At 58.4% G+C, this 115343-nt stretch carries 85 protein-coding genes and 16 pseudogenes (1 of these 101 running past the window's edge); 39 read left to right on the top strand and 62 right to left on the bottom strand.

From position 1 onward, the window contains the following. The 5 genes in view from CO657_RS33005 to CO657_RS32985 are tightly spaced (each overlapping or abutting the next) and all read right to left on the bottom strand, a layout consistent with a single transcriptional unit that may run on beyond the window. Positions 1-443: the start of an NAD-dependent epimerase/dehydratase family protein gene (locus CO657_RS33005; RefSeq protein WP_054185802.1), read on the bottom strand. 529 nt of this gene lie to the left of the window's left edge; only the first 443 of its 972 coding nucleotides appear in the window; the start codon lies at positions 441-443; its stop codon lies off the left edge, out of view. Then, a complete protein-coding gene (locus tag CO657_RS33000; RefSeq protein WP_054185801.1) occupies positions 440-1159 on the bottom strand; it encodes an acyltransferase in 720 nt (239 codons plus the stop codon). The genes CO657_RS33005 and CO657_RS33000 overlap by 4 nt, the downstream gene beginning before the upstream one ends. Then, positions 1149-2252 (bottom strand): DegT/DnrJ/EryC1/StrS family aminotransferase, encoded by a 1104-nt coding sequence (locus CO657_RS32995; RefSeq protein WP_054185800.1) that lies wholly within the window; start codon positions 2250-2252, stop codon positions 1149-1151. The genes CO657_RS33000 and CO657_RS32995 overlap by 11 nt, the downstream gene beginning before the upstream one ends. Further along, positions 2249-3286 carry a Gfo/Idh/MocA family protein gene (locus tag CO657_RS32990; protein ID WP_003595499.1) on the bottom strand — a complete coding sequence of 346 codons (1038 nt, stop codon included), beginning with the start codon at positions 3284-3286 and terminating at the stop codon, positions 2249-2251. The genes CO657_RS32995 and CO657_RS32990 overlap by 4 nt, the downstream gene beginning before the upstream one ends. Next, positions 3286-3789: an acyltransferase gene (locus CO657_RS32985; protein ID WP_054185799.1), complete on the bottom strand. Its 504-nt coding sequence runs from the start codon at positions 3787-3789 to the stop codon at positions 3286-3288. Before CO657_RS32985 ends, CO657_RS32990 begins: the two co-directional genes overlap by 1 nt. Before the next feature lie 564 nt (positions 3790-4353). Between CO657_RS32985 and CO657_RS32980 the strand changes: the two genes are divergently transcribed. Continuing rightward, positions 4354-5109 (top strand): response regulator transcription factor, encoded by a 756-nt coding sequence (locus tag CO657_RS32980; protein WP_054185807.1) that lies wholly within the window; start codon positions 4354-4356, stop codon positions 5107-5109. A gap of 214 nt (positions 5110-5323) precedes the next feature. Here CO657_RS32980 and CO657_RS32975 read toward each other — a convergent pair whose 3' ends face one another. The 6 genes from CO657_RS32975 to CO657_RS32950 all read right to left on the bottom strand — a co-directional run bounded on the left by CO657_RS32975 (position 5324) and on the right by CO657_RS32950 (position 14567). Further along, positions 5324-7153 carry a glycosyltransferase family protein gene (locus tag CO657_RS32975; RefSeq protein WP_054185798.1) on the bottom strand — a complete coding sequence of 610 codons (1830 nt, stop codon included), beginning with the start codon at positions 7151-7153 and terminating at the stop codon, positions 5324-5326. A 4-nt stretch (positions 7154-7157) separates the two neighbouring features. After that, on the bottom strand, positions 7158-8198 hold the full coding sequence (locus CO657_RS32970; protein ID WP_012560043.1) for a UDP-glucuronic acid decarboxylase family protein: 1041 nt from the start codon (positions 8196-8198) through the stop codon (positions 7158-7160). A 39-nt stretch (positions 8199-8237) separates the two neighbouring features. Continuing rightward, positions 8238-9731, bottom strand: a complete 1494-nt coding sequence (locus tag CO657_RS32965) for a sugar transferase (protein ID WP_054185797.1) — start codon at positions 9729-9731, stop codon at positions 8238-8240. A gap of 14 nt (positions 9732-9745) precedes the next feature. Continuing rightward, the gene (locus CO657_RS32960) at positions 9746-10603 is read right to left on the bottom strand and encodes a WecB/TagA/CpsF family glycosyltransferase (protein ID WP_054185796.1); all 858 of its coding nucleotides are present in this window, start codon (positions 10601-10603) and stop codon (positions 9746-9748) included. A gap of 524 nt (positions 10604-11127) precedes the next feature. Next, on the bottom strand, positions 11128-13251 hold the full coding sequence (locus CO657_RS32955) for a right-handed parallel beta-helix repeat-containing protein (protein ID WP_054185795.1): 2124 nt from the start codon (positions 13249-13251) through the stop codon (positions 11128-11130). Beyond that, a complete protein-coding gene (locus CO657_RS32950; RefSeq protein ID WP_054185806.1) occupies positions 13248-14567 on the bottom strand; it encodes an O-antigen ligase family protein in 1320 nt (439 codons plus the stop codon). The genes CO657_RS32955 and CO657_RS32950 overlap by 4 nt, the downstream gene beginning before the upstream one ends. 619 nt (positions 14568-15186) lie before the next feature. Here CO657_RS32950 and CO657_RS32940 point away from each other — a divergent pair. From CO657_RS32940 to CO657_RS32905, 7 genes are all read left to right on the top strand, one after another. Further along, positions 15187-16137 (top strand): glycosyltransferase family 2 protein, encoded by a 951-nt coding sequence (locus tag CO657_RS32940; protein WP_054185794.1) that lies wholly within the window; start codon positions 15187-15189, stop codon positions 16135-16137. Then, entirely contained in the window at positions 16134-17234 is a 1101-nt protein-coding gene (locus CO657_RS32935; RefSeq protein ID WP_054185793.1) for a glycosyltransferase family 4 protein, read from the top strand. The genes CO657_RS32940 and CO657_RS32935 overlap by 4 nt, the downstream gene beginning before the upstream one ends. Further along, on the top strand, positions 17228-18370 hold the full coding sequence (locus CO657_RS32930; RefSeq protein ID WP_054185792.1) for a glycosyltransferase: 1143 nt from the start codon (positions 17228-17230) through the stop codon (positions 18368-18370). The genes CO657_RS32935 and CO657_RS32930 overlap by 7 nt, the downstream gene beginning before the upstream one ends. Continuing rightward, positions 18367-20571, top strand: coding sequence for a GumC family protein (locus CO657_RS32925; protein ID WP_054185791.1), 2205 nt, complete (start codon positions 18367-18369; stop codon positions 20569-20571). Before CO657_RS32930 ends, CO657_RS32925 begins: the two co-directional genes overlap by 4 nt. Positions 20572-20635: 64 nt before the next feature. Beyond that, on the top strand, positions 20636-21739 hold the full coding sequence (gene gmd / locus CO657_RS32920) for a GDP-mannose 4,6-dehydratase (protein WP_054185790.1): 1104 nt from the start codon (positions 20636-20638) through the stop codon (positions 21737-21739). Continuing rightward, positions 21732-22769 carry a GDP-L-fucose synthase gene (gene fcl / locus CO657_RS32915; RefSeq protein WP_054185789.1) on the top strand — a complete coding sequence of 346 codons (1038 nt, stop codon included), beginning with the start codon at positions 21732-21734 and terminating at the stop codon, positions 22767-22769. The genes gmd and fcl overlap by 8 nt, the downstream gene beginning before the upstream one ends. A gap of 800 nt (positions 22770-23569) precedes the next feature. Continuing rightward, positions 23570-23812 (top strand): hypothetical protein, encoded by a 243-nt coding sequence (locus CO657_RS32905; protein ID WP_054185787.1) that lies wholly within the window; start codon positions 23570-23572, stop codon positions 23810-23812. A 55-nt stretch (positions 23813-23867) separates the two neighbouring features. Here CO657_RS32905 and CO657_RS32900 read toward each other — a convergent pair whose 3' ends face one another. Both CO657_RS32900 and CO657_RS37805 read right to left on the bottom strand, forming a co-directional pair. After that, the gene (locus CO657_RS32900; protein ID WP_054185786.1) at positions 23868-24167 is read right to left on the bottom strand and encodes a hypothetical protein; all 300 of its coding nucleotides are present in this window, start codon (positions 24165-24167) and stop codon (positions 23868-23870) included. After that, positions 24160-24450, bottom strand: coding sequence for a hypothetical protein (locus tag CO657_RS37805; protein WP_054185785.1), 291 nt, complete (start codon positions 24448-24450; stop codon positions 24160-24162). The genes CO657_RS32900 and CO657_RS37805 overlap by 8 nt, the downstream gene beginning before the upstream one ends. 273 nt (positions 24451-24723) lie before the next feature. Here CO657_RS37805 and CO657_RS32890 point away from each other — a divergent pair, with 273 nt between their 5' ends. The 7 genes and pseudogenes from CO657_RS32890 to CO657_RS32860 all read left to right on the top strand — a co-directional run bounded on the left by CO657_RS32890 (position 24724) and on the right by CO657_RS32860 (position 29714). After that, positions 24724-25152, top strand: a complete 429-nt coding sequence (locus CO657_RS32890) for a DUF983 domain-containing protein (protein WP_054185784.1) — start codon at positions 24724-24726, stop codon at positions 25150-25152. Between the two features lie 106 nt (positions 25153-25258). Beyond that, positions 25259-25513, top strand: coding sequence for a hypothetical protein (locus tag CO657_RS32885; RefSeq protein WP_128715648.1), 255 nt, complete (start codon positions 25259-25261; stop codon positions 25511-25513). A gap of 43 nt (positions 25514-25556) precedes the next feature. After that, positions 25557-25985 (top strand): IS66-like element accessory protein TnpA, encoded by a 429-nt coding sequence (tnpA, locus tag CO657_RS32880; RefSeq protein ID WP_082366373.1) that lies wholly within the window; start codon positions 25557-25559, stop codon positions 25983-25985. After that, positions 25966-26319 (top strand): IS66 family insertion sequence element accessory protein TnpB, encoded by a 354-nt coding sequence (tnpB, locus tag CO657_RS32875; RefSeq protein ID WP_054185782.1) that lies wholly within the window; start codon positions 25966-25968, stop codon positions 26317-26319. The genes tnpA and tnpB overlap by 20 nt, the downstream gene beginning before the upstream one ends. A gap of 51 nt (positions 26320-26370) precedes the next feature. Continuing rightward, positions 26371-27961, top strand: a pseudogene (gene tnpC / locus CO657_RS32870) (IS66 family transposase). Positions 27962-28049: 88 nt separating this feature from the next. Continuing rightward, positions 28050-28492 (top strand): annotated as a pseudogene (locus CO657_RS32865) (NADH-quinone oxidoreductase subunit C); the annotation flags it as partial. Positions 28493-28523: 31 nt separating this feature from the next. Further along, positions 28524-29714 (top strand): NADH-quinone oxidoreductase subunit D, encoded by a 1191-nt coding sequence (locus tag CO657_RS32860; RefSeq protein ID WP_054185781.1) that lies wholly within the window; start codon positions 28524-28526, stop codon positions 29712-29714. A 40-nt stretch (positions 29715-29754) separates the two neighbouring features. Here CO657_RS32860 and CO657_RS32855 read toward each other — a convergent pair whose 3' ends face one another. From CO657_RS32855 to CO657_RS32820, 8 genes and pseudogenes are all read right to left on the bottom strand, one after another. Beyond that, complete coding sequence (locus CO657_RS32855) at positions 29755-30735, bottom strand: alpha/beta hydrolase (RefSeq protein WP_054185780.1); 981 nt, start codon at positions 30733-30735, stop codon at positions 29755-29757. Then, positions 30732-31229 (bottom strand): DUF4142 domain-containing protein, encoded by a 498-nt coding sequence (locus CO657_RS32850; protein WP_054185779.1) that lies wholly within the window; start codon positions 31227-31229, stop codon positions 30732-30734. The genes CO657_RS32855 and CO657_RS32850 overlap by 4 nt, the downstream gene beginning before the upstream one ends. A gap of 59 nt (positions 31230-31288) precedes the next feature. Beyond that, positions 31289-32063, bottom strand: a pseudogene (locus CO657_RS32845) (manganese catalase family protein). Between the two features lie 552 nt (positions 32064-32615). Further along, entirely contained in the window at positions 32616-33287 is a 672-nt protein-coding gene (locus CO657_RS32840; RefSeq protein ID WP_054185778.1) for a winged helix-turn-helix transcriptional regulator, read from the bottom strand. Positions 33288-33322: 35 nt separating this feature from the next. Then, positions 33323-34099, bottom strand: a complete 777-nt coding sequence (gene fabG / locus CO657_RS32835) for a 3-oxoacyl-ACP reductase FabG (protein ID WP_054185777.1) — start codon at positions 34097-34099, stop codon at positions 33323-33325. Next, positions 34096-35805, bottom strand: coding sequence for an acetolactate synthase catalytic subunit (locus CO657_RS32830; protein WP_054185776.1), 1710 nt, complete (start codon positions 35803-35805; stop codon positions 34096-34098). The genes fabG and CO657_RS32830 overlap by 4 nt, the downstream gene beginning before the upstream one ends. A gap of 2 nt (positions 35806-35807) precedes the next feature. Beyond that, on the bottom strand, positions 35808-37169 hold the full coding sequence (locus tag CO657_RS32825; protein WP_054185775.1) for an aspartate aminotransferase family protein: 1362 nt from the start codon (positions 37167-37169) through the stop codon (positions 35808-35810). Between the two features lie 107 nt (positions 37170-37276). After that, the gene (locus CO657_RS32820) at positions 37277-37975 is read right to left on the bottom strand and encodes a GntR family transcriptional regulator (protein ID WP_054185774.1); all 699 of its coding nucleotides are present in this window, start codon (positions 37973-37975) and stop codon (positions 37277-37279) included. A gap of 237 nt (positions 37976-38212) precedes the next feature. On the opposite strand from CO657_RS32820, the gene CO657_RS32815 reads away from it, so the two are divergent. The 4 genes from CO657_RS32815 to CO657_RS32800 all read left to right on the top strand — a co-directional run bounded on the left by CO657_RS32815 (position 38213) and on the right by CO657_RS32800 (position 42166). Beyond that, positions 38213-39322: an ABC transporter ATP-binding protein gene (locus CO657_RS32815; protein WP_003595453.1), complete on the top strand. Its 1110-nt coding sequence runs from the start codon at positions 38213-38215 to the stop codon at positions 39320-39322. A gap of 1 nt (position 39323) precedes the next feature. Next, a complete protein-coding gene (locus tag CO657_RS32810) occupies positions 39324-40232 on the top strand; it encodes an ABC transporter permease (RefSeq protein WP_054185773.1) in 909 nt (302 codons plus the stop codon). A gap of 70 nt (positions 40233-40302) precedes the next feature. Next, complete coding sequence (locus CO657_RS32805) at positions 40303-41073, top strand: ABC transporter permease (RefSeq protein WP_054185772.1); 771 nt, start codon at positions 40303-40305, stop codon at positions 41071-41073. A 34-nt stretch (positions 41074-41107) separates the two neighbouring features. Then, a complete protein-coding gene (locus CO657_RS32800) occupies positions 41108-42166 on the top strand; it encodes an ABC transporter substrate-binding protein (protein ID WP_197283928.1) in 1059 nt (352 codons plus the stop codon). A 46-nt stretch (positions 42167-42212) separates the two neighbouring features. On the opposite strand, the gene CO657_RS32795 is transcribed toward CO657_RS32800, so the two are convergent. The 3 genes from CO657_RS32795 to traA form a co-directional block, all read right to left on the bottom strand. Continuing rightward, positions 42213-43454, bottom strand: a complete 1242-nt coding sequence (locus CO657_RS32795) for an 8-amino-7-oxononanoate synthase family protein (RefSeq protein ID WP_054185770.1) — start codon at positions 43452-43454, stop codon at positions 42213-42215. A gap of 123 nt (positions 43455-43577) precedes the next feature. Next, a complete protein-coding gene (locus CO657_RS32790; RefSeq protein WP_054185769.1) occupies positions 43578-44261 on the bottom strand; it encodes a winged helix-turn-helix transcriptional regulator in 684 nt (227 codons plus the stop codon). A gap of 668 nt (positions 44262-44929) precedes the next feature. Continuing rightward, entirely contained in the window at positions 44930-49567 is a 4638-nt protein-coding gene (gene traA, locus CO657_RS32780; RefSeq protein ID WP_128715647.1) for a Ti-type conjugative transfer relaxase TraA, read from the bottom strand. Positions 49568-49740: 173 nt separating this feature from the next. Here traA and CO657_RS32775 point away from each other — a divergent pair, with 173 nt between their 5' ends. From CO657_RS32775 to traG, 3 genes are read left to right on the top strand one after another with little or no spacing between them, the layout of a single operon-like run. Next, positions 49741-50028 (top strand): TraC family protein, encoded by a 288-nt coding sequence (locus CO657_RS32775; RefSeq protein WP_054186345.1) that lies wholly within the window; start codon positions 49741-49743, stop codon positions 50026-50028. Then, entirely contained in the window at positions 50018-50251 is a 234-nt protein-coding gene (locus tag CO657_RS32770; RefSeq protein ID WP_054186344.1) for a conjugal transfer protein TraD, read from the top strand. Before CO657_RS32775 ends, CO657_RS32770 begins: the two co-directional genes overlap by 11 nt. Beyond that, the gene (gene traG, locus CO657_RS32765; RefSeq protein WP_054186343.1) at positions 50248-52164 is read left to right on the top strand and encodes a Ti-type conjugative transfer system protein TraG; all 1917 of its coding nucleotides are present in this window, start codon (positions 50248-50250) and stop codon (positions 52162-52164) included. The genes CO657_RS32770 and traG overlap by 4 nt, the downstream gene beginning before the upstream one ends. On the opposite strand, the gene CO657_RS32760 is transcribed toward traG, so the two are convergent. From CO657_RS32760 to CO657_RS32725, 7 genes and pseudogenes are all read right to left on the bottom strand, one after another. Then, positions 52159-52434: a type II toxin-antitoxin system prevent-host-death family antitoxin gene (locus CO657_RS32760; protein WP_003595442.1), complete on the bottom strand. Its 276-nt coding sequence runs from the start codon at positions 52432-52434 to the stop codon at positions 52159-52161. The genes traG and CO657_RS32760 overlap by 6 nt on opposite strands. A 140-nt stretch (positions 52435-52574) precedes the next feature. Beyond that, entirely contained in the window at positions 52575-53054 is a 480-nt protein-coding gene (locus CO657_RS32755) for a hypothetical protein (RefSeq protein ID WP_054186342.1), read from the bottom strand. 327 nt (positions 53055-53381) lie between these two features. Further along, positions 53382-53549 (bottom strand): hypothetical protein, encoded by a 168-nt coding sequence (locus CO657_RS36985; protein WP_164918702.1) that lies wholly within the window; start codon positions 53547-53549, stop codon positions 53382-53384. Positions 53550-53860: 311 nt separating this feature from the next. Continuing rightward, positions 53861-54184: a DUF736 domain-containing protein gene (locus CO657_RS32745; protein ID WP_008530485.1), complete on the bottom strand. Its 324-nt coding sequence runs from the start codon at positions 54182-54184 to the stop codon at positions 53861-53863. A 196-nt stretch (positions 54185-54380) separates the two neighbouring features. Next, the gene (locus CO657_RS32740) at positions 54381-55373 is read right to left on the bottom strand and encodes an IS481 family transposase (protein ID WP_128715616.1); all 993 of its coding nucleotides are present in this window, start codon (positions 55371-55373) and stop codon (positions 54381-54383) included. A 57-nt stretch (positions 55374-55430) separates the two neighbouring features. After that, a pseudogene (gene ltrA / locus CO657_RS32735) lies at positions 55431-56478 on the bottom strand (group II intron reverse transcriptase/maturase); the annotation flags it as partial. A gap of 473 nt (positions 56479-56951) precedes the next feature. After that, positions 56952-57195, bottom strand: a pseudogene (locus CO657_RS32725) (IS630 family transposase); the annotation flags it as partial. Between the two features lie 383 nt (positions 57196-57578). Between CO657_RS32725 and CO657_RS32720 the strand changes: the two are divergent. The 6 genes and pseudogenes from CO657_RS32720 to CO657_RS32690 all read left to right on the top strand — a co-directional run. Beyond that, complete coding sequence (locus CO657_RS32720; RefSeq protein ID WP_245293112.1) at positions 57579-57800, top strand: WGR domain-containing protein; 222 nt, start codon at positions 57579-57581, stop codon at positions 57798-57800. A 341-nt stretch (positions 57801-58141) separates the two neighbouring features. Beyond that, a complete protein-coding gene (locus CO657_RS32715; protein WP_003595438.1) occupies positions 58142-59362 on the top strand; it encodes an ATP-binding protein in 1221 nt (406 codons plus the stop codon). Positions 59363-59481: 119 nt separating this feature from the next. Beyond that, the gene (locus CO657_RS32710; protein ID WP_054186288.1) at positions 59482-60672 is read left to right on the top strand and encodes a DUF1173 domain-containing protein; all 1191 of its coding nucleotides are present in this window, start codon (positions 59482-59484) and stop codon (positions 60670-60672) included. A 1006-nt stretch (positions 60673-61678) separates the two neighbouring features. Beyond that, positions 61679-62167, top strand: a complete 489-nt coding sequence (locus CO657_RS32700; RefSeq protein ID WP_003595434.1) for a hypothetical protein — start codon at positions 61679-61681, stop codon at positions 62165-62167. Positions 62168-62344: 177 nt separating this feature from the next. Then, on the top strand, positions 62345-63643 hold the full coding sequence (locus CO657_RS32695; RefSeq protein WP_054186289.1) for a mechanosensitive ion channel family protein: 1299 nt from the start codon (positions 62345-62347) through the stop codon (positions 63641-63643). Between the two features lie 117 nt (positions 63644-63760). After that, positions 63761-64217, top strand: a pseudogene (locus tag CO657_RS32690) (sialate O-acetylesterase); the annotation flags it as partial. Between the two features lie 193 nt (positions 64218-64410). Here CO657_RS32690 and CO657_RS32685 read toward each other — a convergent pair. Continuing rightward, complete coding sequence (locus CO657_RS32685) at positions 64411-66609, bottom strand: ATP-binding protein (protein ID WP_054186290.1); 2199 nt, start codon at positions 66607-66609, stop codon at positions 64411-64413. 213 nt (positions 66610-66822) lie between these two features. Here CO657_RS32685 and CO657_RS37800 point away from each other — a divergent pair. The 4 genes and pseudogenes from CO657_RS37800 to CO657_RS36980 all read left to right on the top strand — a co-directional run. Further along, positions 66823-66974: pseudogene (locus CO657_RS37800) on the top strand (BON domain-containing protein); the annotation flags it as partial. 128 nt (positions 66975-67102) lie between these two features. Beyond that, entirely contained in the window at positions 67103-67498 is a 396-nt protein-coding gene (locus CO657_RS32675) for a DUF1236 domain-containing protein (RefSeq protein WP_054186291.1), read from the top strand. Positions 67499-67586: 88 nt separating this feature from the next. Continuing rightward, a complete protein-coding gene (locus CO657_RS32670) occupies positions 67587-68465 on the top strand; it encodes a DUF1236 domain-containing protein (RefSeq protein WP_128715646.1) in 879 nt (292 codons plus the stop codon). 50 nt (positions 68466-68515) lie between these two features. After that, positions 68516-68680, top strand: coding sequence for a hypothetical protein (locus tag CO657_RS36980; protein ID WP_164918701.1), 165 nt, complete (start codon positions 68516-68518; stop codon positions 68678-68680). 96 nt (positions 68681-68776) lie between these two features. Here the strand turns inward: CO657_RS36980 and CO657_RS32665 are convergent. The 12 genes and pseudogenes from CO657_RS32665 to CO657_RS32600 all read right to left on the bottom strand — a co-directional run. After that, positions 68777-69265: pseudogene (locus CO657_RS32665) on the bottom strand (IS630 family transposase); the annotation flags it as partial. 80 nt (positions 69266-69345) lie between these two features. After that, positions 69346-70606 (bottom strand): annotated as a pseudogene (ltrA, locus tag CO657_RS32655) (group II intron reverse transcriptase/maturase). A 544-nt stretch (positions 70607-71150) separates the two neighbouring features. Beyond that, positions 71151-71608 (bottom strand): annotated as a pseudogene (locus CO657_RS32645) (helix-turn-helix domain-containing protein); the annotation flags it as partial. Between the two features lie 465 nt (positions 71609-72073). Further along, positions 72074-72340, bottom strand: coding sequence for a DUF2277 domain-containing protein (locus tag CO657_RS32640; protein WP_054186229.1), 267 nt, complete (start codon positions 72338-72340; stop codon positions 72074-72076). Between the two features lie 176 nt (positions 72341-72516). After that, positions 72517-73470, bottom strand: coding sequence for an SIS domain-containing protein (locus tag CO657_RS32635; RefSeq protein WP_054186228.1), 954 nt, complete (start codon positions 73468-73470; stop codon positions 72517-72519). An 11-nt stretch (positions 73471-73481) separates the two neighbouring features. Further along, positions 73482-74315, bottom strand: coding sequence for a carbohydrate ABC transporter permease (locus CO657_RS32630; protein ID WP_197283934.1), 834 nt, complete (start codon positions 74313-74315; stop codon positions 73482-73484). Positions 74316-74338: 23 nt separating this feature from the next. Further along, on the bottom strand, positions 74339-75256 hold the full coding sequence (locus tag CO657_RS32625; protein WP_054186226.1) for a carbohydrate ABC transporter permease: 918 nt from the start codon (positions 75254-75256) through the stop codon (positions 74339-74341). After that, the gene (locus tag CO657_RS32620) at positions 75253-76509 is read right to left on the bottom strand and encodes an ABC transporter substrate-binding protein (protein WP_054186225.1); all 1257 of its coding nucleotides are present in this window, start codon (positions 76507-76509) and stop codon (positions 75253-75255) included. The genes CO657_RS32625 and CO657_RS32620 overlap by 4 nt, the downstream gene beginning before the upstream one ends. 32 nt (positions 76510-76541) lie before the next feature. Continuing rightward, positions 76542-77501: an N-acetylglucosamine kinase gene (locus tag CO657_RS32615; protein ID WP_054186224.1), complete on the bottom strand. Its 960-nt coding sequence runs from the start codon at positions 77499-77501 to the stop codon at positions 76542-76544. Then, entirely contained in the window at positions 77498-78292 is a 795-nt protein-coding gene (locus CO657_RS32610; RefSeq protein ID WP_054186230.1) for a DeoR/GlpR family DNA-binding transcription regulator, read from the bottom strand. The genes CO657_RS32615 and CO657_RS32610 overlap by 4 nt, the downstream gene beginning before the upstream one ends. Before the next feature lie 431 nt (positions 78293-78723). After that, complete coding sequence (locus CO657_RS32605) at positions 78724-79023, bottom strand: DUF982 domain-containing protein (RefSeq protein ID WP_054186223.1); 300 nt, start codon at positions 79021-79023, stop codon at positions 78724-78726. Between the two features lie 73 nt (positions 79024-79096). Continuing rightward, complete coding sequence (locus tag CO657_RS32600) at positions 79097-79555, bottom strand: Hsp20 family protein (protein ID WP_054186222.1); 459 nt, start codon at positions 79553-79555, stop codon at positions 79097-79099. 401 nt (positions 79556-79956) lie between these two features. Between CO657_RS32600 and CO657_RS32595 the strand changes: the two genes are divergently transcribed. Continuing rightward, positions 79957-81858: a potassium transporter Kup gene (locus tag CO657_RS32595; RefSeq protein ID WP_054186221.1), complete on the top strand. Its 1902-nt coding sequence runs from the start codon at positions 79957-79959 to the stop codon at positions 81856-81858. Positions 81859-82156: 298 nt separating this feature from the next. Here the strand turns inward: CO657_RS32595 and CO657_RS32590 are convergent, their stop codons facing one another. Beyond that, entirely contained in the window at positions 82157-83176 is a 1020-nt protein-coding gene (locus tag CO657_RS32590; protein WP_054186220.1) for an ATP-dependent DNA ligase, read from the bottom strand. A gap of 286 nt (positions 83177-83462) precedes the next feature. Beyond that, entirely contained in the window at positions 83463-85748 is a 2286-nt protein-coding gene (locus CO657_RS32585) for a cation:proton antiporter domain-containing protein (protein WP_054186219.1), read from the bottom strand. A gap of 213 nt (positions 85749-85961) precedes the next feature. Here CO657_RS32585 and CO657_RS32580 point away from each other — a divergent pair, with 213 nt between their 5' ends. Both CO657_RS32580 and CO657_RS32575 read left to right on the top strand, forming a co-directional pair. After that, positions 85962-86156 carry a hypothetical protein gene (locus CO657_RS32580; RefSeq protein ID WP_054186218.1) on the top strand — a complete coding sequence of 65 codons (195 nt, stop codon included), beginning with the start codon at positions 85962-85964 and terminating at the stop codon, positions 86154-86156. Positions 86157-86212: 56 nt separating this feature from the next. Beyond that, positions 86213-86557: a DUF202 domain-containing protein gene (locus tag CO657_RS32575; protein ID WP_054186217.1), complete on the top strand. Its 345-nt coding sequence runs from the start codon at positions 86213-86215 to the stop codon at positions 86555-86557. 300 nt (positions 86558-86857) lie between these two features. Here CO657_RS32575 and CO657_RS32570 read toward each other — a convergent pair. Further along, a pseudogene (locus tag CO657_RS32570) lies at positions 86858-88224 on the bottom strand (IS3 family transposase). Positions 88225-88305: 81 nt separating this feature from the next. After that, on the bottom strand, positions 88306-88587 hold the full coding sequence (locus CO657_RS32565) for a hypothetical protein (protein ID WP_128715645.1): 282 nt from the start codon (positions 88585-88587) through the stop codon (positions 88306-88308). Positions 88588-89026: 439 nt separating this feature from the next. On the opposite strand from CO657_RS32565, the gene CO657_RS32560 reads away from it, so the two are divergent. Beyond that, positions 89027-89347 (top strand): low affinity iron permease family protein, encoded by a 321-nt coding sequence (locus CO657_RS32560; RefSeq protein ID WP_054186279.1) that lies wholly within the window; start codon positions 89027-89029, stop codon positions 89345-89347. A gap of 495 nt (positions 89348-89842) precedes the next feature. Then, positions 89843-90328, top strand: coding sequence for a metallophosphoesterase family protein (locus CO657_RS32550; protein ID WP_054186280.1), 486 nt, complete (start codon positions 89843-89845; stop codon positions 90326-90328). A gap of 182 nt (positions 90329-90510) precedes the next feature. On the opposite strand, the pseudogene CO657_RS32545 reads toward CO657_RS32550, so the two are convergent. Next, positions 90511-91260 (bottom strand): annotated as a pseudogene (locus CO657_RS32545) (sulfite exporter TauE/SafE family protein). A gap of 339 nt (positions 91261-91599) precedes the next feature. Then, positions 91600-92544: a DMT family transporter gene (locus tag CO657_RS32540; RefSeq protein WP_054186281.1), complete on the bottom strand. Its 945-nt coding sequence runs from the start codon at positions 92542-92544 to the stop codon at positions 91600-91602. 81 nt (positions 92545-92625) lie between these two features. Here CO657_RS32540 and CO657_RS32535 point away from each other — a divergent pair, with 81 nt between their 5' ends. Continuing rightward, positions 92626-93237, top strand: a complete 612-nt coding sequence (locus tag CO657_RS32535) for a CGNR zinc finger domain-containing protein (protein WP_054186282.1) — start codon at positions 92626-92628, stop codon at positions 93235-93237. A gap of 247 nt (positions 93238-93484) precedes the next feature. Here CO657_RS32535 and CO657_RS32530 read toward each other — a convergent pair whose 3' ends face one another. The 4 genes from CO657_RS32530 to CO657_RS32515 form a co-directional block, all read right to left on the bottom strand. Further along, positions 93485-95329: a glycoside hydrolase family 15 protein gene (locus CO657_RS32530; RefSeq protein WP_054186283.1), complete on the bottom strand. Its 1845-nt coding sequence runs from the start codon at positions 95327-95329 to the stop codon at positions 93485-93487. A 7-nt stretch (positions 95330-95336) separates the two neighbouring features. Continuing rightward, on the bottom strand, positions 95337-96119 hold the full coding sequence (locus tag CO657_RS32525; RefSeq protein WP_054186284.1) for a glucose 1-dehydrogenase: 783 nt from the start codon (positions 96117-96119) through the stop codon (positions 95337-95339). Between the two features lie 354 nt (positions 96120-96473). Next, positions 96474-97040: a hypothetical protein gene (locus CO657_RS32520; RefSeq protein ID WP_054186285.1), complete on the bottom strand. Its 567-nt coding sequence runs from the start codon at positions 97038-97040 to the stop codon at positions 96474-96476. A gap of 126 nt (positions 97041-97166) precedes the next feature. Next, the gene (locus tag CO657_RS32515; protein WP_054186287.1) at positions 97167-97838 is read right to left on the bottom strand and encodes a transcriptional regulator; all 672 of its coding nucleotides are present in this window, start codon (positions 97836-97838) and stop codon (positions 97167-97169) included. 598 nt (positions 97839-98436) lie between these two features. Here CO657_RS32515 and CO657_RS32510 point away from each other — a divergent pair. After that, a pseudogene (locus CO657_RS32510) lies at positions 98437-99042 on the top strand (J domain-containing protein). Here CO657_RS32510 and CO657_RS32505 read toward each other — a convergent pair. The 8 genes and pseudogenes from CO657_RS32505 to CO657_RS32460 all read right to left on the bottom strand — a co-directional run bounded on the left by CO657_RS32505 (position 99039) and on the right by CO657_RS32460 (position 114064). Continuing rightward, positions 99039-99509 (bottom strand): hypothetical protein, encoded by a 471-nt coding sequence (locus CO657_RS32505; protein WP_128715644.1) that lies wholly within the window; start codon positions 99507-99509, stop codon positions 99039-99041. The pseudogene CO657_RS32510 and the gene CO657_RS32505 sit on opposite strands and share 4 nt — an antisense overlap. A 94-nt stretch (positions 99510-99603) precedes the next feature. Then, positions 99604-100524, bottom strand: coding sequence for an ArdC family protein (locus CO657_RS32500; protein WP_128715643.1), 921 nt, complete (start codon positions 100522-100524; stop codon positions 99604-99606). A 1674-nt stretch (positions 100525-102198) separates the two neighbouring features. After that, positions 102199-102588 carry a response regulator gene (locus CO657_RS32485; protein ID WP_054186206.1) on the bottom strand — a complete coding sequence of 130 codons (390 nt, stop codon included), beginning with the start codon at positions 102586-102588 and terminating at the stop codon, positions 102199-102201. A 6-nt stretch (positions 102589-102594) separates the two neighbouring features. Beyond that, positions 102595-104508, bottom strand: coding sequence for a PAS domain S-box protein (locus CO657_RS32480; RefSeq protein WP_245293100.1), 1914 nt, complete (start codon positions 104506-104508; stop codon positions 102595-102597). Positions 104509-104972: 464 nt separating this feature from the next. After that, on the bottom strand, positions 104973-107258 hold the full coding sequence (locus CO657_RS32475) for a glycosyltransferase family 4 protein (protein WP_054186207.1): 2286 nt from the start codon (positions 107256-107258) through the stop codon (positions 104973-104975). Then, a pseudogene (locus CO657_RS32470) lies at positions 107255-110480 on the bottom strand (glycosyltransferase). Before CO657_RS32470 ends, CO657_RS32475 begins: the two are co-directional and overlap by 4 nt. Further along, positions 110473-112830 (bottom strand): annotated as a pseudogene (gene glf / locus CO657_RS32465) (UDP-galactopyranose mutase). Before glf ends, CO657_RS32470 begins: the two co-directional pseudogenes overlap by 8 nt. A gap of 64 nt (positions 112831-112894) precedes the next feature. After that, a pseudogene (locus tag CO657_RS32460) lies at positions 112895-114064 on the bottom strand (glycosyltransferase family 4 protein). Between the last annotated feature and the right edge of the window lie 1279 nt (positions 114065-115343).

Here is a 115343-nt window from a genome sequence, read left to right as displayed (position 1 = left end):
TAGATCGTCCGATTATTGTATGGATGATGCTCTTCGGTCGTTGGAAAGCTCTCGGCCAGTCCCAGAACAGAAGCCGAGGAAGCAGCGACCACCTTCGAAACCCCTGCCTTGACGGCAGTTTCGAGAACGTTGAACGTGCCCTCCGCAAGGACATCAAAAGCCAGTCGTGGCTCTTCCGCGCATTGCGTGATGCGGATGGCGGCCTGATGGAACACGATATCGACGCCTTCGAAGGTTTTTGCCAGAAGGGCTCTGTCGCGGATATCTCCCTCGATGATGTTAACGTACCCGCTGGCTATTGCCGTACTGAGATTATCCCGGCGTCCGCGCACGAAGTTGTCGAGAATGATAATCTCACGCGGTTTTTCCAATGCGACGAGATCGGCAATATGCGACCCGATCAGGCCGGCGCCGCCGGTAATGAGCACCCGTTGATTTCTCACGATCTTCCTCCATGCGATATATCCAGCACAGGATCAGCCTCCGTGCGCCAGCGTGTGAACTTCGCCGGCACGCCGACGACAACTGAAAACGGCTCGACATCCGAGACGACAACGGCGCCCGCACCGACGATCGCGCCCTTGCCGATGGTCACGCCGGGAAGAATTGTGGCGTTGGTGCCGATGTCGGCCCATGCGCCGATACGGACCGGCTTGATTTCGAGATCCGTGCGGATGATCGGCACATCCACCGGCAGGGCCGTGTGGCTGGAACCAAGCACCTTGGCGCCAGGTCCCCAACCGACACAATCCTCGATCACCAGGTCGCGCGCGTCGAAATAGGCCATCGGGCCGATCCAGACATTGTCGCCGATCACGCAAGTGCCGTCGAAGCGTCCCTGGATATAGGCCTGGGCGCCAATGAACACGCCATTGCCGATTTCGAAAGTTTCCGGATGCTTGAAACCGGCACCGCCTGCAACCTGCAATCCCGTGCCGCAGCGCCGCGCAATGGCTTGCCAGATGGCTTTTCGCATCAGAGTATCGATCACACCGTCCCCGGCCGCAAAACGACCGTAGAGCTCGATCAGGCCGGCGCGCCCATAAGATTGCCTGAGTTCTTCGGCCAACCCAGCCTGGTAGGCCGGGTCCGCCGGCCTTTCATGACGGCCATGGACCGCCTGTACGACTCGGGCCTCACCGGCACGACTAGCTGACATAGGCGTACTCCAGCGCAGCGGCCACCTGATCGACGTGCCACGCCGGCATCTCGGGATAGATCGGCAGCGAGAGCACCTCCCGTGCGGCGGCTTCCGAGATTGGGAAATCGCCGGCCTGGTACCCAAGGTCGGCATGGGCCTTCTGCAGGTGAACGGGGATCGGATAGTGCAGCCCGGACTGGATGCCCTCGGCGCTCAGCACGCGCTGAAGCTCGTCGCGATCGCGGCTTCTGATGGCATAGACGTGGTAGACGTGGCGCCGGTCGGCGACTTCGACAGGCGTCCTCAAATTCGGCGAACCGCCGAGCAGCAGCGAATAGCGGCGGCCATGGGCGCGCCGCGCTTCGGTCCAGGCTTCGAGATGTCGGAGCTTGATGCGCAGGATCGCACCTTGAATAGCATCCATGCGGTAGTTGAAGCCCTTCAGCAGATGGTGATAACGCTGTTCCTGACCCCAGTCGCGCAGCATGCGCATCGTCTTGGCCTGATCGTCGCTGTTGGTGACGACGATACCGCCCTCGCCGCAGGCGCCGAGATTCTTGCCGGGATAGAAACTGAAGCAACCGGAAGCGCCGATGCTGCCGGCGCGCGCGCCTTTGTACTGCGCTCCATGAGCCTGGCAGGCGTCCTCGATGACCGGTATCCGGTGGTGGTCGGCAATGGCCTTGATCGCGTCCATATCGGCCATCTGACCGTAGAGATGGACGGGAATAATGGCCTTGGTTCTGGGAGTGATCTTTGCCTCGAGCTGAGCCGGATCCATCGTCAGCGTCACGGGCTCGACATCGACGAACACCGGCCGTGCACCTGCGTAGCAGATCGCCGACACGGTCGCGACGAAGGTAAACGGCACGGTGATGACTTCATCGCCGGGTCCGACACCTGCCGCCAGCAGCGACAGATGCAGGGCGCTCGTCCCGGTGTTGACGGCTATCGCATGTTTGACGTTGCAATAATCCGCGAATTCCTGCTCGAGCCGGGCGACCTCCTCGCCCAGTATGTATTGTCCCGAGCCGAGCACGCCGAGCACGGCGGCGTCGATTTCGCTCTTGATCGATTGATATTGTGCTTTGAGGTCCAGGAACGGGATCATGCAATGCGCCTCGCCTCTTCGAGCTCGATGATGCGACCGCGCTGGGCGAGCGACCGGCTTGCGGATTCAAGGATGCGAACAACGCGCAGCCCGGCTTGGCCATCGGTGATGGGCCGCGAATTCTGCTCGATGCAATCGACGAACTGATCCAGCTCGCGTTTCAACGCCTCGGTCATATCGAGCTTGGGCGCCCACATGTCGCCGCTGCGGTAGCCGACCATCATCTGATGCACCTTTTCGCCGTAGGCCTGGGAATTCGGGTTCAGCGTGATGCCCTTGTCGTACACCTTGATCTTTTCGCTGGGCTCCAGATCATCGTAGACGACCATCTTGTTGCTGCCGCCGATCAGTGTGCGGCGCACCTTGACGGGCGCCAGCCAATTGACGTGGATGTGGGCGATAAGCTTGCTTTCGAAGAAAAGCGTCAGATAGGCGATGTTCTCCGGCTCGCCAAGCACATGGCTCATGCCCGTCGCAGAAACAGCCACCGGCCTTTCCTGCACAACATGGTCCAGGATGGACAGATCGTGCACCGCGAGATCCCAGATAACGCTGACATCGTGCTGGAAGAGCCCCAGATTGACCCGGACCGAGTCGTAGTAATACATGTCGCCCAAGCCGCTTTCGACCAGTTCGCGCATCTTGCGGACGGCGCCGGTGTGAACGAAGGTATGATCCACGGCCAGTACGAGGCGTCTGCGCGCGGCTTCCTCGACCATCCGGGCGGCTTCCTCCGTCGTCGACGCCATCGGCTTTTCGACAAACACATGCTTTCCGGCCATCATCGCCTGCATTGCGAGCTTGAAATGGGTCGAGACCGGCGTTGCGATGGCGATTGCATCCACTCTCGGATCGCGCAGAACTTCCTCGAAATTGTCGGTGATCGTCACTGCGGGATACCGGCTTTTGACGGCCGCCAGCCGTTCGACGTTCAGATCACAAACTGAAAGGAGCTGCGCGCCGGCCGCTTCCGAGATGTTACGAACCAGGTTCGGGCCCCAATACCCATACCCAACTACAGCAATGCCGATCATCACATTCCTCCCAACACTTGCATGTCAACTGACCGGTCATGAACGCGACCGGTGATTCTAGCCGGAACGCCGGCAACAATGGCGCCGGCAGGCACATCCTTCGTTACGACAGCGCCGGCGCCGACCTGTGCGGCCTCTCCGATCGTCACGCCGGGCAGAATGGTGGCGTTGCTGCCGATCGATGCGTGGCGCTTGACCAGAGTGGGGATGACGACCCAGTCGGCCTCCGTCTGCAGACTGCCGTCCGAATTGACGGCGCGCGGGTAGGTATCATTGGTGAACATGACCCCGTGGCCGATAAAAACGCCGTCCTCCAGCGTCACGCCTTCACAGAGGAAGGAATGGCTGGAGATCTTGCAGTCTTTTCCGACGAGGACGTTTTTCTGGATTTCAACGAAGGTGCCGATGCGCGTTCCCGAGCCGATCGTACAGCCGTATAGATTCACAAGATCCCGATGGTGGATAACGCAGCCGTCACCCAGGTTGACGTTCGATGCAATCATCCCAACTCGCCCCCTACGCTTTAACAGGCCCTGACGTGGGTGAAACCGGCCATCGCAAGAATGCATCCAAGGTTTCGTTTCGTCAGAGCAAATATTTCCTTCCCTTCAAAAAGAATTGTTTTCTTCATCTGAGTAAAGAAACAAAACGTTGAAGCTCATTCACCAAAAGGCGTATCTGCTTACGAAAATTGGATGACAAGCGCATGCGAACAGCTATGACCATCGACCATCGGCAGCGACAGGTCACGCGCCGAGCGATCCTGATTCTCCACGTCGAGGACGGGCATAGTTTACATGGGTTTAGCGAGTACAACTGAATATATGTAGCAACCTGATGGGTCGACATACAAATGAACTAGCCACAGATCGATCAGTTTCAACGACGTAACCATTTGTATCTGTCCGTGGAACCTATGTGTTGGGGTAACCACTATTAATTAGTTTAACATCCTTGGAACTGTGGTATTAAATTAGCACTTCTGGTAATTAAACTCCCTTATTTACAGAGGAGTTTGATATTCGACTTTGAAGTACCGCGTAGAAAAAGGCTGGGAGGATGGGGCGTTGGATACAATAAATATAAGCCACAGGCAGGAAAACATATCTCTTCCGTTAGAGATAGACGATGGTTCGACAGCGTTTGCCGGAGCGTCAAAGTCAAAGCACTCGCTTGTCATTCTTGACAAGAGGGAACTAGATCGGCATTGCCTTGCGCAATGCATGGCCGCCCACACAGCGGATTTCGTGATTCTGGCGTTCGGATCGATTGAAGAGTGGAAGCAAAAGCGTGAAGAATACCCTCCGCTTTCGGCAATACTCTTGAACGTCGGCGGCAAGACGGTCGACGACCCTGTCGTTTCGGAGCAGATCAAGAGTCTTTCGTCGGAATTCGTGTCGACACCGGTCATCATATTGTCCGATAGTGACGATTTCGCCCAGATCGTGAGGGCGATCGATTACGGAGCAAAGGGCTACATACCCGCCTCCGTCAGCATTAGCGTCTGCATGGAGCTGATCGCGCTATCGGTAGCAGGAGGACTTTTCGTGCCCGCAAGCGCTCTGTTCGCCATGCGTCACTTGCTGCAGTCGAACAACCCGACAACGCATCCGCTGGCCGGGATATTCACGGATCGCCAAGCCGAAGTCGTCGCGGCACTGCGGCGCGGAAAGGCGAACAAGATTATTGCCTATGAACTCAACCTGCGAGAAAGCACCGTAAAGGTGCATGTCCGCAACATCATGAAAAAGGTCAAGGCAACGAACAGGACGGAAGTTGTGTTCAAGCTTAACGACTTGTTCCAAACTAGTCTTCCGGCGTGAGTGTGAATAAGACGTTGTCCTGACACCATTGTTGGGCAAATCTTTCTTCACTGCACAAGCAAAGACGACCTTAAATCTCGTTGGTGGCCGCAAAGCAAATCGGCCACCGATGCAACTTTCGTGACACGGCAGCACCCCTTGCGGTAGCGGCCGAATTCAGCGGAAATTGTGACGTGCACCTTCAGTTTTAAGCCTCGCATACATGTGGCAATTGCTAACGTCCAATTGTAGGCTTGGAGAGCACCATTCGGATCCTGCGTAACTGACCTCTTTGCGAACGGGGAACCAGACCTCGTGCAAGCTGCCGAAGATATCCGAACTCCGGCAGAGGTGGCACGTTGGGCCTTACGCTGTTCAGACCCATTTTGATCAATAGGCCATCAATGCCCAGATAAAATCGCGGGCGCCAAGAAAGATGACTTTTGACGCGTAAAGGTGCCTCACGCCCGCCGGTTTTGTTCACGGGAAGTGGGACGTAACGAAGAGCATTCGCAAGATCTGACTTCTGACAACGCTCAAGAATATCGGCAACCCATGAAAGCCACTCGTGATCGCTCCGCTTGGGAATCTGGTGAATGCTTTTTCGATCGCTGCAGTGCCGTTCCGCGGCAACCCGATTGCTTTCGCGACCCGGTTGATCGAGGATAAGGCACACGCGCCGGAGTTCGTCGTGGGACAGAGACGGATAAAAGTGCCGCAACCTTCGCGCCTGCTCAAAGTGCCCTTTGCAGACCAAAGCAAGCAGAAAATATGCCCATTCGACCGGATCCGGGTCGCTTGCCCCATAGTCGATCATCGTTATCTTGACTAGATTCACCAAAAGGTCATAGGCGCGATCAGCATCGCCGTCGCGCAATGCGCAGATGGCAAGACGGAGTTTGGCTTCAGGCAGGTAGGACACATAGTCCAGGCAGCGGTCATAACAGTTCTTGGCCTCCTCTACCCTGCCCTGTTCAAGAAACAAATCGCCCTGCTTCAGCAAAGCGCGATCGCCCGCCGCACCAACAACATGGACGCTGCCTCGCTGTGAGATGCTTTCGACCTTTATAAGATCATCGAAGGGCCCGGGCTGGACGATCTTTTCACCGGATCGCAGGCTCCTGTTCAGCATATACCATTGATATATTTGCGCTCTATGCTTCAGCGTATGGCGTGAGTGGACCAAATCGTAGCCAGCTTTCGCGATACGCTTTATCTCATCGGGATGAGCAAAGAGGTATTCCAACCGTTCAACCACGTTATGCTGATCGGCAAAGACGCAGTTTTCCATATCGGAAAAGCCAGCGGCCTCAACTGCTGGCGTTCGTTCCGTCAATAGACAGGCGTTTGCCGCGGGGATCTCGAAGTGCTTCCGCACAACCTCGCCTCCCGCAGTACCACATGTGGGGACGACGAAGCTCGCGTTGAGGACGCGTGCATAGGCTTCTCCCGACAACAACTGAGAAGCAAGCTTGCTCTCATAGGTGTGTTGCGGCGAGACGAGGCAGGGATAGCGGTCGCGGATTATTGGGAAGACATTCTGCCGCCAGGGGTAAAGGCCATAGACTTGGCCCGTGAGCGTGACCGGTATGATCTTCTGCTGGCCATAGTCGTGATAGACTTCGGGGTCGATGAAGTTTGGCCAGACGAATAGACTATCCTTGAGCTCCGGCATGTATTCGGGCGTCTTGGTTCCAATCGAGAAATATGTCTCGATACCCCATTGCTCCATATCGGAAAGGAAACCACTGCGCCGGTCGCACCATGGATCTGCGTTGTGAAGGCCAAGCTTCGGAACTTCGGCATTGGTGTTGGTAATTTTTATCCGCTGTGACCCGTGTGACCGGTAGCCGCTTTCAAACAGCGTCAGATCCGGTTCGTACCGATCGCATATTTCTGCATAATCACAGTCGCGGTTTATGACGACGACATCGAAGTGTGTGGCGAGGCATTTGACCTGCTGCTGCATATGCAGCAGCAGATAACCGGCGGCGTTCGCATTGGGCTGATGGTCCCATTGGAAGAATACCAGCCTTGGTTTGCGATGATCGACGATGCTATCCATGTGCCTATCGTGTGGTTTCCTGAACAGGAAGGCCGACGGCCGGGGTAGGCAGATAGGTGTAAGCCTTTCGCGAGGACCGGACAGGCGCGCTCTTGGCTCCGGCTGAAAGCTTCCACTCGAAATACGCGATCGTTTTTTCGAGCCCCTCTCGCAGGTTCACCGTCGGCTGCCAGCCCAGGTCCTGCTTTGCGCGACTGATGTCGGGCTTGCGCTGTGTCGGATCGTCAATCGGCAGAGGATTGTAAACGATGCTTGATTTCGATCCCGTCATCTCGATGACCATTTCGGCCAGTTCCCGGACCTGGAATTCTCCCGGGTTACCGAGATTGATCGGACCCGTAACGCCGGCTGGCGCCCCCATCAGGCGGATGAAGCCCTCGATCAGATCGTCTACATAGCAGAAGGAGCGCGTCTGCGTGCCGTTGCCGAAGATGGTGATCGGTTGGTTTTGAAGCGCCTGAACGATGAAGTTCGAGACGACGCGGCCGTCATTGGTCTGCATGCGCGGCCCATAAGTATTGAAGATTCGCGCCACCCGGATTTCCACACCGTATTGACGATGATAGTCGAAGAACAATGTTTCGGCGCACCGCTTGCCTTCGTCATAACATGCCCGCGGGCCGATCGGATTGACGCTGCCTCGATACTCCTCGGGTTGAGGGTGGACGGCCGGATCACCATAAACTTCGCTGGTGGAGGCCTGGAAGATCTTCGCCTTGGTGCGTTTTGCCAAGCCGAGCATGTTGATGGCGCCGTGCACATTGGTCTTCACCGTCTGCACAGGGTCGTGCTGATAGTGGACCGGAGATGCCGGGCAGGCGAGGTTGTAGATCTCGTCGACCTCCACATAAAGCGGGAAGGTAATGTCGTGGCGAAGTATCTCAAAGCGTGGATCGTCGAGAAGGTGCAGCACGTTGTCGCGCGAACCGGTGTAGTAATTGTCCACGCAGAGGACGTCATTGCCCTCTCGCAAAAGCCTTTCGCACAGGAATGATCCCAGAAATCCGGTGCCGCCTGTAACCATAATTCTCTTGTGTCCGTGCATTGATGTGCTCCGTTGTTGATGATTGCCTCGTGGAAGTGGTCAGCAGGCTCCCCTGCGCTTGAAGACCGCGGGGATTGTGCCGAGAAGAATTTGGCAGTCGAACCAGAGGGACCGGTTGTCGATGTAGAACTCGTCGAGTTGCTGCTGCAGCTCGATATCCGCATCGCTTCGTTCCGATATTTGCCAAAGGCCCGTGAGCCCCGGCGTGACGGAACGCCGCTTGTCCCGAAATTCGCCGTCCATCGCCGAAAGGTGATACTCCGGGAACGGCCGTGGTCCCACAAAGGCCATCTCGCCCGCAATGATGTTCGCCAACTGCGGGAGCTCGTCGATGCTCGATGAGCGCAGCATATGTCCGATGATCGGAAGGATGCGCGGATCGTCCTTAAGCTTGAAGTGGCTCAACCACTCGGCGCGCATGGCGGGGTTGTCTCGGAATAGTGCTTCAAGGCGCTGTTCTGCATCTTGGTACATCGTCCGCAATTTCAGGACGTGCACCGGCCTGCCGGACCGCCCTTCCCTGGCATGCCGAAAGAAGACAGGACCTGGATCGATGGCGTAGATTGCGGCCGCTGCAATCGCGATGAATGGCGCGACCACGATCGTTGCGGGGATGGCGATTGCGAGATCAAGGATCCGGCGAACCGGATCCGAGTTGATCGAACTCCCACCGGTGGTCAGGCGAATGCCGATCTCTCCGCCGATATCGGCAGGTCGCAATCCACTTACCTTGAGGTTCGGTGTGTCGGACAGCAAAATCACTTCTGCGAACTTCCGACGCAGCGCCGGCAAGCCGGACGCCAGCGAGCCCGTGTCGCCCGCGATCAAGGCAATGGATGGCCCGCCACCCGGCAATGCGTCCAAGGTATCGGGGGCAAATGGCTCCGGCCTGATGCCATACTGCCAATGATCGGTGAAATGTGCCACGAGCGCCGGAGCAAGGTTTCGTCCCCCAATGACAACCGCGCGCTCCCCCCAAATTCCAAGTCTCCAGCATAGACCTCGTGCAAGCCAATGCACAAATGGCTGAACAATCAGCCCGAGACCGAGGAACGCGATGATGGCAAACAGCAGCCATCCCCCCTCCGGCAGGATAATTGCCCCGAATGCCGCCAGGACAGCCACCTTGACGGCAGCTAAAGTGCGTCGCCGCAGATGTTCATGGTCGTGCAGCCGATATCCGGGATAGAGGCCGGCCGATGCGTAAAGAACAATCGCAGCCAGTGCGGCGACCGTGAACGCACGTTCCACGAACGTGCCCTCCGAACCGCTGGGAAGAAAGGACAGGAGAACGAAATAGGCAATCAAATAGCTGACGGTGTCGCCGGCGACCAGTAAGGACGACGTTGCAAGCCGTGGAAGCCAGCGCCGCAGTGCGACGGGCATATTCAGCCCTGCCGGTACAAAGACATCGGTGGCCTTGGCTGCTATGGGCGGCACCGACCCTGCCGGAATCGCCCGCGATGTCATGTCATTTGATGCGGATGCCTTCGACGGACCCCGTGTCATGGCTGACGGCACAAATATGGACATGACGCTTTACCCCTCTACTGCATTTGTCCCGACACGCCCGATCCAGAAATGGCGTCTTCAATCGGAAACTTCCGAAGTCCCAGTCTCTGGAATGCTGACAGTGAGATGAAGGTCGGCACGACGAGCGCATAGCGCCGCCACAGCCGCCGCGGCTCGCACAGAAGACGAAACGCCCATTCGAAGCCGCTTCTTTGAATGAACCTCGGAGCCTGCCGCTTGAGGCCGGCATGGAAATCGAACGCAGCTCCGACGCCGATGAGCATCGATGCTTCCAGACGGTCGCGCATATGCGCCATCCAGAGTTCCTGCTTGGGACTGCTCAGCCCAACCCAGATAATATCGGCGCCCGACCGATTGAGCCGGTCGGCAATATCTGCCTCCTCCTGCGTCGACAGCTTGCGAAAAGGCGGCGCATAGGAGCCGACGATCTGCGCTTGCGGAAATTTTGCGAGAAGGCGCGCCTGCAGTTGTTCGAGCGTTTCGGCCGTTGCACCATAAAGGAAATGGCGCAAGCCCTTGGCGCTGCCGGCATCGAAAACGGATAGCATCAGATCAGGTCCATAGACTCTGTCGCTTTCCGCATGACCAGCCTTCCGCAGCGCCCAAACAAGCGGCATGCCGTCGGGGGTTACGAGGAACGCCCGGTTATGGATCGACCGCAGCTCGGGATCATCCTGACATCGGACGATGCCATGCGCGTCGCGAACGCAGACATATTCCTTCCTGCCGTCTTCGATAGCTGTTTGAATAAATCCGGTCGCGCTTTTGAGATTGACTGCCGAGACGCGAACACCAAGGACATTCGTCCATCCGAAGGAGCCCTCCGGATGAAGAACTGAAGTTGGGCTGTTGCCTACCGGTTGTTTTCTCATGACCTACGCTTTCGCGACTGAAACTGTCATCAGAATATCCCGGCAGGTCGATTGCCTCCATACTTGCCGCTCCAGCTATTGGACGTAGAAGAGACTTCATGTTTACGTCTTACGCCGAGATGACGTACGATATTCGAAGTAAGTCTGCGTACCCCCGGCTTGCCATGTTGCACTCCTTTTGATGACCACAGAGCCGCAGAAGAAATTCGCCCTCGCGGCGTACAAAGCCTCAGAGGATCGCGCTCTATTTCCATGAACAGAATGAAGCCCGGTCAGCGAATTGAAGGTTCGACCGAAAGCTCATCGCAGGGGCTGGTAGAGAGTATACGAACCCGGACCGGGGGATGCCGTCAATTGATGTGCGGATCGAACATGCCGGACAAATGCCGACCCTGGTTGACGGGAGCCTAGCACGGTCTCGGATTTGGCGGCGGCTTACCTTGACGTGAACGATCATTCGGCGGATCGGCACGCCTTTTTGCCGGCTTTATCGCCACAAACGCCTCTCGTCGCGGCGTCTTTTGTCACTCGGGCGGCGCGACCACGCTCCCGGTGTCCGTTCCAGCCTTCTGAAGATCGCCCAGGCTGCCAAATTCTCCTGAACGCATGATCCTCGGATCTATTCGGAAGCTCTGGTTGTTCAAGTTGCCGCTGTAGCGGTTGCGCGCGAATTGCACAAATCCAAGCCCAAGATCGGGAGCGTTTACATCCGCGACAATGCCGCTGTCACTGTCAACCGATACAATATTCTCCTCGATACGATTAGGGCGTGCCCATGCCGGACGCCAACCCCTGCCGGTGCCGTCATCAACGCGAAAAGCCGCGCCCGATCCGTGTGTGATGACGTTTCCCGCCACCAAGTTGCTCCAACCGCCGTTGATACCGATCGCCGCGACATTGCCCGAGAGGGTATTTCCCTCGATGCGCAGCCCACTCGCCTTCCCATCCGTATAGATCGCCCAACTGATTGGAGACGGCCATTCACTGGTATTCTCATATCCGGGAGGCCAGAACGTCCCATCAGCCCTGTTCATGAGATGACCGGTCCCGGTCACAAGATTGGAGCGGATGGTGCTGTTCAGAGGGTCGCCCTGCTCGCCCATCATCTTGATGGCGCCGCCATCTGCCGTCTGCTGATTGGCGTTATGGATCACATTGTGCTCGATGACAGCGTTATAGACGGCGTCATTGGAACCCCACAGCGATCCGCCGGCAATTCCGAACTGCGCCGTGTTTTCGATGAGGTTATCGGCGATCCTGACATTATCAGCCGCCTGGAACCATATTCCGGCCGTTTCAATGTAAACCGTTCCGATGTCATGGATATGGTTTGACAGGATCCTGGCCCCGTTCGACTTGCCGAATGTGCCATAATTTGTGCCGACGTATATTCCGTTGCCAGCCACATCCGCAATCACATTGCCGGCAATCAACGCATCCTTGCTTTCCGTCACATGGATCCCGACTCCGACATTCTCGATGCTGTTGCCGAGGACCTTGACGCCATCAGCGTGTTCGATCCGTATGGCGCCAAATCCTCTGGTTTCGGTATAGAACTTGCCGCTGCCTGCAGGAGCTCCGTCTCTAAACTCGAGCCCTGAGACGACCATCCCATTGGCCCCATCCAACTTGAAGAATGTCGGCAGGATGCCAGCAACGACCACGGAATTGGGCAATGATTGATCGACAGGGATATAATGAAGCTGGCCCGCGACAAGGTCGTACCACCACTCTCCGGGCGCATCGAGCAAGGCCTTCGCTCCGGCAAGGAAATAGCGGCTACCTTCCGCGGTAAAGAAATAGTTTGTGCCTTTCGTATAGACAGTCCGGCCGGCGCCATCGATGGATACAACTGGAAGCGTATCATTGCCCCACTGGCTTCCGGGTTGATACCCGCCAACGATGTCTGCGACTAGTCCGGTTATATCGTCCACTGCCGGAAGATCGCCGGCATGGAAACAAAAGCGCGTGTTTGCTTGCGACACGTCGATCGGAGGCTGGCATTTTGCGGCAAACAACCATCCCTTGCGCGGATCGCCATCTACAGGGGCGTTGGGGAATCGAGCCCTGGTTTGTCGTATCCCATTGACGAAAAGGTCACCGACCCCTTCATCCGGCGGCAATTTCAGTGGCGCTGTCCACCGGCCATCGCCCTGCTGCGCAAAGTTGTCAACGCGCAGCCCCCCATGCAAAATCGGCGCTTCATCGCATCTCGCCGTCAGGATCAAGCCCGCATCGCGGGCGTCAAAAACGATCGGCTGAGTAAGGTAGTAATCGCCTTTCCCCAACGCGATGGTGTTGGCGCCGCCTTTTTCACGGGCAGCATCACGGGCTCTTTCAATGCTGGAGAAAGGACCGTCGCCACCCTGCTGATCTGCGGTGGGAAGGAGACCGCTCCAGCTGTCTTTGCCATCGGGAGAAACGTAAAATATCGTCCGCGCCCCGGTGCTGCTGCTCAATACGTCGCTTAAGGAGGTCCCATTCAACTTGGCTGACATAGCCGCGGAAGCTTCTGCGCAAGTCGCCTCCCTGACGAGCATCTGCAGGCGCTCGGGCGCATCTATCTCTGCCCCAACTGGAGCCGGATTGCTGGACTGCGGAAAGAGCATGACAGAAATGCTCAGGATCGGTCCAAAACGCCGTCTCATGATGTCTGCAACCCGCTGGTAAGGGCACGCTTGGGCGCCTGCCAAGATGGTGAATGGCTAACCGAAACGACGGGCGCGTACAGCGAAAACATGATGATGGCTGTGGTAAACAGGATGAAGATGGCGTCATTCTGAACGAAAAAAATACTTTCGGTCAGGTTCATCACCACAATCATGATCGTAAGGACATTGAGCCAGAGCCACCCGTACTGCGGATCATGACATTGAAGGAACCCGCCCTGGCGGATTGCATAGGGAACCATCAGAACAAACAGAATCATTCCAATGATTCCAAAGTTCAACAAGATATCGCGGTACCCATTATGCGCGTGGGGCGCCGCCCATCCGAGCAGTAGCCAGATATGCGTCGCTTCCGGGTTCTCAACTGTCCAGAACACCTGGTAACCGTAGCCAAGCATCCAGCGGTCGGATATTTCGCGATCAACCAGCTCCCACAATGGCACACGACCCGTCAACGTCGCGTCCTTGCCGAGCGCTTCAAGGGCCGGAACCAGGAACTCGTGAAGCGAAATCAGAATGCCGAGAGACAGCTGAACGAAAAACAGGACAATGACGACGCGGCCAATGCTGCTGCTTCTTTGCAGCAGGGAATAAAAGCCGATCAGGCAAAACGCCACCGACGTTGCAATGATCGCGGTCATCGATCCGGAGCTTGCCAGGCAAATCACACCCGCCGCCAACAAGACTAACGCGGTTCGCCGCAGGCCGAACGTCCCGTCGATCAGCACGGCCGTCGCCACCAAGATCATCAAAGACGCGTACCAGCCAAGCACGTTCTTGTGAATGAAGACGCCCCGCATAGCACCATCCGGCATACTGGCGAGGCTTGGTGACACCACTGATATAACCACGCTGAGGGCGATACAGGTTCCGAGCGTTACAAATACCAGGAACAACAGCTGCCTTGGCGTGAAACGTATCGCCAGGACATAGGAAAGAAGCACGCAAAACAAAAGGCCGATTGCGCGCCTCAAGGTCGTTGGCGGTTCTATGGACCACAGGGTCGACAAAAACGGCAAGGCAAGCATCAGGGGAACAATCAGATTTCGCCTGAGCGCCGTTAGAAACTGCGGAAAATTGCGTATCAGGATCACGGCTGTAAATGCATATATAGGAAGGCAAGGAAGACGCAGGATGGATCTGGCAGAGTCGCTGAGCGCTCCGTCCGCATCTGAAAGGACAAGAGGCAGAAAGGCGCCTGCCTGAACAAAAAGGGATATGCCGGCGCCCCAGCATTCTATGACCCGCCAACTGATGGTTGGTCCGCTGGCAGTTCTAAGGCTATCTACTCTCATTATCCGTCCCGACTGAATTGAACAGACAAGCGACTGTCGATCGCGGCAGATCAAAAAACAGCTGTCGGCCTTGGTGGCTGCGCTGCTCTCAAGCAATCATCCAGCCACATCCGCGGTCAACCTGTCCTAGTGAAGGGCGGGCTACGCCTAATGCACCCTGCCTCCACCCAAAGTCGATGTTGGGCCTAAGCTTTCAGCCGGTATTTACCCAAAAGGCGGGTCTTCATGTCCGCGAATTGCCCTTAAGAGCAGATGTTGCGCTTGTCCGTTCATCGCTACCGTTGCGATGAATGTCTTATGAAGCGTGGTGGGTAAGCCGCGGTTCCACTGCAATGAGGCAACAATTCTGACAGAGTCTATCTCTGCAGTCGAAGCCTGGAAGGTTAGGATTGCTATGTTTCTGCGTCATGATCCTAGTTCTCTATGCAACACGACGGGCGCTCTACTCGTCGTGGCATTGTCAGCAGCGATCTCATCGGCTCTGCGCGGAATGTGGTTCCGCCGAAAAGGTATTTTGGATATCACCGTTCCAAACCGCGATGGCTTCGCAAAGGGCGACCTCTTAAGCAAAGTTGCGCTGCACAGCGGTGCATCGCGGCAGCCCGCCTGAGAGCGCGTCATGGAGCGGCCCGCCCTCAGTGTTCTTATCAATAATTACAACTACGCTCGCTTCGTCGGGCGGGCGCTAGATAGCGTGTTGAGCCAAGACGCACGCAACGTCGAGATCATCGTCGTCGATGACGGCTCGACCGATAAGTCGCGATCTGTTCTGGAAGCCTATGACGACCGAGTAAAGGTGATCTTTCAGGAGAACGCAGGACAGGCCGCTGCGATCAATACCGCTGTGAGATCAAGCGTGGGCGAGATCCTGTGTTTTCTGGATGCCGACGATTGGTGGGCGCCGAGCAAGCTGTCAGCGACGGCTGCTGCGTTCCGCGCCAATCCTCAGGCATCGCTGGTTTATCATCGACTGCAGCCGACGCTTGTCGATGGCACACCGACTTCCAAGCCGATCCCTCGAACCCTGTGTTCCGGCGCGTTGTCGCCACGACTCACACGATCTGCTGGTTGGTGGCCGTTTCCGATGACGTCGGCCGTCGCGGTACGTCGAAGCGCATGGGATGCTGCAGGCAGCATTCCAGAACAGTTCCGCATATCAGCCGACGCCTGGCTCGTGGGCATTTATCCGTTTCTGGGGGACGTGATTGCCATGCCGGATCCGCTTGGATTCTACCGCATCCACAACAACAACTGGTATCGCTCGACCGAGGATGCCACCACGCTACGGCGGCGGATGACGCACTGGCGGCATATCGTTGAGGTAACGAACCTGTTTCTCTCAACCCATGAACTGCCGGCAAGACTGCATCTGGCAGATCACTATCCCTATCGCGTTGCGTCGGCGAAGCTGCAGGGCGCCGATGCTCTCAGCCGGTTCAAGCTTGCGATCGAAGGCCTCTTCTTTGCCGGCGAACCGAACCTGCTCAGGCGCACGCGCGATAGTCTGCGCTCGGCGCGCGGCCTCTCACGGCTCGGTCTTGATGTAGGCTTGTCGGAGGCAGCGGAATGAAGGCGCTGTTATTGGTTTCCGAACTGGAAGATTATACCATCTCCTTCGCCAGCGGCGTTGCCCAGCACCTGGACGTTGTGCTTGCCGTGCCGCGCCGGCGCTATGCACATCTCGCCTCTTCCTTCGATCCGGCTGTCGACCTGCACCTTCTCGACTGGCCGAGACATCGTTCTCTCTCCAATCCCTGGTTTCTATACCAGCTGACGCGTTTGATCCGCCGGGAACAGCCGAACCTTATTCATCTCCTTAGCAATTCGACGCTTTGGCTGAACCTCGCCGTGCCGTTCTGGCGCCCGATCCCGCTTGTGACGACCATCCATGACGTGGAAATCCATCCCGGCGATATGGAGACGCGTACGTTGCCCGGCTGGGCTCCCGAACTGATGGTGAGGCAATCCGGACATCTTGTCGTCCACGGAGAGGGACTGAAGCAACTGGTTCTCGATCGATACGCGAAATCCGCCGATCACGTCCATGTCCTGTCGCATCCCTCTATCCTTCGCTACGCGGAACTGGCCCGGCGACAGAAGATGACGCCGCGCGAAGCCGATGGAACCATTCGCGTGCTGCTGTTCGGGCGGATTTTTGCCTATAAGGGCCTGGAACATCTGGTCCGGGCCGAAGCGATGCTCAAGGACGTGCTCCCCAACCTGCGCATCACGGTCGCGGGCCGCGGCGACGACCCGCGGATATTCCAGGCGCTTATGGGGGATGCCGGCCGCTACGATATTCGCAATCGTTTCATCGAGGATATGGAGGTCGCCCAGCTATTCCTCGACACGGACATCGTCGTGCTTCCCTATACGGAAGCATCCCAAAGCGGCGTGCTCAACCTTGCAGCCGCATTTGGCAAACCGGTCATCGTTACGGATGTCGGCGAGTTGGGCGGCACCGTTCAGCCCAACGGGTTGGGAATGGTGGTCCCTCCCGGAGATGCCAAAGAGCTCGCGGCAGCGATCAGCACATTGGCAGACAACGGCGACCTTAGAAACAAGTTCGGCACCAATGCGCTTCAATGGGCCAAAGGACCGAATTCGCCGGAACGGGTCGGCGGCCAGGCCGCGGCCGTTTATCGGGAGGTGGTCGGGGCATGCTGATGGAAACCCTCACGGACAGAGGTCGGCTGGCGCCACGGAGCGCGGCTAGCGTCCGCCACTATGTTCCGGGCGGCTGCGAAAACGGCGGCGGCATTGGCAGGCTGGTCGGCTATATAACAGAGACGGCGAAAGAGACCGGCGCGAAACATTTCGTCACCGATACGAGAGGGGCGCGATGGTCGAAATTGACGTCGCCGGCGCGCCTGTTCGGCGCCATCCTGACGATGGCGAAGGACCGAATCGTTGCACCCGACCGCATTCACCATATCCATATCGCCGGCCGCGGCAGCACGTCGCGAAAACTGATCCTGACGGAGGCTGCCCGATTATTCGGATGCTGCCACATGTTGCATCTGCACGACTACGACTATGCCGGCGACTTTGCGCAACGCTCGCCGCGCCAACAACGGCTCATCCGTCGGATGTTTCAGAATGCCGATTGTGTTGTGGCGCTGGGCCAGCGGGATCGCATGACGCTGACGACCCTTCTGGGCGTTGACGAGCGACGCACGGTCATTGCCCATAATTGCGTTCCCGATCCCGGGGCGCACGATATTCACGCCGGCCAGACACCGGTGATCATATTCCTTGGCCGGTTGAGCGAACGCAAGGGCGTCACGGAGCTTCTGCTGGCCCTCAGCCACCCCGTCATGAAAGACCTCAAGTGGAGGGCTGTATTGGCAGGCGACGGGCCCGTCGAGGATTATCGCCGTCAGGCTGACGCCATGGCGCTTTCCAATTTGGTAGAGATGCCCGGCTGGCTCGACGCCGCCGAGGCGCGAGCCCTGTGTGCGCGTGCAGATATCCTGGTCTTACCTTCGCACGCCGAAGGTCTGGCAATGGCCGTGCTCGAAGGGCTGTCCCACGGGCTCGCCGTCGTCACCACGCGTGTCGGGGCGCATGAGGAAGTCATTACCGACGGTGTAACCGGGATCTTCGTCCCTGTCGGAGATCCGAATGCTTTGGCTGCAGCCTTGGCAAAACTGGTGACCGATCCGGAAACCTGCATCCGCCTCTCAGTGCAGGGGCGCATGCATTACCTCAACCATTTCAGCATGAAGGCCTATATGCGGTCGCTCGAGAAACTATACGAAACCGTTTCCGCGAAACCTCAAGCAATGGTTGGCGCACGATGACGATTTCCACTCTTCCGCCGGACCGCAATCTTCCGATCTCGCCGATGCGCTATGATCCTCGCTTTCAGGTTGAGACCAAGGCGGATACCTTCGATCTGGCATCCATCCTCGGTCTCATCAGGCGAAGAATGATCGTGATCATCACGATAACCGTGCTGCTGATGGTGCCCGCGGTGACGACGATCTCCGGGTTGAAGCCCACCTATCAGGGATTGGCCCGATTGATTGTCCACCAGCCTCTCGCGACATCACTTGGTGGGGACGATACCAGCCGCGGTGATGCGCTCGACGTGAAATCGGAGACTGAGCGGCTCTTATCCAGAAGCATCGCAGAGCGAGTCGTTCGCGAAATGCGGCTTAACATGCAGCCGGAATTCAATCCAGCGCTACGGAAGGTCTCGTTCATTCAAAGGATCCGGGCAAAGCTGCGCAGCCTATTCGACACGAAAAAACCCGCTTTGCCGGTGGGAGACGGCATCGACGCCACAATCCCGGAATATTATCAGGCGCTCGGCGTGTGGCACGATGACAAGAGTGAAGTGATCCAGATCAACTTCACTGCGAGTGACGCTGAACTCGCTGCAGCGGTTCCGAATCGGCTCGTCAGCATTTACCTCGATGAGCGGAAGGGTAGTGTCAGTGGCCGCCTGGTTTTAGCGGAAGAATGGATCCGACAGCGCATCACCGAACAGCAGGTTCGCGCGGATATTGCTCGCGACGCTGCCCGCAACTACCAACAATCGATGGACATCGTCTCGAAAGAGGACGCTCAGGATGAACGTATCAAAACACTCCTGGAACTCACCGGCCGCGAAGGGAAAATCGAGGAAAGCCGGGTTGAGGTAAAGGCGACGATTTCAGCGCTTGAGGCAACGGATAACGCTTCGGTCGCGGTGCAGAACACCATTGTCCCGGACAGCATTACCTCAAAGCAACGCGATCTTCACGGACAAGAACAAGATCTCGCCCGTCTTCTTGAGACATATGACGGCAATGCCGAGGCCGTCGTGGATTTGCGTAAGAAGATCGAACAATCCCGTATCGATCTCGACCTTGCGACCAAACAATATCTGCAGGCAATGCGTGCCAAGCTCGCCGCACTTGAACATGAAGCCAACGCCGTGCAGTCCATCCTGGCTGGCGCTCAGGAAAAACGCACACGCGATGCCCTGGCGCAGAATGAATTGACGCGACTGCAGCGTATTGCCGAAAAGGAGCAAGCGGCGCTCGACAAACTCGAAGACCAGCGCCGTGACCTTGCCGCCAAGGCCATGCTGCCTGGGGCGGAATTGGAGGTTTTCTCACCGGCTTCAGTGCCGCTCGTCTCACAGGGACGTGGACGGCTTTCCTATCTGATAGGCGCCCTCCTGGCTGCAGTCTCGGCAGCCGTGACGGCTGCTTTCGTGATCGAAATGTGGGACCGGTCGGTCCGCAGTTTCGACCAGCTTGCTGGAATTGCACGCACCATACCGGCTGGACTTATCCCGCGTCTGGCGCGAAGTGAAAATTCGAAGACGATATTCGCACATATGCCGGTCCCGATGTTTGACGAAGCAATCCGTACCGTGGTGCTTTCACTCAAACAGTCCAATGGCGGCAAGTTGCCGAACAGTATTGTCGTTACTTCGGCTCACAGCGGAGATGGCAAGTCGCTTGTCGCGCGATCGCTGGCCATGGAACTTGCCGCTGCCGCGATTCCGGTGCTGCTGGTCGATGGCGACCTCCGACGGGGAAAACTCGATGCGTTTTTCAGGTCGGGGGTCATGTGCGGACTGAACGAATTCCTGAACGGTCAGGCCGATTTCCGCGACATCGTCTACCACCATCCAAGCGGCATCGATTTCATTCCATCTGGAAAATTCAGTCTCCAGCGGCGGGTCCGTCCGAACGGCCTGGCAGAAATCATCGAGATGGCGGTCGCGGCCGGCCAGATTGTCATCTTCGACAGCGCGCCTGTGCTCGCCTCGGCGGATACCGTGCATTTGACCGCCCTAGCGGAAAGAACGCTGGCAATCGTTAGATGGGGAAAGACGAGCCGCCGCGCATTCGAGTTCAGCCTGCAGCAAATGAAAAGCTCGCGAAATTCGGAAATCATCGTCGCGATCAACAACGTAAACCCCGAAAAGCACGCATTGTATAATTTCAGCGACTCGGAATTATTTTCGAAATCCCTGATGAAATACTACAAATTCAAAGCATGAATACATCATACATGATGTTTAAACGCTCAATTTTCTTCTGGATTGGTATCGAGTTGGAGGAACCATGGATACGGGAATGAGAGAGAACCGAAAAGTTGCGCTGATTACGGGCATAACAGGTCAGGACGGCGCGTATTTGGCCGAACTGCTGCTGGAGAAAGGCTATATCGTTCACGGCCTGAAGCGCCGCTCATCGTCCTTCAACACCAGTCGCATCGAGCATCTCTACGAGGATCCCCACATCGAGAGCCCTCGCTTTATCCTGCATTTCGGCGACATGACAGATTCAACGAATCTCATCCGTGTCGTTCAGGAAACGCAGCCGGACGAGATTTACAATCTCGCCGCACAGAGTCACGTTCAAGTCTCTTTCGAGACGCCGGAATATACAGCAAACGCGGATGGAACCGGCACCCTTCGGCTGCTCGAAGCCATTCGCCTCCTGGGGCTGACCAAGAAGACCCGCTTCTATCAAGCGTCCACCTCGGAGCTCTACGGCAAGGTCCAGGAGGTCCCGCAGAGCGAAACGACGCCTTTCTACCCTCGATCACCCTACGCGGCCGCCAAGCTCTACGCCTATTGGATCGTGGTCAATTATCGCGAGGCCTATGGCATGCACGCCTCGAACGGCATCTTGTTCAATCATGAAAGCCCGATCCGCGGCGAAACATTCGTGACCCGCAAGATCACCCGGGCGGCGGCGGCGATCCATCTTGGCCTGCAGGAAAGGCTCTATCTCGGCAATCTGGATGCCAAGCGCGATTGGGGACATGCACGAGAATATGTCCGCGGCATGTGGCTGATGCTGCAACAGGACGAACCGGAGGACTATGTCCTTGCAACCGGCGAAACGCACTCGGTTCGGTCCTTTGTCGACAAGGCTTTTGCCAAGGTGGGCATGCAAATTGATTGGCGTGGGACCGGCGTTGAGGAAAAGGGATACGACAAGACATCCGGTCGGTGTGTGGTGGAGATCGATCCCGCTTATTTCCGTCCGACTGAAGTTGACCTTTTGATCGGCGACCCGACGAAGGCGCACACGAAGCTTGGCTGGAAACATGAGAGCAGTCTCGATCAGCTGGTGGCCGAAATGGTTCGCGAGGACCTGAAAGTCATGGCACGAAATGTTCCCTCGGCAGGTGTAACCAAGGGTTTTGCTTATGCCTGAGATGATCTACAGCCTTGCTGGAAAAAGGGTCTATGTCGCGGGCCACCGCGGCATGGTCGGCTCTGCGATCGTGCGGCGTCTTGCTTCGGAGAGCTGCGAGATTTTGACGGCGACCCGTGCCGAGGCCGACCTCAGGCGGCAGGAGCAGGTGGAAGCCTGGATGAGCAAGAATCGTCCCGACGCTGTCTTCCTGGCTGCTGCAAGGGTCGGCGGCATTCTCGCCAACGCGACCTATCCGGCCGACTTCCTTTACGATAACCTCATTCTCCAAGCCAACGTCATCCACGCGGCCCATAGAGCTGACGTCGAAAAACTGATGTTTCTGGGCTCGTCCTGCATCTATCCGAAATTCGCCGACCAGCCGATCGTCGAGGACGCACTTCTGACTGCATCGCTTGAGCCGACGAACGAATGGTATGCGATCGCCAAAATCGCCGGACTGAAGCTCTGCCAAGCCTATCGCAAACAGCACGGTAGAGATTTCATCTCGGCCATGCCCACCAATCTTTACGGTCCAGAGGACAATTTCGACCTCGGATCCAGCCATGTCATGCCGGCGCTCATACGCAAGGCGCATGAGGCCAAGATCAATGGGCAGCAAGAGATATGCATCTGGGGTACGGGCACACCGCGGCGTGAATTCCTGCATGTTGACGATTGCGCCGACGCCTGCGTCCATCTCATGAAGACCTATTCCGCCGAAAGTCATGTGAACGTCGGTTCCGGCGAAGACATTACCATCCTCGAATTGGCGCATCTCGTCTCCAAGGTCGTTGGCTTCAAGGGCAAGATCAGGCGCGACCTCACCAAGCCAGACGGCACGCCGCGTAAACTCATGAGCGTCGACAAGCTTCGCACGCTCGGCTGGTTTCCCAAGATAGGTTTGAAGGAGGGCATCGAAGACGCCTATCGCTCCTTCCTGGATGGCCATTATCTCGAACGCAGCAGCAACGAATTTATGGCCGGAGACGTGATGGGGCGAAACGACATCGATTTGGAGAGAGCCGAGACTTCGGCGCTGCACGTTTAGACGCTTGCTACGGTTGCTTACCCGCGCATAGCGAACTAGCGCGAGGAATAAAAAGCTTTGTCCGGGGGGACGCATTTGCTGGGATGGAGCAGATAATGCAACCAGTAGAAATAAGGATTGCAGCGCTCATTTTCCTGATAGTCGTGTGGGCGGTGATTATCGGTGCGGCAATGGATTTCTTCGCGGTCGACATACCGATGTCGCTTGTCGCTCTATTGCACAGATAGTCTAATAGGTCGGACCGGTTCCCATTGGATCCTCATTTGCGCAGGCATCGAGGACTTGATGTGCCGTTGGCTGGCCGGAGCCGCAAGAACGCGTACCACCGATTGACGGTGAGGCGCGCATGCGGCTCCTGGTGCGAAACAAATAGAATAAGAGTTCGACCGAGGGTACGGTGCGCCGTTTGTCGACGTCGTGTGGGAACCTTCGTCATCTTTCCCGGTTTGGCGCGCGGATATCGGGAGCACGATGATGAACTATCTTTGGCTTTTTGCGGTCGCGGGAGGAGCAGCACTTCTCGGAATTGCTCTCGCTTTCGGCATGATCAAACAGGATGGCCGGCACTCGGTCCTTGCAATTGCCGGCGCCTTTGTCGTTGCCCTCGGGGCGCTGGGGCTGGGCCTTTATGTCGGCAATGCGCCAACCGCGCCCTTGCGTGCGTCCGATAGGGAGGGATCACAAAACAAGCTTCCGGCGGCTGCGACGACCGTAAAGGATCTACCGGGAAGGTAACGCGACAGTCGCCGGTGAGCGTGCTGCGAATGAAACTATAGTTTCTATTGGGCAGGAGGTGCACTATGACCCGTTTTGCGGCTGTCGCGGAGCAAGAATTCGCCTCAGCTCTTGTGACCATGACGAATGATGAGCTTTTTGAACTTATGGCTGACCTCGAAGCCTGCGGCGAAGCGGATTGGCCGGCGGACGAGGTCTTCGCAAAGATCGTGCTGATCGAAAGCGCCATCGAAAGACGATTTCCCGGCCAGATGATGCGGCCTTTCAAGCAATGGCAAGGCCGGTCGCACCGGCTTGTGATGAGATAGCGCGATTATACCGCGGCCTCGACCAAATGTTCGCTCAGCGCCCACACTAGGAGGATCAATGGCGGGTCCCAGTTGCGTCAGCCTTGAGGCGAAGCAACGTCGCGCGGAGCTGGAGGAGTTCTCGAATAATGTTTCTCCAACAATCGTCGTCGGCATTCGCAATTGACTCAATTGAGGCGCGGATCATCGGAAGCAGACGATCGAGCGCCGGGCGTCGATCCGAAGAGACGCCGGCGACGTTGTCGCGTAAATCTTGAAGGTCATCGATGATTTGCCTAAGGGCAATCTGCCGATCTGGAAAACTCAGACCGGACGTGTCCGCGGCCATCGAAGCAATACGGCTACTTTTAATCATTATACCCCCCGAATAGTGCGGGTTGCGATGCTCGCCGCGGGCCAACGGGCCTATGCGGGAAACTCCTCACCTCCAGATGCATGTGCCGCATTAGGCCGCTCAGCTTATGCTGGTCGCGAATGCCGCATTCGAACCAGGAGACGAGCTCCCGTGCAACGTGCTGCGCCGCAGGGCTGCAAATGTCGCACGATTTTTCCTGACACCACTGCCTGAGCACCGTTTTTAGCATAGCGACGTCATCAGGCTGCAGGGCAGGCTTCGTAATCCCTGAATGCTGGATCATCCGCATTCCTCCCCATTACGTCAGCCGATCCTAACCGTCGTATTTCCGATTTCAACCGCGGGTACGGAAGCGTACGTATCCTGGTCGCCGCGCATATTCTTGATCGCCAGCGGAGTAAAACAACGCACGCGGACAGGTTCGGCGGGCCGAAGAAAATACGGTGTCGGCGTGGGATCGCTGCCGATCAAACATTTCGTCGGATTCGAGCTGATCACTGACGGTCCAAACGACATGACTTTGGGAACTCGATGCGCTGGGCGCAGTTCGGTGAAAATGGAACCCAGCGACGAGACCAGCCAATTTCAAGTAACGACGAACCCCGCACTCACCGGATTGCTGGGGCGCTGCCCGCGGTGCCAGCGCGGCCATCTTTTCGCGAGCTACCTGAAGCTTGCCACCCGCTGTGACGTCTGCGATCTGGATTATTCCTTTGCCGACCCAGCCGATGGTCCGGCGTTCTTCGCGATGAGTATCGCGGCCGTGCCCGCCCTCGCCTCCGCTCTCTGGATCCAATTTGCATTTGAACCGCATATCTGGGTGCACCTACTGGTCACGCTTCCGGCTACCGTACTTGCGTGCGTCCTCCTTCTGCGCCCGCTCAAGGGATGGCTCGTTTGCTCGCAGTTCTTCCATAAAGCCGCAGAGGGCAGGATCGATGCCGAGTGGCACGCTTCGGAAGCGGAGCGAAGAGCTAGAGACTGAGCGTCTCAGATTGCGATATCCAGGGCAGGGCCGTTATCTCTGACTGCTACGGCAGGCCTTCCTCCAAGCAGCGAGCAGCCAGTTTATTCACATGACCGGGAACCCGATGATCCGCGGCGAGTTCGGGGTCGGCATTTGTTTCGAGCGGATGGAGAAGCCTTTGACCGAGCAGCTAACTGATCTCGCATCACACATCCTCACAATGCGCCCGGATGCGGTTCGCGCCCGCCAGTTCAAATGCGGAGAACTCACTCTCCTAACAGACAAGGATCACCTGATTGAGCTTTTGAGCTTCCTGCGCGACGACGACCGCTGCCTTTTCGTAAGCGCGATTTTCCCCGCACCTTCTGCAATTGAGTGAGCTTTGGCATGAGGTGTCCACCAAAATAGGTGGACACCAAGTCATGGAAGAAAGTCAAAAACTTGCCGTGCGGCTGGTCGGTCGGAATGGGAGACGCCGTTTCGATCAAAGTTCGAAAGACCGCCTTATTGCGGCCTGCCTTGAACCTGGCGTATCGGTATCGAAACTCGCGCGCGAACACGGGGTCAACGCGAACCTCGTTTGGAAATGGATACGGAAGCACACCCAGCCGCTTGCGTCGCCGCCGTCTTCGACATCGTCTTTTATTCCGGTGCAAATCACCGCGGCCAGAGACGAGTTTGGGTTCGGTGAAGAGCTGCCTCGGAAAGCAGAGAGGAACCGGCCGCTGCCCTCTCCAGCGAAGGTGAGCGCGTCACTGCCGAACGGCGTGAAGCTGACGTTGGAATGCGGTGACGTAGATGCATTGACGGCAATCATCGGAGCGCTGGGTCATGTTCAGACTTGGCGCTGATCTCAAGGTTTACCTGCATCGCGAGCCGATCGACTTTCGGGCCGGCATCAACAGCCTTGCTGTCCTGGTCCAGGAGACGATGGCGCTGGATCCCTTTGCTCCTGCGGTTTTTGCCTTTTGCAATCGCCGTCGCGACCGGGTGAAGCTTTTGTTCTTCGACCGGTCCGGCTTTGTGCTGATCCTGAAGCGGTTGACCGAGGACAAGTTCAGATGGCCCCGCCGCGAGGTGCCGGTCGTTGTGCTGACGACAGAACAGCTCCACTGGATTCTCGACGGCATCGATATCGATGCGATGATCCGCCATCCGGTGCGGCAGTATCAGGTCGCCGGCTGAGGATGGCGAATAGCGATTGACGTGCAGGGGCAGTTCAGATTCAAGAATCTGATGACTCGCACCGGCGAACCGAGCATTGCAGAACTGATGGCGCAATTGGCAGCCAATGCTGCCGAAATCGCTGCGCTCAAAGCCGAGAAGGAAGCGCTCTCGCAGCGGGTCGTAAAGCCTTGAGGAGGAGCTGGCGCTTGCAAAGCTGCATCGCTTTGCACCGCGCAGCGAAAAGCACGTTGATCGCCTCTTCAACGAAGCCGAAGAGGCTGTCGACGAAGATGACAGCGGCGACGGTGATGACGTTGTCGATCTCCCGGACACGGGCCTGCCGGCGGTCGCGAGCGCCGTGGGAAAAAAGCGCGGCCGCAGACCTCTGCCGGAAGATCTGCCGCGTGAGCGTGTCGAATATGACCTTCCCGACGATCAGAAGGCTTGCCCGTGCTGCGATAGTCAAATGCATCGCATGGGCGAGGCCGTTACCGAGCAGCTTCATATCGAAGTCAAGGCAAAGGTCCTGCAGAACGTCCGGTTCAAATATGCCTGCCGCCATTGCGACCGCACCGGGATCAACACACCCGTCGTGATCGCGCCGATGCCGACGCAGCCCCTGCCGGGCAGCATCGCTACCGCTTCGACGCTAGCCTTCGCGCTCGTCCACAAATACGTCGATGGCACACCGCTCTACCGCGTGGCGCAGACATTTGAGCGGGCCGGCGTGCCGATCAGCCGCGGCGCTCTCGCTCACTGGGTCATCGGTTCAAGCGAGAAGCATCTGCATCGCATCTATGACGCTCTGAAACTGCGGCTGCGATCACAGCCTCTCATTCATGGCGATGAGACCACAGTCCAGGTCCTGAAGGAAAAGGACAAGGAGGCCACCAGCACATCGTATATGTGGGCTTATCGCAGTGGCGAGGATAGTGAACAGCCAATCGTACTGCTCGATTATCAGCCCGGCCGAGGCCAGATCCACCCCCAGACCTTCCTCGGTGACTACCGCGGCATATTGGTGACCGATGGCTACACCGCGTGGCGCACATTGCATGGCGCAACCCATGTCGGATGCATGGCTCATTCACGACGGCGCTTCGTCGAGGCTCTCAAAACCCGGAAGAATGGAGGCGGACCGCCGGAACAGGCACTCCGGTTCTTCGAGCAGCTCTACCGGATCGAAAAGCAGGCAAGAGACAAAACCCCAGATGCCGGTGAGACGACGGCTGATTGCATTCGCCGTTTCCGCCAACAGCACAGCTTGCCTGTCCTGAACGCCCTAAAGGCGTGGCTCGACGCCATCGCGCCGAAGGTCGTGCCGGATACCAAGCTCGGCGACGCCGTGTCCTACACCCTGAACCAATGGGATTACCTGACACGCTACACCAGCGACGGCAGGATGCCGATCGATAACAACATTCTGGAACGCGATATCAGAGTTTTTGCCACCGGAAGAAAATCGTGGCTGTTCAGCGACACCGCCGACGGAGCCAAGGCCAGCGCAGTGATCTACAGTCTGATGCTCACTTGCCGCGCCTGTGGCGTCGACCCACTCACCTGGCTGCGCTACGTGCTCACTGAGTTGGCGCAGCGGGACGAAAGGGCCGACATCGTCGACCTGCTGCCGTTCAACTTCGCCAGAACCGAAGCCGCCTGACACAATACGGTTCCAAACGTTGATCCGAACCAATCAACGGGTTGGCGTCAACGTGCAGCGAAAATCGCGCTTACGCCTTTTCGGTTGTCTCCTAGACATCTGCGGCGTCGACTGGCCAGCTCGGACGGAACGTTTTGACGTCGTCTATCATCTTCTGTCACCCACTCAAAACCTGCGAGTCAGGGTTAAACTCTCCGCCAACGAGGACACGCCCGTCCCCTCCGCTTGCGTGCTTTTTCCCTGTGCGGACTGGTACGAACGCGAAGCCTGGGACATGTACGGCATCCTCTTCACGGGTCATCCTGACCTGCGCCGCCTCCTGACGGACTATGGTTTCAAGGACATCCGTTGCGTAAGGACTTTCCGCTGACGGGTTTCGTCGAGGTGCGCTACGACGATGCGGCCAAGCGCGTGATCTACGAACCGGTGGAACTGAAGCAGGAATATCGGCACTTCGATTTTCTCTCGCCGTGGGAGGGGACTCATCTGCCTGGCGACGAGAAAACGACCGTCGAGCCACCAGAGCAGTAGGGAAGCGTTTTGAACGCTCAGGAGCAGATCGATGACAGAGCACGATGTTAGAAATTTCAACATCAACTTCGGCCCCCAGCACCCTGCCGCCCATGGGGTCCTGCGTCTGGTGCTGGAATTGGATGGTGAAATCGTTGAGCGGGTCGATCCCCATATCGGGCTGCTTCATCGTGGCACGGAAAAGCTGATCGAGAAAAAAACTTACCTTCAGGCATTACCCTATTTTGACAGGCTCGATTATGTCGCGCCGATGTGCCAGGAGCATGCCTACTGCCTGGCGGTTGAAAAGCTGCTCGGCGTCGCGGTGCCTTATCGAGGACAGCTTATTCGAGTTCTCTATTCGGAGATCAGCCGCGTCCTCTCCCACCTGCTGAATGTCACTACTCAGGCCATGGATGTCGGCGCCCTCACGCCGCCTCTGTGGGGCTTCGAAGAAAGGGAGAAGCTGATGGTGTTCTACGAACGTGCGTCGGGCTCACGCATGCATGCTGCATATTTTAGGCCCGGCGGCGTTCATCAGGATCTCCCCGCCAATTTGGTCGAGGATATTGGCGAATGGTGCAAAACCTTTCCAAAGACGCTTGCTGATATCGGCGGGCTTCTCACCGATAACCGCATCTTCAAGCAGCGTAATGTCGACATTGGTGTAATCTCACTAGAAGACGCCTGGGCGTGGGGTTTTTCCGGAGTGCTGATCCGGGGCTCGGGAGCTGCGTGGGATCTCCGGCGCGCGAATCCATACGAGTGCTATTCGGAGATGGAATTCGACATCCCCATCGGCAAGAATGGCGACTGCTACGATCGCTATCTCATCCGGATTCAGGAAATGCGGGAGTCGGTGCGGATCATCGTGCAGTGCGTCGAGCGGCTGCTCGGCAATGCCGCCACGGGTCCCGTTACGTCGAGCGACGGCAAGGTGGTGCCACCCAAACGTGGACAGATGAAGCGGTCTATGGAAGCGCTGATCCATCATTTTAAGCTTTATACCGAGGGCTTCCGAGTCCCTGCAGGTGAGGTTTACGCGGCTGTGGAAGCGCCGAAAGGCGAATTCGGCGTTTATCTGGTCGCGGACGGCACAAATGCGCCGTATCGTTGCAAGATTCGGGCACCGGGTTTTACCCATCTGCAAGCAATGGACATTATGTGCCGCGGCCACCAGCTGGCAGATATATCGGCCGTTCTAGGCTCGCTTGACATCGTTTTCGGCGAGGTGGATCGATGATGCCATCGAAATTCGGCGGTCCAGCACATAAAGACGTCTCCTAACCCACGCCTTTTGCAATTGTCTTCCTCATCCATTCACGGACAAGGCCGTTTGCCCTTGCGGCAAGCGCTGTCGGCAAGCGGTTAAAGCCGTGCGGCGCCTCGGGTACGACGACGCACTCAGCGTTGCCGCTCTGCTGCTGCCATTGCGTTCCCATCGAAAGACTGTCGTCGACGATCGGGTCAAGTGCTCCGGCTATCAGCAAGGCGGGCGGGAGCCCGGAGAGATCGGCAAATATCGGGCCTCTCGCCTCACGCCCTGATAGGCTGGGCGTCAGCCGCTGGAGATTGCGCAGCGCCGATGGCCCGTTGATCACTAGGCTCTTCCGGCTCGACCTCCGTAAGCTTTCCGATCCCGTCAGGTCGTAGCAACCGCACACGGAGACGAAGCCAGATATTAACCTCGCCCAGCCGCGCTCCCGCAGATGAAGAAGCGCCTCCGCAGCAAGATGTGCGCCGGACGACTCGCCGCCGAGGATGATCTGCTCAACCTGAAGCTCAGCCAGATGTTCGACCAGCCACTCGATCGCGGCTTTGCAGTCTTGAAGCGTCAAATCGAGGCGGTCGTCTACAGCATTGTGGAAATCGACGCCCGCTACCAGCATCCCGCAATGCCTCGCGATGGGACACGTGATACCGTCATCGAGGCGCGCGTTGCCTACCACCCAGGCTCCGCCATGGAAGTGAACGTAGAGACCGCGGCGCGCTCCCTCCGGGACGATCCACCTTACGCCGACGCGCCCGCCGTTGGACATTGCGGGGCGGGTGGCAATTTCGTTATAGCGGGTCACCTTATCCGGAACGAGGAACTGTACAGCCCGAACCAGACTCTGAACCGTTTTGGCATTCCAGCGTCTGTCGGTGTGGTAGCGAGGAAGAAGATCAAGAAAGGCATTGAGCCGTCGAGCGCGGCAGAGTTCATTTCTGGTAAACGGCGTGAGGTGCTCGCCTGCTGCATTCCTTGTTGCCGCTTCCCTCACTTTGAGGTCAGCCCCTTGATCCTCGTCAGATGCATCCTGAGGTCCGGCAGGATCTTCTGCGATGCTCGCTTCAGGGCACCATCGGGGCCATTTTGCGAATAGTCTGTAAAGAGTGACACGGCCTCCTCGTGCGCAGTCATTTGAGTCGAAAGATACGCTTGGTCGAAATTCTCGCGATCGCTTTCCTGCAGCGCGTCAAGCTTCCTTGCATGCTCCTCGTCAAGAGCTGACGGCAGTTCAACGCCATCCTCCTTGGCGGCAACCGCCAAAATCGGGCCAGCGCGCCCGTGATCTTTCAGCATGTCGGTGGCGAACTGCTTTGCATCTTCGGCCGCGCCTTTTGCGACCTCAATCTCGGCAGCCTTGAGCTCGAACATATTCGACGCGGCGGCGCGGAAGGCGAAATCGGTCGCCTTCTGACGTGCGGCTTCATCGGCAGCAAAAGCAGGCGCCGCAAACACAAATAGAAGGCACGCCTTGAATATCAATCTCATCTTTGTTCCTCCAGATGCCTTGAGTGATGGCGGGCGAACAATGCCCTCCAGTTAGCCGCTCAGATCTGTTCGGCTTGTGCGCCGCTATTAGACTTTGCCGGCCCGAGAACAGGCTTTTGCCCCATCGGTTTCGGCACCACAGTCACAAAACTTCCCTTACCGTCGATTGACCTGCCTTCGGACCAGCGTCCGGCAACCGGCTCGCTGCCATCCTGCTGAAAACCGAGATAGGCGTAGCTGAAGTCCTGCAACTCCTGCTCCTGAGGGAAGCTGTTGGGGATCGGGAAGACCTTTGCTGGCCCGCCGAGTTCTTCTAGGGCAGCCATCCACTGGTTTTGGTGCATTGTGTCGCGGGCGATGAGATAGGACAGCATCTCCTTCATGCCGGGATCATTAGTGAGGTTGAACAGCCTGGTCGCCAAGACACGCCCGGTGGACTCGGCCGCGACATTCGCTGTCATATCGGCTGCGATATTGCCGCTGGCATAAATGTGCGACATGCCGAAGGGAACGCCGTCGGAATCAACGGGCATGGCCGAAAGCCCCGCCGAAAGCAGATTTTTCATGTTCAAGCCGCCTAGGACTGCGCTTGCCACCGGGTCCCGCGCCACCGCATCTTTAACTGATACGGGCGCGCCTTCGAGGTTCAGGGCCACGGCAGTCGCTAGCATCTCGATATGTCCGAGTTCCTCCGCTGCGGTGTTCATCAGCAGGTCACCGCACGCGAATTTCGCCTTCGACGCCGCCGATAGCCTGTTGCAACGCTCGGGCAAACTGCGGATCGGGTGTTTCGACGCGCACAGGAAATTGCAGCTTTCCATCCGTATAAAACATCACTCTCTCCTATTGGGATCTCGTTGTGGGCCAGCGGCGGATGCCGCCGGCATCCGAACGCGTCTCCAACAACCAAACCGGGAGAGGGTTCCCGGCAATTCCGAAGCATTCGATTCCGTTTGGCCCGAGGCTCAGATATTCTACCGCCTTTTGCCTGTGTTGGCCGACCCCCCCCGTTTCCGAGGACGGTTGCCAGGCCACCTGCTATCCAGCTCGCCAACGTCAGTACACCGAGAAGAAGTGCCCATTGCGTTGCTGTGTCCATCATTCACGCTCCCATACCGGATGCGCCCCACGCAGGTCACGGAAGGCTCTTGCGTCAGGCGGCGTCTCAGTAACAATGCCGCTTCCCCTTTGTTTCCGTGCGGTATCGAACTGATCAGGTGTGTTCCGGCCATTGCAAATCGCCTTGTGGGCGCTGCGTTGCCCCGAGGGCGTCTCGTTGGGCCAGAGCCGTTATCTTCAAAGCATGACCTATAGCCCGGCGTGTACATGTCGAATCCGGAACGCGGTGTCGGGACGAAGTCAGTCAGAGGCAACCACGTGCCGACTTCAACCATCTTGAAATTCAAGAGCGTAACCTGCGCCATATACGGTGCGGACCCGCAGATTGCGGAGTCCCGCGACCGCTTTTCGCAGTCGACCGATATGCACATCGACCGTCCTGTTCATCACTGCGTGCCGATCGGGCCAAACGGCCTCAATGAGTTGTTCGCGGGTGCTGACTTGGCCATGCTTTTTTAGCAGGAATCTCAGGATTCTCGCCTCCATAGGTGCAAGGGCTATTCTCTTGCCCCCGACGACAACAGCGTGCCGCTCGAATATAAACTCGGGGTCGATAGCGAAACTTGGCCGGGTCACAACCTCCGACCGCGTTCCTATTCCGTGCAAAAAGGCAAGAAGCTTCGACGGCGACAAAGGACGCATGATGCCTTCGTCGAGGCCCGACTTGATCAACTGCAGGTGCTCGGCACCCATATCCTCGCCGATGAGCGCTCCTACGGAAAGCCCGGCGCCCTTCAGCAGCGCACATAGGAATGCAACATCACCTGGCCACTCCACACAATCCAGGAGAACTGCGGAAATCTCCGCCGAGGTGCAAGCGTCCACTACATCGTCTTCACTTGCTCCGAGACGAGCCTCGAAGCCTTCGCAACGCAGGATATGCGCAAGCAGCAAATAAAGCTCGGCGTCCTGCGAGCAAACCAGAATGAGTGGTGTCATGTCGATCGCCCCTTTGTCGCTTGAAAACGTCGACTTTAGCTCGGTGCGAACTCGCCGCCATTGACGTCTATAATGGCTCCATTGACGAACCCGGCATCTTCCGATGCCAGGAACGCGATCACGGCAGCGACATCGCCCGGAACACCGAGCCGACCCGCGGGAATGCGGGCAAGCGCCTCGATGTTTGTCTTGCTTTCCGGGGATCCGGTCAGTGGTGTGAGGATACGCCCTGGCGCCACGACATTCGATGTGATGCCGTAGGGGCCATATTGAGAGACCAGGACGCGAGATAACCCTGAAAGGGCAGCTTTTGACACCACGTAGCTCGGGCCGGCAATCCGCGGTCTCGTCCGGCCCGCGAGGGATCCAACCAATATGACGCGCCCATAACCTCTTTCCTTCATGCCGGGCAGAACGACCCGGCAACACAACATCGTGCCCGTCAGGTTGACGGCGAGCACGTCGTTCCACTCCTCAAGGCCAAGGTCGGCGATGTCGAGAGGGCCGTTGGGACCTCTTGGCGAGATCCCCGCGTTGCACACGAGAATCCCAGGCGCGCCCAAGACATCGGCGACTTCGCGGAAAAACTGTTCGACGGCCGCCGGCTCACGGAGATCGACCTGTCTCACAATTGAGCGTTCTGGCCCGAAAGCCTCGGCAAGTGCTGCGCCGGCGGCCATGACGCTTTCCCGACCATGACTGAAGACGGCAACCCGATGGCCGGCTTTGAGCAGACGAAACGCGGTGGCAAGACCAATCCCGGTCGTGCCCCCGCTGATAACGGCAACGTGCGCGCTGCAGTCGGCGCTCATGCCGCTTGATCCATTGCAGCAAACAGCGACAGCGGGGGATGGGCGCCAGGGTCTGTCATGACTTCGATCAGCAGAGGGCCCTCTCCAGAGAGACCGCGCTCGAGGTAACGAGGAAGATCGGCGGGGTCGGAAATGCGAACTGCCGGGCAGCCGCAAGCTTCCGCAATTTTCTGATGGTCGACATCCGCAAAGCCGCAGGCAGTCGTGAATCTGCCGAACTTGGCAGTTTCCGCGTCACGCTGAAAACCGAGGATGCCATTGTTCAACACGATAATGAGGATAGGAAGCTTGCTACGCACCATAGTCTCCAGTTCCGCCCAGCTATGGGCGAAGCCGCCGTCCCCGACGATCGTAACGACCGGCCTGTCGGGCTCTGCCGCTTTCGCGCCGAGCGCAAGCGGCAGGCCCCACCCGAGACCTGCAAGGCCCCGCGGCAAGAGAAAGCGCATGCCGGGCGAAAGTGCCCGCAACTGGCCGGCGACCCACATTGAGGAATAGCTCGCATCGGCAACAACGGTCGTATCTGCCGTCATCAACTGTTGCAGCTCGAACATGATGCGCTCGGGGCGGATCGGACTGGCGTCCGATCGGACAACGGATTGCCGTTCCGTGTCAAACGAGCGCCAGAACCCGGCGATCCTGTCAGTCAATTGATTACGCTTCGATGTGCGGTAGGAGAGATCGCTTCCGGCGAGCTCGCTTCGAAGCGCCCGAATAGTCTCGGCAGCATCGCCCGCCAACCTGACGGCCTCGTATGTACGACCGATCTCGGCGGGATCGACATCGACGTGAATGACTGACGCGGACGGGGGGATTTGACGCCAATTATCGGTGCCATTCTGATTGGTTCGCGTCCCAATGAGAATAACAAGATCGGCTTCCTCGACAAGCGCAACCGTGTGTCGTCCGAGCGATTTCGGTCCAACGAGTGCGCCAAGAACGCCTGCCGACAGCGGATGGTACTCGTCGACCGCGCCTTTGCCCATATTGGTCGTGACGACGGGAAGCGAGGCCTCGTCCTGTAGCGCCGACAGTTCGCTAGCGGCGCGGCTCGCATGAACGCCGCCTCCCGCGACGATGATGGGACCGTGAGCTGCCGCGATCATCGAGGCTGCGCGCTCGATGTCGTCATTGCGCGGGCGCAACCGATCGAGCGGCCAGTGACCCAGGGCAGCCTCGCGCCGAAATGGTGACGGCGCTATCTGCTCTCGTAACAGGTCGGCGGGAAGCAGGAGAGCGACCGGCCCCGGCCGGCCCGAGGCGGCTACCGTAAATGCAGCATCGATATAATCGTCGATCCGCTCCGCAACGATTACCTTGCGCACCCACTTCGTGCAGGATTGGAACAATGCGAGATGGTCGAGCTCCTGAAATGCATTGCGATCAGCCTGATCTCGTTCAACGTCTTGGACGAGAGCGACAATCGGTACGCTGGCCTTCAGCGCCTCGGAAAGCGGTGGGACGAGAAGCGTAGCGGCCGGGCCGTTTTGCGCTGCGACGACGCTAACCTTCCCGGACAAACGCGCATAACCATCAGCCATGGTCCCGCCCATGTTTTCCTGGCGGTAGGCGACCTGGCGGATTCCGATCGCTTCGGCGGCGAGGATCACCGCCGAAGGCAGGCTTTGAGCGAAGATATGGGTGACGTTGTGCCTCTTGAGAGAATGAGCGATACGCTCGGCGACGGTGAAAACATCGGTTGCCATAATCAGATGCCTGCTTCTGTTGGATTTGCTTCGAGGATTGAAAGGAAGTCAGCAAAGGCCGAAATGACCGCATCACCGTCAGCGTCGGTCATTGCCGTGGATAGGCACGCGGCGGCGCCATTTGGAAGCAGGATGCCGCAATCGAGGAAATGCCTGGAAAGGCGAGCCATTAAGTCGGCCTCTTGCGGCACGAGATAGGCCTCGCGGAAGTCCGTTGGCTCCTTGCCTTTCGGATGGATCCGAAACAATGATGCGGCCCCCGTCACGCTGAAAGCTACGCCACGGCGCTCGATTTCCTTTCGAAGACCTGCCCGAATGGTATCGCCAAGGCTTTCCAGCGAACCGAATGCGGCCTCTGTCATCGCCTCCATTGCCACCCGGCCCGCGACCATAGATACCGGATTTGCCGAAAACGTGCCGCCTTGCGGAAGAAGCGGCTTGCCGCTGTCGCTGGCGAAGACCCGCATGACCTCCTCGCGCCCACCAATTGCCCCGACCGGAAAACCTCCGCCGATGATCTTGCCTGCCGCGATCAGGTCGGGCTGCAGACCGTAGCGGGCCGAAGCTCCGGCATAGGACTGTCGCAGATTGAGGACTTCGTCGGCGACGACGAGAATCCCATATCGCTTGGCGATGGCACCGACGGCAGCAAGGAAGCTCGGCTCCGGCGCAACCAGCCCGGCACGGCTCGGCATCGGATCAATGAGGATACAGGCGAGTGAAGGGGCTGCAGAAGCTATCCGACGCTCGAGATCCGCGACGTCATTGAAGCGGATAACGGTCACCTCGTCGGCGACCGAGGGCGGCATACCACGATAGGCGGGTACAGCCGACGATCGCTGCGGGTCGCTCCAGATAGCCGGCGACACCGTCTGCCCCGTTTCCGCCCAGTCGTAAGCACCGTGATAGGCGCCTTCGATGCGTGCAACGCCTGGCCGGCAGGTAAATGCTCGGGCGGCCTTGATCGCAAACATCACAGCCTCGGTGCCGCTGTTGACGAAACGAATATGCTCAACGGCCGGAATGCGCTCGATCAATAGCTCGGCCAGCGTGATCTCGTGCTCGGTTGGGTTGGAGAAACACGTGCCGCGATGAAGAAGATCTGCAACGGCATCGGCGACCGGAAGGAAACCATGGCCGTGGATTAGCGTCGTGAAATTGTTGTTGAGATCGAGCAGCCGGTTGCCGTCGACGTCAATGAGATAGGCTCCCTCCCCGCGAGAGATGTAGAGCGGGCTGGGCTCGTGATCCACAGTGACCCGCGTGATCCCCGTCGGAAATACCCGGCGCCCCCTTTTGAAGAAATGTTCGGACCTCGACCGGGAATACCCCCGGCCGGTTCGCGATAAATCTGGGTGAAACATGCGATCTTCTCCGGCCAACGCGGGCCGCGGCGCGACCCTTCATAATTTTGTTGTAACAAAAATCATGAAGGAGAAGAAGTTGCAACAAAAAAAGTCAAACGGCATGATCATTCCTGGTTGAGCCGCTTCTGCGCAGATTTCTTCAAGCGCCGGTAGCCGTCACGGATATCATTTTCCATCGCGGCACGGACAGCTGATGGATCTTTGTCGACAAGCCCCTCTATCGCGGCCATGTGGTTGCGCACGCCATGCTTGGTCTCAGCGAAGTCAGGATAGAGGTTATGAAACGAAGCTCCGACCCTCAACCACAACGCCTCGATCGTTGAAAGGAGATGCGGCATCCGACAAAGTCGATAGATCGTAAAATGAAATTCCTTGTTGTCGTGAAGGGCGTCCGCATAGCGCTTTTCATCAAGCGCCTTCGTTATCTTCCCTTGCAGAAATAATAGGTTATCAATTGTCTCTTCCGTCGCGAGCAATGCGCCCTTCTCAGTCGCCAACCCTTCAAGCGCAAGCCGCATTTGCGTGACTTCATACAGGGCGGCGAGATCGAGGTGCGGGACGATGACGGATTTAGGGCCCACCATTACGAGCGCGCCCTCGAAGACCAATCGGTTGATCGCCTCGCGCGCCGGCGTAGAGCCAACGTTCAGCAATTCGGCCACTGAGCGGATCGGCAGCTTGTGACCGGGCTTGTAAGTGCCGCGTGCGAGAAGCTCCTTGATGGAGGCGTAAGCGAAGTCGCTGATGCGCCCCACCTGCGCCTCAGGCGCCTGCGATTCCTTCAAGGTTGTATTTTTGCTCAATTCTTATCCCCCAAGCGTTGACTTCTTCACATTTTTGTTGCAACAAAAATGAATGAGACCGAAACGATCCTCTAATGTGACAGCATAACGGGATCGTGAATAGTAGCAACGCCTCGCCGCGCAAGGCCGTATCCACACGACCTGCCGTCCCCCGGCATGATGCCCACAGCAACCCCGCACCACACAAGCGGCCGGGGAGGTTCCAACACGTTCAACACGCGAAAGGGAGATATCATTTTGATTGGTGCGCCTGTTTTCATCGATCGCATTGGCAAGGCTTATGGCAGCCAGACTGCCGTTGGCGCAGTGACCTTGGAAATTCCCGCCGGCGAATTCCTGTCGATCCTTGGTCCATCCGGGTCGGGGAAAACGACGCTCCTGACAATGATCGCGGGCTTCGAAAGCCCTTCTGCCGGGCGCATCATTATCGGCGGGCGCGATGTCACCACCATGTCGCCCGATCGCCGCAATATCGGGATGGTCTTTCAGCGTTATGCCTTGTTCCCCCATCTGACCGTCGCTGAAAACATAGCCTTTCCACTGAAGATGCGCGGCATTCGCAAGAACCTCAGAGCCGAACGCGTCGGCCGGGCGCTCGACCTCGTCCAACTCCCGGACTACGCCAGGCGCTATCCCCACGAATTATCCGGCGGCCAGCAACAGCGTGTGGCGGTCGCGCGAGCAATTGTCTTCGAACCGCCTGTTCTCCTGATGGACGAGCCGCTCGGGGCACTCGACAAGAAGCTGCGCGAATCCATGCAGCTCGAGATCAAGCAGTTGCAGCAGCGGCTCGGCGCTACGGTCATCTACGTGACGCACGATCAAGAGGAGGCGTTGACCATGTCCGACCGGATCGCCGTTATGGCAAAGGGGCAACTCGCTCAACTCGGAACCCCGGCGGAGATTTACTGCAATCCGCAGAGTGCCTTTGTTGCGGACTTCATCGGCAAGATGAACTTCCTGACTGGAGAATACCTGGGCGACATCGCCGGCAGCCAGACGATCAGACTGGGTGATGATGTGGTCATTGATACGCCGGGCGCTTTTCCGGGTTTCGAGGGTTCGGCAAAGATCGGGGATCGCGTTCGTCTTGCGCTCAGACCCGAGCGCCTTGGTCTTGCGGCGCGCGGCGCAGGGGGAAAGAACGCCCTGCCCGGCCGGATCGAGACCTCGGTCTTTGCAGGCTCTTTCGATCTTCATCTCGTTCGCACCGATTTCGGGAACGGAGAAATCATTCAGGTGCAGATCTCCACCGATGGGACGAGAGCGCGCTTTGCGACGGGTACCCCCGTGGATGTCATTGCCGAGCGCGACGGCCTGCGGCTCTTTGCCGATGCGGAGGCATGAGATGACTGCGACCGTCGACAATCTCGCACCGACACCGACCGTTTCTGCAAGCTGGCTATTCTCATACTCGGCACGGCGTTATTCGCATGCGCTGACGCTCGTGCTTGTTGCCCCGTTGATGCTCCTACTGGCCGCAGGCTTCCTCTATCCGATTGGCCGGCTCATCTCTTTGAGCGTTATGGCGCCGGAATTCACGCTCGAATATTACCGGCGGATTGTAACCGAGCCACTTTACATCGACGTCCTACTTCGCACGCTGCAGACGGGTGCAATTGTCACTGTGGCGAGCCTGCTACTCGGATATCCGGTTGCCTTTCTCATGGCGCGCGCCAGAGGCAAGGCTGCAATGATCGTCGTGGCGGCAGTATTCGTGCCGCTGTGGACCTCAGTGCTGGTGCGATCATACGCCTGGATCGTGCTGCTGCAGCGAAACGGGGTTATCAATGGCTTGTTCATTGAAACCGGCGTCGTCACCAGTCCTTTGAAGCTCCTTTATACCGAGGGCGCCGTCATCCTCGCGATGACACATGTTCTCATGCCCTTCATGATCCTGCCCATCTGCAATGCTCTTCGCACAATTCCTGCCGAGTATAGCCAGGCCGCCCGCAATCTCGGCGCCGGCCCGATGGGCGCCTTCCTGCGCGTGACCTTGCCCCTCAGCCTGCCTGGAATCTTTGCCGGGTGCGTCATGTGCTTCATCCTGGCGATCGGTTTTTATATCACGCCAGCCCTTGTTGGCGGACCGGGAGCATTGATGATGGCAACGCTGATCGGCCAGCAAACTATCGTCCTGCTTGACTGGCCATTCGCCGCAGCGCTCGCGACGGTCCTTCTTACCACGACGCTCATCTTTGTCCTTGTGTTCCGCAAGGCCCTTTCCGTCAGCAAAGGAATGAACAGTGCCAACTGAGTCAGCAACCGCCACGGCAAGCGCCGCCTCTTGCGTCAACAGCAGCCATCGACCTTATGGCAAGGCAGTCTTGCGGCTCTTCGGGGGATTGCTGATTGGCGCAATCCTATTCTTCCTGGTGCTGCCGACGTTGCTCGTTATTCCGATTTCGCTGAATGACAGCAGCTATATCCAATTCCCGCCGAAGGGCCTGACGCTTCGCTGGTATAGCGAATTTCTCTCCGATCCGGACTGGCGCGCGGCGACGATTTTCAGCCTGAAGATTGCGCTATCGACAACCATCGCTTCGACGGCAATCGGAACAATGGCCGCCATCGGACTCGTTCGCGGCAATTTGCCGGGCAAGGCCCTTCTGCAGGCGCTGTCGCTCGGGCCGATGATTGTCCCCCATGTCGTCTTCGGCGTTGCGCTCTATCTGATTTTGTCGCCGCTTGGCCTGACAGGCAATTTTGCTGGTTTCCTGGTCGCGCACACCGTGCTCTCGGTCCCCTACGTGATCATCACCGTATCGGCAGCACTCGAGCGCTTTGACCCGTCACTTGAACTTGCCGCACTGAATTGCGGGGCAAGCCGCAGCCGCACCTTCTTCAGCATCGTGCTTCCAAACATTTCACCGGCGGTCGCAGCTGCTTCGGTTTTTGCGTTTCTAGCATCATTCGATGAGGCAACGGTCGCATTCTTCATCTCCGATACCGGCGGCAAAACGATCAGCCGCAAAATGTTCGAGGATATCGATTTCAATCTCACCCCGGTCATTGCATCGGTTTCGACGCTGCTCGTCGCGATATCACTCGTCCTCATGGGCTCCATCTATCTCCTTACAGGCCGCGGGGAGGACTAACGTGGCCATATTCATCCGGACAGAGGAAAACGCGATGACAAAACGAATCGAGATCAGGCCCTTGCTGCTTGCGGCTTGCCTCACGCTAGTTGGTGCGGGGGTATCCCATGCTGAGGAGCAGGTGGTCATTGCGACCACTGGCGGCGCCTACGATGCGGCGCTGCGAAAATTCTGGTTCGAGCCGTTTACCGAAGAGACCGGCATCAAAGTCGTCTCGGTCGCGGCAACAAATGCGGAGATGCGAGCGAAAGCATCGGCGATGGTCAAGACAGGCAATGTGACCTGGGACCTCTATCCGGATGGCGAGATCCAGGCGAGCGCTGAAACGCATCGGTTGACGTCTGAAGACCTCACCGAATTTTGCAAACCCTTTCAAGGCCGACCAGACTTGGTCGACGATGCCTGTGTCACTGCCGGGGCCAGGCTTTTTTCGACCGCAACGCTCATGGCTTACGACCCTACCGGCTTCAAGGAAGGAAGCCCGTCGAGCTGGGCTGACATGTGGGACCAGGCGAAATTTCCCGGTGGTCGGTCTTTTCCGAATTTCGACGATCCGTGGCGGGTCATGGCCGCTGCACTGCTGGCCGATGGTGTCCCGCGCGACAAGCTCTTTCCGCTCGACGTCGACCGCGCACTCAAAAAGCTTGACGAGATCCGTCCAGCAATATCGCTCTGGTGGAAGACCGGTGATCAGAGCGTTCAAGGGTTTCGCAACGGCGACTACAGCATCGGCCAGATCTGGCTGACGCGGGCAAATACTCTGAAGGCTGAAGGCCGCCAGATCGCCTGGTCCAAGCAGGCTTCTTTCTTAGTTGGCGATCGCTTGACCATCATCAAGGGCGCGCCGAACCGGGCGAATGCGTTAAAGCTGGTCGGCTACTGGCTTGATCACCCCGAGGCGCAGGCGAAAGTCTGCGAGGAACTCCTTTGCACGCCGCCCAGTCGCAAGGCGATCGCATTGATGTCGCCGGCAGCACGTGCAGCGTTGCCAAGCGACGATGATATCAGGGATTACATCGTCATTCCGGACGCCAAATGGATCAATGAAAATTCCGCGACGATGCTCGAGCGTTGGAATGCCTGGATCCGATAACGACCATCCCCGAGCGAGAAGAAGCGTCCGGGGTGAAGACCGATCCTTAGCCCTTGAGGGCACGATTGATGGCAGCGGCGACCTCGCGCACTTCCGCGGCCGTGTGGCTGGCAGTCGGACATATGCGCAGCCCTGCCCTCCCCTTGGCCACCGTCGGGAAGAATATGGCCGATGCATAGTAACCGGCATCGAGCACGACTCTGGCGGCACCGATTGCCGCCAGCTCGTCACCGACGACAACGGTGCGGATAGGAAGTCGGGATCCCGCCTGTGCGGTTGGCACCAGTTCGTCGAACAGAGAAATATATTCGGCCAATGCCCTTTGCCGCACGCCGAGTTCCGGTGTGCGATGGATTACCTCGGAGGCGAGGGCAGCACCAATCGCCGCAACATTGATCGAGGCCGAAAAGGCATGGGCGAGAGCAAAGCGGCGAAAAATTTCTTCCTGAAACGACGTTCCAAGCATCAACATGCCGCCTGAGGCGCCGAAGCCCTTGCCGAGTGAGGCCGCGATTATGGTCCGCTCTTCGAGACCCTCGGGCATTTGCGAACGGGCAAAACCCTCGCCCCTTTCTCCGAAGAGCGATATGCCATGAGCATCATCAATATAGAGGAAAAGGCCGTATCGCTCCTGAAGCTCGCGCAATTCCTTGATCGGCGCACAACCGCCCATGGAATAGACACCATCACAGACATAGGCGACCGTCTCATTCTGACGGCAAATGTCTTCCAGCGCCTGAAGATCGTTGTGGCCTATGGTGCGAACCACGCATTCTTCGGCGACGACGGGCTTGTTAAATGCGAGCGTCGCATGAGCGAGGCGATCGAACACCATCACAGGTTTTTTGCCCCCAGTCAGGACTCCCGACGCAATCAAAGGAAGAGCGCTCATATTGGCGGCAAGAACCGTCGTGTAGGTAATGACCCTTGCGGCGAAAAGGTCAGAGAGCGCATCCTCGAGATCTCCCAGGACTGCAAAATTGAGCCGCGTGCGGGCGCAGGACCAGTGTAGCGTTCCGTAGCGCCGAACGGTCTCAATAGCGCCCTCGATGATCGCGGGATGATTGTCGAGCCCGAGATAGGAGCAGCGAACGAAGTCGATGACACGTTGCGATCGGCTTTCTGATATTGGCATCGTCACGGCTCGACCATCCGCCGGATGGACATAAAGTGCCATCAGGCCATCGAGATGGGCTGCGGCGAAGTGAGGAGCGGCATGCCTGATCAAACTGGCTGTGTTTCTGTGAGATATCATGGGCGACCCGGCACCCGAAGCGGCCTCTTGCATTTTGTGCTCCCAAACGTTGGACAGACTGCACGCTAACCGCGAGTCTTTTGTTTATGCAACGAACGCGACGGTAAGTTTTAAGGAATTTTCGGTGAAGATGTGAATGTAACTAGGTTCACAAGGTCAGACGATGTTCATCGCATATCCTACCTTTGGCACCGTCCGGATCACATCGCGGCCAAGGGCTCGCTTCAAAGCCCGCCGGAGGCGGCCGATATGAACATCGACCGTCCGCGGCTCGACGAATGCTCCCTGCGGCCAAGCGATACCTATCAGCTCGACCCGGCTGAGAACTCGTCCCACGTCCCCCATCAGGGCGCTCAACAGGCGAAACTCGATCGGACTAAGGTTGATCGGCGTGCCCCGTACCAGAACACGCCGACCCTTGGTGTCCAATTTCATATCGTCGAATATTGGAAGGAGGCGGCGACGCACGTTGTCGGCGGAATTCCCTATTGCACCGTGAAGGTAAGACAAGAGGCGTTCCGGCCGCATGGGCCTTGTAAAGCTCTCATCGACATTGGCTTTCAAAATGTCGAGATAGGCGGTTTTTTCGGCGACCAGCGCGATGAGGGTGACCTCGCTGGCAAGCCCTCTCTCCTTGAGGCTGGCGGCGATATCAGACAAAATTTGCGAACCCGGCTGGCAGTCGACGATGATCGCTGCGGCGTCTAACTCCTCGACTGTCGGGACGGCTTCGCTCGGAACATCGATGAGCATTGTCCTGTATCCGCCTTCCTTCAAAATATGCTCGAGCATCAAATAATAGTCAGCGTCTCGGGATACGATCGCGAGAAGTTCGCTCATCTGCTGGCCCCGCAATCCGAGACCCTTATCAAGATGGATTTTGATACCACAAAATATTCGCCAGGATATGTCACTTTCATGGGAACCTCACGCATTAGCTTCGCACTTGGCTTGAACGAGTCACGAAAGCGCTCTCATTCCGGGTATTTTTATAGCTTGCCTTTTTATTTTGTTACAACATAATGTTGAATGCGGAAGGAATTTCGCGCCGAAGCGCATATTTGCCAGGGACGGCACGTGATCGTGGCCCATTTGATGGGATCAACGTCCGGCATATCTTGACGACCTGTTTCCGGACGGTAACGGGGTTTTTCAATGCGCGAAATATTCGAAGAGTATTCACGCGGCTGCGCCGCCGCGGCCACGCCTGATATTTGGAGTGATAGAGATGTTGGGGATACAAGTGATGCCGCTCGATCGCTTTACGGACTAAATGCGAAAACGGCGGCGGCCTGGTGCGCATTAGGCGCGCGCTCCGACGGCCGTGCCGGTGACTTCAGCTTTTGGGTGAGGGTTTTCAAACATCTGAACGCAGAGGAGACTGCTGCGGCTCGAGCGTGAGACCTGACAGCCAACAGTCTTTGATCGCCGCTTATTCACGAAGTTGACTAACCGCGCCGGTGGACAGCGCCGTCTGAAGCCCGACCACTTCGCGTGTTCATTGATTTTCACAGCCCGATGCCGCGGCTGCGTTGCGAAGCGCGCTGGCGGCGTTCCGCGATAATCTGTTCACTGCTTTCCTGGCGTACGGTCTGCTGCAGCACCTTCAACCTGTCCTGCATCGTCGCGAAGGCCGGCCGCTGCGCCGGCGGCACGCGGCTGATGAGATCCTCGTCACCGCGGATGATGGCATTTCGCCCGAAGCGCTCGTCGAGGGCCCGGCTGACGTCGGCGAACTCTCGGCGAATGCTCGAATCGAGGGGAGTCGCCGAAACATGCGGTTTGCGACCATTCGTTTTCACCTCCGCCGTTAGGTGCAGCAGGGCCTCTTCCGCAGCTCTCGACAGACTGGGAATAGCAACCGCCATGCGTCGGCGCTCTTCGATGATGGCCTGACGCTCGGCTTCGAGGGTGTTTGCATAGGCGGTCCCAAGCGACCGCAGGCGGGCTGCCACTTCGGGCACGGCCCGCATCACCTCTTTCCGTTCCCGGCCGGACGCCAGCATCCGATCCATCAGGCGATCGGAGCCGCGCAACGCACCATAGGCGGCCGGATCGTTGGTCACTGCTGCGGCAATGCGATCAGCGGCAAAACCTTTCCCGAGCAGTTCCTCGATCTTGCCGACGACGCTCGCCGGATCGCGCCAGACGGTCGTCGCGGCGTTGGCCAATGCGGGCCGCTGTTGACGGTAGAGAGGGTTAGAGAGCGCTCGCAATCGAGCCTCATCGTCGACCGACGTCTTGAACTCGGTGACGGCGGCAAACATGGGCGGCATGGTGACATTTTCCTTTCCTGACTCTTTGCTCAAATCGGCGCTCGCGCCGGCGGCGACTTTCGAACGATCCCGGCGCTCGGTGAGATGCTGCTCTCCGGCAAAACGCTTCACGGCTTCGAACAGCCCGGTCAGTTCCTCGCGCCGGCCGGCCGTCAGATCTTCCGGCATACGCTCAGCAATATTGCGTTCAGCAACCGTATCCGCCTTCGCGGTGAAGGCACTCCAGCCAAAGCGGGCGGACAATGCTTCGCTGACCGCCTTGATTTCCTGGACGATGGTGCGGTCCTCGGCGGCGAGCGCAAAGGCCGTCTTATAGGCGTCGTCCCCGCCCCGGCTGCGCACCGCCTCAATCTCCATAAGACGCGCCGTCGCGCGTTCGGAGAGCGCCGGGATCGACAATGACATATAGGAGCGGCGCGTCTGTTCACGGAGTTCGAACCGTTCGGCGTTTCTGCGGAACTCGGTCGCATGGGCGCGAGCCAAGGGAAGCAATTCCTTCACAGCCGCCATGACGACCTTGCGCTCGTTGCGCGCCGCGCGTCCGTCGACGATCAGCTCGGAGCCACGCAACCGGCCGAGCCGGTCGGGGGCTGCGGCAAGCTCGTCGGCGAGCCTGCGGGGTTGAGTGCCGGCGTCCGAGGCGAGCGCATTCAGGGCAACAAGTGCTGCATCCGGATCCCGGTAGATCTTATCAAGCAGCGGCCGAAGGACTGCTTCCCGCTCCGCCCAGGCCGGCGACGAATGCTGCGCCCGCCGCGCATCCGCCTCGACGCTCCTGACGAACGAAGTGGTCGGCGGGATCAAATAGTGTGCTTCGCCAGCGCTTGCGCCCGAGACGATGTGGGGTTCAGTTCGCGCCTCGTTGTAGGCGACCCGCCGTTCTCGCTCGATGGCAAAGCCGAGCGCCACGCTTGCCCTTTCCCAGAGCTTTTCCACCTGCTCCCTCTTTGCGGCAATCCACGTCCAGCGCCGGGAAAGGCTTTCCTCCATCTCGGCTGCGGCGAGCGAAAGATGATCAAGCCCGCGGCGCCGGGCGAAGTCTTGCGCCTGAGCGCGATAGCCGGCCTCACTTTCAAAATCGAGCGTCGTCGTCTTGGCGCCGGAACGCGACAATCGCTCGACGAGCTGCTCGAACACCTCCGGCCGATGACTTTCCTGCGCGATGCGCTCCCGGCGGACATAGGCGGTTTCGATCCGGCTGGCCGTCCAGACGTTGCGGTCGACTTCCCTCTCCTCGTAACGCTTCTGACCCGTCGCCTCGTCGACGATAGCAACCTGAACCTTGACCCGCTCGACACCATCCTTGCGCAGCGTGACGGTGTCGCCGTCGGAGATGCCGGCATCCTCGAGCGCCTTCGGCAGGCTCACGCCCCACAGCCGGTGGACGGTTCCATCATCCGTCCTGACATCGCCATAGGGGCTGTCGTCGGCATCCTTGTCCTCGGGCCGGAATTTGGCTTCGCCGGTTTCGACAAGCTCGCCGGTGACGCCGGCGGCGTGATCGACGCGCGGTTTGCGTCCCCATTCCGGTCTCGGCTCAAAATCTTCTTTCGCTGCATAAAGGTCGACGCGGTCACGATGCCGGGTCATCGACACATAGGTCAGATGCCGGTCCATCATGCCGGTGGCGAGCACGAAGGTGCGGTCGACGGTGGCGCCTTGCGATTTGTGGATCGTTGCGGCATAGCCGTGATCGACATTGCGATAACTGTCTTCGCTGAAGACGACCTTGCGGCCATTGTCGAGCAGAACCGACAGCAGCGGATCGCCGCGTTTGTCACCGGTCGCGACGACCGTGCCGAGCATGCCGTTCTTGACGTATTGCGGCCCGGAGTGCTTGGCCCGCGGCTCGAGGAAGCGAGCATTTTCCAGGAAGATGATGCGGTCGCCGACGGCGAAGTCTCGCGTCCCGCGCTCGGTCCGGAAAGCGCGGCTGTCGCTCAACGCCCCCTCCCCAGCCATCACTTCACGCAGCGCCTCGTTCAGGCGTTTGACGTCATCATTGGTGTGGGCGAGCACCAGCAGTTCGTCGCCGCGAAGATGGCCATCTCTACCTTCCGAGATCGACCGACCGATTGCCTGCTTGCGCGCAGCAGCCCAGTCGGAGACGATGCGATCAATGGTTTCCTCGCGCGTGCCCGCCTCGACCAGATGGCCCTGTTGAGCATAGGCGTCGAGACCTTTCTCGACGTCACCACGAGCAAAGAGCCGCGAGGCATCTCGCGCCCACGCCTCACGCTGGCGGCGCACGCCGGCAAGCTCGGCAAAGCCGATCCGTTCGGTGATTGCCCGGAAGGCAGCACCCGCCTGGATCGGTTGCAGCTGCATCGCGTCGCCGACGAGAATGACTTTCACTTCAGCCTCTTCGGCGATCTTCAATACACGGGCCATCTGCTGCGAGGCGACCATGCCGGCTTCATCGATGACCAGCACATCACCGCGATGGAGTGCGTCGCGCCCATTGGCCCAGGCGAGTTCCCAGGAGGCGATCGTGCGCGACGTGATGCCGGAACTGTCTTCCAGCCCTTCCGCCGCCTTGCCGGCAAGGGCGGCACCAATCACCCGGCGTCCCTGGCTTTCCCAGGCAAGCCGCGCCGCGGCAAGCAGGGTCGATTTGCCGGCGCCCGCCAGGCCGACGACGGCGGCAATACCGCTATCACCGGTGACATGATGGACAGCATCGACCTGCTCCGCATCGAGCCGGAATGGATTTTTGGGATCACGGCTCTCGACGCGATCAATCGCCGCTTCAACGTGCCGCCTGGAAACACCGAAGCCGCCACGCTTCGACAACACCCGTGCCGACTGCGCCATGTCATATTCGATACGCAGGATGTCCCGCGTGGTGAACACGGCAGGCGCGGCCGCCTTCCCTGTCTCTTGATCGATCTCCTGCGGCTTCAAGATGACCAACTGGTCCGACGCCATCAGCCGGGCGCGGATGTTGGCAAAATCGCCGGGATCGTCGACAGTGCGGTGCAGCGCCTTGGCGATATCCCTCTCATCGAAGGTGGAGCGTTCGTTGCCGAGCTGCTTCAACAAGAGGTCCGGCTCGGCCAGCAGCCGGTCGGCAATTTCCTGGCGCCGGGCGAGATCGGCCGGTGCGAAGTAGAGCTCCCTGCCGTTCCGGGCGAGTGCCGCCTTCTCCGGCCCGAGGTGTTTTTGTGCGATGCCGCCGAGGCCCTGTTCGGCATAGGAGCGACCGTCGAGGCGAATCTCATGGCCGGCGAGCGCCAGATGCCGATTGGCCGTTTCCGCCCAGGCGATCTTCCAGGCCTTCATCGTTTCCTTGTCGCCCGCCCAAACTCTGTAGACGATCTTCCCATTCGGTCGATCCGGCGTGACGACACGCAGCGGCTTGCCCTCTTCACTGAGGACCGGAACTTTCTTCGGTCCAAAACCCTCCTCGATCATCGGCCGCAGCGTCATCATCAGGTGGATGTGCGGGTTACCCTCCTTGTCGTGATAGACCCAGTCGGCGACCATTCCTTTCGAGGTGAGATTGTCGCGGACGAAGTCGCGGACCAGCGCAATGTTCTCCGCCCGCGTCAGCTCCTCCGGCAGGGCGATGATCAGTTCGCGGGCGAGCTGTGCATCCGCCCGCTTCTCAAAAGCGTCGACGGCATTCCACAGCACTTCGCTCGCCCGGGCGACGGACTGACCTGATATCGCCGATCGCAGCCAGGCCGGGATCTCACCCGGCAGCGCCAGTTCCTCATGCATCAGCTCGGAGGCGCCGCCGCGATAGCTGAACGACGTTCCCGCCTGTTCGTCGATCATTCGGGCGCGATGACGATAGGCAGCCGCCGAGACGATGCTGCGTCCGGCTCCCCTGCTGATCACCTGCGCTCTGACGAACATGATCGCCACTGGTATCTCCAGACTGACCAGGCACGTCGCGACAGCGACGTATATTGCGCCCTCGAACCGATCGGACCGTAGGGCCGATGCCGCTGTTCCGGTTGCAGGGTAGCGGACTTTACTATCTTATGCTAGTCAGTATAATCATCGCTTCGATTGTCCGAAACGGAAAGGAACCGCGAATGTCGACCAAATCATCGATCGCCGATCTCGACGCCCAGATCGAGAGGCTGCGCGAACGCAAACGTCTATTGATCGTCAAATCGGCGGAACGGTTTGCCCGCGCTGTCACCAAATCCGGCCTGGCCGAGATGGAGATCGCCGATGAGGAGGTCGATCGGATCGTCAAGGAGATCGCCGCGCGGTTTCGCAAGGAGGAAAGGAAAGGGGTCGTTGTCCCTGCTCCTCAAACGCGTCGACCAGCAGATAGCGGCGCTGGAGCGCAGGGGCAGGTTCCAAATGACGGCTGAACGCAAGCGCGATACGCGCGAGAAAATCCTGTTGGGCGGCATCGTCATCCGAGCCGGACTGTCGAAGGCGGATCGGGCGTTCCTGCTTGGCGGCTTCACAGAATTGGCAAAGCTCACCCCCGGCTCCGCCGAGCACAAGCGGCTATGCGATATCGGAGAAGACGCTTTCAAAGCCACTTCGTTAGACGGCATTCCGTCACGCATCGAGGAGGCGGCTGAATGATAGCGAGAGGGAAGCCGCATCCGAGCCTATTAGTTTTCGCGCCTGTCGTGGTCACCGCAATTGCGGTCTACATTGCGGGCTGGCGTTGGCCTGGGCTCGCCGCCGGCATGCCGGGAAGGATGGAATACTGGTTCCTGCGGGCTGCACCTGTGCCGGCGCTGCTGCTCGGGCCGCTCGCCGGGCTGCTGGCCGTCTGGGCCTTGCCGCTGCATCGGCGAAGGCCGGTCGCGATGACAAGCCTTCTGTGTTATCTGGGCATCGCCGCCTTCTATGCCCTGCGCGAATTCGCCCGGCTTGGACCATCGGTGCAGGCCGGGATCATCACATGGGATCGAGCGCTATCCTATATTGATATGGTCGCAGTCATCGGCGCCGTCGCGGGATTCCTGGCGGTGGCGGTGGCGGCTCGCATCTCCGTCGTCGTGCCGGATGACATCAAACGCGCCCGGCGCGGAACGTTCGGGGACGCCGACTGGCTGCCCATGGCGGCGGCCGCAAAACTGTTTCCGCCCGATGGGGAGATCGTCGTCGGCGAGCGCTATCGGGTCGACAAGGAAATCGTCCATGAGCTCCCCTTCGATGCAAACGATCGCAGCACGTGGGGACAGGGTGGCAAGGCGCCGCTGCTCACCTACAAGCAGGACTTCGATTCTACCCATATGCTGTTTTTCGCAGGATCCGGCGGATACAAGACCACCAGCAACGTCGTGCCGACGGCGTTACGATATACCGGGCCTCTGATCTGCCTTGACCCCTCCACCGAGGTGGCGCCTATGGTCGTCGAGCATCGCACCCATGCGCTCGGGCGCGAGGTGATGGTGCTCGATCCCACAAACCCGATCATGGGCTTCAACGTACTGGATGGGATAGAGACGTCGCGCCAAAAGGAAGAGGATATTGTCGGCATCGCGCATATGCTGCTGTCGGAGAGCGCGCGCTTCGAAAGCTCGACCGGCTCCTATTTCCAGAGCCAGGCACACAATCTGCTGACGGGGCTGCTGGCCCATGTGCTGCTGTCGCCGGAATATGCCGGCCGGCGGAATCTGCGAAGCTTGAGGGAGATCGTTTCCGAGCCGGAGCCCTCGGTGCTCGCCATGCTGCGCGACATTCAGGAGAACTCGCAATCGGACTTCATCCGCGAAACTCTGGGTGTCTTCACCAACATGACCGAGCAGACCTTCAGCGGCGTCTATTCCACAGCATCGAAAGACACGCAGTGGCTCTCGCTCGACAATTACGCCGCGCTGGTTTGCGGCAAAGCCTTCAAACCGAGCGATATCGTCAGCGGCAGGAAAGATGTCTTCCTGAACATACCGGCTTCCATCCTGCGCTCCTATCCTGGGATCGGCCGAGTCATCATCGGGTCGTTGATCAACGCCATGGTGCAGGCCGACGGCGTCTTCCGGCGGCGGGCGCTGTTTATGCTGGATGAGGTCGACCTTCTTGGCTACATGCGCGTGCTGGAGGAAGCGCGCGACCGCGGCCGCAAGTATGGAATCAGCATAATGCTGATGTACCAATCTGTCGGCCAATTGGAACGGCACTTCGGAAAAGATGGGGCGACGTCGTGGATCGAGGGCTGCGCCTTTGCAAGCTACGCGGCGATCAAAGCGCTCGACACCGCGCGCACCGTCTCGGCCCAATGTGGCGAGATGACCGTCGAGGTAAAAGGCAGCTCACGTAATCTCGGCTGGGACAGCCGGAACGGCGGCACGCGGAAATCGGAGAGCCTCAGTTTTCAGCGGAGGCCGTTGATCATGCCGCATGAAATCACCCAGTCGATGCGCAAGGACGAGCAGATCATCATCGTGCAGGGCCATCGTCCGATCCGTTGCGGACGGGCGATCTACTTCCGGCGCAAGGAGATGGATAGGGTCGCCAAGGCGAACCGCTTCGTCAAACCGACGCTATGACGGTCGATGTGGCGTCTCCCTGTCGTCAGCATAGGTCTCAACAGCGTTTCCGAACTCGGAGAATAACTCATCGGACATCGTTTCGATGGTTCCGGCAGTGCGTCGAGCAGACCGTGTTAGCAGTCGCTGGTAGTCTTCGATAGTGAGGAGGACGAGGCGGGGCTTGTTGCGCTGGGTGATTATGACCGGATGGCGAAGCGCCTCAGCGATAATGTCGCCGGATTTCCGGGACAGGTCGCTCGTGGAATAAGATCGAGGGGATCGGGACATAGCCATCTCCATATCTTGCGGCAAATCACAGGTCCACGCAGGCGATTTGCCGCGTTTACGCCGCATAAACAATGATGGTGGCGCCGAAGCGGAGAGCGCCGCCTCGAGCTGACTGACTCTGCTGCGAAATTATATTCAACCTAGAGAATATAATTAGCGCGAGCCGCATGAACCGGAATTCCAGTTTCTAGCGTGATTTCCCTTGCGATCAGCGCCAGCGAGCCAAGCTCGTTATCGCTCAACGCAACTAGTTTGGGATAGTTGACCTCGACCTCATTGTCATCCGCCGTCAAGGCGTTCCTCCAGCCGCCGCCATTGATGCGGTATTCGTGCGTTTCATAATCGATTTCAAGCTCGTCCAGCATATTGATGGTAAAGCGCCCGAAAATCTCGACCGCGCCCTCCAACTGATATGCGGCGAACTCGTCGTTGTCTGTAAGAAGGCTGCTCTCCAATGCCATGATGGCCTGAATTTGCGCGATTGCCGCCTCGAGTCCTTCAGCCAGGCGGTCGTGAAGCTCTCGCGAGAACTCACTATCGCAACCGAAGTGGTTTGCGAGGACGACGAGCCGGAAGCCGGTAAGTTTTGTGTAGAGCATGAGGTTCTGATCCGTTGTCATGATGTGATCTCCTTCGTTGATGACGGAGATCGGCCACTCTGTTGCAAAGAGGGGTCAAGGACCGCGGCACGCGGCTCGCAAGCGGGGGAACCGATTTTTTGGTAGCGAAGTGTAACGCAGCGGCGGAAAAATTGGGGGAGACCGCGCCGTCCTTGACGCCGGATTTGCTGGAGTAAAATAGGACGTCATAGAGAGAAGAGACCCGCGGCTCGAAGGGGCCGCGACCGTTTCCGGCGTGAGCCGGCAGGACTGTCGAGGGATGAAATCCCTGATAGCCTGGGCGGTCGGTCGATCCGGCCGACCAGGCTCATGGACGCAGAGCCTCCGTCAGAACGGAGGCTCTGCGTCGATGCGGCCATCCTGCTCGGCCCAGATCACCTCGCGTTCGGCCAGCGCAAGTTCGAGTTCGTTCTCGATCTGCCGACGCTCGGCCAGATCGGCATTCCGCAGCTCGGCGCCCAGCAGTTCGATGATTTCGTCGATGCAAGTGGTCATTGTCGTCTCCTTGACGTTGTAAAACACGACACCCGCGGTCATGGCGGGATGGAGGGGTCAGGGATTGCGAAGCAACCGGCGGAGCCGGCGAGTGGGGGAGCCGATTTTGCCAGAGCGGAGGGAACCGAAGCGGAGGTAAAATTGGGGGAACCGCTCGTCCTTGAGCCCTTCATGTCGCCATGGCACCCTCGGGCGGACTGAGCAGACCTTCCCTCTCCGTATGGCACCAGAAAGCCGGCAGCGGGCTCGATGCCCGTTGCCGGCTGAATTTTCCGGGGAAGGGGCCAGCCCCGCGGGGCCGGCCGGTCTCCTCAGGCCGGGCTGTTCCAGAGGATGACTTTCTTGCCGGGGTCACCGCCGGGGGCCTGAGCCACGTTGCCGAAGATGACGCCGATCTCGGGTGCCTCCAGTTTCACCGAAAGGTATTCTTCGCCGGTCTGGCGAGCGATCCGGTTCCAAGCCGCCCCGATTTCGAAGCCGGTCTTGCGGTGGATGATGCGGTAGTCGGGTGCTTCCTCGCTCGTCTTGCTGGCGTTCGGGACGATAGCGATCGGCGCGTTCACCCTGATGGTCGCAAAGATGCCTTCGAGGCTGCCATCGGTCTTGGCGGTAAGAGTTGCGATCGTGGTGGCCATGGTATGTCTCCTTCGGTTGCTCGGGACCATTCCCGATGGCGCCCGAAGAAGGGGCCGAGCCGCAGGCGTCACCGAAGCGCCAGCGCAGGGGAACCCCTTGCGGGTTGACGTTGATGGCGGCCGGGCCATTAGAAAGGCGACATAAGAGAACGGGAATGGTCCTGAACCGCGACCGTTGGGAAACAGCTATCCGTGGCTAGATGTTTAGTCCCGGCATTTGCTGGAGCGGATCGAGGGTAAAACGTTCTGGCTGTGAAGCCCATGCTTTGCAGATGAACTCGTAGGGTGTGAGGCCCTTGAGGGTCTTGAGCCTGCGGCCGAAATTGTAAGCGGCGACGAAGTCGGCAAGATGCTGGCGCAGTTGATCGTGGCTTTCATAGTAGAAGCGTCTGACGGTGGCATCCTTGATGGTTCGGTTCATTCTCTCCACCTGACCGTTGGTCCATGGATGCTTCACCTTGGTGGTGCGGTGCTCGATATCATTGGTGGCGCAGGTGTATTCGAAGGCATGGGCCCAGAAACGCTCGCCATTGGCGATCGCCTCCTTGATCAGCGGTACAGCGGAGCCTCCAGCGCCGGGCGTGGTGAACTGGATCCCGTTGTCGGTGAGCACGGTGTGGATCTTGTAGGGGACGGCTGCAATCAAGTGCAGGAGGAACTCGCGCGAGACGGCGGTGGTGGCCTTCTCGTGCAGTTCGACGAAGGCAAACTTCGAGGTGCGATCGATGGCTACGAACATGTGTAACTTACCCTGTTCGGTGCGCACCTCGGCAATGTCGATGTGGAAGTAGCCGATCGGGTAGCTCTTGAACTTCTTCTTCGCCGGTCTGTCGCCGTCGACATCCGGCAGGCGGCCGATGCCGTGGCGCTGCAGGCAGCGGTGCAGCGACGACCGTGTCAGATGCGGGATTGTCGGCTGCAACGCATAGAGGCAGTCATCGAGCGGCAGCAGCGTATACCGGCGAAAGGCAACGATAACGGCCTCCTCCTCGACGGAGAGCACCGTCGATCTCGGCTCTTTCGGGCCGGTCGGAAGGTCCGCAACAGAGGACCGCTTCCGCCACTTGGCAACGGTCTTCTGATTGATCCCGTAACGCTTCGAAAGCGTCCTTAGGCTCTCTTGACTATGTTGTATCGCTCGACGGACTGCCTCTGTCGTCGTGGCGCTCCCATGAAGAACTTGGCCCATAACGCATCCTTTGATTCGGAAGACAAGGATGCCCCATCAAAGCCTGGGATCAAACACCCGGAGGAGCGGATTGAGCTGTTTGGCAATTTCGGCCAGCGTCCCCGGCGTCTGCCGCGGGATGTTCAAGCTTTTGATCGTCGCCCGCATTGACTTGAGCGCCGTCGGACTGACCGCAGGCGTGTAGCCACAGAAGAACTCGTCCCGCTGTGTGTTCGCCACCCGTCGCGGCCTGAACTGATACCCGAGAAAATCGAATGCGACATTCGGATACGCCTCTCTGCGCCGTTGATCCTTGCAGTAAACGATCTTGGTCTTTGTCGGATGCATCTGCAGTCCGCATGCTGAGAGGCGAGCACTCAGCTCCAGCTTGAGGGCTTCGGCTTGTTGTTCGCTCTGGCAGTGAACAAGACCATCGTCGGCATATCGACACCATGGTAGGTCGGGATGCATCCGCGTCACCCACAAATCAAACGCATAGTGCATGAAGAGATTGGCGAGGCAGGGATTGACAACACCGCCTTGCGGGGTGCCGCACGTTCGCGCAACAATCTCACCATTCTTCTCCATCGGCGCTGCCAGCCATCTTCCGATGTAGAGCAGAGCCCACTTGCATGTAACGTGCTTCCTGACCGCCTTCAGCAAGAGATCGTGTGGAAGATTGTCGAACAGTCCTTTGATGTCGAATTCCAAAACCCAATCATACTTCCAACACCGCTGGCGCGTCACGCCGACGGCATCCAAGGCCGACTTCCCCGGCCTGTACCCATATGAGTCTGGAAGAAAGAGGGAGTCTAAATCCGGCTCAATCATCTGCTTTGACTACCATCTGCGCGATCCGATCGCTGACAGTCGGCACACCCAAAACCCTCTCGCCTCCAGTCTTCTTCGGAATGGAGACGGCACGCACCGGTGGCGGAAAGTAGGCTCCGGACGACATCCGATTCCAGATCTTGTAGAGATTCCTCGCAAGATCTTTCTCAAACATCTCCAACGTCTCGCCGTCCACCCCGGCTGCGCCATGGTTGGCTTTGACCGCTTTATAAGCTTCGTACACTTGCCGTTTCTCAATTCGAAACGGCTTGTCTGCCGTACTTTCCGAAGTCATCCTGTTTCCAGTTGTTTCAAACAATACGACCACCTGATCCGCCCCCTTTGCTCCGACCCCATTACAGGGTCCTCGACGCTCTTACGGGTCGGTCCGCCCCAGTCTCCCGCATCGGTACTCTCGCCTTGCGGTTTGCGCCGCTTGAGCTTCTCCCTTGGCATCAGGAGCCTGGTTCCTGCAGTTCCGCGTGAAAGCCTATGTCCAAATCACGCCCCCTCTACGCCGGTCGCCGCCCGCCCGGTCATCAGGCATCTGGCGGACTTGTCCCAGGATGACGAAACGGTCCTGGTTTCGACGACACCTACGTTCATAACGACGCGTCTTCGGAGGGTTCACTTTCGTTCGTCTTTTGAACATGCACCTGCTCGGATCTCGTCCGAACGTTTCATCCGACGCTCACCACCACGGCTCTTTACCGCAGCAGCTCGGACTGGTTTGAGACCTGCTCCTGAAAGCCGATCCGAACTCCTTCCGCTGCTCTGCAGCACACTTTCATCTATGAAGACCAGGCGATGCGGATCGAAGCGGCCTTGCCAGGCCTTCCAGCGTGCTCTGCGCCGGACAATGTCGGCGCGACACCCTCACGCCGCGTGCGGCCAACTCGTCCTGCAGCCGATGCAGCGTCAGATGCGACGTCTCCTCAATCCGCTCTATGATAAAGGCTCGGTACGGCTCCAAAATACGCCGGCGATGGCCGCCCATCTGGCCGGGCGAAACACATGGATGCTGGCCTCCAACCCAGCATCCATCATGAATCACAAATCTGCTAATTTGGGAATCCGCCGATTCCGAAAAGAAATGAACTACTTAGCCGATCGGATCCAATGCCACGAATCCGCTGCTCCTGATGTCTGGCGCAAGCCCGCTGATACGCCTTCGCCTGTCTCCGCCGACCTGCCGTGCGCAGGATCGCCAGTTGTCCCTAGTGCCACCCCCTCTGACGACGATCGCCGCTGGCGGCGGGCATGGTCGAAGTGATGATCCGATCATGGATGCACAAGCCGGCATTATCCTGCCTCTACCGGATCGATCCGTCTCGGAATATGGCGCGCTTCTAACGTCTGTCGATCCAGCCGACATTGTTCGGCGGCAGTTCTCTCGTGCGCGACTGGGGCCGGACCGGAACCGACGGTCGGCTGAAGGTGGAACTGTTCGATACGCCCAGGGAGGCTGCTGCAGCACGCGAACATGTGGCCGGCCGCAAACTGCTCCGCCGCTATCGGCACGCGAGTGCGGCAGGCACAGCGCAAGGGGCCGTTACGCCGCAGGGTGCGAAAACTGCTTCCGCTGGCTTCGCGGAGCGGGCAATGCCGCCGGAATAGAGCCCGGTCCGGCCGGCCGGATGCGCTCAAATCCTGCTCATGCTTGAGACCACCACCGCAGATCTCCCACCGGAACGAAGGCAAGGGATGGCAGACCCGTGAATATGGAAAGGACCGGCCAGCGCCGGCGCTCTCCAAACCCGCCAGGCCAACCCTTCCCGGCCCCTCTCTCCCTCTTTCGCCATGCCAACAGCCACAGGTCTGAGAGGCTGGCGGGATGGGGCTGCAGCACGGTCCGCGTTGCCGATACTTCTAAATTTCGACGGAGCGACTTCTAATTATCAGCTTGTTGACTTCTAATTATCATGCTTAATAATTCTAATTTTCGGAGATCGGAACGCATGTACCAGCGGTTTGTAAAAAGACGGGTAGAGGAAGCCCTTTCCGACACCCCTGTGGTTCTAATTGTCGGCCCCCGTCGGGCAGGCAAAACTACGCTGGTCCGGCAAATGAACGAAGAAGGACGCAGCTATATCACGCTCGACGATCAGACCGTCCTTGCCGCCGCTCAATCCGATCCCGCAGGCTTCATTCGCGGTCTCGATCGCGTCGTCATCGACGAGATCCAGCGCGCGCCGGATCTGTTACTGGCAATCAAAAAAACGGTAGACGAAGACTATAGGCCGGGACGCTTTCTGCTGACCGGTTCCGCGAACGTCCTGACGCTACCCCGCGTCGCTGATAGCTTAGCGGGCCGCATGGAAACGATTCGAATGCTGCCGCTCGCCCGGGCGGAGGTGGAAGGCGCAACCTCAACCTTTCTGGATCGGCTGTTCGAAGGAAAATTACGGGGTGATCGGGCGGCGATGGTTGGAGACGATCTCGTTCGCCTCGTTCTTCTCGGCGGATTTCCAGAAGCGATAGCCCGCGAAAGCGAGCGACGGCGGCAGGACTGGGTGCGAGCATACCTGACCTCGGTTTTGACGCGCGACTTGCGTGACATCGCCGACCTCGAGAAATTGACCGATCTTCCCAAATTCGTGCGGCTGCTTGCCGAACATTCGGGCCAGTTGGTCAACTACTCGCAATTCGGGTCGAGCATCAACGTCACTTACAAGACAGCACAGCGATATATTGGCCTTCTGGAACAGATATTCCTGATCGCAACTCTACAGCCTTGGTATACCAATGCCCTGAAGCGGATCGCCAAGACACCGAAGCTGCATTTCCTCGATTCGGGTGTGTTAGCAGCAGCTCGAGGCCTTACCTTTGATAGGGTGAAGGCTGACCGCGGCACATTTGGAGCTCTCCTGGAGAGCTTTGTGTTTTCCGAAGTCCTAAAGCTCATGTCGGGGTCGGATTTGCGACTTGCACCCTATCACTTCCGGGACCAGCAGTCGCATGAGGCGGATCTCGTGCTCGAGCGTGACGACGGGACGATCGTCGGGATCGAGGTGAAAGCGAGCGCCACGGTCAAGGCCAGCGATTTTGGGGGCCTGAAAACGCTTTCGGATGCATGTGGGGGGAAATTCGCCTTCGGCATTGTTCTTTACGACGGTACCGATGTCGTACCATTCGGCGAGCGGATCGCCGCGGCTCCGCTCTCCTGTCTATGGCGATGAAAGACTTAGCGGCCGTGAGACTACATACTAACTAATTTACACTAGTATAAATCCCGGGCCGCGTGCTACGCTCTCCTATTCGGCTTGATCAGCCTTTCGTCAGGAAAGCGAGGGACGATGTGCGACAGTTTTTGATCGGGAGTCAGACGTTCGATGAGAGTTCTCCCGAGTTTCAGTCCCAACTCGAGCGCGCTTACGAACAGAAGCTCAGGCCGCTCTGCCCATGCCGCGAGCCGGCCATCGCGATGTACATCGCCAGGACGGATGGACAATTTCTCATCAAGCGCATGCCGCTTTCAGGCCGAGATCATGGCCCTGGATGCCCATCCTACGAACCGCCATACGAGCTATCCGGGCTCGGCCCGTTGATCGGCAATGCTATCCAGATCGACGCAACGACCGGCGCAGCGATGCTAAAACTCGACTTCTCCCTATCGAAACGAGGGAACCGATCGGTTTCGACAATGCCTTCTGAGCCGTCGGAAACCATACGGCGCGATCCCAAGAAGCTCTCGCTGAGGGCAATGCTCCATTATCTCTGGGATACCGGGGAGCTTACGGAATGGACGTCGCTCTGGGCCGGGAGACGCGGCTGGGGCCGCGTCCGCAGCAGCCTGTTGAATGCCGCAAGACAGATGATCGTCCGCGGCGGCCCGCTCAACGACATCCTGTTCGTTCCGGAAGTGTTTCACCAGGAAGACAAGGATGGAATTTCCGCCCGGCGCGCCGCGATGTTGGCTGGAGCCCAGGCAAATGGTTCCGGGCCGCGCAAACTGATGATGATGGTCGCTGAGGTGAAGGAGTTTTCGTCGGCACGCGACGGCCAGAAAATACTGCTGCGCCACCTCCCCTTTCCTTTCATGATCGATGAACGCGCGTGGAAGCGGCTCAACGCCCGATATGAGACAGAGCTGGAACTGTGGCGATCGAACGAGGAGTTCCATCTCATCATGATCGCCACGTTTGGTATTTCGGGCGTGGGGATCGCAACTATCGAGGAAGTGGCGATGATGGTGGTAAACGAGAATTGGACCCCGGTCGAAAACATCCATGAACAGCACCTCTTGGAGCGGCTCTCCCGCCTGAAGCGCAGGAGCGTGAAAGGGCTGCGGTTTGATCTTTCACGCGATCAGCCGATTGCCGCCGTGACCTTGCCGGAGGCAAGGCCGGAACCCGTCGCGATGTTCATCGTTCCGCCGAATGCCGACGAAGAATACGAGATTGCCTTGAATGAAATGATTGCCGCAAGAGCCGAGATGAAACCATGGATTTGGCGAGTTGCCGAGGGCGAAATGCCACGCTTGCCATGATCCGCATCGGCTACGCCTCGTTATGTCTGATTATCGTAAAAGTAAAACCATCCGCAAGAGCACAGACCGGCGGCTTTGAAAGAGCGGCTTTGTAGCTGTACCTATCGTCCAACCCGCGGATTATCTCGACAGTAAGAACTTTGCCTACGAATCGGCCCAGTGACTTCCCCGGCTTTCTGCATAGCTGCACTGCACAATAAATGTTTTACCAACCGGTCAAAATATGAGCATATTGCCTCCAGCTGATGCAGTTGATGGTTTTCCTCCCAGTGCCATCGTGTCAGCTGTTCCCTCTGAAGGTTATTGACCTTCACACCTTAAAGGGCCCTGATTTTCCAGCGGCCCTATTTTTCTGTGTCGGCGGCTAGGTATGGGTGAGGCTCCGCCGGAAGGTATGCATTGAGTTTCGGCTCGAAGCGGCATGCCGTTTCCGCGACGGCGGGACAAGATCACAAACGAACTGCCAAAGCGCCATGCGACAGAATCTAATCGTTTCCAGCATTTCGGCAGGCGCGATTCTGGCCGTCGGCTTTCCTATCGCAACATCACGATAGTACACCTCGCTCACTCGAATTGCCGCTCCTGATGATGTGGCTGCCGACAGTTGCCAGGGCTATAGGGCAACCCGCCTCTGGGCGGGTTTCAATCAGATGATGAAGAGTATCGGAGAAATCAGCATAGCGGCGCCGTGAGGCGGATTTCGGGAATTCTCGCCACGCTAAGGGCGGAACAGGGCAGCCGCAGGAGCCTCAGCATAGCGGCCGACAGGGAGGCGGAACCGACTGCCCCCGCCCGTGCGTTCCTTTTGGCGGTTTTTGGAAAAAGAAGGTGCCGCCGACCGGTTCGAACGAGTGACAGCGCGTCAAGGAACCCTTGGCGAACATCACGGTTTAGCTTTTTGAAGCGGCAGCACAGATGCGTTCAGTGAAGAGTGCGTCGAAACCTGTACGAACGCTAGAACGCTGCAGCCGTCGCTCCTCTGTCATGGCAACCTTAGGAATTCAACATGCGCGCCGAGACGATAATTTTCGAGCCGAGCGATTGGGTTCCGAACAATCCCCGTCTTCCTGTATTGCTTTACAGAGGCCTTTTTGCCGACGGTGGACCAAATGATTTCAAGAGTCGCTTCGCAGCCAACGGTTGGACAGGCATCTGGACAAACGGCGTCTTCAATTATCAGCATTACCATTCCGGCGCCCATGAGGTGCTTGGGATTGCAGATGGTGGCGCCACCCTGCTGATCGGCGGTCCCGGCGGTCAGGCACTCAAGGTCATCGCGGGAGACTGTTTGGTGCTTCCAGCCGGGACGGGGCACCAAAATCTCGGTTGCACCGCGGACTTCCAGGTCGTCGGCGCTTATCCCAAGGGACAGCATGCCGACATCCAGACTTCGGCTGCCTCAAGCGAAATGCTGGCGAAAATCTCGTCCGTTCCCCTACCCCGCAGCGATCCCGTTCAAGGCTCGTCGGGATTTCTCACCGAGACATGGCGATAGTCATTTGCGGAATCCGACCGATTTGCGGCGGTAGACCCGATCGATGACCTCGCCGGGGAGCACCAGCCTCGCGGTCATCAAGCCAGAGGCCGTTTCGATCACCGGCTATCCTGGGTGAATTGAACAAAACTCGTGTCGACGCCTTATCTGCCTTAAAGCTTGCTAAAGGCCAGGACCATGGACGTCAGGCAGACAATCGAAGCGGTCGAACAGTGGCTCAGAACGTTCGTGTTGAGCGAATGGACGTTTTACCAATTCGGGATCATCGCCATCGGTTACCTCGCAGCGTCTTTCCTGGCATCGCGCACCGAGCCTGCGTTGGAATCGAAAGCGAGGCGCATCAAAGGTAATCCGGACCTGTTGCGCGTCATAATCGCTTTCATGCGCCGCTTGAAGTGGCTCTTTCTGGCCATAGGGCTATGGCTTGCAAACGTTGCTCTCACTCAAACGACCTGGCCGTCGCGACGGTGGCTGGTCTCAACCGCCCTGACGCTAACGGCGGCGTGGTTCATCATCTCCGTTCTGACCAAGATCATCCGCAATCCCACATTGTCGCGTATCGTCGCAATCTTCAGCTGGAGTTACGTCGCGTTGTACGCACTCCGCCTTGACGATCCCGTGCTCTCCGCGCTCGATGGGCTGGCTGTCAATCTCGGGGCTGTGCGACTTTCACTTCTTCTTGTGGTCAAAGCCGTCGTCCTGGCCGTCACGCTCATCTGGGTCGCGGTTCTCGTCGGCAATGTCCTTTCCCATTGGGTGCAGAGGTCGGGCGACCTTTCGCCATCGATCAAGGTTCTCATCAGCAAATTCATAAAAATCGGCTTGATCATCATCGCCGGCGCAATCGCCTTATCAGCCACGGGCATCGACCTTACCGCATTGACCGTTTTTTCCGGCGCCGTTGGCGTAGGCATAGGCTTCGGCCTTCAGAAGGTCGTATCGAACTTCATCTCCGGCATCATCATCCTCCTCGACAAATCCATCAAGCCGGGCGACACGATCACGCTCGGCGATACCTTCGGATCGATCCGCGATCTGCGCTCGCGGTTCGTCTCGGTCATCACCCGTGACGGCAAAGAATACCTTATTCCCAACGAGGACTTCATCTCCCAACAGGTCGTCAACTGGTCGTTCTCCAGCGACTACGTCAGGATCGACGTCGACTTCGGCACGGCTTATGACAGCGATCCGCATGAGGTTGTCAGCATCGCAATCGCAACTGCCTCAACGGTGGACCGCGTCGCCAACCACTACAAAGCGCCGGTATGCTGGCTCACCTGCTTTGGTGCTTCGTCGCTGGACTTCCGGCTTCGCTTCTGGATCTCCGATCCCGCAAATGGCCTGACGAATGTCAGGGGCCAGGTACTGATGGCACTTTGGGATGCGTTCAAACAAGCCGAAATTTCCATCCCCTTCCCGCATCGGGAAATCATCATGAGGACGCCTGTGGAGATCAAGCAGTCGCGCGAGGCCTAACTGCCGCATCAAAGCGGGCAACGTTCCGGCTGGTGGCTCTCCTGTCAAAGCCGTCGCCTGAGTGCCCGAAGCCGGCGAAACGCCGCTGATGCCGAAATCAACCTCGCGCTACTCTGAGCGGCAGGCGGTGACCTCAATCCTGTGCTGGTCGATACAATGAAACAGCTCCACGATTCCGGTTATCGGATAACCAGCGTCCTCTGGGTGCAAGGAGAGAAGGACCTCGTTATCGGCAACAGTGCGGAGGCCTATCGGAAAGGTTTCATGTCGATGGTTGACACATTGCGTCAGCACGGCGTCGAGGCACCCGTTTACATTTCGATCGCATCGAAATGCCCGGAGTCGAGCAACGGCGGCTCCTAGAAGCTTATTCCAGACAATACGATAGTGCGGGCGCAACTGACCCTGTCAAAAAGCGGTCACGGTATTCGAGAGGGCGTAAATTCCGACGCGTTACTCGATGGAGACGACCGCTACGACGATTGCCATATCGGGGGTTCGGGCGCGGAGAAAAGTGTCGCAGGCCTGGCTGACCCTTCTGCGCGGCGATCGCCGCCTGGAACCCTCGGGATAGCGTTCGTTGACGGGTCGTCGTTTCAGGTTGGTCCCGCCCTATTGGGCACCTTATCGCTTGTCACTGATCTCACGGTGCTCTCCGACCGAGTGGACGGTGGCGAGGATGACGTAGCGTGCCAGTGTGTCCGGCACTAGAGCTAGACTTGCAACGTCCCGCCTCGGTGTTCGATCGTTGTGGATACGAAATCGATCTATTTCTTTTGATTTTTTCGGTCGAGGACATCTCGTACACGGATGGCAAGATCTCCAAGTGAGAAAGGCTTCTGCAGGAGATCAACGCCCTTGTCGAGCCGGCCGTGGTGTACGATGGCGTTGCGGGAGTAACCCGTCGTAAACAGCGCCTTGACGAAAGGCTGGACCTCCCTTGCTTTCGCGACAACATCTGCGCCGCTCATTCCACCAGGCAAGACCACGTCGGTAAAAACAAGGTCTACGGGCAGGTTGTCCTTTAGAAGGTGCAGAGCCGACGGACCGTCCTTGGCCTCCAAAACGCGATAGCCGAGCTCCTTCAGCGATTCCGCCGAATACAGCAGGACGTCGGGATCGTCTTCAACCACCAGGATGATCTCTCCGACCGCGGCCTCAGGCATTGGAAGGTCTTCTGGAATTTCCTCGTCAATGACCTCCGACAAGAGCCGCGGAAGGTAAATTTTGACGGTCGTTCCTTCTACGAGTTCGGAGTAGATGTTGACGTGTCCTTTCGACTGTTTGACGAAGCCATAGACTTGGCTCAGCCCCAGACCGGTGCCCTTGCCCTGCTCCTTGGTGGTGAAAAACGGTTCGAAAGCGCGAGAGATGGTTTCTGCATCCATACCCGATCCCGTATCGGATACCGAAATCGCCACGTATTGTCCGGGTATTACTTCAGCATGGTTTGCAGAATAGGCCTCGTCTAGATGAGCATTGAAGGTCTCTATCGTAAGCTTGCCGCCCTCGGCCATTGCATCGCGCGCGTTGATGGCCAGATTGAGGAGCGCGCTCTCCAGCTCGTTTGGATCAGCTTCGGTTTTCCAAAGGCCGCCAGCCAGGACGATTTCGATCTGATAGATTTCCCCCAGCGTTCGATACAAAAGCTCTGACATTCCACGAATCAAACTATTTGCGTCAAGCGGTATTGGGTTGAGGGGCTGGCGCCTAGCGAAGGCTAAAAGTCTTTGTGTCAGCGCCGCCGCCCGATCGGCGCCCTTCATCGCCTGCGAAGCAGCGCGGCGAAGCCGGCCCGCATCGGATGGCAGGTTTCGCAACAGCGTCTCAAGATTTCCAACGATGATCTGCAGTAGGTTGTTAAAATCATGCGCGACGCCTCCCGTCAGTTGCCCAACCGCCTCCATCTTCTGGGCTTGCCGCAAGGCGTCCGCATTCCGGAGAAGTTCATCGGTTTTTTGTTTCACAAGATCTTCAAGATGGGCGTTCAACTCCTTTAGAGCCTCTTCTGCCCGACGCCGCTCCTGGAGCTCGCGCTGCGCAGCCTCAAAAAGACGGACATTGTCGATCGCAACCGCGGCTTCACCGGCAAGACCGGTCAAACCCTGTTCGGACTCCTCGCTGAACACATCGGGGTCGGAATGTCCAAAGAACAACCCACCGATCACCTCGCCAGTTCGGGAGACGACAGGGACAGCCAGATAGCTGCGGACGGGAAGGTGCCCTTCCGGCATTCCTGCGTAGGGGGCGTTTTTGCCATAGCGCGGGTCCAGGGTAATGTCGGCTGACCGCACGATGCCTTGTCCGCTGAATGTCGCGGCGAATACGGCCGTGTTGCGAGGCATGGGGAATATTGAAAATGCTTCGGGAGGAACGCCGGCCAGCGAATAAAGCATATAGCTCTCGCCAGTACTGTTGACCACATTGTAGAAAAACGCGCCGAACTGCGCTCCGATCAGTTCCACCCCCGCGCCAGTCACCACCTGAACGACTTTTTCAAGATCGTTTTCCCGGGCCAGGACGGCGCCCGCACGATTGAGAACTTCGAGCGCCCGGGTGCGCTCGCGCAATGCGGTTTCTGTCCGTCGCTGCGTGGTGCGGTCCCGCAGGATTTTGACGAAGCCAACGAGACCTTGTCCATCGGCAAAAAGCGGCGTGGTCTCGCCGACTACCCATATTTTGCTTCCGTCCTTTCTAAACCGCCATCCCTCGCCGCCACCCTTGCCCTTTCGTCTTGCGTCAGCAAGCTCGTTTGCAAGCAGGCTGGCTGCGCCTTGCTGAGCTGGGAAGATCTCATCCAGGGTCTTTCCCAGCATCTCCTCTTCGGCCCAGAGAAGGAGGTTGGAAGCTCCTTTGCTCCAGCCGACAACGATGCCGTTTGGGTCGAGGATAATGATGCCGGTATCGACGGCACTATCGAGGATTTGCTGGAGGCGGTCGGCGGGCAGGTATGTCGACGAGGTCATGTTTGCTACCGGAAGGAGAGCTTGGGCGTGTCTGCGGAACTTAGCACAAGCCCCGCATACAAAAAGACCCCACATCGGGAAGAGCCCTCTACAGGAGGTTTAGGCCAAGGGTCCGCGACTTTTGATGTCTGATGTCCATTTCAGCTTCCACCTCAGATATGCCGCGAAATGGCCGGATAAGTCGGGCTGGTGACCTTTTGATCAAGAGGGTTCGCCATTGAAATCAGCATGCTCGGCCCGGTCGTCCTGCTCGAAGGATACAATCGAACGTTTCTGACCGCGAGAATGCGATCGCGATTGCGGCATTAGTCGTCGGTCTCGCGAACGTCCATGACCGCATGCTGAGCCGCCTCCCCCCGCACTAGGTGGGTAATGCGCGGACCATGAGACTAAGGTCCCAGGAGCCCCGGCCTGAAGTCCCATGCCCGGAACACTTCCTCCATTGCCCAGTTTAGTCCCGCACCGGAACGAACCTTCAAGGAGGAAAAGTAAAATGAAAACCAAGGTTGTAGTAGTCACAGCAGGTATTCTGCTTGCATCGACGTCTGCCTTTGCCCAGTCGTCGACAGTGACAGGCGCAGCAGGTGGTGCTGCGACGGGTGCTATCGTTGGCGGCCCGGTCGGTGCTGCTGTGGGGGGCATCGTGGGCGGTGTGGCAGGAAGCGTCATTGATCCACCGCCGCAGAAGGTAGTGACCTATGTCCAACAGGCTCCGGCACCCAGCGAGCGTGTTGTGGTGAAGGAAAAGCTGGTCGTGGGACAGCCCCTGCCGGAGACAGTGGTCGTGACGCCGATCCCCGATGACCGGAAGTATTCGTACGCGATTGTCAACGATCAGCGTGTGATCGTCGAACCTTCCTCCAGAAAGGTCATTCAGATCATCCAATGACAGTGGGTGGTTCCTACCGCCAACAATGAGGTACGCGTGCGCCGCGAGATGCGGCCCCATGGTGTGTCCGACAATCCGGAGTTTGAACATGAAAAGCAATCATCTCACAATGATGCTCGCCGCGCTGTCGCTGAGCGTATCGCCGCTTTTAACATTGCCGGCAGCAGCACAGCAGGACGCACAGAAGAGCGGGCAGGCTCAATCCGGCTCTCAGCCGGAGGCGAAATCTGGTTCACAATCCGGCTCTAACGCTACCGGCATGGGCGCCGACTGCACTCCGGATGCCTCTGGAGTGTGCCCACAAAGCAAGGATCAGTCGTCGCAGCAGAAATCCGGTCAGGGTTCGGACACGCAAAAGAGCGCCAAGCAGCCTTCGACTGACAACAGTTCAACGAGCGGAAGCGCGTCCGGCAAGCCATCGGCGGAAACCAAGTCCGGTGGCACGGACGCCAACGGTGGCGCCACCACCGAACAAAAGCCTGCTACCAAGCCCGATGGCACGGATGCCAGCGGCTCGGCAACATCAGGCTCCAAGAGCAGCACGCAAAATGCCAAACCGGCAGAGGGAACCAGCAACGGGAGCGCCACGCAAAGTGGTGATGCGTCAAAGCAATCGACCGACCAGAACTCGTCGACGACCAACAAAAGCTCTTCTGAAACCAACAAGAACACGTCGACTGACAATCAGACTTCAAACACAAAAACCAACGTTAGCATCTCCGTCGAACAGCAGACCGAAATTCGAACGGTGGTGAAGGAGGTCCATGTTGCACCAGTGAAGGAAGTAGACTTCACGGTCTCCGTCGGAACGAAAATCCCGAAGAAGGTCCGGCTTGAGCGGCTGCCGACGCGCATTGTTAAGATCGTACCTCAGTACGAAGGCTACCGCTTCTTCATCCTTGCGGACGGCCGGATCGTCATCGTCGATCCAAATGCGCTCACGATCGTCTACATCATCGAGGCTTAGCAAGCGTTTCCCGGCGGCGCCTCTGCGTCGCCGGGCCCCAGGAGTAATCAATGATCTACAATGAAGATAAGCCCTCTGGAACGATTTTCCCGGTCGTCGTCATCCTGATTGCTATGGTCGTAATTGTCGCAAGCTTGGCACTGTCGTCGGGCCATCAAACCCAAGCGCGAGTTTGGCTTCCCGATCTTCGAGCAGACCAAAAACTTGCGCAATAACGATGTCGTCTGTTATCTCGAACTGAAATCTGATCTCCCTCCCTTGGCAATGAAATTACTCCGGATGGCATTGCGGGCATCTAGAGCGGGATGATTTTACGTCCGTTCATATCCGGCTTCCTTGAAGTAGTTTAGGCACTCTTTTGGCGAGACGGTTTGGAGGATGGCTGCCAGTGCGTCGTCGATGGCGTTGCGGGTTCTGGCCTGTGCCTGTCGCAGCCCGTGTTTGATCTTGGCGAAGAGCTTCTCGATCGGATTGAGATCTGGGGAGTATTGCGGCAGAAAGAATAGTCGGGCGCCGGCCCTACGGATGGCGACCCGGATCGCCTTGGCTTTATGCGAGCCGAGATTGTCCATCACGACGATGTCGCCAGGTTTGAGCTCTGGCACCAGCACCTTTTCGACATAGATGAGGAAGCGCTCGGCGTTGATGGGGCCATCGATGATCCATGGTGCGCTGACGCGGTCGGTTCGAAGCGCGGCGATGAACGTCATCGTATTCCAATGGCCGAAAGGAGCTTTGCCCAAGAGCCGTTCGCCACGCGGCGCCCAGCCTCTGAGCGGCGCCATGTTCGTCTTCGTCCAGGGGTGAGTACACCGGAGGGATTTCACCTGCCGGCCTCTCGCAGAACGGTGCGTGAACCTCTCGATTCACACCGCTCCCATCAGGTAAACGTGTTCGTTCCGAACGCCTTCCAATGTACGAACAGCCCCGGATTTTCCCGTGCCAGCTTTCGCAAGAAGAGACTGGCACGCGTCTTATGGGACTGAAAGCGCTTGAACTTCCGCCTGATCCAAGCCCTGAGTTTCTGATTGACGTAATCAGCCAGAGTAGACAGGGCCGAGCGACTGTACCGTCCATAATAGGCAATCCATCCCCGGAGGAGCGGATTGAGCTGTTTGGCAATTTCGGCCAGCGTCCCCGGCGTCTGCCGCGGGATGTTCAAGCTTTTGATCGTCGCCCGCATTGACTTGAGCGCCGTCGGACTGACCGCAGGCGTGTAGCCACAGAAGAACTCGTCCCGCTGTGTGTTCGCCACCCGTCGCGGCCTGAACTGATACCCGAGAAAATCGAATGCGACATTCGGATACGCCTCTCTGCGCCGTTGATCCTTGCAGTAAACGATCTTGGTCTTTGTCGGATGCATCTGCAGTCCGCATGCTGAGAGGCGAGCACTCAGCTCCAGCTTGAGGGCTTCGGCTTGTTGTTCGCTCTGGCAGTGAACAAGACCATCGTCGGCATATCGACACCATGGTAGGTCGGGATGCATCCGCGTCACCCACAAATCAAACGCATAGTGCATGAAGAGATTGGCGAGGCAGGGACTGACAACACCGCCTTGCGGGGTGCCGCACGTTCGCGCAACAATCTCACCATTCTTCTCCATCGGCGCTGCCAGCCATCTTCCGATGTAGAGCAGAGCCCACTTGCATGTAACGTGCTTCCTGACCGCCTTCAGCAAGAGATCGTGTGGAAGATTGTCGAACAGTCCTTTGATGTCGAATTCCAAAACCCAATCATACTTCCAACACCGCTGGCGCGTCACGCCGACGGCATCCAAGGCCGACTTCCCCGGCCTGTACCCATATGAGTCTGGAAGAAAGAGGGAGTCTAAATCCGGCTCAATCATCTGCTTTGACTACCATCTGCGCGATCCGATCGCTGACAGTCGGCACACCCAAAACCCTCTCGCCTCCAGTCTTCTTCGGAATGGAGACGGCACGCACCGGTGGCGGAAAGTAGGCTCCGGACGACATCCGATTCCAGATCTTGTAGAGATTCCTCGCAAGGTCTTTCTCGAACATTTCCAAAGTCTCGCCGTCCACCCCGGCTGCGCCATGGTTGGCTTTGACCGCTTTATAAGCTTCGTACACTTGCCGTTTCTCAATTCGAAACGGCTTGTCTGCCGTACTTTCCGAAGTCATCCTGTTTCCAGTTGTTTCAAACAATACGACCACCTGATCCGCCCCCTTTGCTCCGACCCCATTACAGGGTCCTCGACGCTCTTACGGGTCGGTCCGCCCCAGTCTCCCGCATCGGTACTCTCGCCTTGCGGTTTGCGCCGCTTGAGCTTCTCCCTTGGCATCAGGAGCCTGGTTCCTGCAGTTCCGCGTGAAAGCCTATGTCCAACTCACGCCCCCTCTACGCCGGTCGCCGCCCGCCCGGTCATCAGGCATCTGGCGGACTTGTCCCAGGATGACGAAACGGTCCTGGTTTCGACGACACCTACGTTCATAACGACGCGTCTTCGGAGGGTTCACTTTCGTTCGTCTTTTGAACATGCACCTGCTCGGATCTCGTCCGAACGTTTCATCCGACGCTCACCACCACGGCTCTTTACCGCAGCAGCTCGGACTGGTTTGAGACCTGCTCCTGAAAGCCGATCCCGGAGGGCCGTCCCCCATCATTCACGCAGCTTTACGCTACGGTCTTAGTTCATGTCGAACTCCTTCCGCTGCTCTGCAGCACACTTTCGTCGATGAAGAGAAGACGGGCCGGATCGATGCGATGGCGATGCTTCAGCCAGCGCGCCCGCCTGGCGGCGACGTCGGGTCGCTCCCGTTCGCTGGCGACCAGCGTCTTTTTTTATAACTCAGCCCTTCATCCCGGACGAAGGCCCAGACGGACCGGTAATCCACGTCCAGACCCCGCTCCGCCAATTCCGCGACCAGCCCGCGCAGCGTGAACGCACTCGCGCGGCAGCGTTCGACAAGCCATTCCCGGTGGCCACCGCAGATCGCCCGCGGCTTGTGGCCGCCCATCTGGCCGGGTGCTGCGCTGCCCGTTGCGTGGAACCGCCGTACCCAATCGATCGCGGTGCTGATGCCAATACCGAAGCGTTTGGCCGCAGCCCGGCACGACAGCCCCTCCTGCGTCACCGCCCCGACAACACGCTCTCGCAGATCATTCGAAAAAGGTCTCGCCATCCAGACCGGCCTCCTTACCGGCCTGAAGGATGAATCTGATTTGCGTCCAAAAGGGAATCCCAATTGCGATTCCACCTAAAATCATCCCGCTCTAAAGCGCGAGTCTGGCTGCCGATCAGCCAGACACGACAGCAAACACTTGAACGTGGACTGAATTCTTTCAACCCGATACATTCACCTCTGAAAAATATTCCGACACCAAAGCCGCGCGTCAGCCTCGACCTGATGCGTCGTCTGCGTCACATCCATGCCCGAAGTCATTACCAACCTTCGCCACGTTCGATCGCAATGATGAACCTGCTCGAAGTCTCTGCACCTCATCCTCCAATGGGCCAGCTAGCGCAAATGGGATGGAGATGTAGTTGCCGTGGTGTTGTCAGCCGTCACGTTTGCAGGTGCCGTTGCGCTGCTCTCGCCAAGCCTCGCGCATCTGCTCGGGTTACGAGTCAGGTGGCCTGTTCTCGCTTACGCGAAGCGGATCGCTGTTCTCGCGCGCGCCTTTGCGGCAACTTCTTCTCGATCGCGAGGAGGTTGAGAGGTCTCCAGCGAACTGAGCAGCTCGTGGGCGCACCTTGCGATCGCAAAGACCGCCTGCTCGAACGCCGCCTCGTTGCGTTTCGAGGGCTTGGTGGTTCCGCTCAACTTCCGCACGAATTGAAGTGCCGCGTCATGAATTTCATCGTCCGTCGCTGGCGGATCGAAATTGAACAGGGGCTTGATATTTCTGCACATGACTTGCTCCCGGTCGTGTCCTCCCTCTCGTCGAGCGAGAGGAGGATTGGTTCACATAAAATAGTCGTTTAAGCGTAATTTACAAACGGACCACTTCGCCGCGGTCGAATCCACCCAGCGCGTGGCTGGAGCCCCGTCCCTCTCCGGGGTCGTCCTCGCTGGCATTTCGATCGGGGTCATTCCAGCTTCACGACCTTGGTCAGGTGGCGGGGAAAAACCGTATCGATCTGCCGAGCTTGGGCGGCCCGCTCACCAAGGACCTGCAGCGCTGGAAGGACGACCAGACCGGCGAGGGAAAGATCGTCATCGACGGCAAGTTCCACATCCCCTGGACCGCCGAAGCCAATGACGATTGCACCCTTCTCATTCAATTCGCGAACCAGTTTCGACTCCGCCTCTCGCTGGTCCGGGCTGTAGAGCATCACCACAACCGTTTTTCCATCGACCAGGCTGATCGGCCCATGACGATATTCCAAAGGGTGGAAGGCTTGTGTCATGATCTGGCTCATCTCCATGAGCTTCAGCGCGCCTTCCAGGGCGATGCCGAACAAGGGACCGCTCCCAAGAAACACGAAGTGCGTTTTGTCTGTGATGATGCCGGGGAGCGCGTGATCGAGAGCGTCGGCGAGCCTGCGGGCGGAGCCGACAACGGAGCCTGGAACATGCTGCCCGATCATCTGCAGGCCAAGAAGAACCATCAGGCTCGCCGAGACCGTCATGACGATGCCTTCATCAGGATGGGTCTCGGCAGAAACCAATTGGTCGCAATTTTTGGCAAGAGAACTTTCCGGTTCGACGGTCAGTGCCGTGACGAATGCGCCGGCGTCGCGGCTCGCTTTCGCGGCAGTGACTGTCTCCGTCGTCTCCCCACTCCGCGAAAGCGCCACCACATGCGTATCACGCCACTCCGACCAAAATGCCGAGGGCCGGTTTGCCCATTCGGCGCCGGGAACTGCGATCGCCTTTCGCCCTGACATGTTGGAACAGGCCGCGAGCGAGAGCGCGAGATTGAACGAAGTGCCGCAGCCTACAAAGACGAGTAGCTTGGAACGATCACCGGATTGGTTTACGCCGATGGCTTTTTCCCAATAAGAAAATTGCTCGAAAATAACCTTTTCGGTCGTATTCATGGAGTCTCCGATTATTTGACCGAACCAGCCAGCAAGCCGCTGACAAGGTAACGGTTGAGAAAAATGACCACGAGGGCGGGGATGACGATCGCGATCGAGCCGCTGGCCGTAATCAGACCGTAATCGATGAAGTTCTTCGTCACGAATTCCGGGATGAGCACCGTCAAGGGTTTCGTCGCCTGCGGCGAGAAAATGAGCGGGACAAGGTATTGTCCCCAGGCCCCAAGGAAGGTCAGGATCGCCGCCGCAGTCAACCCAGGCGCTGCGAGCGGCAAGACGATGTTGAAGAAGATGTACAGCCTGCCTGCTCCATCGAGCTGGGCTGCTTCCTCCAGCGCGATCGGAAGAGCTTCGAAGACGCTCCTGAGCAGCCAGAGCGAAAGCGGCAGGAAAGCCGACACGTAAATCAGCGCGATGCCGACATAGGTGTCGACGAGATGCAGCTTGATCATGATCTGATAGAGCGGGATCAGGACCGCGTAAGCGGGAATGGCTAGTGTCGCGACGACCGCAACGAAAAGTGTCTTCCTACCGGGGAACTGAAGCCGGGTGAAGGCGTAGGCTCCGAGGGCGGATATTGCCACGCAGAACAGCGTGGCAGCGACCGAGGTCACGATGCTATTCAGCAAAGCGGCGCGAAACTGCTTGAAAACCTCCACTCCTCCGATGCGCGCAATGTCAATACCGAACAATCTGGAGAAGTGATCCAGCGTAAAGTGTCGCGGAAAAAAGTTGATAGGCCGGACCGAAAAGGCTTCGCTTGGCGTGACCGAGCTCACGATGGTCCAGTAGATCGGCCCCAGTGACCAGATCAGCAGTACAAGGACACCAACCCAGATCATCATTCGGTAGGCAAGAGTGGGTTTCATCAGTCGAACCGTGTGTTGCGGTAGACGCGGAGAACGTAGACGAGGGAGATCAAAAGCGAGACCAGCGTGATCACCACCGACAGAGCCATTCCGTAGGAAAAGCGAAGGTTCTGGAACGTCTCCAGGTAGATCTGGACCAGCACCGGCCTGGTTTCGAGGCTGGCGCCAGAAAGGACCCAGGCTTCGTCGAAAAGGTTGAAGGCGTTTACCGTCGCATTCGTCATCGCGACCGCGATCGCACTGCGAACGAGTGGCAGGGTTACCGATCCAAACATCTGCAGGCGCGAGGCACCGTCGATCCGCGCGGCCTCGTAAAGATGCGTGGGTATGCTCTGCATTGCGGCGAGAACAATAACGATCGTCAGCGGCATCATTCGCCAGACGTGGACGATTGTCACGGCAACAATTGCGCTGTTGCGATCGTTGAACCAGACGTGATTTTCAAATGCGAGGCCGAGGGCAGAAAGAATGCCGTTCAACAGGCCCGCGCCAGGCTGATAAATCCAAAGCCAGATGACCGAGTTCACGACACCGGGCAGTGCCCAGGGCAGGATCACTGCAGCGAGAACCCATTGCCGGCCGACCTTGATCTGATTGATGAGCGCGGCCGCAAGAACACCGAATACGGTTTCTGCGATGACTGCCAGAACGACGTAGATGAGCGTATTGCTCCATGCCGTCGCGAGTTGGCCATCGGAGAGCATCCGGTTGTAATTTTCCAGGCCGACGAAGGGGGTGCCAGCCTGCATAGGATTGACCCTGTGTAGACTGTCCCAGAAAGTTCGCCCCATTGGGTAGAAAACCAACGCGGCCATCGTGATGACGATCGGTGAGATCAGCAAAAGCCCAAGCGTGGTGTCGGTCTTGAACCCGATACCACGCTTGCTCGACAGACCCTCGGACGCCAAGGCAGTCATTGCGCCATCGCTTGCTTGGCAGCAGAAGCGATTGCCTCCATCGCTTGATCGACGCTCATCTGGCTTTTGGCCGCGCTGTTAATCGCTGTATTCACACCACTCGAGAATTGAGGATACCAGGGCGGGGTGCCTTGCGGGAAAAGAGGCTCGACGGTCTTGGACTGCGCTACCAGAACATCACCGCTATTCAGCTTGCCGGCCTCGTTCAGTTCAGAAAGGGCCGAAGTGCGGGTTGGCAGGAAGCCATTTGCCGCATTCTTCTTCTGGAAGTCCTTGCTCGTAAACCACTTGACGAAGGCGACGGCTGCTTCTTTGTTGAGAGAGACGTTTGGTATGGCAAGGGCCTCGGGAAGACCGAAGCTGCGCGTTTCGCCGCTCTCGGTCGGCACTAGAATGGCTTCTACCTGGCCGGCGACTTTCGACTGGTTTGGATCGTTCATCTGGCCGAGACGTCCGGGCTCGCCGGAGACCATGATACTCGTGATGCCCTGCCCGAACATGCTTTCGTTGATCTGGCTGTCCTTGAGGCCGGTGGATGCAGGATCGACAAGCCCCTCCTTGAGAAGCATCAGTTCGAAAGCGAGCGCCTTATAACCAGCCGAGTCGGGAGACGTGAAGAGCGGTTTGAAGTCCTTGTCGAAAAGCTCGCCGTCAAAGGCCTTCGTCAATAGATACCAGCTCGTTGAGGCACCCTCGGTTGCCGAAAGCGGCAGGCCGATGGGATACTGGGCGATGCCCTTTTCCTTGATTTTCTTGGCGGCCGCAACGAGGTCGTCGAGCGTCTTGGGCATTTGCGATATCCCGGCATCGGCAAAATGCTTCTTGTTGACCAGCATCACTCGGAAGTCGTTCGTATAGGGAACGCCGAGAAGCTTGCCATCGACGGTGAAAATCTTCGCAACACCGATATCCGTTACGGTGTCGGGATCGATCACATCATTCAGCGGCAAGAACCAGCCTGCGGCACTGAATTGTCCGGTCCATGACCAGTCGAATTCGGTAACGTCCGCCGGCGCAGTGCCCGCGACGAGGGCAGTCACCAGCTTAGGCCGAATATCGTCCCAAGAGAGCGTCTGAAGGTCGACATGAATGCCGGTCTCTGCTTCGAAGTCCGTCGCGATGGTCGCACCCTGGGGTGACGGCATCAACACCGTGATCGACTGGCCGGCGAGCGGCTTTGCGTCGTCCGCCAAGGCGGGCATGGCAATGGCCAAGGCTGCTGAACCAATGAGTCGCAAGACAAATTTTTGCATGTTCCCATCCTTCGTTGTTCTTGATGCTCCGTTTAAGTCGCGTGCGCGCCAATGCTCTGGCAAGTGGCCGCGATTTGCCCGATCCAGTCCTCGTCCAAGGGCCAGTCGAGAAGTTGGGCGGCAGCCAGAAGGGCGCCACCAATCGGAGGAAGTTTCGGTGGCGCCGGAGGTTTTTCAACCCTCCGCTCAAGCAATTCCAAAAGGAGCCGGCTGGAAAAGGTTCCGCCTGCATAGGTCCAATCGGCAATGGCATCAGAATGCCGGGAGATCGCACGGTGGTGCTTTGCGAGTTCGTCGGCGGCCTGCTCCAGCAACCCGATGGCGCCCCCGTCGCCATTGCATGCGACGCGATCCACGAGAAGTGAAATCGCTGCAATTTCCGCCCTTGGGTTTGAGAGCGAGCTCACCCAGTCGCCAAGCCCGTTCATGGGATCGGCAGGATCGATGCGGAGATGTTCGAATAGTGCCGTCGACAGAGCGGTCGAAGGAGCGCGGCCGTCAAGGCTTTGGCTGATGAGGCTGAGCGCCCTCCGCCCAATCCAGTGACTGCTTCCTTCGTCGCCGATCAGATCGCCCCAGCCGCCGGTGCGTGCCGAACGGCCGCTCTCATTGCGTGCCCAGGCCATCGAACCCGTACCGGAGAGAATGAGGATGCCGGGGTTTCCGCCAAAAGCGCCAAGGTGCGCCGCATCGACGTCATTGAGAACTTGGCAAAGTGCGTTTGGGAAGGCGCGTTGGATTGCATCGCGTTGCAGGGCGGATAGACGTGCGACCTCACCATAGGCGGGAAGCCCTGCGGCGACCGCCATCAACTTTGCTTCATTGCTGAAAGGAACGAGATGCTGCTCCAGCTCTTCCAGCCAGTTCGGATTGTCCATCGGATTGACGCCGCGGCCGCGGGAGCTGCGCACGATGCGGCCACTGCGATCCGCGAGGGCGACCAGAACCTTGCTTCCACCCCCGTCAATGCCAAGGATCAGCTCGTCGTTCATGACTTGCCCCGCAGCTCCGCGATCGTGGCGTCGACCCCGAAATTAATCAGTTCCTCGCGCCAATGGCGCGCAAGTGCGGAATCGGTAATGACCTTTGCCGTGTTGAGCGGCGCCACCTTGTAGGTCGCCATCGTCCCGAATTTCGACGAGTCGGCCAGGACAAAGCGATTTGCCGATCGAGCCAGCATCCGCCGATTGAGGCTGGCTTCCGCGCTATCGACACTATAGATGGAGCCATCGGGACTGATGGCGCTTGCGCCAAGAAAGAGCTGGTCGAACCAAATGGTCTCGATCATCGCTTCTGCCTGTGGCCCGACCAAGGATGCATTTTCGCTGCGCAGCTGGCCACCGAGAAGCACCACTTCGAGGTTCGGAATGTTCAGGAACTCCTGCGCCACCGTCAGGCCGTTTGTAAATATCCTAAGCGGAACCGGGTTAATCCTGATGAGGCGTGCGAGCTGCAGGACGGTGGTCCCGGCATCGAGGAAAATTGCCGTGCGCGGTTGCAGCAAATCATAGGCAGCAGTCGCAATGGCTCGCTTGGCCGATAGATGACGCTTTTCGCGCTCCTGAAACGCGACTTCGACTGACGACCCGTCAGCAATTCGGGCTCCGCCGTGCACACGATCGATCGCCCCCTCCTGCTCAAGAATCTGAAGGTCTCTGCGCACGGTGGCAAGCGATGCCCCGATCGCGTCGGCGAGCGTCTGAATCGTGGAAAAGCCGTTCGCGTAGAGATGGCTGCGGATAGCATCCAAGCGATCGACCTTCACTCCGCCTGCCTGATTCACTGAAGGCTCCTGCGAGGATATTTGCGAGATCGATGCTATTTTCTGGCCCAATTCGATCAGAGTCAATCAGAATTTTGAAGTTTTTTGAGTTTATCATAGCAAGGGATCGCCAGGTAGCTCCTGCCATCGGAAAGGATCCCTAAGAAATTTCATCCGTGGCATGGCGCGAGGCCGCGCTAAAAACGTGCTGCGGTTTTCGGCCGCTTCAGAGACGCGGTGAGAAAGCCCATGAAATGCGTCGCGGACGCTTGTCCCAAGCAAAATCACAGCTACGGGAGGGACCCGCACATCGACAAGGCCCGAGCCGGCATTCGGGATCACTCAAGGAGCCCCTGGCCGGGCGAAATTTGATGTCAGGTGACTGGCGCCGCCGCGGTGTGCAGCGACGCTCAGTGAGGTGGCGGGCCTACAATTCGCGGAATTGTCTGCCCTCAGCGAATATGCGGATCTCTATCGTGTCGCGAACGCGATATGGCTGCGCCATCGACCTCGGGCGCCAGTAGATCATGTTTTTCGGCAAAGGCGGCAAACAGTCCGCGGGCGGTTTCCGCTTCGATCTCGCCCCGCAGAGCTGCCGCACACGCTTTCAGGGCAACGGCGTGGCCATTGTCCCTGAGCGATATCGGCCACTCGACCAGATGTCGGTATGCGTCCATCACCGAACAAACCTTGGCCGGAAAACCAAGTCCGACCAGAATAGAAACAGGCCTTTCGAACATGTCGGGTTTCATCTCTCTCTCTCCCTTCCAACCCTTACGTTCCAGGGGCCCCGTCGCGACGGGGCCCTTTGACGCGTTATCCAGCTCATGCGGCCTTTCGGGCTTCGATTTGTGCCGGGGCCGGAGCGCTTTGAATGTCAATCTTTCGCGGCTTCAAAGCCTCCGGGACTTCTCGAACAAGATCGATGGACAGAAGACCATTGCTCAGGTCGGCTCCGTTCACCCGTACATGATCGGCCAGTTCGAACCGGTGCTCGAACGGGCGACCGGCGATGCCCCGATGCAGATAGCCTTCCGCAGAGGCTTCCTGCTTTTTCCCCGTTACCGTTAGAAGGTTAGACTGGAATGTGATGTCGAGATCGTCTTGACCGAAACCGGCCACCGCAATCGAAATCCGGTAATTGTCATTGCCCGTCTTGACGATGTCATAGGGTGGCCAATCGCTGAGTGAGCGCGCTCGCTGAGCATTTTCAAGAAGATCGAAAACCCGGTCAAAGCCAATGCTTGAGCGGAAAAGGGGTGCATAGTCGTATGATGTTGCCATAGCCATATCCTCCTTAAAGCAACATGGGTACAGAAGTGCTGGAAACATCCGCTTCCAGCAAGGCCAGCCCTGTCGTTAGCGGCCGGCGGCAATTGATTTGGTTCAGCGGATTTTCAGTTTCAAGACGATCGCAGCGAAAAAATTTCCGATCGGGCAGCAACCTTGCAAGCCAAACACGACAAGCTCGACGCCGGGGCGGAGACTCAGCGCGTGTTTCCTGGACAGTGATCGATTAGCGTCATTGACGACATGGGGCTCCGGCCCGACAGGTCCGGGCAGTTCGGACGTTGGAACCCCTGGTCGACTAAGCTCGTTAGAAGTCGTCGGCAAAGACTCGCTTCTCTGATAGTTTTCCCTGCCGGCGCGTTCGATCGGCATTCTCCTTTAACTGCGAGCCTTCGGTGGCCCACCCGCAACTTCGATCAGAAGATCCCGAGCTGGAACGCGCAACCCGCAGCGGTTTGCCGTCGCTCGTCCTTGCCGCTTTGGGCGTTGTTTACGGTGATATCGGCACGAGCCCGCTCTACGCGTTTCGCGAAGCCCTTCGTGCAACGGCTGGGACCGGTTCGCATCGGGACAATGTACTCGGCATTCTCTCCCTGATCGTATGGGCGCTGACGATCGTCGTGACCATCAAATACGTCACCTTCGTCCTGAAGGCGGACAATCGTGGAGAGGGCGGCACGCTCTCTCTGATGACGCTCGCGCGAGAAAGCCTCGTTGGCAGACCTGTCTGGGTCCTTGTTCTCGGTGTCGCCGGTGCATCCCTCTTCCTTGGCGACGCGATTATCACTCCGGCTATCTCGGTTCTCTCCGCTGTCGAAGGAATTCAGGTCGTCGCACCTGGACTTTCGGCCTGGATCGTCCCGCTCACCTTAACAATAATCGCGCTTCTCTTCTTCGTCCAGCGTTTCGGGACTGGAGGCGTCGCCGCCGTGTTCGGGCCTGTCATGGCGCTATGGTTCCTGGTGCTGGGCGTCAGTGGGGCGATCCATATTCTCGACGACCCGGCAGTGCTCTGGGCTGTCGATCCCGTTCATGCGCTTCGCTATGCGACAAGCAACGCCGGCACCACGATCACCGTTCTTGGCGCGGTTTTTCTCGCAGTGACGGGAGCCGAAGCGCTCTATGTCGACCTAGGCCACTTTGGACGCAAGCCGATCGTTACCGCGTGGTTCATCCTGGTTTTCCCCTGCCTTCTGCTAAACTACTTCGGACAGGGCGCATTCGTGCTTTCAAATCCGGAGATGGCTACTCACCCATTCTTCGGCATGCACCCGGACTGGGCAAAAATCCCAATGGTCTGCCTTGCAACTGCGGCAACCGTGATTGCAAGCCAGGCGGTCATTTCGGGAGCCTACTCCCTCGTGCGTCAGGCCATGCATCTGAACCTGCTGCCCCGGCTCCAGATCCTGCACACGTCTGAAACGCATTCCGGGCAGATCTTCATGCCTCAGGTCAATTCCTTCCTCTTCATCTTCGTGGTCGCCCTGGTTCTCCACTTCCGCAACTCAAGCGGGCTTTCTGCAGCCTACGGCATCGCTGTGACCGGCGAGATGCTGATTACATCTATGCTTCTTTACGTCGTCATGCTGCGCATCTGGAGCTGGAGTGCGGCCGCCGCGGCAGCTGTTGTGGTACCGCTCTTTCTCATCGACGCTGGCTTTTTGGCGGCAAACGTCGCCAAATTTGCCGATGGGGGCTGGGTGCCGGTTGCCGTCGCCTGCACGATGGGCCTGATCATGCATACATGGATGCACGGGCGGCGTCTGCTTGCCGCCCGCACCAAAACCGAGGAAATCCCTTTGTCGGCGATCGTTGACAAGCTGGCAAACAAGAGGCCACTGATCGTTCCCGGCACGGCCATCTTCTTGGCAAGTGACGTCGAGGGCGCGCCGACAGCGCTCCTGCACAGCCTGAAGCATTACAAGGTTCTGCATGAGCAGAATATCATCCTCAGCGTCGTGACGGCGACGACACCCTTCGTCCCGGATGAGGAAAAGATTTTTCTTGTGAGCTTCAACCCGATATTTTCTCGACTGGTCATTACCTTCGGCTATATGGAGACGCCGAACATCCCCCGTGCGCTCGCGCTCGTGCGCAAGCTCGGGCTGAAGTTCGATATCATGTCGACGTCCTTTTTCCTGTCGCGCCGAACGAACCTGCCGTCGAAGAAGGGAGGGATGCCCTTCTGGCAGGACAGGCTGTTCATCGCCCTTGCCCAGAACGCCAGCAATGCCACAGATTATTTCGGGCTTCCCAGCGGCCGTGTCGTCGAGCTTGGCCTGCAGACGGTTATTTAGCGCAGAGTGGATGCGAGCAAAGCAAGCTATCCTCGTCTTCGACTTCATCCTAAAACGAAGCCCGTTTTCCGAGCCGAGATTGAGGTTCGCGGTGCTTCCGCCGTGGGTTGGAAAATATTCGCAACATTTCGGGGCCATAGCGTGCCGGTCTCGTCGGGCAGATCCGGCACGCGGTCGCCGATCAGGCCATCGGCATAGACTGCCAGTCGTCGAAGGTGAGGATGCCGTTGCCCTTGCCGTCCCCTGCCCGTGTCGAGCAGCCGGAGCGGGTCCTCAAGTGCCTGCGCCTGTTGCCACGTTATCGCTCGATCTGCTCAAACTTGCACTGCGTCGGCCGCTTGTCGGGGCGCCACCGAAGAAGCTTCGTGCCGTGCCGGAAGCGGTGGCCGGTCACATGGTCGAAGCGCACCTCGACAACAAGTTCGGGCATCAGGGGCTCCCACTCCGACGACCGCCTTGTGCTCCATCGACTTGGCCCACCTGGTGCTTTGCCGGTAAAGCCCGACCCGCCTCGCAGCGCTTCAAGCCTCGACGTCAGTTCCGGCCGCTCGGCGTCTGTGATCGTGGACGTGAAGCCAACATGGTCGAGGTCGCCCTGATCGTTGTAAAGACCGAGGAGAAGAGAGCCCACGAAGTGGCTGTCACTCTGATACCGAAAACCGCCAACGACACAGTCGGCCGTCCTCAACCGCTTCACCTTCATCATTGCCCGCTCGCCCGGTAAATAGAGCCCGTCAACGCGCTTGCACACGACACCATCGGTATCAGCACCAGATGCCGACAGCCACCGTGTTGCTTCAATCCGATCGCGCGTGAAGGGCGACAAGATCAGGCGCCCTTTGTTCACGACATCCTTTGCGATCGCCTCCAAAGCAGCGCGGCGAAACTCCAAGTCCTGATCAAGGATAGGAACACCATCGATGCCCATCAGCATATCGAAAAGAACCAGTTTCGCAGGGGTTTCGGCGGACAGCCTCTGGACGCGGCTTTCAGCCGGGTGCAGGCGCATCTGCAATGCGTCGAATGAAAGCTTCCCGTCGATGTCGATCACAAGCTCCCCGTCGACCACGAAGCGCTCGAGCGACAGATTTGCAAAGAATTCTGAGATCTCGGGAAAATAGCGTCCAAGTGGTTTCCCCGATTTCGCCCGGAGGTCCACGGCGCTGCCTTCCTTGAACACCAGACAGCGAAACCCATCCCATTTGGGCTCATACTGCCAGCCCCGGTCATCTGGTAAGTCGTCCGCTGAGCGGGCTTCCATGGGCTGGATATCGAGCGGTAGCCCGAACGCCCGATCGCTTGATGCACGCTTAGCCATCACGCTGTCGTCCTCGTGGATTTGGCAAGAAGTGAAGGCTGCTCCAGCCGTCGCTCGCCGTGCGATAATCTTTCGAAACTTCTGTCGCTTGGGAGCGCCGATACCTCCTGTTGATGGACTTTCAACGGCAATGCCCAACCGCAGGCGAAGGTTCCAGGGGCCCTTGTCCGATTGTCCGAGTTTAGAGCTCCCCCCGTTTGCGCACGTAAATCGCCCGCGGGTTGCGATACGGTAGATGAAACAACCAACCACTCAGCTCTCCTGAATGTCTTCGGCGGACCGGAGTTCATGTCTCCACAAAAACGAACGAACGATCAGCCGTTTCAAGAAGCGTATCTGCAACGGTGCCGTAAGACAGATCCTCGCCCGCACGCCTGCTCACGCCGAGAATGATGAGGTTGAACCGCCCGCGACGAGCGTGTCTGAGGATGGCGAGTTCCGGCGAGGAGCCTGCCGACACCACCTTGTCGATATCAACGCCGTGAAAAGCAGCGATTTGATCGAGCTTTCGAAAAGCGGCCCTATGAGTGTCGGTTACATCGCTCACGCGAGAAACCGGTATTGCCTGCCTTGTCTCCCGGAAGTAGACGGCCGTAATTGTCGATCCGGTGGCTTTCGCAACGACCAAAGCAAATTCGGCAGCTTTCATTGATCGCTCGGTGCCGCTGACGGGCACAAGAATCCGAAGATCGGCATCTTTTTCTGGCAGACGCCCACGCGACGTAATGATTGCTGTTGTGCCGGCGAAGGCGGAGATCATCGACGCCAGTCGATCAGCGTAACCGCCTTTTGCGCCCGTCGTAGGCTCTACCCCGACGAACATGAGATCGTGCCCCTTCTCTGAAATCTCGGTCAGCACTTTCTGGAGCTCAGCGTCCTTCTTGCGGACGCTGATATGAAGCTCCCCAACGGCCTCGCCGCTCTCTCCCACCACAGCCTGGGTCTCAACGGCTTTCTCCGCGGTAGACTGAACGCGTTGACTGATCTCCTTCGCGCGGCTGTCCGAGCCAGTGCCAGCATCAAGCTGCTTCTCGGCGGCGCCGTCATCACCGTCGACATCGAGAACCGTCACCGGCATCTTTCTTAGTGCCGCAAAATGACCTGAAAGTCGCGCGGCGAGGTCGCCGTTCGGGGAATGATCGATAGCGAGCAAAATGCGTTCGAACCTCGACAGAAAGCTGTCCTTCTCGAAAGCCTCCGAGGCGAGCCGCTCCTTTTCTTCCTCGCGCATTGGCAATCGCGCCAACGCCCAGCGAAGCGATGGCGGCATCGCCATTGTTGTCACGACCGCCATCGCCACGATGACCGAGAAAAGCCGCTGGTCGAGGACACCCACCGACAAGCCGATCGAGGCAACGATGACCTCTGTCGAGCCACGGGCGTTCATGCCGCAGCCGAGCGCTATCGCTTCCGCGTTCGAAAAGCCGCCGATCTTCGATCCGACGAAGGCTCCGCCAAACTTGCCTAAGCTGGCGATCAGGACCAATCCCGTCGCGAGAAGCAAGGTCGATGGATCGGCAAGCACACTTAGATCTGTATGCAGGCCGGTCAGCCCGAAGAAGACCGGCATGAACAGTGCCGTCGTCAAAGCGCGCAGTTGTCCTTCAATCTGACGTGTGAGGATCGGTGATTGACCGACCAGGATCCCTGCAACGAAGGCACCGAGCACGGTATGAACGCCGATTGCGTTAGTCACGATCGCCATCCCGCCCATAATCGCGATGATGCCGCTCAGAACCGGCAAGTCGCTCTTGAAGCTGTCGTTGGTCCAGCGAATAATCTCGAACACTATCCGTCGCCCAATCGTAAAACTAAACGCCATGAAGGCGAGCGTGCCGATCACGCTTCGGGCGAGCGTGGAAACATCAACCGTTCCGTTTTTTGCCAGGCTGAATGTCACGGCGATAATGACCCAGCCGACGGTGTCGTCGATGATCGCCGAAGCGACGATGAGCTGTCCGACATTTCGACGCATAAAATCCATCTCGCGCACGACGGAGGCAACGATCTTGACGGACGAGATAGAAAGGGCTGTCCCGAGAAAGAGTGAGGTCACTAGGCGTTCGCCTGCGTTGGGCAACAGACTGGACGGCATGAATTGCCCGGCAGCAAATCCCAAAGCAAAGGGAATGGCGATCCCTGTCAGCGAGACGCCGGCTGCAGCGCGTCGCAATCGGATGGCCAGCGCGAGATCTGTTTCCATGCCGGCCAGGAGGAGGAGAAAGAGAATGCCGAGTTGCCCGACCGCGTCCGTCATCGCCTTCTGGGTCTCTTGCTCCGGGAAAAGCGCAGACTGGGCGTCCGGCAGCAGGAGACCGAACACGGAAGGTCCAAGCAGAATACCGCCGATAATCTGGCCCATGATCGAAGGTTGACCCATCCGGACCATCAGTTCGCCAAGCAGTCTTCCCGCGACGACGAGGACAATGATCTGAATGAGGAACAAGGCCTCCGACGGGGCTGAGGATTTTTGGTCTGCTGCCCACGCCACATTGTAGCTGACGAAGGTGCAGATCGCGATCAACGGCACCGTCCATGGGGATAGCCGTGGCGGGTTCAGTCGAGTTGTCATCAAGAGAGGGCCCCCAGGATTCGATATCAAACGAAGAGTAGCCCTCACAGTTCCGCCGTGGCTTTACTTCGCTCGATTTGGCAAGCGTCGCGCACCCCAACGAGGTGGAAAGAAAGGCGGGCATTAGCGCGCCGTCCGCACGGGCGATTGATTTCAAAGGCCTATGGAACTGCCGCAGCCTAAAAGGAATTTCTTCTCAAAAGGAGGTGCGTCATGAACACTGAGCAATATTCGCCCGAAGAGCTCGCCGAACGCTATCAGATCGGCTTTCAGCAGGCCGCGCGCTATATCGCGCGGTTCGGCGCCGATCGCAAAGAGCTGGACGCACTTCTCGGTTCCTCCCCAAGAACGCCCGTCCATCGACGCGCCGAAATCGAGCGAACAGCCACCGACGTCGCACTCGGCTAGAGACAAAGGGTCGCTAAATGAGTCAAGACAACCAACAGGGGCCCGAACGTCGCACGGTGCTTGCCGCGGACCGCACCATCTATGCAGCGGAACGCACATATGCCGCCTGGATGCGGACGGGGTTAACGGCGCTGGCGAGCGGCATCGGCGCGAAAGCATTGCTCGCAGACGTTGTTCCGGAGATCCTGATCGTTACGACCGGCACTATCCTTGTCGCCTTCAGCGCTTTTTGTTTTATCGTCGCCGTTGTCAGGGAGTTTCGACCGGGGCCGCCGCCGCCGCAGCCTGATGTGAAAAAGATACCCAGCCTCTTGCTTTTGATCGTCAGCGGCTTCCTGGTGATCGTTTCGATTGCCACGCTGTTTGGGGTCTGGTTCGGGCGCTCGGGCTCCCCGGGCTGAAATGACCAAGAATCTGACCCATCTCCAGCGCCCGGATCAATTCTGTAGCGCTTCCGCTCCCTTTGCTTGGTCGTCGACCCAGATGAATGACGCTAAAGTTGCTCAGCAGGTTATGATATCCCGACTCGCGACGACTTATGTGATCTCACGCCAAAAAACTGAGGCTTTGCGGAACCTTTACCCCACCGGCGCGTTGGGCGCGAGGATGTGTTAGGCCCGCTCCCAGCAACCTAGCGCAGCCGCCTTTCCACGTATGCTCACTAGCCCCGCGTTGAAACTGACCCCATAAAGTTGGACGGTTCATAGGCTGGGATGATTTGAGGGCTGGGTCCTGTATTTCACAGGGCTCAGCCCTTTGAGTTTCATCCTGATGCGATCGTTGTTGTAGTAGCGGATGTATTCGTCGATTCCGTCTCGCAGATTGTCGATGCTGTCGAACTGATTGGGATGGAAGAACTCGGACTTGAGCGTGGCAAAGAAGCTCTCCATGGCGGCATTGTCGATGCAGTTGCCCTTGCGTGACATGCTTTGGGCGACATTGCTTTGTTGGAGCATACGGCTCCACTCTGGCATCTGATATTGCCATCCCTGATCGGAATGCAGGATCGGCCTGTCATCGTCATCGAGCTTGGTCAATGCCTTGTTGAGCATGTCCCTGACCAGCTTGAAGATCGGCCGCCTCGCCATCTCATACGCGATGATCTCGCCATTGTGGAGGTCCATGACCGGCGACAGGAAGAGCTTCTCGCCGGCGACATTGAACTCGGTGACATCGGTTGCCCACTTCTGGTTCATGCGCCTAGCAGCGAACTGCCGTTGGATGAGATCTGGCGCGACGTGCCCGGCCTGGCCCTTGTAAGAGCGGTACTTCTTCGGCCGAACCAGGGACTTCAGCCTCATCTCGACCATCAGCCGCTGGACCGTCTTGTGGTTGACCGCCTCTCCGCGGCCACGGATCGCCGCCGTCACCCGACGATAGCCGTAGCGTCCCTTGTGTTCATCGAAGATCGATCGGATCGTCACCTTCAGGGCCGCATGTCGGTCGCCGGAGGAGAGCACTTCTGCTGATAATAGAACGTGCTACGCGCCAGGCCCGAAAGCGCCAGCAGCCCGTCGAGCGGATGCTGCGGCCTTAACGCCTGGACGGCTTGCGTCCGTTCGGCGCGTGACGCGCCTGCGTTAAGGCCTCCAGTTTTTTTAGGTAGGCGTTCTCCATGCGCAGATAGGCCAGTTCCGCCAGCAATTCCTCGCGGCTCTTGGCAGCGTCATCCTGCGCTCCATCCGTGCTGGTGTCCGTGGTAGGGGGCTCGGGCATCGATCGCGGTTTGCCTCTCCGGCGCGGGGCAAGGGCCTCAAGCCCACCGCGCTCATATTGCCTCTCCCAGACTGAGAGGCTACCGGCGTTGCGAATGTCGAAAAGCGCGGCCGCCTGTCGACGGGACAGACCATCTTTCCACATGTTCGAGGACCGATAGTCTGAACTGCGCATCATAGTGACTATGTTTACGGGCCAAGCCCGCCAAGCCATGCTCCGCGTGGCTGGCGACCCACCGCCGCACCATCGAATAATCAAGCCCGAAGCGCAGACCTACCTCCCGGTAGCTACGCTCACCACAACCGTAATACTCAATGACTTCCTGCTTGAATGCGCTGCTGTATTTGGACATGCAAAACCCCCGAAGTTGGGTGTCCAACTTTCGGGGGTCAGTTCAAAATCAGCGGGGCTTTTTTTGCGCGAAGTATCTTGTTCAAGCGGCATGCGGTGCCAAGAGCGCCACGTTATCGGAAAAGCGCAAGGAGCCGTATCGACATTGCCACCAAATGTGCGTTGCGGTCTTTATGATCAAAATCCAAGCGGCGACCGAAAACCCAATCGCTTCAACGCTGATTACGATCGTCTCCAACATCTTCTCCGCCGCCCCTCGCATGTTGGCGATGCTCGTAAGGCGCATAACGGCCCGCCATGGGGGAGATTTTTGCAGGTGTGGACGTTTTCCAACATCTTTGGGATTGCTCGCGAGATTCAACAACCCGGCCTCCACGAGGTTCTCCGTCGAATATTGCGAATGTAGGGAACCAGCTGGAACGCAGCTTGTTAGAGGTTTGGAATCGCGCAGGTGGACCATGACCTGAGCTATCGCAGTTCCTGTCTGCACGATCCCATAGAACTCCCCTTTTTCCCAAACTGCCCCGCTTCGGCGGGGCTTTTTTGGCTGTGCGCTGAGTGGAAAAGATCTGCGACCGCTCGTTGAGTGGTAAGTAGCTTTTTGTGTGATGTGAAAGCGCTGAAAATCCCGGCAAGCCCAACCGGCGCGTACGCGCCTTTTCGCCTCAGCGCTCCCAGAGGCTTCATTGCGAGGGCCTCCGCTTGAGCGTCCGATGTTTCAGGTGAAGTCTCTAGAGATTTGGCATCGGTGGGAACACAGGCACGATCTGAAGGTTCCATCGTCGAGAAATCGGAGATTTGTCATGCGATGGCGTTCTTGGCTGACCGACTTGGGTACGTGGACCGCAAGTCCGTACGCATTTGCGATTGTCGTCGTCTATGGATTTTCGTGGCTGATCTTCAGTCGGGAAACACTGGAATGGCACGGCCTTGCAACCCTGATCACATGGATAATGACGTTGTTTATCCAGCGTGCCGAACACCGGGACACGCAAGCCATCCACGCCAAGCTCGACGAACTTCTTCATGTCCATGGCGACGCGAGAAACGAGATCACGCAACTCGACGAAAAGGAGCCCGAGCAGATCGAGCAGTTTCGCGAGGGCCACACGACTTCCGACTAGCAGACTGCGTTTCACTTTTCCGCGCAGAATTGCCGGAGCGATTGTTGCGCCATCACCGGCTTGTCATATTGCCGGGCGTCGAGCAGCAGGTTGCCGCACAATGGCGGTTCGAAGGTTAGAACATGTCGCCTGAAGTTCCTATGGGAGTGAAGCTCACGCTTGGCCGTCCCCGATCGAAGAAAGTGCGGTGCGAGACGGCGTTGAACGACTGGTGGTGGTCGCAGCCACTGTCGTTCCGCGAGAGCGTCAGCCTCTCGACTGCGCGCGTATGTTTTCGTGCAGAACACACGGCGGGCAAGCAGACCACAGAACGTTGTCGTCAGAGCCGGCCGCATCCGTATCACGGCCTGGGCAACAGGCATTATTAAGCAACGAAGAGAGCCGCTGCTGAGGCCGATTTTCGGGCGGCAAAGAACGGTTGGCCTGTTCCGAAATCGGACTGGCAATTTAAGGAGGTCAGATGAGCGACGTCAACATGCGGCATCGGTTTTGCCAATGATCTACTTTACCAGCGACACCCACTTCGGCGACCCGCGCGTGCTCCGCATCGACAAGCGTCCTTTTTCTAGCATGGACGAGCATGATTCCGCGCTCATCCAAAACTGGAACGATACCGTGGCTGAGGAAGATGAGGTATGGCACCTGGGAGACTTCATGTCTCAAAGGGCCGGAGATTGCGCCGAGTTGCTGTCGAGGTTGAACGGCCGGAAGCACCTCATAGTCGGAAACAACGACCCTCCGTCCACCACAAATGCGGCGAATTGGGTTAGCGTCCAGCATTACGCGGAACTCAAGCACGAGCAACATCACCTGATCTTATGCCACTACGCGTTCCGGACCTGGAACCAGATGGGAAAGAAATCGATCAATCTTCACGGCCATTCCCATGGCCGGTTGAGGCCCCTTCCCCGCCAATACGATGTCGGTGTCGATGCGAAGGGACTTCGCCCGGTCACCTTGGGGAACCTCCTCGGCAGATAGCCCGCTGCCGCTATTTTGACCGGATTTGAAAACTAGGACCGGATCATCCTCTCCAGAAGCATCCTGGATCCAACTCTCGAGCCTTTAGGGGTGGCGCCGATCGGTATCCTTTAACCGCAGCGCGCATCCGCCAGTCGCTTGGCATCCTGTTCCTCAGATTCATAAAGGTGTCGAACTCCCTCTCAAAGGTAAGCTCGCGAAAAAAATACCGCGGTCGTTAAAAGGGCGACCGCAAGGGTTACCACCCGGATGACCGATGATGGCAGTCTCCGTCCGATATGCGCTCCGATCCACCCGCCAATGACGGCTCCGATCGTCATGGAAACACACTATTCCCATACGATGGCCCCGGCAAGTACGAAAACGACCACAGCGACCGCGTTTGCGGAAGTTACCATCACCATTCTTGTCGGATTCAGGCTCTTGATATCTCCACCCCCGAGTGCACGCCATGCCGCAAGCATCATGAGACCCACGGCGCCGCCGAAATAGCCGCCATAAAGACCGAGAAAGAACTGAACGGTTGCGAAGGCCAGATCACTTGGGCGTGCTTGCGTCTGTAACCGGGCACTGAGCCTTGGTCCTGCAGCCAGCATGAATGTCGCCACCAGCAAAAGCCACGGCAGGATACCATCGAAAATCCTAGATGGGGTTAGAAGCAATAAGACGCTTCCGGCCACACCACCCGCCACAGTCACCATAGCAATGGGCACGACATTGACGCCGCACACACTCTTTAGCCCATCACGGTAAACCCACGAGCTCGCCAAACCGCCGGGAAACAAGGCCAAGGTGCTTGTCGCGTTGGCGGCAACCGACGATACTCCGACCGATATGAGCGCAGGAAGGGATACGAACGACCCGCCGCCGGCCAAGGCATTCATGCTGCCTGCTAACAAGCCAGCAAGGAAAAGAAGAATGATATCGTACAATGTTCAGGTCGCCTTAGCACTGAGGTTTGATTTCCACCGAGAGACTTGTTCAAAACCGCGGGCGGGTTTGGGCACTGACGCCTTACCGCGCTGCCGGTGACGGGGGCAATCCCCGACGTCGATATAGTCGACGGGAACTGCGAGCAGTTGCTGAGTCCGGCGACAATGAGCATGTCGTCACCAATTCCTTAATCCATTTTCCATCCCGTTAATGCCAAGCTCTTCCAGATAGTGGCGGTCTACGTCGAGACCGTTTTAGCCTTGGCCTAGAAAGGCATCCATGTCCTTGCCTTCGAGGGCGGGCCGGCGGGTTTAGAAAGTTGATCCTTATAGCCGGCATTATTTCTTGGCGGACAGCGTCCTTTCATTTCTGGTCCACAGCCCCGGCAGGTCGTCTGCGAATAATGAGGTTCCCGCCGCCAAGACCATTAACACCATACCAATGAATCGCTGAGGATCGGCAGGTTCATCGGCGAAGACGATGCCGGCGGCGACTGCGATGGCGGGCGAAACAAAAGCGAAGCTGCCCGCCTTGGCAGGACCGATGTCGCGCAGGAGCTGGATGTAGATGCTATATCCCAGCAGGGACCCGAAGATGACAAGAAAGAGCCAGCCGGCCACGGCTTGCCACTCCCAGAGCGTTCCGAGCATTTCGGCCGAATGCGGCTCGATCGCGAGCGATGCCATCAGCAGAACCCCGCCGCCAATGATCGTCGTGGATCCGGAGAGGCGAGTGCTGCCGTATTTCGATATTAAAGGTTTGGCCAGCACGGATCCCCATGCTGAGGAAATTGCAGCCCAGGCGATGGCGATCAATCCGATCATTGCATTGCCTCCTGCGAGATCCCCTAGGTCGATGGACGGCGCAAAAAGAATGCCAAGACCTGCTGCGCCTAGGAGCATTGCGAATGCGCGAAGACCGTTCCATCGCTCTTCACCGAACGCGATGCCGAAACCAAGCAGCGCCAGCGGCGTCAGTGACATCTCCAAAACGGCCGCAGTTCCCGACGGAACAAATTGCATGCCCCAGAACAAAGGCCCGTAGCATAAGGTGATCATCAGCAGGCTGACGACGACGAGACGTGCTGCATCAGGCCTTTCCAGTTTTTGCCGCCGCTTTCCCGCCAGGGCCCATGCCAGCAGAAGAACACCTGCCGTTATGAATCGGGTTGCCGCAAACAACATTGGCGGGACCGTCTGCACGCCAAACTTGACCGCGATCCAGGTTAGTCCCCATACGAGGCATAAAATGGCAAACTTGACGAAATTTTGCGGAGTCGACATAAGATCTGGCCTTGAAGGTGTAACGGTTAAAATCCATCTATACCGTTACAATTCCATTTCCCAGAAGTTGTTCCGCAGCACATGGCAACGTCAACATCCGAAATGCGCTTAAGTGGCGGCCATCCCGCCCTCGACTTCGTCAACACCGTCGACAGCCGGCGCGGCCGTTGGGGACCCGACCTGTTGCAGTCGCTCGAGGATCTGGTCGCGTTGGCTGAGCGTCTCGACCTCCTCGATCATTCGGCGGCGTCGCGTTTGCGCAGCCAGGCGGCCAGCATGCCGGAAGAGGCCGACTTAGCGCTAACAGGCGCCAAGAGGCTACGGGAAGCCGTATATAGGCTGTTTGTGTTGGAGGATGTCGGAGAGCCCTACCCTCCCGAAGACCTCGGCCTGGTGGAGGCGATCGCGCAGCTTGGCCGAACGCATCAGGTGTTGGAGGCCGCCGATATCGGGTTCAAGTGGGCTTTGCCAGTTGACGATCTTCATCAGCTTGGCCAGTTATTTGCAATCAAGGCGACCGATTTATTGATTGAGAGAGGGCAGCGGCGAGCGGTGCGTGAGTGTAAAGGCGACAACTGCGGATGGCTGTTTATCGATCACTCCAGAAACGGGCGAAGGATGTGGTGTTCGGAAGCGACCTGCGGCAGTCACAGTCGTGTGAAGCGCTTTAGAATGCGATCGAAGCCAAGGTAACTAAACGGCAGAAGCTGCACGACAGGACACCTGCTCTGCCAACAATCGGAACGATAGGCGTCCTCGTCAGGATTGCCGGCCCCTTTCATTCCTATCCTTGAACACGCGGCCGCACCGTGCGGATCAGTGTCGTTGTGCGGGCCGCGGAAGTCCCCCGATGGCGACAACCGTGGTGAGACCGTGTCACTTACACATGGCGCGCCGCGCTATTGGTAGTGCAAAAGCTGGTGGCGTTATCGGCAAAGGCTTAAACCCTGTCTGCGGAAACCCTGTGTGGCTTGCTCGGGGCGGTCTTATCCGCGCGCTGTCGCGCCGGTCCTCCCGCGCTGACTAGGTTATGCGCGGTGTTGATCAGGCCGATGTGCGAAAAGGCTTGAGGGAAGTTGCCAAGAAGGCGCTGGCCCACGGTGTCGAACTCTTCCGAGAGCAAGCCTAGATCGTTCCGAAGGCGGAGCAAGCGGTCGAACAATTTGAGCGCATCCTCCCGGCGCCCGGTGAGCACATACGCGTCGGCCAGCCAAAAGCTGCATGCCAGGAACGCACCTTCGTCCCCACCGACCCCGTCCTCGGTCTCGTTCGTGGAGTAGCGCATGACGAGCCCGCCCTGCAGGAGTTCCCGCTCAACCGCGGCGATTGTACCGATGACTCGTGGGTCTTCGGCTGGAAGAAAACCGACCTGCGGCATCAGCAGAAGGCTCGCATCGAGCGTCTCACCGCCGTAGTATTGAACAAAGCTGTTCTTTTTTTCGTCGAAGCCGTTGGTGCAGATTTCGTCATGAATTTGTTGGCGCGCTTCACGCCACTTCGCCACTGGGCCTTCTAGTCCGTACCGCTCGGTGCAGATTACGGCGCGATCAAATGCCACCCAGGCCATCATGCGCGAGTGCGTGAATGGGCGCGCGGGCCCGCGCACTTCCCAAATTCCGCGATCCGGCGTCTGCCACGCCGTCACCAGGTGAGCGAGCAGCACCTTTTGCAGCCGCCAGGCCTCCTCTTGCGGCTGCAGCTCGGCATCACGCGCCGCGTTGAGGGTGTCGATGAGTTCGCCATAGACGTCAATCTGCATCTGGCCGGCAGCCTCGTTGCCGATCCTGACAGGACTGCTTCCTTCATAGCCCTTGAGCCACGACACCTCGAACTCGGGCAGCCAACGCTCTCCAGCGATGCCGTACATGATCTGGAGTTGTTCAGGAGCACCCGCAACAGCGCGCAGCAGCCATTTCCGCCAATCCTCCGCTTCCTGGCGATACCCCGAATTCAGCAGCGCATAAAGGGTCAGTGCCGAATCGCGCAGCCAGCAATATCGATAGTCCCAGTTGCGCGTACCCCCGATCTTCTCAGGAAGCGAGGTGGTTGGAGCAGCGACAATCCCGCCTGTCGGGGCGTAGATCAGCATCTTGAGGGTGATGAGCGAGCGGACCACCGGCGCGCGCCATGCTTCCGGCATGTCTTCAAAGCTGCCGTGCTTTACCCATTCGCGCCACCAGATTGTCGCTCGATCGAGTTCTTCCACGCGATCACGGACAAAATGCGGCTGCTCGTTCGAAGGATGGTAGGACATCGTCAACGGCACGACTTCGCCAGCCGTCACGGCAAAGCGCGCGCACGTCTTCATGTTGCGACCTTCGAGCGTTAGATCAGTATGAAGTTCGACGGCGTTGGGCCCGGCAATTGCGCTCGGGCCGTAATCCTTGCGCCGCACCCAAGGCACCGCCTGGCCGTTTTCGAACCGCAGCACGAGCTCCATCTCCATCTCGACGGTGCCCGAAACCCCCGTCACGATGCGGATCAGATCGACATGGCGATCGCCTTCGTTAATCGGCATGAAATCCGTGAGGGTAACGACGCCGGTGGCCGTCTCGAAGCGGGTTTCCAAGATGGCGGTGTCGGGGACGTAGCGCCGGCTCGTTTTTCTTTTGCTGACTGGCGCGATCTTCCAGCGGCCGTTATCGGGGGTGCCGAGGAGTGCGGCGAAGCAAGCGGGTGAATCGAAACGGGGCAGGCATAGCCAATCAATCGATCCATCTTTACCAACAAGCGCTGCGGACAGCATATTACCGATCAGGCCGTAGTCCTCGATGCGCTTGGCCATGTCCCAATCATCCACCATGCGCAAAGGAGGGGTAGTCGGTCATACCGCCATCGACAAAGATCGTCGTCGCGGTGATGTAGCTGGCGGCATCGGAGGCCAGCATGATGGCAATCTTTGCGACATCCTCGGGTTCGCCGATACGGCCTAGTGGGATCTTCGTCAGTAAATCCCTGTAACCCTCCGGGTCCTGCCAGACTGCCTGATTGATCGGGGTTCGGATTGCACCAGGAGCGATACAAAGAATGCGAACGCCATAGGGCGCCGCTTCCTGCGCCAGCGATTTGGACATCATTGAGACACCCGCCTTGCTGGCCGTATAGGCGCTGTAGCCGGCCCAAGCGATTACCTCATGAACGCTTGTGGTATTGAGCACAACCCCCGACCTTTGAGCGACCATACGTTTCAGGGCTTCGCGCGCGCACAGAAATGTTCCCTTCAGGTTGATGTCGACAACCCTGCCCCAGACATCGGCGTCAGCTTCCCAACCGAGCGCATGTACACCGTCAATTCCCGCGTTGTTGACCAATACATCGATCCCGCCCCAGGCATCGTCGATCTCACTGAACATCCTCTCGACCGCTTGGGGGTCGCTGATATCGGCCATCAACTGAAGTGCCTCGCCACCGGTGGCGGTGAATTCCTCAACGAGCGCATCGGATTGTTTTGGGTTGACCAGATAGTTGATCGCAACGCGTGCACCCTCGGCGGCGAAAGCCCTCGCGATCGCGGCTCCCAGACCGGAGTTGCCTCCTGTCACAAGAACACGTTTATCCTTCAGTCCCAGATCTATTGTGGCTCCGCCGACTCAATCAAACGGCGCTCGCGAGCGCCGCAGCCCAGTAACGCCGGAGGAACGGGCGTTGTTCCGGGCCAGCGGACTGGTCAAACCGAGCAAAAGAATCAGTCAGGCGCTTGGCGGTCCGTCGATATGCATTAAACGAAAGATGCCGCAGCAACGCCGGGGACCTACGAGAGCGAGATGACTCTGATAGCCATCCGCTGATGACACCCTGCTTACGGAACCGACTGCCCGGCTACACCTTACCCAGATCTCAGATTCTGCTTTACCATGCGAAACGCGAGATCTGATCCCAGTATCGCGCAATGACACTTGCGTTCTTCAACGGTCGCAATCGATCCTGGCTCAACGGGTTGCATCACGACAGTTTGACCGTTCACACCGCTCCAGCATTGTTCTTAACTGCGCGTTTTGCAGCTTTAGCTTTCTGGCCAGCTCACCCCTGAGCACCCTGATCTCTTCGTCAAGGCTGATCTCGTCCGTATGGGAAACCTTCAAGATTGCTACCGCTTTCTTGCGGCGACTTCTTTGCTTACGTGGTGCGGCCTCGACTGCTCGATCGATGTCCGTGACGCTATGTGCAGCGGCCAAGTCGACATCAAGCCCGTCGGACAAAGCTGGATCAGCAGCCTCGACAATCTTGGGGACTTCGCGATCGACCTGGTCGGGGGCATCGCTTGCAGCTTCCTCGGAACGCATACGCTCTGCGGAAATCGCAACGGCTTGATCGTGACGATGTATGCCGCCGGTTGTCGGCCGATCAGCGCTATTCAAGCTCTCCCTGGCACCAGCTTCAGTCAAACCCGCAATATCCAACGTGTCCGGCTTAACCTCGTTGGTCGATCCTTGTTCTCTCTTTCGCTCGCGTCCCGCTGACACCAGTCGGGCAAAAAAATTCCATGGAGACGCCATCTCTGACCTCGCGTTTCATCCCGCAAGCAGGCTGTGAATCCAGTTCCGGCAACAGCATCAACCGCCGCCAAAATGTATGTCTCGATAGGCATACAAATGCGGCCGGCCATTGACCGGCTGCTTACCTCAATCGAGCTTGAGCCGCTTGCGCAGATCGGCATTTTCAGCGCGAAGTTTTTCAGCCAGGAGCTTGCGCAGCCGTTGATTTTCCTCTTCCAACTGCAGGAGATCGTCCATCTCATCGATCGCCGTTTTCGGCGCGGCCGAGGCGGCCTGCACAGCCTGTGGAGCACGGCTCCTACGGGTGCGTTTTGCGCTCGCCGAAGCTTCGATCACGTTTGCCTTGCGCCCTCTCCTCTTGCCTCCAGTAGCGCCGGTCTGCGCGGCTGGCTCGGCCGCAGCGTCAGTTGACGCCCTCTCGGGAGCCGCTGCCTTCTTAGCGCGGGGCTTGCGCTGTTTCTTCGGCGCAGTAGGCGCTTCGATAACGGGCAGTACATCGTCGTTGGTTGTTGTATTGGTCTCTTCGGCCATGCTGATCTCCTGTGCATCTGATACAGTTGTCGACGGCCCTAGAGCTGGTGTCAACGACGACCCGGCCCGATCTGGTTCCGGGAAAGACATTTCAGCGTCGGATCTCCCATTTTGAGAGCCATCTGACAAGTAAGGTGACGCCTCTTCCTCAAGGTCGCGAGCGACGGACTTTAGATCCATGTTGCCCCAGATTGATTTTGAGCCGGAATCGATTTTTCGCCTGCCGGTTTTGTATTCCACAGCAAAGCTGCGCTGAACTTTTTTCAATGAAAGAGGCCTTGGAGAACCCATAGGATGGTTTGGTGATTTGGTACATCCGGAATAGCGATTATTGTACTACCCGTCTATACCGACCGACCAGCCTGCTGCCAGTTTGAAGCATAAAGGCGAGAGCAACACCCGAGGAGGCTAACCGAGATCATCTCGTCAGATTGAGGAGCATCAAAGTGCATTCGTTGAGCCGTCTCAGGGCTGGCGAAGCTTCAAACCTGTTTTGAAGCCGACGTAACGCGCCTCGCCACCCTTGAGTAGTCAGCAGCAGCGCGCCGAGATTTCGACGGAGCGATGGACATCTGGTAACCCATGAACGCAAAGCCGTCCCTTTCGCGCATTTATCTCGACCAGTCGTCAAAAGGGGCGGCTGCGCTAGGTGCTGTTGCGGGCTCTCGCGATGATACCTTCAAGCCCCATCCTCGCAAGCGATGCGTTGAAGCATTTCGCCGTCAGTCTCCATCTCTCCACATGGTCGAATGGAACTATGCACACCGCTGCAAACCTTTGCCCCCAAGACTCTAGCCGTGCGGTAAGATCGGCGTCTGCCTCGAGCGACCTTGTCCTGTCCATCAGCATGGCCATATAAGGCGCGATGACGTCTGATTCAAAGATTTTTGTCGGCCTGAGACCGACGCGAAAGAAGCCGGCTGAACATCGCGAAACTGGTGGTCCAAGATGCCAATGGGACGGATGCGACAAATAAGGCATGCATCGCGCCCCCGTCGGAGCGGATGCCGAGGGATACCTGCTCTTTTGCAATGGCCACGCAAAAGAATATAGCGAAGGCTACAATTATGTGACGAAACTGTCGAACCCTGTCACGGCCCGCTATCAGCGGGAAGCAGCCAGCGGCAGCCGCCCTAGCTGGGGCGTTCGGGTGGATCACTCTTCATACACGCCCCTTCCCTCTTCAATTCGCTCCGGGACCGCGAAAACAATCAATGCAAGAAAAAACGCTGCGCGAAGCCAGGCAGCGAAAACGGCCCTTCAATACCGCAAACTTAAGGTGCTGGAAGCAAAAGCGTTTGAAACGCTCGATCTCTCATCGGACGCGACGCCCGATGAAATCAGGACACGTTACAAGCAGAAGCTCAAGATTTACCATCCCGATGCAAACGATGGAAACCGCGCATCAGAGGAGGCGCTTCGGGCGACGATCGACGCTCATAGAATCTTAAAGCTCAATGGCTTCTGTTAGGCGCGAAACGCACTGACACGTTGACGGGACGAAGCCTGGTCCCGATCGGGGGTGGGGCCCATCTGGGAAGGACGCCGTTTTCGTGGGCGATTTCGCGCTCGGTCCATTTGCGATAAAAACCGGTCGACGGCGCGTGTATACCAGTCATCTCGCGGATTTTTGCGGGCCATCGGCAGGTTGTTCTTCTCCGCGTCCCGGACAGCGGGAAATCGCTTCACCGTTACGCGCGGCAGGCGAGGTCGAGCCGCAGCCATATACTTCGCCTTGAATGGACGACGGTCGCCGCGATACTGCCGTGCACGTCGAGGATTTTCACCCATACCGCGCGAGATAACGATGTTACGAGATATTGGCAGATCCATTTGACATACAAGAATTTCGGCCTTTTTCGGATCGGCGCGCAGATCCTCCACGGCCTCCTCAATCAAAAAAATCGGCGTGAAAATTAAGGATCGAATTTGAAACATGCCTTGCCAATTGGACGCCTATTGGTGAGAGGAGCTCGCGTGGCCATGGGGTCGCTGAAGTGATCAGAGCCCGAATGGCTGAGAAAGAGACGGCTCACGCCGCCTCTTCCTCGTCGAGGACCGGCTGCAAGTCATGCAGGTAGTCGACGGCGCGCTGGGCATGAGCTGCCGCTGAAAAGATCGCGCGCTTGTCGTTGCCGAGAACTTTCAGCCAGCCATCGAGATAGCTTGCATGGTCGGGGCGTGGTTCGAGCTCGGGAACGATACCAAGATCGGCGCAGAGAAAGCAGCTGCCGAGTTCGGCAATGAGTTCTTCGCGGGCGCGTTCGCTCCTGTCTTTCGCGTAGCGGCTGAGATCCCGATCAAGCCTCCGGGGTGCAGCGGTCCAATGCGTCATCTCGTGACTAAGGACGGCGACATAGGCGGCATCGTCCCGAAAGGCATCGAGGCATGGCATCTGGATGTAATCACGGGCAGCAGCATAATAGGCCGCGGATCCTCCGTGCCGGATCAGTGCTCCGGTATTGGCAAAGAACCGGCCGGCAGCACCGATGCGGCTCATCCAATCCTGGCCAGGGGCTGTAGATTGAGCAAGGCCATTGAGGCCGGTGATCTGATCGGTGTTGAACACGGTGTAGGTTTTGAGGAAGGGGATATCGCGTTCGATTTCGGCGCCTGTCTCCGTCGTCTCGGCGCGGATGAAAGAGCTGGCAAAGACGACCGTCGTGCCGGTCTCACCCCTGCGGACGGCGCCGCCGAGCTCAATTGCCTGGCGAAACGTCATCCACCTTGGTGACGCAAAGCCGCGGCCGATGGCTTCAGCCCAAAGGAGCAGAACATTGATCCCGGTGTAGGGTTGGCCATTGTGGCGCAGGGGCCGGCTGACCTCGGTCGTCGCGTTACCCGTGGTCCACGGTTTGGTCCAGGGCCGTACACCCTGCTCAAGATCGGCGATGATCTTGTTGGTGATGCGGCTGTAGATGTCTGATCGTTGATTGGTTTGCTGCCTGCTCATGTCTGAACCTCCGTTTCGAGGTCGCGGCCATCGCGACCTGCTACGGCGGTCCGAAAGCCAGGCTGCAAGCGCTGCCTGCACCCGCAGGGCCGCAACGAAGTGGAGGACGGCAAAGCCGTTGCCGGCGGCGCGAGCCTGGCAGGACCAAAAGCCGGGGCAGGACGCGATGGCAGCAGCGCACGGCCAGGTTTGGCGCAGGTAGAAAGCGCAGATCCAAGCTCGACCGTGCTGCTCACCGCGCCACATCGACCAGACGAACCGTGTTTAGAGTGCCCGGCCGTGGCAGTGAGCGGCATATCGACGATGTCATCGCGCAGTGCCGTCCGATCGTCCCGGCGTCAACGCCGGTCGAGGTGGCGGTTCGATCTATTGGTCTTAACTCGATATGGCCTAGCCAGCGATATCCAATCACACCCGCGGTGCCAGCCGCATGCAGTCTCCGCTCGATTTTCGCAGCTGGGTGCCGCACTGCGTGCCTTGAATGCGGTGAAATGCGCGTAGCCACAACGACGTCGCCATCCGGTTGCGTCCATCACGCTGCGGACTTCTACTAGGGATCCAAGACCAACAAGAACCGAAACAGGCTGGACATATCAGGCTTCATGCCGCCTGCGCTGGAACCGCTGACGGCAACCGGTTCGGTTTAAGTCTTCAAGAGGAATCCAAATAGCGGCGCACTGATCTACGCAATCCATGCGGTCCCCGTAACCACATCAGCTAAGCGTCTCGCGACTGCGGCACGCTTTAGCGCATCCTTCGCCGCGAACTCCCCTCTGAGATCCGGATTAATCTTCGCTCAATCGCATATCGTGCTTTCAGTTGGCTGACGGCCACCAACCCACGCCCATCGCCATAACGGACTTGAACACTGTCTCGAAGAGGAAATAGCGCTCGAGCCGCGGCTTGAAATCGGTTTTCGGTTTCCTCTTAGTACGGTGCCGAACACGGTCGCAACGGGGACGTGCGGTTAGGAACTCTGGTGGATGTCTGAGGTTTAGGCCCTGCAAAGACGATCCAAACCATAAAGGTGAAACTCATGATTTTGAAGATCCTTGCGACATCCGCACTCGCTCTCGCTCTTGCGACATCTGCCATGGCCCAATCCTCCGGAAGCTCTGGCGCCTCAGGCAGCTCCAGCGGCGGCACATCGTCTGGCAGCGGTGGCGGCGCATCGGGCACGAACGCGACGGGCGGCAGCAATATGAATGGCAGCGTTGGTAGCAATTCGACCGGGCCTGGAGCTGACGCCAGCAATCCATCGGATAGCAGCACCAATTCCGGCGCGTCCGGCGGTGATCCGAATGACTGCCAGCGCGCGGCGGGAAGCGGCAACGGCAATCCGACCCCCAATAGTTCTGCACAAACAGGGGCAGCCACCGCTTGCTGAAGCCTTCCGGACTGGTCGGTAGTTGCAAAGGCCGTTCCGGAGACAGACACAGGCCCGCCAGCTTTGACGGGCCTGTGTGCCGAGCAGCACCAGGTTTCGGGCAGTCTACTTGATCAGATCGAATTGCCATTTCGCAAAGCTGCGAGCCGCTGCGGCGTCAGAAGTGGATGGGGATACGGTGCGAAATTTTGATTGAAGGCTTGACCCATTCGCTTGGGCAGCCCTGGACGACGGTGGCGGCAAAGGCGGGTCGAGTCGCTAGGCGCGGCGAGCGTCCCGTTCGTCCTTTACTCGTGCGACGACGTCGACGATGCCGCTCCTTTCCTTATCACACTGACCACCCGCGCTATCTCCACGGGCTTGTCGAGACGTTCAACGGTCCCAAATCGCGACGGGATTCCGCGGGAACTGTAACCGGTGACGAATGCGAAGAATTCGTTCCGGGCCGCCAGCCTGTCTGCGATCGGAATAGCCGACTCTCCATCGAGATTCAGGTCGAGGAGGGCGAAGTCCAGGTGATCGGTATCGTCGAGAAGGGCCAGCGTGTCAGTCAAGGAGCCAACCGGCCCAACCACCTGCGCACCGGCACGGGAAAGCGAGCGCGCCAGTTCGTCGGCGATGAAATAATCGTCCTCAACAACGAGAATGGCGAGACCAGCAAGAGTTTCGATCGTCATCCTGGGCTATTCCTTCCTAGGGCCAAAGGCTATGGGAGCCAGGATGGTGCAGCGGATGCCGTCGGCGCCCATTTCATAGGTGGTCTTAGCTTTGAGTTGATACGGGAGCGCGCGCTCGATGAGCTCCCGCCCATATCCAGAGCCCTGCGCCGGCGCGTCGGCAGCCGGCATGTTTTCGACCCCAGTCTCCACCCACTCCAGGAGCAAGGCCGGCGTTTCGCCGTCATATCCATTTTCCAGACGCCATCGGATTGTAAGACAGCCTTGTGGCGATGCCAGCGCTCCGTATTTGACGGCGTTTGTTGCCAGTTCGTGGAGCGCCAGCGCGAATGTCTGGATGGCCCGCGAACGCAAGCGGATCCCCGGCGGTCCATCCAGCTTTATCTTTTCCCTGTCGTTTACATGCGCGGCCAACTCGGCCTCAAGCAGATCATCGAACGTAATCCGTTCATAGTCGCCGAGCTGCGAGAGAAGACTTTGGACCCTAGCAACAGCCGCAAGCCTGTGCCCGAAAGCCTCCCCGAAGTCTTCCAAGGTCAAGCTTGACTCGATCGTCTTTAGCGATAGGGACCGTATGACCGCGACAATATTGCGGGTTCGATGCTGTAGCTCCGCCAGCATGACCTCCTGACTGCTCTGCAGTTCCTTCAATTCTTGCACATCTGTACAGGTCCCCAGCCACTCGAGCCCTAAGCCGCTTCCTGGAAGCGAGCGGCTGTGGTGCCAGACATATTCCCCGTCCGACGCTCGACGGATACGATACTCGCAATCGAGCCCACCCTTAGCTTCCGCACCCATCCAAGCCGCCGTCACCAGCTCGCGGTCATCGGGATGGACAGCGTCCAGCCAACCCATCCCAACGCTGTCTTCATCGCGTTGCCCTGTAAACCGTTCCCACTGCGGGCTTGACCAGATGCGGAAGCCAAGGGATCTCGCGCGCCAGACCAATTGCGGAACGCCCGCTATCAGTGCGCGCTGCAAGGCCTCGCTTTCTAAAAGCCGCTGTTCGGTTCGGTGCCGTTCCGTGACATCCTGGCCAATCTTGAGGAACCCTCTCACGGAGCCGTCGGGGTTTCGCAAGCACATGGTCGAGCCGTCGAGGAAGACCCGCGAGCCGTCCTTGCGCACGTGCCATCGAACATCGGGAGCCGAACCTTCGTGTCTGGCCGTTTCAATCTCCTTGCGATCCTCTCCCCTCGCCCGATCTTCGGGAGTGAATAGTTCGCTGCCGGACATTCCTGTGGCCTCCTCGGCGGTCCACCCGAAGATTTTCTGTGCGCCCTTGTGCCAGTCGACGATCCGATCCTGGGGGTCTGCGACGAAAATTGCATAGTCGCACGCGTTCTCAACGACAAGAGCGAAACGTTCCGTCGTCGATTGAAGAGCCTGCACCTTGTAGAGCCTGTCGATCACCGGACCGAGAATTGTGGCGTAGGTTCGGAGGAACTGCGTGTCTTCCTCACCGAAATCTCTCGGCTCGACGTCGTCGACCTGCAACAGCCCGTAAGCACGGTTGCCGGGCAAGAAGATCGGAACGTTGGCGAGCGCGGCGACACCGGCCTCTCTCATAAAATTGGGAGTTTTGAAACGTTTTTCCGTTGTGATGTCTTGAGTGATTACGGGCTCGCCGGTCCGGATTGAATAGGTTTCGGACGTATGGTCGTCCATATCTAACTCGAGGCCGACAATGTCAGGCTGCCAACCGACTGCCGCTCGCACGCGCAGCTTTTCTCCCCCTTCCTGAATTTCCAGTACCTTGGATCGTCGCGTTTCAACAGCGTCGCTGACCAGACGACAGGCCTCGCGCAGGACCTCATCCAGATCGTCGGAACGGAGCGCGAATTCTCCGAAGTCGGCGAGGATCTGCTGGCGCTTGATTAACTGCCTATGATCCAGCACTTGCTTCCTCGGGCCTGTCATTTGAATTCCCCCGAACATCCAGGTAGATGATTAGTTCCCAACGACGCGTGGCCAGCAGCAGCTAGCACCATACGCCCCTGGAAAAATCATGTAGCGTTGGCGCAGAATTTAGCTAGTCAAGGGCGAGAGCTGCCCTGCCGACGACGAAGGTGGGCATCGTCTTCGGTAATTTGTTCACCGCTAGCGCCGAGATTAAGTAGCATCGTGCAAAACGCGAGGGATCTGCGGCAATTACCCAGCTGATTCAAGCGCCCAAGCATTGCACGATTTTTTGTCAAACTCATATCATTGGCCGGTCGGCTAACTTGACAGCTACAGACTAGGATCGCAGTCGTCCAGGCAGCGCAGATTGCGATTGCGGGGCATTCACCCACTTTCTGAACGCCTTGTGGCCGTGCCCCCGGCCGTGGAGCGGACTCGACCCTCGGTGCCATATTTGTCTTCGTCATCAGGTCTTCGCAGACTCAGGAGGAGATGCATCTTTGACCGACTCGATCGGTGGCGAACGCCATCCCAGCCCGCCCCGCTTGAATAGCGGCCGCAAGCGGTGCGTATGCAGTTCGCCCAGATGCCGCGACCTCGGTTGAAAGAAGGCCGTTTGCGCACTGGCGGCCATCGTCCCAACCTGGATGATTGACGATCGGATAAAGGCATAGCCCCTCCAGCGGAACGCCTGACTGCATTGCCAGGGAAGCTTGGCCAACAACATAATCGAACCAAGCGGCACGTCGCTCGTTCTCGATACCCGTCTCGGCTATGAAGATCGGTCGGCCATATCGCGCGAAAGTCTCGCGCAAAATCTCATTGAGCGGCTTGTATAACGCGTGCCCCATATCGATCGGCGGGCCCCCATGAATCCACTGGTTGTTGAAGTAATAGTTCACGCCGATAACATCCAGATGTCGGTCGCTGCCCCCGATTTGGGGCCATAACCTGCCGCCGATGAGGTCCCACGCCTGAAATTGCGACTGGCGGTGACCTTCGGCGATAACTCTGTCTTCAGGCCGCGAGGGATGCGCGGTGACATTGATCACCGGCTCGCAGTGAACGAAACGCGCGCGCTGGTCGGCTGCACTGATTTCGTCCATCGCGGCGATCGCGGCGCGCGCCAGCTGCACTTTCAGTTCAAAGCCACGGCCATTGGCAAACGGGTTGAGGTAGCCCGCATCGCCGCCGCCCCAGGATAAAAACGAGATCTCATTGACCGGGCAATAAAAGGGAACGCTGCCACACTCTTCGCGCACCAGCTTTGCGCAAGCGCGCGCGAACGCGGCAAATCGATCGACAAAACGGGGCGACCAGATGTCGAGATCGTCCGGCCAGCCATAATGCAGCAGATCCCAGATGACCTGCGTGCCGGTCAGCGCGGCCGCCCGTATCATCGGTCGCGCGCTCGACCAGTCATAGCCGCCGGACTTCTCGATCAGGTGCCATCTAAAACCGTCGCGCACTGTACGGATCCCTAGGCCCAGAAGTTGATGGTAGTCTTCTTCGGCGTAGCGATCGTGGCTGACGGCGGCAATCATATCGAGGCGGCGGCCCTTGGTCTCACCTTCCCGCGGCCGAAGGCGATGGGTCGAGCTTTCAAAACCTCCCTGCAGAAAAGACCGGAACAGACCGGTCGGACCAGCCGCTTGGCGCTTGCTGCAGACATCCGCCAGCAGTTGCTCCCATTGCGGCAAAACTGCCTCGATTGAATAGGTGGTCTCGACCTTTCGCCGTAGTGCGGTCCCAAGCGTGTGTCGACGTTGCGTGTCCCGCAACAGAGCCATCATCTGTCCGGCCACGGCGGCGGCATCCCCATAGGGGACAAACACGCCGGATATGTGGTCGTCTATTTGCTGCTTCGCGCCGTTATCGGGCGTCGCGATCACCGGCAGGGCTGCTGCACCGGCTTCTGCAATGACATGCGGCATGCCTTCGCCGATTGAAAGCCAGGCAAAGATGTCGAATGACGCCATTAGGGCCGGGATATCCTGCCGATCGCCCAGAAACTGAAGCACGCCGCCCAGCCCGCGTTGGGCCGCCAGGGCCTTGAGTTGAAGCGCATAGTCCGGCACGAAGGCATCAGGCCCGCCGACAATAATAAACCTGGCATGCTTGGCCGCGACACTCACCCGAGCAGCGGCTTCGACAAAGTCCTCGATGTTCTTCTTGGGGTCGAGCCGGCCGACCCAGCCAATCAGGACCTCGTCCTCGGCGATCCCCAGAGCCCTACGGGTCGGGCCCCGCAATCCTGGATCGAACGCCGAGAGGTCGACCATCGAAGGAATCTCAAGCGCATCATGCTCGCGTCCTGGCATCCGCGATGCGGCGGCGTCGCGGATGGAACGGCATACCCCGACATAACGGGTCGTCAAGTGTTTGGGGCCGGCGAGTGCTTCAGAAACGAGCCCGCCATGTTCGATCAGCGGCGGGCGAAGATGCAGGCGCTCCAACGCAGGATAGATATCCGCGACGTTCTGACAGGAGATCACGACCTCGTAGCTCGAGATTTTTCCGGCAAGGTAGTTGACGGTGTCGTTAAACGAAAGGTCGTAGGGCGTGGTGTCGACGTCGATCCCCAGCGAGCGAAGCTGGACATGGGTCTGCTCGGGCATGCCGGGTTTTTTGAAGCAGGCGACGACGTCGACGCGGTACCGGCGGCGATCGAGGTGCTTGGCTAGCAATCGCACTTCGGTCTCCTCTCCGCCGACGACCAGCCAAGCAAAGACGAATAGGATCCGAATAGGCGTCGGTTCGATGGTCATTCGCTAACCTTGAAGACGATCTGTAGAAACTCCGGTCGGTTTTCGACCAGATCGGCGAGGAATGATGGTGCCTCGTCGAAGGGAACGACGTGGGTAACCATGTGCTCACGGATCATCGTTCCATCCGAGGCAAGGAGGTCGACCGTCGCACTTGCAAGCCGGCGCCGGTCCCAGAGTGGAGCGAGCCCGCGGGGAACGCGGTTGATTTGAGCGCATCGTATGTTCAGGCCATTGTGGTGGAATTCTTCGCCAAGCCGCAAGGCGTCGGCTCCGTGCTGGTAGAATGCAAGGTCGATCACCGTACCCTGCGGCCGCAAAGCTTTGAGTGCCGTATGCAGGCTCCCGGGATGAGCTCGTGTCTGAAACGCAAGATCGGCACCGCGTCCCATCGTCCCGTCGTGCCAGCGTGCCTTGGCATGCTGCCAAGCCTGATCTTCCGTCATCGCGGTCAGCCCCATCGCCTCCGCCTTTTCTCGGCGAAAGTCGGAGGGGTCGGCGACCACCACCTCACAGGCGCCAAGCACGCGGGCAAACAGCGCCGTCATAAGACCGACGGTGCCGGCCCCGAGAACGATCACCGGACGACCGGCCACACCCGCACCGAGTGCGGGGACATTGACCCCGAACGTTTCCGCGTCGGCATGGAGGATCCCATTGGCGGCGATCGGCCCCATCTGGGCGACGAAGATGCCGAGCAGGGGATCGAGCTCGGGGGGGATCTGGACCAAGAGATCGTGATATGGGTCCGCCGTATGGCCGCTCTTATGACCATAACTCGCCGCTAGCACCGCGCCTTCGGAAAAGCCATGTGCACGCGACTGCGAAACGCGCGCGACCTCCATGTAGCCGAGGAATGGAATGGGATAATGCAGATCGGGCTCGCCTTCGATAAAAACACCACGCCCGCCATCGAAGCGGGAACGAAAATAAGGATTGGTATGCTTCAGGAAGGTCAGTTCGGTGCCTGCGGACAAACCAGTGAACAGCGTGTCAAGCCGCAAGTGGCCGTCGGCTGGCGGGCGCTCCTCATAGTCGAAGAAATAGGCGCGGCCCGGCGCCTCGACGCCAAGCGAGCGTATGTTGCGATGGCCTGGTGCAAGCCCCTGCGGCGGTCGCGGCTGCTGCCGCAGCGGCGCTGGTTGAGGCCGTCTGATCCCTGAGGGGTCGAGGTGCACGACCGCCCCACTCCGAGCCGAAGACACGACGGCCAGGGCAAGCCGGTGGGTCGCTACAGCGTCGCCGTAGGGGCACCGGATGCGGTTTTCGCCGCCACGCACAGCGTCGACAAAATCGCGGTCCTCGCGCCAGACCGGATCACCGTCGGCGATGCGCACGGGGCGACCGCGTCCAACATCGACCATGATGTCGCGATCAGTCAGCTCGATTGCCAGCCTATCGGCAAAAATGTGAAGGCCGACCCGATGGCTCCAGCCGAGAAGGCAGGTGGAAGCTATATTGGCGACCACGCCCGTTTCAAAGGTGAGGCTGGCGGTCGTCACCGTCGGTACGTCCAGGCCTGGAAATTCCGGTCTGGCGCGCCCGTAGACTTCCGTGACGTCTCCGATGAGCCACCTGGCCAGATCAAGGAGATGGGTTGCCTGTTCGACCATCTGACCGCCCGATTTGCCCTCTTTCCACCACCATTCCGGCGGTGGGGTCGAGTCGAGCCAGTAGCCTGATAAAAGCTGTGCGGGATTGTCTGCCAACAGGCTTTTGGCCTCGTCGACGATATCGAGATAGCGCCAGTGATAGCCGACAGCCGTTATGAGGTTGGCGTTGGCTACGCCCGCAGCGATGTCTTCGGCCTGCGCCGAGCCCAGCGACACCGGCTTTTCGACAAAGAACGGTATCTGGCGTTGAATGAGATCGCGCTCAGGCTCGCCATGAGCAAAAGGCGGGATGCAGATATAGACCGCGTCAAGCTGTTGCGTATCGAGCATTTCGCGATGATGCGCGAACGATCTCGCGCCGAAGCGCATAGCCGCCTCGTCTGCCCGTCCAAGATCAGGGTCGGCAAATGCCACGAGTTCGACATCGTCGAAGCTCGCCAGAACGTCCAGGTGCCGGTGCGCAATGCCGCCAACGCCGATAAAGCCCAGCCGTGTCTTTTCCATGGACCTGTCCTTTTGTGTCTGGTTTCGCGGCTGGTTCAGGAACCGCTCGTAGACCGCCGAAGTCTCAGCGGCCATTCGAAAGACGGAAAAGTCCCGCTTGAAACGTTCAAGGCCGGCCCGACCGCTTGCCGCCAGTCGAGCGGGATCGGCAAGCGCGCGATTGATGACTGCGGCAATCTCCGCCGGACTGCCTGGCTGGGTGAAATAAGGATGATCATCGCCGAGCGCCTCCACCGTCCCGCCAATGCGGGTTGCGATCACGGGCACCGCAAGCGACATGGCCTCCAGAACGGCCAGCGGAAGCCCCTCGAAGTGCGATGGAAGAACGAAAAGATCGGCGATGGCCATGATCTCGGCGACATCGTCCCTTTGACCTAGAAACTGGACGTAGTCGGCCAGGTCCAACTCCGTTACCAGGGCCTTCACGCGCTCTTCTTCGGGGCCAGTACCAACAAGAAGCAAGACTACTGAAGGATTGTCCTCCAGGACGGCCGGCAAGGCGCGCACCAGCGACGCCTGGTCTTTCTGCTCGGTGAAACGCGCGACCGTCAAAAGGACCGTCTTTCCGACAAGGCCTAGTCCCTCCGAAAAATCGGTGGCGGATCGAACGGGCAGAAGCGGAAAGATGCCATTTCGAACCACCGTCAAACGCGAGGGCGCGACCCGTGCCTCGCGGAAGCTTTGTCGTGAGGCTTCGGAAACGACGATGAGATGCGCCAATCTCTCGGTTTCGCGTCGATAATACTCGATTTGTTCCGGGTCGTTCAGAAGATATGGGAGATGCTCGGTGCGGATGATCGGAATGCCTCGGGCATCGGCCGCCGCTGCCAGATCGTGCCCTTCCCATCCGATCCCTGCGTGGACGTGCAGGATATCGACTCTGGATCTCGACAGCCACTCCTGAAAACTCGTCTGTATCCCGGATCAGCTTGATTGCAAGTCCGCAGCGCGCTGCGCGCGCCAACAGCCCCGTCCGATCATCGGACATGACCGCGACGGTGACGTTCCAGAATTCGCTCAAACCGCGGCCGAGGGCGAGCATGTGCTCACCCATCCCGGAAGGATTGAAGCTATCGGTTGCCAGAGTGACGTGACGTTTTCTAGTCATGCCGGGCGCCGGCGAGGTTTCCGCTGGTTCCTTGCCGATCCCGCAGGCGCCGATATGTCGCTAGCGCCTGGGCCACGACCTGGTCCATATTGTAATATTTGTAGGTACCAAGCCGCCCGACAAAGGTGACGTCGCCGCACGTACGCGCCAGGGTCTCGTATTGTTTGTAAAGCGCCTGGTTTTCCGGGCGCGGTATTGGATAGTAGGGCTCCCCCTCGGCACTTGCATATTCATAGCTGATACTGGTCCTCGGATGGATCTGACCCGTGAGGTGCTTATATTCGGTGACGCGCGTGTAGGGCACATCCTCCGACGGGAAGTTTATGACCGCGACCGGCAGCAGCCGCCGCACATCACGCGTCTCGTGGGTGAACTTCAGACTGCGATAGGGCAGGCGCCCGAAGCAATGGCCGAAGTATTCGTCGATGGGACCTGTGAAGATCGTATGATCAGCCAGTCGCTCATTCCTGAGATCGGCGAAGTCCGTGCCGACCATCACGGTGATATTGTCGTGGTTCAGCATCCGTTCGAACATGCGGGTGTAGCCGTCAAGCGGCATGGCTTGAAAGCGGTCCAGGAAGTAGCGATCATCGGTGTTGGTCCGGGTGGGGATGCGTGCCGTCACTGATCGGTCGAGTTCGGACGGGTCGAGCCCCCACTGTTTGCGAGTGTAGCCCTCGAAGAAGGTCCGATAGAGCTCCGCGCCAACCTGCGATATCACAACGTCGCGCGACGTTTTCACCGGATCGCAAGGCTCCGCACGATCCGCCAAAAAACGCGCCGCCTCGGCATCGCTGGTCAGATCGATGTTGTAGAGCGCATTCAGTGTCGTGCGATTGATGGGGATCGGAAGGCGCAAATCGCCGACCTGAGCAAGCACTCGATGTTCGTAGGGCCGCCATGCCGTAAAGCGGGAAAGGTAGGCAACGACATCCTCGCTGTTGGTATGGAAGATGTGCGGGCCATATTTATGAACTAGGATCGCTGCCTCATCATAGTGATCGTAGGTGTTGCCGCCGATATGGGAGCGCCTGTCGCAGACAAGGACCTTTTTGCCACCATCGGCTGCGAGCCGCTCGGCAAGAACCGATCCGGCAAATCCGGCGCCGACGATCAGATAGTCGTAGGTATCCCAAGGTGGTCGGCGGTTGGTGCCGACGCGAAATCTCTCAGGAACGGCGGCCGAAACGATTTTTTTGCGCTGCCGCCTGTTCGACAAGCGCAGACATTCTGCGAAAGGTACTGTCCCATGACGATTGCGCCAGCACCCCGTCCACCACATCCAACCACGCCGTTTCGGAGCGGGACAAGATGAGTGCCGCGTCGCAGGCCTCGGCGAAGGTCTGGAGGCCGTTTGCCAAGAACACACCCGGCACGTCGCCGTAAGCGCGCACGACGTCGACGACCTGTGTTCCAACCACCGGCCGGCCGGCGGCGAGATATTCGGGGGTCTTGGTGGGGCTGATGAAGCGGGTAGCCTCGTTTAGTGCGAACGGCATGAGCGCGGCCTGCCAGCCCGAAAGATATGCCGGAAGATCGGAATAGGCCTTTTGCCCGAGATAATGGATGTTAGCGCCTCGGGTAGATCGTCCGGTGAAATCTTGACAATCGGTCCCAGGAACACGAAGGAAAGATCAGGCCGGGCCGACGCGACGCCGCCGACCAGATCAAGGTCGAGCCTCTCGTCAATCACCCCATAGTATCCGAGACGAGGCTGAGGAATACGCGCCTGATCGGCTGGATCGGGCAAAGGGCATCGAGCGGTGCGGAAGTGCTGCGTGTCGACCCCCGACGGGAACGGATGGATGTTGTCGTGTTGGTCCCGCCTTGCCTCATAGAGGCTGAGGCCGCCGGTAAAAACGACATCGGCGCTAGCCATCAAGGCCTGCTCGCAGGCCTTGAGATTGGCCGGGGCGAATTTTGAAGTTTGCGAGTTCATCCATGCAATCATAGACGACCGCGACCGCGTCTACATTCCGGGCAAAGCCAAACATCAGCGGCGTATAGAACCAAAGGATCGGACGCTTGCCGCCGTGGAGCAAAATCAGATCGTCCAACAGTCTGCCAAGAGCAGCCTCTCGATCGGCCCGTTCCACCAATGGGGAATGCGCGGGCGAACAGCCTTGACGCTCGTTCCTTCGAAGGGGTGGATCTCCAGATAGGCCAGATGATGATCGGTGGGGATGAACTCCTCGAAATAGAAGACCGGCCGCTCACGCGAGAACCGTTCCATCAGATGTTGCGGCCTCTGGAGCACAAAATCCCATCTGAGATGCGAAAAACAGATGAGCGGCGCGTGATCCAACAGGCTACTGTCGGACAATTGCGGGACGGAATTCAGCAGATTCATAGGGGGCCTCGCAAGCGCAATGATCCCGAACCGCCAATGGCGATCAATGTTCCCTGGCAGTATTCTATCCGGCCGACCTGCCAATGAACGAGCTCAGCTTTCGCAGGCTGTGCGGCCAAGTCCAGTTGGCAAGAACGACCTGGCGGGGCTTGAACGTATCGAGCCGGCCAGCATGTCGCGAATGCCTTCGTGAAATTTATCGGGCGATGCCACTCGGCCCGTCTCGGCGGTGATAAATTGCAATCCGCAGCGCAGCTGGCTGTTGGCCAGGACCGGGATCCCTGTCAACATGTATTCGGTCAGGATCGCGGGTGCCCCGTCATCGATGCCGCAGACCACGCCGATACGCGCTTGGTTCATCAGCCTGTTCACCTCCTCGAACGGCACGCCGGGTGGGTCGATGAAGTCGACATTGATGCCGAGTTCGCCGACCTCGCTTCGCAATGTGTCGATCATTTCGCCGTACCCGCAGACGCAAAGGGCGCGAATCGAACGCGGAAGCTTGGCAAGTGCCTGAAAAAGGATGTCGTGCCGCTTATAGGCTTGTGCGGCGGCAACGTAGATCACGTCGTAGGTCTTCGGTATGTCGATTGGCCTGAAGGAGAGTTCGGAGGCAAACTCGGGTCCAATCGGCATGATGATCGTCGTATCGTCGGATGACGTGAGCGCACCACCTCCGACTGCCATTCGGAGCCGGTGAGAATAAGGTCGAAATTCCGGCTCACCTCAAAGGGAACGCGCAAGGCGGGTGCATCGATCGAGTTGTAAATCTTGAAACTGGTGCGGCATGCCAACAACACCTCTTCACTCACACCGAGGCCCCAGACGCAGAGGATCGACGGCGGCCCGAAGGCGGCAATGTGCCCGAGCATGTCGTTGGAAGAAAACGGCGCTTCGGACCCGTTTGCCTGAAATGCGCGGCGCATCAGGAACGGGCTGACGCCAGGCTGTTCCATTGGCGGCGTGTGCCATGCCAATGTGTCCACACCTCGGCGCAGTCTACGAGGCCGTCTTTGAGGACCGCCAGCGGAAGCCGTTCGATATAACCGCCGATCACCTCGATGTTTAGGCCTCTGTTGGCGGGTCGAGGACGAGGTCCTCGGGTTCCTGCGAGCCATTGCTGGCAAAACCAAGCAGGGGTCTGGGGCGGCGTGTTTTCCTCATTGCCACCCTGGAAATCGCTGATAATGACTATTCTGCGTAGCGCTCTCTGCGCTGCTGGAAATAATGGCATCGACGTCCGCAGCATCATGTCTGCCGTCCGAACCTGAGATCGCACATAATGTTCCTACCATGGCGCACTGCGCGGTCTAAGCGCGACTTTTTCATGGGGAGCAAACTCGTTGACCTACGCGACAGAACGCATTCACTCAAAGTTCCTGCATCAGCTTCGCTACGTTCTCCCGGTCGAACGGTATGTCGCGACCATGAGCGCGGATGTGGAGAACGATCTCAAGGGGATAGGGTCCAATGCCTTCAGGTAATCGACGGCATCTCCCATGGTCAGGAACGTCTTTTCCTCGGTGAAGAATTCCTCCTGAATGAATGTGATCGTGGTTTCGCTCTCACCGTAAATTGCGAAGGTTTCTTTAGCGCTGAAGTTTTCAGCTCATTTCATCTGCTCCAATTGCAAGCGAGCCATCCCGCGACTGAACCGGCGGCAACGCCCACAGCAATTCCGATTGGAATGTTCCCAGAATGACGGCACCAAGAACCGCTCCTAGTCCCACGCCTATCCCGATACCTAATGCCATTCGTCGTTGCGGTGTCTTGGCCGCCTTTCTCGCGGCGGCACCGCCGCAATGTTAGCTAAGGCTGCCGGAGTGAAAAAGCAAATACGCCACCGCCAAGATTATCGCGACGACGAAGAGAGTCAGCACGAATTTGATCATGCCTTCGCGGCTTTTTGCTGTGTGTTGCTCATGCGAAGTACAACATCGATGAAGTATGGAAGTTCCGGCCGCTCTGCATACTAACTGGTTGGCTGCTTAACACCTCATTCAACCGTTTCTCTGACCGGATAATAACTTGGTGCGCCATCTCTCTGGCGCAGCAACATGGATGTGGGTGCTGTTGGCGAATGCACGCACAGCAACAAACCTGTTCCGATTGATGAACACGACGGCGGGGTTATGGCCCGCGTATTGGAATGGCACCAGTCTCATCTCCGTCTCCTTTCGAGGTCATCTGGAACCCGAACTAGAAAAGTCACCGCTGGTTGCAGGGCTCCTATTGGGTTTGGACGACGTCGACACCAGTCGATCAGAAGTTGAATAATGATCGGCAGACCCAACCAACGTCACTTGGTCCCTTGCTCACATCGCAGTTCCGGCTGATGCTACGGTAGGCTACGTCTGCTCCACCGGGCTAACGCCTGGTGGCACAGAAGCGTAACGCAGAATACCCTTGAATAGTGGCACCTTCTTCAAAGAAAGCGCCCTGACGGCGGCCGGCTTTGCGGCTATCGCCTTCACGTCGCAACGAATTGACTGGTTCTTCGCCGCGACCCCGCA

This window comes from Rhizobium acidisoli (assembly GCF_002531755.2).
In the GTDB taxonomy this organism is placed as follows: Bacteria; Pseudomonadota; Alphaproteobacteria; order Rhizobiales; family Rhizobiaceae; genus Rhizobium; species Rhizobium acidisoli.
The sequence above is the reverse complement of the archived record's forward strand: the minus strand, read 5'-3'. Positions and strand labels throughout refer to the sequence as shown.

Coding starts and splice junctions, on each gene's coding strand:
- CO657_RS33000 (WP_054185801.1), bottom strand. CDS start 1,159: ATGTCAGCTAGTCGTGCCGGTGAGGCCCGAGTCGTACAGGCGGTCCAT.
- CO657_RS32995 (WP_054185800.1), bottom strand. CDS start 2,252: ATGATCCCGTTCCTGGACCTCAAAGCACAATATCAATCGATCAAGAGC.
- CO657_RS32990 (WP_003595499.1), bottom strand. CDS start 3,286: ATGATCGGCATTGCTGTAGTTGGGTATGGGTATTGGGGCCCGAACCTG.
- CO657_RS32985 (WP_054185799.1), bottom strand. CDS start 3,789: ATGATTGCATCGAACGTCAACCTGGGTGACGGCTGCGTTATCCACCAT.
- CO657_RS32975 (WP_054185798.1), bottom strand. CDS start 7,153: ATGGATAGCATCGTCGATCATCGCAAACCAAGGCTGGTATTCTTCCAA.
- CO657_RS32970 (WP_012560043.1), bottom strand. CDS start 8,198: ATGCACGGACACAAGAGAATTATGGTTACAGGCGGCACCGGATTTCTG.
- CO657_RS32965 (WP_054185797.1), bottom strand. CDS start 9,731: ATGTCCATATTTGTGCCGTCAGCCATGACACGGGGTCCGTCGAAGGCA.
- CO657_RS32960 (WP_054185796.1), bottom strand. CDS start 10,603: ATGAGAAAACAACCGGTAGGCAACAGCCCAACTTCAGTTCTTCATCCG.
- CO657_RS32955 (WP_054185795.1), bottom strand. CDS start 13,251: ATGAGACGGCGTTTTGGACCGATCCTGAGCATTTCTGTCATGCTCTTT.
- CO657_RS32950 (WP_054185806.1), bottom strand. CDS start 14,567: ATGAGAGTAGATAGCCTTAGAACTGCCAGCGGACCAACCATCAGTTGG.
- CO657_RS32940 (WP_054185794.1), top strand. CDS start 15,187: ATGGAGCGGCCCGCCCTCAGTGTTCTTATCAATAATTACAACTACGCT.
- CO657_RS32935 (WP_054185793.1), top strand. CDS start 16,134: ATGAAGGCGCTGTTATTGGTTTCCGAACTGGAAGATTATACCATCTCC.
- CO657_RS32930 (WP_054185792.1), top strand. CDS start 17,228: ATGCTGATGGAAACCCTCACGGACAGAGGTCGGCTGGCGCCACGGAGC.
- CO657_RS32925 (WP_054185791.1), top strand. CDS start 18,367: ATGACGATTTCCACTCTTCCGCCGGACCGCAATCTTCCGATCTCGCCG.
- gmd (WP_054185790.1), top strand. CDS start 20,636: ATGGATACGGGAATGAGAGAGAACCGAAAAGTTGCGCTGATTACGGGC.
- fcl (WP_054185789.1), top strand. CDS start 21,732: ATGCCTGAGATGATCTACAGCCTTGCTGGAAAAAGGGTCTATGTCGCG.
- CO657_RS32905 (WP_054185787.1), top strand. CDS start 23,570: ATGACCCGTTTTGCGGCTGTCGCGGAGCAAGAATTCGCCTCAGCTCTT.
- CO657_RS32900 (WP_054185786.1), bottom strand. CDS start 24,167: ATGATTAAAAGTAGCCGTATTGCTTCGATGGCCGCGGACACGTCCGGT.
- CO657_RS37805 (WP_054185785.1), bottom strand. CDS start 24,450: ATGATCCAGCATTCAGGGATTACGAAGCCTGCCCTGCAGCCTGATGAC.
- CO657_RS32890 (WP_054185784.1), top strand. CDS start 24,724: ATGGAACCCAGCGACGAGACCAGCCAATTTCAAGTAACGACGAACCCC.
- CO657_RS32885 (WP_128715648.1), top strand. CDS start 25,259: ATGATCCGCGGCGAGTTCGGGGTCGGCATTTGTTTCGAGCGGATGGAG.
- tnpA (WP_082366373.1), top strand. CDS start 25,557: ATGGAAGAAAGTCAAAAACTTGCCGTGCGGCTGGTCGGTCGGAATGGG.
- tnpB (WP_054185782.1), top strand. CDS start 25,966: ATGTTCAGACTTGGCGCTGATCTCAAGGTTTACCTGCATCGCGAGCCG.
- CO657_RS32860 (WP_054185781.1), top strand. CDS start 28,524: ATGACAGAGCACGATGTTAGAAATTTCAACATCAACTTCGGCCCCCAG.
- CO657_RS32850 (WP_054185779.1), bottom strand. CDS start 31,229: ATGAGATTGATATTCAAGGCGTGCCTTCTATTTGTGTTTGCGGCGCCT.
- CO657_RS32840 (WP_054185778.1), bottom strand. CDS start 33,287: ATGACACCACTCATTCTGGTTTGCTCGCAGGACGCCGAGCTTTATTTG.
- fabG (WP_054185777.1), bottom strand. CDS start 34,099: ATGAGCGCCGACTGCAGCGCGCACGTTGCCGTTATCAGCGGGGGCACG.
- CO657_RS32830 (WP_054185776.1), bottom strand. CDS start 35,805: ATGGCAACCGATGTTTTCACCGTCGCCGAGCGTATCGCTCATTCTCTC.
- CO657_RS32825 (WP_054185775.1), bottom strand. CDS start 37,169: ATGTTTCACCCAGATTTATCGCGAACCGGCCGGGGGTATTCCCGGTCG.
- CO657_RS32810 (WP_054185773.1), top strand. CDS start 39,324: ATGACTGCGACCGTCGACAATCTCGCACCGACACCGACCGTTTCTGCA.
- CO657_RS32800 (WP_197283928.1), top strand. CDS start 41,108: ATGACAAAACGAATCGAGATCAGGCCCTTGCTGCTTGCGGCTTGCCTC.
- CO657_RS32795 (WP_054185770.1), bottom strand. CDS start 43,454: ATGCAAGAGGCCGCTTCGGGTGCCGGGTCGCCCATGATATCTCACAGA.
- CO657_RS32790 (WP_054185769.1), bottom strand. CDS start 44,261: ATGAGCGAACTTCTCGCGATCGTATCCCGAGACGCTGACTATTATTTG.
- CO657_RS32775 (WP_054186345.1), top strand. CDS start 49,741: ATGTCGACCAAATCATCGATCGCCGATCTCGACGCCCAGATCGAGAGG.
- CO657_RS32770 (WP_054186344.1), top strand. CDS start 50,018: ATGACGGCTGAACGCAAGCGCGATACGCGCGAGAAAATCCTGTTGGGC.
- traG (WP_054186343.1), top strand. CDS start 50,248: ATGATAGCGAGAGGGAAGCCGCATCCGAGCCTATTAGTTTTCGCGCCT.
- CO657_RS32760 (WP_003595442.1), bottom strand. CDS start 52,434: ATGTCCCGATCCCCTCGATCTTATTCCACGAGCGACCTGTCCCGGAAA.
- CO657_RS32755 (WP_054186342.1), bottom strand. CDS start 53,054: ATGACAACGGATCAGAACCTCATGCTCTACACAAAACTTACCGGCTTC.
- CO657_RS36985 (WP_164918702.1), bottom strand. CDS start 53,549: ATGACCACTTGCATCGACGAAATCATCGAACTGCTGGGCGCCGAGCTG.
- CO657_RS32745 (WP_008530485.1), bottom strand. CDS start 54,184: ATGGCCACCACGATCGCAACTCTTACCGCCAAGACCGATGGCAGCCTC.
- CO657_RS32740 (WP_128715616.1), bottom strand. CDS start 55,373: ATGGGCCAAGTTCTTCATGGGAGCGCCACGACGACAGAGGCAGTCCGT.
- CO657_RS32715 (WP_003595438.1), top strand. CDS start 58,142: ATGTACCAGCGGTTTGTAAAAAGACGGGTAGAGGAAGCCCTTTCCGAC.
- CO657_RS32700 (WP_003595434.1), top strand. CDS start 61,679: ATGCGCGCCGAGACGATAATTTTCGAGCCGAGCGATTGGGTTCCGAAC.
- CO657_RS32695 (WP_054186289.1), top strand. CDS start 62,345: ATGGACGTCAGGCAGACAATCGAAGCGGTCGAACAGTGGCTCAGAACG.
- CO657_RS32685 (WP_054186290.1), bottom strand. CDS start 66,609: ATGACCTCGTCGACATACCTGCCCGCCGACCGCCTCCAGCAAATCCTC.
- CO657_RS32675 (WP_054186291.1), top strand. CDS start 67,103: ATGAAAACCAAGGTTGTAGTAGTCACAGCAGGTATTCTGCTTGCATCG.
- CO657_RS32670 (WP_128715646.1), top strand. CDS start 67,587: ATGAAAAGCAATCATCTCACAATGATGCTCGCCGCGCTGTCGCTGAGC.
- CO657_RS36980 (WP_164918701.1), top strand. CDS start 68,516: ATGATCTACAATGAAGATAAGCCCTCTGGAACGATTTTCCCGGTCGTC.
- CO657_RS32640 (WP_054186229.1), bottom strand. CDS start 72,340: ATGTGCAGAAATATCAAGCCCCTGTTCAATTTCGATCCGCCAGCGACG.
- CO657_RS32635 (WP_054186228.1), bottom strand. CDS start 73,470: ATGAATACGACCGAAAAGGTTATTTTCGAGCAATTTTCTTATTGGGAA.
- CO657_RS32630 (WP_197283934.1), bottom strand. CDS start 74,315: ATGATGATCTGGGTTGGTGTCCTTGTACTGCTGATCTGGTCACTGGGG.
- CO657_RS32625 (WP_054186226.1), bottom strand. CDS start 75,256: ATGACTGCCTTGGCGTCCGAGGGTCTGTCGAGCAAGCGTGGTATCGGG.
- CO657_RS32620 (WP_054186225.1), bottom strand. CDS start 76,509: ATGCAAAAATTTGTCTTGCGACTCATTGGTTCAGCAGCCTTGGCCATT.
- CO657_RS32615 (WP_054186224.1), bottom strand. CDS start 77,501: ATGAACGACGAGCTGATCCTTGGCATTGACGGGGGTGGAAGCAAGGTT.
- CO657_RS32605 (WP_054186223.1), bottom strand. CDS start 79,023: ATGAAACCCGACATGTTCGAAAGGCCTGTTTCTATTCTGGTCGGACTT.
- CO657_RS32600 (WP_054186222.1), bottom strand. CDS start 79,555: ATGGCAACATCATACGACTATGCACCCCTTTTCCGCTCAAGCATTGGC.
- CO657_RS32590 (WP_054186220.1), bottom strand. CDS start 83,176: ATGGCTAAGCGTGCATCAAGCGATCGGGCGTTCGGGCTACCGCTCGAT.
- CO657_RS32585 (WP_054186219.1), bottom strand. CDS start 85,748: ATGACAACTCGACTGAACCCGCCACGGCTATCCCCATGGACGGTGCCG.
- CO657_RS32580 (WP_054186218.1), top strand. CDS start 85,962: ATGAACACTGAGCAATATTCGCCCGAAGAGCTCGCCGAACGCTATCAG.
- CO657_RS32560 (WP_054186279.1), top strand. CDS start 89,027: ATGCGATGGCGTTCTTGGCTGACCGACTTGGGTACGTGGACCGCAAGT.
- CO657_RS32550 (WP_054186280.1), top strand. CDS start 89,843: ATGATCTACTTTACCAGCGACACCCACTTCGGCGACCCGCGCGTGCTC.
- CO657_RS32540 (WP_054186281.1), bottom strand. CDS start 92,544: ATGTCGACTCCGCAAAATTTCGTCAAGTTTGCCATTTTATGCCTCGTA.
- CO657_RS32535 (WP_054186282.1), top strand. CDS start 92,626: ATGGCAACGTCAACATCCGAAATGCGCTTAAGTGGCGGCCATCCCGCC.
- CO657_RS32530 (WP_054186283.1), bottom strand. CDS start 95,329: ATGGCCAAGCGCATCGAGGACTACGGCCTGATCGGTAATATGCTGTCC.
- CO657_RS32520 (WP_054186285.1), bottom strand. CDS start 97,040: ATGGCGTCTCCATGGAATTTTTTTGCCCGACTGGTGTCAGCGGGACGC.
- CO657_RS32505 (WP_128715644.1), bottom strand. CDS start 99,509: ATGTTTCAAATTCGATCCTTAATTTTCACGCCGATTTTTTTGATTGAG.
- CO657_RS32500 (WP_128715643.1), bottom strand. CDS start 100,524: ATGAGCAGGCAGCAAACCAATCAACGATCAGACATCTACAGCCGCATC.
- CO657_RS32485 (WP_054186206.1), bottom strand. CDS start 102,588: ATGACGATCGAAACTCTTGCTGGTCTCGCCATTCTCGTTGTTGAGGAC.
- CO657_RS32480 (WP_245293100.1), bottom strand. CDS start 104,508: ATGACAGGCCCGAGGAAGCAAGTGCTGGATCATAGGCAGTTAATCAAG.
- CO657_RS32475 (WP_054186207.1), bottom strand. CDS start 107,258: ATGACCATCGAACCGACGCCTATTCGGATCCTATTCGTCTTTGCTTGG.